This window comes from Muriicola jejuensis (genome assembly GCF_010671595.1).
GTDB lineage: Bacteria > Bacteroidota > Bacteroidia > Flavobacteriales > Flavobacteriaceae > Muriicola > Muriicola jejuensis.
Genome location: NZ_JAABOP010000003.1, coordinates 1 through 114641, shown reverse-complemented (window position 1 = coordinate 114641; position 114641 = coordinate 1). Strand labels below are relative to the sequence as shown.

Genomic DNA, 114641 nt, shown 5'->3' with positions numbered 1-114641 from the left:
TGATCTGTTGGGTCTTCGAAAGTTCCAGGTCGAGATCCAGATACTCCTTGGCCACTTTCAGGCGGTCCATCCTTAGATGGCACTCGGCGAGTACGAGAACGTTCTCATTAACGTCGTCAGAGGTCCTGCCAATATTGTTTTCCTCTATGGTCGCGATACTGGTCTCCAGGTAGGGTATGGCCTTTTCGAACTGTCCCATCTGGGCGTAGCACTTCCCTATGTTGCCCTCTATGATCCCCTTGAGCATATTCGCCCTGATGATCTCACTTTCAGTCTTTACCGTCACCATATCATTGAGGTAGACGTTGATAAAGCCATTGGCTTTGGAGAAATTCGAAAGGGCCGTGGAAGTGGATTTGTCGAGTAATAAATATTTACCGATAGAATTGTGGTAATCTGCCCATCCGTAATAATCGTTCTCCTCAATGGTGTTCTTTTTCTCGTAGATGTACTCCTTCATAGCCTGGCGGTGAAGCCCCAGGTTGGAATAGATATCGTAAAAGGAGATCTTGTCTTTGAGTCCGAGTTCCCTCTTTTGTTTCCTGATCTCGACCTGCTTGTCATAAAGTTCCAGACGCGAATAGTTGGCATCCATCAAGTTTAGAAGCAATTCGGTGGTAGAAATATCCAGCTTGTGTTTTTCGCTGTAGATCTTAGTGGCCTCGGCAATACTCTTGTCGTAATCGCCAATGTCATAGTAGATCTGGGATTTGATCAGCCTGTACTTCTTTAAAGCCAGGGAATCACCCCCCATTTCGGAGTTTTTTATGTAACGGTCCACTGCATCCAGCCAGTCATAGGCAGAGTGTGTATTATAGCGGTTAACGGTCTCGAAGAACAGGCTGAACCTGTCCGAAACCGATCCGGCTTCCTCGAACTTGACCAGGGCATCGTTGTCTATGGGTTCCAGGTCCTGGGTGTACCCCATAGAGGATACCATGACAAGCAAGAAGATAAAAAAGATGCTTAGCTTTTTCGCCATATCACGCTCCGTGAGAAGTCTTTTGAACAGGTTGTAATTTGGGCGATTTACCTCCTGAAAACCGCCTATCAAAATTACCATTAATTAACGGTCTGTATAAATATTTGTTGTAAACAAAGGGGTTTGTGTGGTCATCGCCACTTGGAGGTACTAAAGACAGTACCCCGAGCCGGGAATTGAAGAGTGGCTGAAAGCGTTTATTTTTAGTAATAGTGTTCTTTTGTGTATCCGTCATAAAAAAAGCCATGCGTTGCAGCATAGCTTAAGGATCGTCTAAGAAAGGTAAGATTTGGGATTTTCCTAGAACAGCCTAAAAGTACACTTATCTTTCAGCGACCTTTTCAATTTGTTGTGAAACCACCCCGGGATGTTGTGAAAAGGCATATGGGGTATGTAAGGGGACCTCGGACTATGGTAGGCGGGTAATGATCCGAAACATTCCAAAAAAAAAAGGGTCCGTCATTTCTGATCGGACCCTTTTACGAGAACACTATATGAAAATGAAAAAAAGGTAATTCCTGATTTTCACACCAAATTACCTCATTTCCCTCTACGGGACAGAAAGAATGTTGTCAAAGCTCTATAAGTTGTTGTGAACCTCGATATCATCACTGTCGGGTTCGTCAAAATGGCTGAAAAAGAGGATGAAAGTCTTATGAGTTCATCGCGGAGATGATGAATTCCTTGAATTCCTTGGAGATTGGGATCAGTGTATTGTTGATCATGATATCCTTGGAATTGATGGCATCGATATGGTCCACGTTTACGATATAGGACTTGTGCGCCCTGTAGAATTTATTCTTTGGCAATTTTTCCAGGTAATCCTTCAGAGGAGACCTCACCAGGAATTTCTTGTCCACTGTATTGACCTCCAGGTATACGTTATCTGCTTTGATAAATCGGATATCCTCGAACTGGATTCGGTAATACAGGTGTTGTTTCTTAACGAAGATGGAATCTTTAAGAACGGAATTGGAAACCACTTTGTCCGAGGTATCCTCTTCTGAATGCTCCCCTTTCTTTTCCGAATAATCATAATTGGACAGCGCTATCTCTATAGAAGTATACAGATCTTGCTGCTCAAAAGGTTTGACAAGATATCCGTTGGGCTTTACTGTTTTGGCGTTCTCTACGGTTGCCCTGTCAGAGTTGGAGGTTACGAAGATAAACGGGATGTTGTAATTCTCGCGAATGTGTTTCCCGAGGTCGATCCCCGTTTTGTCTGATGCCAGGATTATATCGATCAGTACGAGGTCTACATGATTGTTCTTGAGGACTTCTTCGGCTTGCTCGTAAACGATCACATTGTCGACGATCTCGTAACCAATTTCTTCCAGCATGGACTGCATATCGTCCGCGATGATCACATTATCTTCTACAATAAGGATCTTGATGGGCTCTTCCAAAATGTATGGGGTTTACAGCGGTTATGGTATTCAAATTTACAAAAAAATATTAAACCCGAGATAAAAGAATACCGCCAGTCCAAAGGTGCTTAGAGCCACCTTCTTGAGCTCCGGGTCGAACATTTCGGGCGAGTGTATTCCCCGTACTTTAATCGCGTGAAGGGCAAGCGGTACGTAAGCCAGAAGACATGTGAATTGATACCATTGCTCTCCGTGGATCAATAGAAAGGCTGTCAAACAGATCAGGGAAAGTAAAAGGAGGAGGTAGTGGTACACCTTCGCATTTTCTATGCCCAGTTTCACCGCCAGGGTATTTTTTCCGGCCTTCTTATCGGAAGTGATATCCCTCATATTGTTCAGGTTGAGAACTGCTGTACTCAGAAAACCGATGGTCATGGCGGGAAGGACATCCGCTGCCATCAGGTCTTTGGTGAACAGGAAAAGGGTGCCCAGGACGGCCAACAACCCAAAGAAGCAAAAGACAAAAAGATCGCCCAGGCCTTTGTATCCATAGGCTGAATCTCCCACCGTGTAACGTATGGCAGCCCAAACCGCGATGGCGCCTAGCGCAGTAAATAGCAAAAAGTATTCAGGATAGCCGTCAAATGCGGCATAGAGTAAAAACCCCATAAAAACCAGCGTAATCAGCACGGAGATCAAGATTCCCGACTTGAGCTCTGATGCGGAAAGGGCTCCACTCTGCATGGCCCGTTTAGGGCCGATCCGCTCATCGTTGTCTGTTCCTTTAATGCCGTCACCGTAGTCGTTGGCCAGATTGGAGATGATCTGCAGACCCAGGGTGGTCAACAGGGCGAGCGCAAAAACAAAGAGATCGGATTTACCGTGGATGGAAGCCATGCCCGACCCGACCAGGATGCCGGAAACCGATAGAGGCAAGGTCCTTAGACGTGCTGCACTTACCCAGGCTTTCGCTTTCAATTACGCTAATTGGCAGGTTCTATCTTCAGTCGTTTCCCGTCCTTGTAAGAAGCCACAAAAGCGTCTTCAAAACCGAGAGTCACCAGTTGTTTTCTGAATTTCTGGGCTTCCTCCAGGGTCTCGAAATTACCCAGGGAATACGAATAGAAAGGGTTCGTCTTCACGAACATCGTATTGTTAAGAGATTTAGAGGAAAGGGTGAGGTTGTTTTCTACAAAGGACTTGATCTGAACTGAATAGATGGTCTCTTTCTCCAGAAAGTTCTTGGCGAGGTAGAATTCCTTTACCAGGCTTAGTTCCTCATTCTCTTTTTTGAGGTTGTCTATCCTGTCCTTAAAGCTTTCGAGGCTATCCAGGGGTACGGAAAAACTGTTCTTGGCCACCTCAGAATTGGAGGTGCTCCAACCCGCCGTAAAAGAAGTGATGGCCAGGGTAGCGATCAGGAAGAGCACAGTAACCCCCGCGAAGACATTCCTCTGTATCTTGCTCCGCTTCAGTTCCTTGTTCTTGTATTTGATCTGATCTAAAAGTCGCTCGTTTATGATCTGGGCCTTGTCGATATCCTTGTGCAATTCCAGCAGGTCGCTCTCCTCAATAAATGGCATACGATTCCGGGTTTTAAAAGTGGGAGATAAATATAACCAAAAAGCTAAGAATCAAAAAAATAATGGTCCTGAATTAGACAATAAAATGCAATCACTAACCGCGATGGAAATACAAGCGTCGCCATACCGGGCCAACGGCCTATTCCACCATCCTGATCCCTTCGCCTGAAAGCTCTATCTTTCTTGCCTTGTAAAGTGTGCCCACGGCCTTCTTGAAGGTCTTTTTGCTCATAGGGAACCAGGCCCTTATCTCCTCCGGGGTGGAGGCATCGCTGAGACTGAGGAAGCCACCCTCTTCCCGCAGCCTTTGGAAGATCTGTTCTGCGGCCGGTTCTAGGGCTTTCGCGCCCATTGGCTGCAGGACAATGTCCAGCTTCTTGTCCGGACGTACCTGTTTAACGTACCCTTTTAAAGTATCCCCCACTGAAATTTTCATAAAAACATCACTGTGAAAGACCATTCCCCTGTGACGGTCATTCACGACCACATCCCATCCCAGGTCCGAACGCCTGTAGACCAGCAAGCTGACTTCCTCGTTGGGTTTGAGTTCCACAGATTCGTTATCCAGGAATTTAGACAACCTGGTGGACCCCACTAGGCGGAATGACTTTTCATCAAGATAACAGTGTACCACCTCCCACTTGCCGGCTTCCAGTTTAGTGCCCTGTTCCCGGTATGGGACCAGGAGGTGCTTTTCCAGTCCCCAGTCCATGAACGCACCGATCTCATTCACTTCGGCAACCCGGAGATATGCAAAACTATTGCGTTTAATAAAAGGTCTTATGGTAGTGGCCACCGGCCGTTCCTCATGGTCGAGATAACAGAACACTTCTATCTCCTGGCCGATCTCAAAATCCTCAGGAACATATTTTGAAGGTAGTAACAGGTCGTCCACATCCTCGTCGCCCAGGAACAAACCTACACTGGTACTTCTCAGAATGCTAAGCTTGTTGTAATTTCCCAATTCTATCATAAGGGATGGTATTATTAATGTTTGAAGGAATTCCTGCAATCAGCAGTTTGTTTACCTGCAGCAAAAGGTCAATTGTAGACCTCCTCCCGTCCGAATTTCCGGGTGAGGAGGTAATAGACCACCGCCCGGTATTTGGTCCGCTCCGAGGCCCCGTATCTTTCCATGATCTCCAGGATTGCGCGGTCCAGGTCTTCTGACCCGGGAAGGCCCAGTTTTCCGATCAGGAAATTATCTTTAACCCTAGCCAGTTCTTTTTCATCCGAACTGGAGACATTGGCGGAATCCCGGTTGTAAATGGAAGGCCCCAGGCCTACGGTTACCTTTTTTAACAGGACCATGTCCGGTTCCTCCCCGAATTTCGTCCGGATCGCCTCGGCGTATTTCTCAATCAGTTCGTCTCGTTTGTTGGCCATAGCAGGGGTATTCTGTTTTTGTTGAGGGTTCAAGATAGAAAATCGAAATAGGAGAGCAAAATCCTGTCGTTTAATTCGGCCGGGGTCTTTATTTCCAGCACCACAGGACGGTCTGAAGGTTTGAAGAAATCATCGAGGGCTGTCATAAGTTCTTCTTTGCCTGTAGCCACGCGATACTGCAGGCCATGCAATTCGCATACAGACTTCGCATTCAGGTCATGGGACGTTTCGAAATAGGTCTTGAAATTAGGAGAATCCTCTTTCCCGGGCAGTATCCGAAAGATCCCTCCTCCCCCATTGTTGACCAGGACAACCCTGAAATCGGGACGCAGGTATTGATTCCAAAGACCATTGATATCATAGAAAAAACTGAGATCCCCCGTAATGAGCACCGTGGGTTCTTTAAAGTGAATCGCCGCACCTGCCGCCGTGGAAGTACTGCCGTCTATCCCGCTGGTTCCCCTGTTGCAGTGCACCGCCTGGTGTTTGCCCATGTCAAAAAGCTGTGCGTATCGGACGGTAGAACTATTGGCCAATTGTACCATAACGCCTTTGGGGAGACTCCGCAATACCTTGTCGAAGGCCCACATATCCGTAAAGGGGATCTGTTTCAGATATTCCTCCCTTTTTTGGACATAGCGATCCCTGACCCTGAGCCAATTTTCCTGGTAATTTCCCCGGCCTCTTTCTATTCCCTGTACGAAGGATTTCATAAAAGTGTTAGGCAGGCAACGGAAATGACGATCGAGGGCAAAAAAAGTGTCGTATGCCTTGTTCTCGTGTACATGCCAGTGATGTTTGGGCTTATAAGTTCTCAGGAAGGCCTTGATCTTCTTGGAAACCACCAGCCCCCCGAAGGTGAGCAGGATGTCTGGTTGGAGCTCCTGAAATTTTTCCACCCGCCTGTTCGATTTTTCTATAGGCGCAATAATGCTGTCAATACTCGGGATGATGTTGGGATGGTTGAGGTTGGAAGTGGTCTCCGTAAAGATCAGGACGGAGGGGTCTGACGCCAGTTCCTCGAGCCATCGGGAGTCCAATGTACCTTCGGGCATCACCCCGACCAGCACCATTTTCCGTCCTGCCCTGCTCCATTTTTCCTGATAGACAGAAAGGTCCCCAAGGTCCTCCTCCTCCTTCTGAGGTTGCCTGACATCGGTCAGGTCGAACCAATGGTCGTCTACGGTGTTGTACAGGGGTTCTTCAAATGGGATGTTGATATGTGCAGGAAGGGACCTGGTGAAGAGTGCTTCCATCGCCCGACTTATTTCCTCCCGGTTAAAGGTGTCGATCTCCCTTTGCAACTCTTCTACGGGAATACCTTCCCTGAACTTTTCGGGCTCATAGGCGGAAACGGTATTGGTGGCATGGCTGACATCGAGTTTCAGGTTGGCTGAATAGCCGATATGCCTGTGAAAGACATGATCCTGCCGGATGGTCTGGCCATCTCCTATATCGATCTTGTAAGGCGGGCGGTCTGCCGAGATGACCAGGAGGGGATGGTCGCTGTAAAAGGCCTCAGCGATTGCGGGGTAATAGTTCAGCAAGGCGCTTCCAGAAGTGCAGAGGACGATCACAGGATGTCTGAGCTGCTGAGTCAGGCCGATGGCAAAGAAGGCGGCAGAACGCTCATCCACGATGCTGTAACAGGTAAAAAATGGGTCTTCCGTAAAGCCGATGATCAGCGGTGCATTCCTGGATCCCGGTGAGATGACCACCTGTGAAATCCCGAGCGCTTTACAGTACTGTACCAAAAGTTGTGCTGACGGAATACTTGGGTAACGCATAGGGCTGCAAAAATACGATGCAGGTCCATGCTTTCCCAATCCTTGGAGGGAAATCTACAGTACTTTCAGGATGGTCTTGCTCTTTGCCCGGGTTTCTTCCCATTCCGCAGCCGGGATGGAGTTGGCGGTGATGCCTCCCCCGACGAAGATCCGCGCCTTGTCCCCGAGATATTCCATACACCTGAGGTTGACGAAAAGTCGGGTTTCCCTCCCTTTACCCCGGTGAAGCTCCCCGAGGAATCCGGTATAATACCTCCTGGAGTAGCCCTCGTTAAGGCCAATAAAATCACGCGCTTGCTGTAGCGGTATCCCGCAAACGGCAGGTGTTGGGTGCAATGCTTTGACCACGGATGAAACCTGCTCTTCAGACGCCTTTCCGGACAGGGTGGTCCTGAGGTGCCAGAGATTTCCGGCTTCAACGGTCTCCACCTCTGATCGTGCTGCCGATATACCCTCTCTGGTCAGAACCTCTGAGATATAGTTCGTGACTATCTGCTGTTCCTCTCTTTCCTTGGTTCCCCAGGAAGGTTCTTTCCCTGATTTCTTTTCAAGGGTACCCGCCAGGGCCATAGTAGAAAGCATACCTCCGGAATAGTGCAAAAGGCTCTCAGGACTTGCCCCAACCCAGCAACCCACTTCAGGGTGGTACCAGCAGTAGCAAAAAGCAGAAGGATAGGCAGCCAGAACAGCCCCAAAGATCTCCAGGGCCGTTTTCCCGGTGGTTACATCCAGTTGTCTGGATAAGACCACTTTTTGCATAGTTCCTTCTCTGATCGCCTGAACAGCCCTGTCAACGAGTGCCGCATAGCGGGCCGCTTCCTCAGCTGATTCTGGTGGATATACCCCTTCTGTTTCAGAAACTCTGATCTCCGGTATGGAGAGTATCTCATCCCTATCCGATAGGATCATGAACAAAGGCATTTCCGTTCCATAGGGACCAATGACAAAGCCTGAACGGTCCAGATTGTCAGACCTATGCAACTGGCGGTCTTCCTGATAAATGGCCTTCACAACCGATTCACCGGGATACCTGAACACGGCAAATGGTTTTTCCTGTTTTCGGTGCTCAGCGACTTTACGGAGGAAAAGATGGAGGGGATTATTTTTTGGGGAGGGCAATGGTGGTGAGTTTACAAAGTGAAATGAGATGGTCATCCGCGTCCGTGATCCGGATCTCCCACAACTGTGTGGTCCTGCCCTTGTGGACAATACTGGCTTTGGCATACACCCAGCCTTCCCGCACACTCCTTACGTGGTTGGCGGCGATCTCAATCCCCCTCACAAAAAATGAAGAACCATCAAGGAAAACATAGGATGCCGCACTGCCTACACTCTCGGCAAGTGCTACAGTCGCCCCACCGTGGAGGACCCCATCCGGCTGGTGGACCTTCGGACTTACCGGCATCCTGGCGATCAGGAAATTCTCTCCCACATCCACATATTCTATCTCCAGGGTTTCCATCAGGGTGTTCTTTCGGATCTCATTGCACACCTGAAGGATTTTCGCTTTATGATCGCTCATTTTCTTATTTTTAGCAAAATTAAGCATTCAGCAGCAACTGTAAAGCCCTAATACCGAATTACCCTTGGAAGTAAAAGAAGTGGCCTACCCCGCCCGGAACACGGTATCGACCCAAAATGAGCTTACCTCCAAAACCACTCATGTCTGGATACTATTCCACGGAATGGGGTACCTCAGCAGATATTTTCTCAAGTATTTTGACGGACTGGATCCCGAAAGGCATTTTCTGGTGGCGCCTCAGGCACCCTCCAAATACTATCTGGACAAACACTTTAAACACGTAGGTGCTTCATGGCTCACCAAGGAAGATACGGAACTGGAGATCGAGAATATCCTCTCTTATCTCGATGCCATGATGGCTGGACTGTCCCTTCCAAAAGGGATCAAACTCGTAGTCTTTGGCTTCTCCCAAGGGGTTTCCATTGCCACGCGATGGCTGGCGAGGAGGAAAATCCTGTGTGACCATCTCATCTTATACGCCGGGGGCATCCCGGAGGAAATTAAACCTTCGGATGTTGTCCATCTAAACGATCACACCGGGATCAAAGTCATCGTGGGAAACCGGGATGAATACATTTCCCTTGAGCGATGGGAGCTGGAAAAAGAGAAGATACAAACCCTGTTTAAAGGAAGAGCGGTGGTGGAAGTCTTTGATGGCACACACGAAATCAGGAAAGAACTCATAAACCGTCTCCCGTGAACCTGGATGAGATCCGCCTTGAAAATGACCGCGTCTCCCTCCTGCCGCTCTCCCGGACACACGTCGGAAATTTACTCCCAATCGCCCTCCAAAAGGGTCTGATCAGGTACTCCCCTTCCAAAATCGATTCGGAAGAGGATCTGGCGGCCTATGTTTCAAACGCTTTGGTACAGCGGGAACAAAAGACTGCTATTCCCTTTTTGGTCTTGGACAAAAGATCGGGGAATACCGCAGGGTGTACGCGCTTTATGAACATCGACTGGGATAACAGGGTGGTGCATATCGGGTCTACCTGGATCGGCCGTGAATTTCAGGGGACCGGACTCAACACGGAGATGAAGCGACTCATGATCGATTTCGCCTTTGGCGAACTGCATTTCGAAAAGATCGAATTTCGAATAGACGAGCGGAACACGCCTTCCAGAAAGGCAGTTGAGAAACTGGGGGCCGTTCTCGAAGGGATTCTGAGACGGAATGTATACCTCACCGATGGCTTCAAGCGGGACACTTGTTGTTACGGTCTTTTTCCTACAGAGTGGGAGAAGGCCCGCAGATCCCTTTAATCAGGGCTCTGATTATTACTCCTACGGTTCCTGTGGCATATTATATCTCCCCGGTAGTACATTAAGTTAAATCTGGGCAATAATCACAGGCCCCCGGTCGTTGTTACTATCCATTATCTTACAAAAGAAAAACAGATCCTATCCAAGTTCGCTTCCCATGAAAAAAACAATATTCCTGCTGGCCATGACCCTTTGTTATGCTGCCGGCTTCGCCAATTGCACGAATGCCTATGCCTCAGCCGGATACTCTCTTTCTCACGCTAAAAAATCCATGGAGGCCAACAATTTTGAACATCAGCAATACTACGCCGAAAGAGCTCTCTCGGCCCTTGAAAAGGCCAGGGATGAAAATGAGACCTGCGGATGCCCTAAAGCCGGTGATCCTATCCTGAATGGGATTGAGAACCTGAAGACGGCTCTCAGCCAGGATAAATGGGATAATGGGCGATATTTTACCAAAAGAGCGCTTGAAGATGTGGAAAAGGTCCTATACAACCTGGATATGTGTGCCCTGGATGAGGAGCCTCAACAGTCCGCTGCGCCTCAGGAAAGCCTAACCCTTTCAGGTTCGGGTCCATCTATGGACGATGAATCTCCAAATTCAGAGGAATGGGATACCAAATTAAGCATCAGGCAGACAGCCGAAGATGAGCTCGCTAACATTCAAAAATCCATTGAGAAACTGGCTGCTGTCTTTGAATGTGAAAGGGCCAGGCAGATCGTGATGGACCGAAAGACCAAAACGGACGAGGATCTTCAGGCAGAAAGTGTGTATTCCATCCGATCATTCTACATGTCCCAGGTGGTTGCACTGCACAACAAGGCCCTTTTTGCCCTCCTGGAATGTTCTAAGAAGTAAGTTCAACTTCCCTTTTTGTTCCCTTCAGCATTGCTTTCAGGCAACTTTTCTTCGTAATAGGTGATCCTTCGGGTCGTGTACTGGTTTTGGGGCGAGATAATTTCCTTGGTCCAGTTAGGAGGGTTATGGGCATCGAACTGGTAAATGTACTCCTGCCTGCTTTCCTGTTTGCCCGATTTTTGAAACCGGGTCTTTAGAAACCCTTGTTCGTCGTAGGTAAATAGCACTTCCATAGCCCTGACAAAAGAACTTTGGTCGGCATCATAGGAATATTCCATTTCCCTGACCTTCCTGCCGAGGGTGTCACTTATGGTCTCCGTAGCCCGAAAAGGTTCCCCATTGAGGTATTCCTTGATGAGTTCTTCACGAAGGATACGGTCCTTTTCCCGTTTTTCTGAGGTGCGCACGGACCTTTCGATGATGCCGTTCACATAGGTGGTCCTTGTCACTTCCCCTTTAAGTGTGTCATAAGTTATCCGAGTGTCATCAATCCCCTCATTGGAGGTACGCGTCACGGCAATCAGATTCCCGTTAGAGTCGTAGGAATACTCGAACTGGTCGAGAAATTCCTTTTGATACGAATAGATCTGTTCCCTCCGGACCTTACCATCAAGTGTATCCACTTTAAAGATGTGAGCGATGGAAGTCTGACGATCCAGCTTGTCATCCCTGTAATTTTCGATCCTTTTTTCTGAAAGCGATCCGTCCTTATATCGGTAAAATGTGAGGTCGTAATCCGTTTCACTGTACACGGTAGTGATCTTCTGCAGCAATCCGTCTTCCCTGAAATCGAATGCTTCCTTACCGTAATCCGTGATGACCAGGCACCGCTTAACCTTGCCGGAAAGGCCAAAGTCTGAAGTGGTAAAGACCTTGGGTTCCTGGGACTGGACGGAAATAGACATCCACAGCAGGAGAAGTGTTAATATTCCCGAAAGCACAGATATTCCGTAATTCTTTACATTCATCGAATCAAAATTACACCTTCTTTCCGGATGGAAAAACAAAATACATGCCGAAAAAAAAAGAGGCAGCTTCCGCTGCCTCTTCAGTAATCATACGTGGAGAACTACTTCACTTCCTCAAAATCTACATCCTCCACATTATCTCCTTCTTTGGCGCCTTCGGCTGAGGCCTGTTCCCCATTAGAGGTAGGTCCGCCTTCCTGGGCAGCGGCCTGGGCTTTGTACATTTCCTCAGAAGCCACTTTCCATGCTTCGTTGATCTTCTCCAATGCAGGGGTGATCTTCTCCACATCCTTGGTTTCATAAGCCTTTTTCAACTCCTCGAGAGCAGATTCTATTGGCTTCTTCTTGTCATCAGACAGTTTGTCGCCGAATTCTCCGAGTTGTTTTTCGGTCTGGAAGATCATGGCATCTGCCTCATTGAGCTTGTCTGCCTTTTCCTTGGCCTTTTTATCAGCTTCCGCATTGGCTTCGGCCTCTGCTTTCATCTTTTCAATCTCTTCCTCGGTCAGACCTGAAGAGGCTTCGATCCGAATATCCTGGGTCTTATTGGTGGCCTTGTCTGTGGCAGTCACCTTGATGATCCCGTTGGCGTCGATATCGAAGGTCACCTCGATCTGTGGCGTACCCCTTGGTGCAGGTGGGATGCCGTCCAGGTGGAATCGCCCGATGGTCTTATTGTCTGTCGCCATGGGCCTTTCTCCCTGCAACACGTGGATCTCCACAGAAGGCTGGTTATCGGCAGCCGTGGAAAAGATCTGCGATTTCTTGGTAGGGATGGTCGTGTTCGCTTCGATCAGCTTGGTCATCACGCCTCCCATAGTCTCAATACCGAGGGAGAGGGGTGTTACGTCTAGCAGGAGAACATCCTTAACATCCCCTGTTAGCACACCTCCCTGTATGGCTGCCCCAATGGCAACCACCTCATCGGGGTTCACTCCTTTGGAAGGTTTTTTCCCAAAGAACTTCTCGACCGCCTCCTGAACGGCAGGGATCCTTGTGGATCCACCAACCAGGATGATCTCGTCTATGTCGCTTTTAGAGAGCCCGGCTGCTTTCAGCGCGGTCTCACAGGGTGCGATGGTTCTTTTGACCAGGTCTGCGATCAGCTGTTCGAATTTGGCCCTGGCAAGGGTCCTGACCAGGTGTTTAGGCCCGGTGGCCGTCGCTGTGACATAGGGCAGGTTGATCTCGGTCTGAGTAGAACTAGACAATTCGATCTTGGCCTTTTCAGCAGCTTCCCTCAAACGCTGTAACGCCATTGGGTCTTTTCTCAGGTCGATGTCTTCTTCCTTCTTGAATTCTTCTGCCAGCCAGTCGATGATCTTCTGGTCCACGTCATCTCCGCCCAGATGGGTATCCCCGTCTGTCGACAACACCTCGAATACCCCATCGCCCAATTCGAGGATGGATACGTCGTGCGTACCACCTCCGAAGTCGAATACAACGATCTTCTGGTCCTTGTGCTTTTTGTCGAGTCCATAGGCAAGGGAAGCCGCTGTGGGCTCGTTGATGATCCTCTCCACCTTCAGACCGGCGATCTCACCGGCCTCCTTGGTGGCCTGCCTCTGGGCATCGTTAAAGTAGGCAGGAACGGTGATCACAGCCCTGCTTACGGTCTGGCCAAGATAATCCTCGGCGGTCTTCTTCATTTTTTGGAGGATCATAGCCGACAATTCCTGAGGGGTGTACAGACGGCCGTCTATATTCACCCTGGGGGTGTCGTTATCTCCCTTCTCCACTTTATAAGGAACCCTTTCTGCTTCTTTCCTGGATTCGGAATATTTGTTCCCCATAAACCTTTTGATGGAGTAAATGGTCTTGTGCGGGTTGGTGACCGCCTGTCTCTTGGCTGGATCCCCAACTTTGATCTCACCACCTTCCACAAAAGCGATTACGGAGGGCGTAGTCCGTTTTCCTTCGGCGTTCGGGATCACGACCGGCTCATTTCCTTCCATGACGGAGACGCAGGAGTTGGTCGTACCCAAATCTATCCCAATAATTTTACTCATTTTATCGTTTTTTTATTAATGGATTCAAACGTTTTTCGCTAACAGAAATGTCAAACATAGTGCCAACCCCATAAAACTGACAGGTTGTCACATTGTCTGTGGCGCATTTGACTGAATCCCCTGATAATTAGGTGTTGTAGAAATAAAAAGTCGGAAGAATTAAGGCTTTGAGGATATCATCATCCTATTCGTCACATCCTTCTCTCCTGCGGGTATCAATAATGTGGAAGATCTTCCAGGTTCCTTTTTCCCGAAATAACTGGAAGGCATTGGCCCCGCAATGGCTGAGGTTGCCATTGACGTAAAAGGTGTAGGGAGTCCATGCCTGGGCAAGACTGCCATCTGTCCTGACCGAGATGGAGCTGAGGCGCTCTTCGATGATCACCGAATCCGGGATACTTGCGATCGACCTTAGAAAGTTGCCAAAAGGAACCGTCTGAACACTATCGGCCCCGGTGGATGATTTTCCCACCGTCTGCATCCGGATACCTGAGGAGACCATTTGACGCAGGGATACGGAGTCCCGGGTGTGGAAGGCTTCAAAAAATTTCTCAATGGCCATTTTTACCGATGTGTCAGCGTCTTGCTGTCCCTGTCCCGTCCACAGGGTAAACAGCATCACTGCGATCAAAATACTTCTCATCCCGAATTTCTTATGGATCTGTGTTACACCCGAAAGTACACATTAATCCCCAATTGATCTTTTCTCCTTACATTTATCCGGCAAATGAACTACTATGTCTGTCGGTAAAAAAGAATACAAAAGAGTGACTGTGAAATCGCTCGTAGACATGAAGAAGCAAGGCGAAAAGATCTCCATGCTCACGGCCTATGACTATTCCATGGCGAAGATCGTGGATGACGCAAAGGTTGATGTCATACTCGTAGGCGACTCGGCCAGTAATGTCATGGCCGGACACGAGACTACCCTGCCCATCACACTCGATCAGATGATCTACCACGCTTCCTCTGTGATCAGAGCTGTGAACAGAGCCCTGGTGGTAGTAGACCTCCCTTTTGGAAGTTATCAGAGTGATCCCAAGGAAGCCCTCAGGTCTGCCATCAGGATCATGAAGGAAAGCGGGGCTCACGCGGTAAAACTGGAGGGAGGGGAAGAGATCCGGGAATCCGTTAAAAGGATCCTCAATGCGGGCATCCCCGTGATGGGGCACCTGGGCCTTACCCCCCAGTCGATCTACAAATTCGGCACCTACTCCGTCCGGGCCAAGGAGGAAGACGAGGCGGAGAAACTTATGGAGGATGCAAAAATGCTGGAAAAGATCGGGTGTTTTTCCATCGTCCTCGAAAAGATACCGGCAGCGCTTACCAAAAAGGTCTCTGAGAGTATCTCCATCCCTACCATAGGTATAGGGGGTGGCCGACACGCCGATGGCCAGGTACTCGTGATCCACGACCTGTTGGGTATGACCCACGAGTTCAATCCCAGGTTCCTGAGACGATACATGAATCTCTATGAGGAAATGAGCGACGCGATCTCCCGTTATGTAAATGATGTGAAATCACTCGACTTCCCAAGTGAGGATGAACAATACTGAATGTCCGGAACGGGGATGACCCTCAACCTTAAAATGCAATTCGCAAACCTTTGTCCCTGACCAAGATCACATCCAATCCCGCCAATCTCCGGATCCTTTATGAAGACAATCACCTGATTGCCGTCAATAAAAGGGTGGGCGATATCGTGCAGGGAGACAAGACAGGCGATACGCCCTTAAGTGAACACGTCAAAGCCTACATCAAGGAGAAATACGACAAACCCGGGGAGGTCTTCCTGGGGGTGACACACCGACTCGACAGGCCCACCACCGGGGTGGTGGTATTCGCGCGTACCTCCAAGGCCCTGACGCGGATGAACAAGTTGTTCGCTTCAAAAGAAACCCGGAAGATCTATTGGGCCTTTGTGAAGAATACACCTATAAAAGAGGAGGAGGTCCTGGTCCACTGGCTTAAACGCAATCCCAAACAGAACAAATCCTATGCGTACCCCTCCGAGGTGGCCGGCAGCAAAAAGGCCGAACTGCGGTACAGGGTCTTAAGGCGACTGGATCGCTATACCTTGCTGGAGATCGAACTGATGACCGGCAGACACCACCAGATTCGGGCCCAGCTTTCGGCCATGGATTGCCCCATCAAAGGAGACCTGAAATACGGCTTTGATCGCAGCAATCCGGACGGGGGAATCCACCTGCACGCCAGGAGCCTGGGATTCGAACATCCGGTAAAAAAGGAATGGCTGGAATTGACGGCTGCCCCTCCGGACGACCCCCTTTGGAATGCCTGCCTGTAGATCCGGGGCTATCTGAGGACAGACAAGGCCTTCTCACGGATCACCTGGGCCACGGGTTTGTTCTCCAGGTGACTTTCCAGCCAGGAAAGGATATCCAGATATAAAAAGGCCCTTTTTTCGTAGGGATGGTCTTCCAGGGGTTTGAGCCGGTCGTACAAATTCTGGAATTCCGCCCTGAGGTCATTGGGGTAAATGTTCCCGAGGTTTCTCAGGAATTTGATCATCTCTTTTTGCACCTCGTGGAGATCGTTCATTTTGAGCAGGAACTTGTAGGTGCTCTTCAACTGCACCTCCAGGTGGTAGTCCATCCCGGCCTCGTAATGGGCCACCAGGCTGAGGACCCTGGCGAAGCACATGAGGTCTTCCCTCATCTTGAGGTTCTTGTTATTGATGATCTTTTTCAGGTAGACGATGCAGTTCTTATTATCCCCCACCCCGAAGTACAGACAGGCGATCTTGTAGTAAAATACCATGATGTGGTGCTCATCTATGCGGTCCCTGTGTTTGTTGATACCGTACTCTATGATGCGGACGAGGTACAATCCCTTGTCGAAAGTGCCTTTCAAAAAATGCAGGTTTAGCTTATTCGCATTGATGTAGAGGAAACTCAGGGATGCGATGTTATCATTGGATGGGAAGTCTTTTTTAGCGACCGTTTTTTCCATGTTCTCCAGAACGCTTTCGAATTGTGAGGCGTATTTGACGTAAAAAAGGGATTCCAGCAGGTAATGATTCCCCTTCAGGAAAAAGACCGGGTTCAGCCCTATCATCTCCTCATACTCGTAGAACAGATCTACCCATTTACTGGCGTATTTGTAGCAGGAGAGAAAATCCTGGGTCAGGAAACTATACCACAAATGAGCCTTGTACAACCAAAGCTTTTCCCGGAATCCCAGGGTATTGATGTCATAGGTCGGGAGGTGGGAATCGAAATACGTCTTCACGCGGGCCAGGTCCTCTTCGTTCCGCACATATCCTACCTTGAGCATCATACTGTACAATTGCAGGGAGAGGTTGGATAACTTGCTGGTCATCACATTCTGCTCGGACAGGGTCTTGGCCTGTACAGCCAGTTCGTCGGCCCTGTCTGGGATACTGCGGGTGATGTACTGGGTCTCTATGATCTTTTCGAGCTCCACGATCTCATAGGCAATGTTCTTTTCCTCATTCTCTATGGCCGTCCACTTAACCTTATCGAGGATCTTGAGACTTTGCTTGTACAGACCTTTTTGATAGAGGATGGTGGCAAAATCGAGCTGTTCCCTCAATTGCACCCTGATATTCTGGTTCACGGGATTGAGTCGAAGGCTGACCAGGATCTGCTTGTAGAGATGGGCCTTCAGGTTGCTCAACTGGGCCTTTTTCACAATGCCGCTGGAGAGGATGGTCTTTTCATCATACGCTTTCATCTTGTCCATCAGGTTGAAAAGGGCCAGAAATTTGGCATCCGTATTCACCCCCAGCCTGCCCACATAGAGCTTAAACTGCCTCTTTTCGGACTTCGAAAGGGACTTGACCAGGACAAACAAGGCATCCTTATTGACATTTGTCATCGTAAAATGATATGCTTATACCGCTGATTTACAGCGTTTTATTAATATTAAAAAGTGTATTAACGTTGTAAATGCCTCAGAACCACTTATTTGGTTTTGCGAGGTTGTGATACATTCGTTATGGTGAGTAAAATTAAGTAATTCTAATGAGCAAAGATAAAGTATACATTTTTGATACTACCCTTCGTGACGGGGAGCAGGTTCCGGGGTGCAAACTGGATACCAAACAGAAACTCGTCATCGCCGAGCGGCTGGATACCCTCGGAGTGGATATCATAGAGGCCGGGTTTCCCATTTCGAGTCCGGGCGACTTCAATTCGGTGAAGGAAATCGCGAAAGTGGTAAAAAATGCCACGGTCTGCGGTCTGACCCGCTCTGTGAAAAAGGATATAGAAGTGGCCGCCGAGGCTCTGAAAAAGGCCAAAAAACCGCGTATCCATACGGGGATAGGCACTTCGGATTCACATATCCAGTACAAGTTTAATTCCACCAGGGAAAAGATCATGGAAAGGGCCGTAGAGGCCGTCAAATACGCGAAATCCTTTGTGGAGGATGTTGAATTCTACGCTGAGGATGCCGGGAGGACAGACAATGAGTACCTCGCCCGTATCTGTGAAGAAGTGATCAAGGCTGGTGCCACCGTTCTGAATATACCGGACACAACCGGCTATTGCCTGCCGGAAGAATACGGCGCCAAGATGAAATATTTGAGGGAGAATGTGAAAGGCATAGATAAGGCCATCCTTTCCTGCCATTGCCACAATGACCTTGGTCTGGCCACGGCCAATTCCATCGCAGGAGTCATCCATGGAGCCAGACAAATAGAATGCACTATCAACGGTATCGGAGAACGGGCCGGAAACACTTCCCTGGAAGAGGTTGTCATGATCCTCAGGCAACACCCCTACCTCAACCTGGATACTGGTATCAACAGCAAACTGCTGTTCAGCACCAGTCAGATGGTCTCTGAAAAAATGGGAATGCCGGTACAGCCCAACAAAGCGATCGTAGGATCCAATGCCTTTGCCCACAGTTCAGGGATCCACCAGGACGGTGTGATCAAGAAGAGGGAAACCTATGAGATCATAGATCCCAACGACGTGGGAGTAGATCATTCCTCCATCGTGCTCACCGCCAGGAGCGGCAGGGCAGCGCTCGCCTACAGAGCAAAAAAGATCGGCTACGAACTCACCAAGGTTCAATTGGATGCGGTCTATGAGCAGTTCCTCCTTTTCGCTGATCGAAAGAAAGAAATCCTCGATGAGGATATCCATGAGATCGTGGAATCCGCGGATGTCAATATTGAAAGTCTCGCCTGATCATGAAACTCCAGATCGCCCTGCTCAAAGGTGATGGCATTGGCCCGGAGGTCACAGCACAGGCCGTTAAATGCCTCCAGGCCGTGGAAGAGACCTTTGGTCACGAATTCCATTTTAAAGAAGCCCTCGTAGGAGCGGCGGCAATGGATGCCTATGGGGATCCCCTCCCGGAGCAAACACTGGAACTTTGCAAAAAATCGGATGCCGTACTCTTTGGAGCCATAGGAGATCCGAGGTATGACAACGATCCCAGCGCAAAGGTCCGTCCTGAACAGGGGTTGTTAAGGCTTAGGAAAGAACTGGGCCTGTTTTGCAACATACGCCCTATCAAGGTCTTCCCTACCCTTATGGAAAAATCGCCCTTGAAGAAAAAAGTGATTCAAGGCACGGACTTTGTGATCTACCGGGAACTTACCGGGGGTATCTATTTTGGAGAGAAATCCCTCAGCGAGGACGGAACGACGGCTACGGACAGCTGTACCTACACGGAGGCAGAGATCAGCCGAATCGCCCACCTCGCCTTTAAGGCCGCCAAGGGCAGGAGGAAAAAAGTGACCCTGGTAGACAAGGCCAATGTCCTGGAATCGAGCCGGTTGTGGCGACGTGTCGTCACCAAGATCGGGGAGAGCTACCCTGAGGTGACTCTGGATTGCATGTTTATAGACAATGCGGCCATGCAGCTTCTGCTCAAGCCCAGCCAGTTCGATGTGATCCTGACCGAAAATATGTTCGGAGACATCCTGTCTGACGAGGGAAGTGCCGTTGGCGGATCTATTGGACTCCTGCCCTCGGCCTCCACGGGGGAGCACCACGCCCTGTTCGAACCCGTCCACGGCTCTTATCCTCAGGCCGCCGGAAAGGATATCGCCAATCCCATAGCCTCTATCCTCTCTGCAGCCATGTTGCTGGATCATTTCAAACTCGATGAAGAATCGAGGGCAGTGGTGATCGCCGTGTTGAAATCTATCAAAAAGGGAGTGGTCTCCCCAGATCTCAGTACTTCAAGTAAATACGGGACCAGTCATATAGGCGATTTCATCTCCGGGAATATCCGGGATTCCGACGAGTACCTGATCCTGAATAAAGAGAATATCTGGTTGGGAAAATCAACCATCATTTGATTATTTTGTTTTACCACCACCAAAGGCCTTTCGCAAAACGGAAGGCCTTTATTTATTCGGCCAGCAATTCCTGCACAAAGCCGTGGAACTCCTCCTTGAAAGCCGTGTATTTCTCCCCTGTGGCTGGCCCGTTAAATCCGGTGTGTATCTTTCTGACCTTTCCATCCCTGTCGATAAATACAGTCGTGGGGTACGACAGGACGTGGTTCAGCATGGGCAGTTTTTCGTTAGCCGATTTCTTGTCGGAACTCCCATACTGCGCGAGGACGATGGGATAAGGAACACCAAGGCGGTCCTTGAGCCTCCGGATTCCCTTGAAAGCGGCTTCTTCTGTCCTGGCGTATTCGAAAGCCAGAGAGATCACCTTCAGGTCTTCCTCTCCGTGATCCTTCAGGTAATCCACCAGGAACCTGGTCTCGTCCATGCAGTTCGGGCACCAGGTCCCCATGATCTGCAGGATGACCACCTTATCCCGGTATTCGGGATCCTCAGGAGAAATCAATTTACCATTTTCATCGGGAAAGGAAAAGTCGACTCCCTCATACCCCTCTTTGAGATAGGTCAGGGAGGTCTCATCCGGTAATTCATAAGCTTCATTTCTTTTTCCTACAAAGGGTTCCTGAAAGTGATTTCCTGAAAAGAAAGTCCCTGTCATGGTACTGTCCGTTATCCTGGCCAGAAACAGGAATACATGGGCTCCGTCAAAGGTCGACAGTTTAAGGGAATCCCCCTGAACAATGCCTTCCAGATAGCGGTAGTCGCCGGTTGTGGTCCTGAAAGTACCGGTGACCTTGTTCCCTTCCTGCTCAAAAATCCCCTTGGCCTGATATTCGTCCTTTGTACCCTTGCTGAAATAGGTCTCCCAAATACCGGCTACCTGCACTTCGGCCGAACTGTCCCCTTTGAAGCGGTCAGGATCGCCATGAGAAGCTCTGAAGGGTACCCGCCTTTCGAGGTCCTCTTTGATGAATTCGCCCTGCATGGAATCCTCTGTGAATGTACCTGCTATATACCCGTCAAAAACAGGCATTCTGATGATGATGGAATCCTTGTTCGTGCTGATCTCATCGATGGCTAGGACTTCGGCTGCATTGTATACTTCCATCAGGTATCCGGCCTGGCCCTTTTTCAAGTTAAATGTAAAGGGCAGCTCATTCCCGTCCTGTACGACCATCACACCCCTCCAGGTCCCGGATAAGAGATTGGGTTGTTTTTCTTCCCCACAGGAAAAGAGGAGGGATATCACTGCCAACAAATAAACAAATTTCTTCATGGGATCGATTTGAGCTGCAAATATCGCAATTCAGGAATAAACAATGTTTGCAAAATTAAAGATGAAAGCGGTCAGGACCTTTGAATGTAATAGACCATTGTTTTATCTTTGATCGCTTAAGGAGCGTCCATGCAAATTTCTTACAACTGGCTAAAACAGTTCCTGCCGATCGACTGGGAGCCCACCCGGGTGGCGGAACTTCTGACGGATCTCGGACTGGAGGTGGAAGGTATTTCCCCCTTTGAATCCGTCCGGGGTGGATTGAAAGGGGTGGTCGTGGGGCATGTCCTCACCTGTGAAAAGCATCCCAATGCCGATAAGCTCAAACTCACGACCGTTGACGTCGGTTCGAAAAAGGTCGTACAGATCGTCTGTGGCGCTCCCAATGTCGCCAAAGGCCAGAAAGTACCCGTGGCCACGGTGGGGACCACCCTGTTCATGAATAACGGGGAAACCCTTAAAATCAAGAAAGGTAAGATACGTGGGGAGGTCAGCGAAGGAATGATCTGCGCCGAGGACGAACTGGGGCTGGGTGAAGACCATGCGGGTATCATGGTTCTCGAAAATGCGCTCAAACCCGGGACACCTCTTTCCGAACTCTATGAGATCGAAAACGACCAGGTGTTCGAGATCGGCCTGACCCCCAACAGGGCAGATGCCATGAGCCATTTCGGTGTAGCCAGGGACCTGAAGGCCGGGCTGCGGCAAAAAGGTATTCAAAAGGAACTGCTGACACCTTCCATCAGTAATTTCATCGTGGCCAACAGATCCAGAAAGATCGCCGTTTCCGTAGAGGATCACAACCTCGCCCCCAGATATTGCGGGGTGACCATCAGCAACCTCATCGTACAGCCCTCTCCCAACTGGCTTAAAAACAGGCTGAAGGCCATTGGCCTGAAACCGATCAACAATGTAGTCGATGCCACCAATTATGTGCTGCATGAATTAGGCCAGCCCCTGCACGCCTTTGATGCTGACAGGATCTTCGGAAAACAGATCATCGTCCGGACGGTTGAGGGCGGGACGCCATTTATGACCCTCGACGGGGAGGAGAGGATCCTCCACGAAGATGACCTGATGATTTGCGATGGCGAAAAACCGATGTGTATTGCCGGTGTGTTCGGCGGTATCAATACCGGAGTCACTGAAAATACCAAGGCCATTTTCCTTGAGAGTGCTTTCTTTGACCCTGTAACTATCCGCAAGACTGCCAAAAGACACGGACTGAGCACCGATGCCTCCTTCAGGTTTGAAAGAGGGGTCGATATCAACAACGTGGAATACGCCCTGCAGAGGGCGGCCTTGCTCATTTGTGAGCTCACGGGAGGAGACATCTCGTCCGACCTCGTAGACCTTTATCCCAAAAAGAAAGAGGATAACCAGGTCTTCCTGACTTTCGAGAAGATCAACAAGCTAATCGGGCAAGAGATCCCACGGGATGTGATCAAATCCATCCTCACCTCCCTGGAAATCAAGGTGAAAAGCGTCACGGAAACGGGACTCGGGCTTACCATCCCCTTCTATCGAATCGATGTCACACGGGAGGTGGATGTCATTGAAGAGATACTCAGAGTCTACGGGTACAACAATGTCGATTTCGATCCCAAGTTACACGCGTCCATAGCGACCACTTCCAGGTTCGAAGACCACATACTCCAGAACAAGGTGGGCGGAATGCTGGCTGCCAGAGGGTTTTTCGAGATCCTTTCCAACAGCCTGACGAATCCGGAATACAAAAAATTATTGGCTGAGGAAAAGGGCAGTGAAGTCAGGGTGATCAATCCCCTCAGTTCAGAACTCTCCGCCCTCAGATCTTCCATGCTCTTCTCATCCCTGGAGGCGGCAGCGTACAATATCAACCGGAAACGGAACGACCTGAAACTCTTCGAATTCGGGAAGACCTACCATCCTTCAGGAACCGGCCACGAGGAGAAACAACGTCTGTCCCTGCTGGTCACCGGTAACCGGACCCAGGAAAGCTGGACCCTGCCCTCCAGGCAATCCGACTTCTTTTATCTCAGGGCGGTGGTTGAGCAGATTCTCACGAAAATGGGAATAACGCAATACCAAACCCGAACCTGTGGGGGAAGCGTTTTCAGCGAAGGGCTGACCTTTGCTAAAGATCAGCATGACCTGGTTAGCCTGGGGGTCGTGAGCAGTGCCATACAAAAGCGGTTCGATATCAAGCAGGAGTTGCTGTATGCCGATTTTAACTGGGATGTCCTTTGCTCCCTGGTGGCTCGAAATGAGATCATCTTCAGGTCCATCCCGAAGTTCCCTTCGGTAAGGAGGGATTTTGCGCTCCTGCTAGACCAGGATGTCCCCTTTAACAGACTGGAAGAACTGGCGTACAAAGCCGAGAACAAGTTATTGAAAGACCTTTCACTCTTCGACGTGTACACCGGTGACAAACTTCCGGAAGGAAAAAAGTCCTACGCCGTGAGCTTTACCCTGCAGGATGAGAGCAAGACGCTTACAGACAAGCAAATAGACAAGATCATGAACAAGATCAAGTCGGCCTTTGAAAAAGAACTGGGAGCAGTATTGAGGTAATCCTAAAGGGGTTTGGGTAAGATGACGCTGTCAATGGTATGTATAATACCATTGCACTGATCTGTATCTGCCGTCGTGATCCGTGCCTTGTTTCCCATTCCATCCGTGAGGATGATATCCACACCTTCTATGGTCGCCCTGATCTTTTTACCCTGGACGGTGGTAAAAGAAGCCTTGCCATTCCCCTTTACCAAAGCATTCAGGATCTTGGATGCAGAAAGGGAACCAGCCACCATAAAATAAGTGAGCATTTCTCGCAGTTTGTGCTTGTTCTCAGGCCTCATCAAGCTGGAAATTTCCTCAGAGGACCATTTGTGAAACGCCCGGTCTGAAGGGGCGAAAATGGTGAAGGGTCCGTCCGAATCCAACAACAGGTCGAGTTCCGTGGCCTTCAGGGCAGTGGTAAGTGTAGTATAATCTCCAGATTCCACCGCGGAGGTAAAGATCGTCTTCTTGAATTCGGAATAAGGCTTCACGGCCTGTGACCATACGGTACCGCATAGCAGGATAAAGGAAATCCGAATAAGAATTCTGTTCATTTTCATTTGGGGATCCTATGGTAGGATATACTTTTCGATGAACGGTATCAAAAGCCCGACAATATACAATGTTTGGAAGGAGAATGGGTGACGGGGCAGGAGTCCCTCAACAAATTTAACATATATTTAACAATTTATGTGTCCTGGAGCGGTGTTGCTTTGATTGCACTTAATATGTATTTTTGCTCAAATTGCTAAAAGAAAAAGAATGTTATTGAAAAGAACCAATATCGAGGACAAACTCGCCCTCGAATCGCGTAAAAGCGGTGCCCAGGAACACATCATAGACTCGGTTTACCAACTCCTGAAGGAGGATAATGCCCGGGAGGAGCAGATTCAGGCACGCCTGGGAGGCAAGGGAAATGCAGTGGATAACGCCTTTGATTTCGACCTGCTTGAAACCGACAGGATCTACCATCTGGACCAGATCAAGAAGATCTGCATAGACTACCGTCTGCGATTCCTGGATTCAAAATATTTCAAGGGGGAGATCCCCATGGAAGGGATCTCTAAGATCAAGTCCCTGGAGAAGGACCACGGGATCACTATCGAGGGATTCAAGATCATCGCCCCTTCCAAATTATTCAGGCTGGAAGACAAGGATGATCCTTTGTTGTTCGCCCCCATCGGGAACGGGTATTTCTATCTGATCCACCGCTGGGGAAATGACCTGCACCCTCTGAGGAAGGCACTGGCCTGGCCTTTTAAGAGTATTGTAAACCTCACTGCCGTGGTCTTGCTGATCTCTTATCTGTGCACGCTCATGGTCCCCGAAGGCCTTTTTTCCAAGAGCAGTTCTCAGGCCGAGTTCTGGATCATCTATTTCTTTATGTTCAAGTCTATAGCCTCCGTGGTTATTTTCTACGGCTTTGCCCTTGGGAAAAACTTTAACCCGGCCATCTGGAACAGCAAGTACTTCAATGCCTGATTTATATAAAGAGTCAAAAAAAAAAAAGCATTCTAATCGAATGCTTTTTTTATTTCCTGTCAGGCCGGTACCGCGTACATTTTTTCCCGGAGTTCCCGGATGCTCTTATCCGACATATAGTCGTCAAAGCTCAGGTAGCGATCGATGGTCTGCCTTGGAGTAAGTTCCACGATCCTGTTCGCCACGGTCTGGGCAAATTGATGGTCATGCGTGGTGAACAATACCGTACCCTTGAAATTTTTTAGTGAATTGTTGAAAGCTGTTATGCTTTCAAGATCGAGATGGTTCGTAGGTTCATCCAGCATAAGTACATTGGCCCTGAGCATCATCATCCGGCTGAGCATACACCTTACCTTCTCCCCTCCTGAAAGGACCGTACATTTTTTGAGGGCTTCTTCCCCACTGAACAGCATTTTCCCCAAAAATCCTCTCAGGTAGACCTCTTCCTTCTCTTCCTCGGTTTTTGACCATTGCCGCAGCCAGTCCACCAGGTTGATATTCTCAGTAAAGAAGGAACTGTTGTCTGCCGGAAGGTAGGACTGGGTGGTGGTCACTCCCCACTGGTATTTCCCGGAATCCGGCTTGCGATTCCCGTTGATGATCTCGTAGAAAGCAGTGGTGGCTCGGGAATCCCTTGACAGGACCGCTATTTTGTCGCCCTTGGCGAGGTTGAGGTTGAGGTTGTCAAAAAGAATGCCGCCATCCTCGCTCAGCGCAGACATCCCTTCAATGTGGAGGATCTGGTCACCCGCTTCCCGTTCACGATCGAATATGATGGCCGGATACCTTCTGGAGGAGGGCTTAATGTCCTCTATTTTGAGCTTATCCAGCATTTTCTTCCTCGAAGTGGCCTGTTTGCTCTTAGCGACATTGGCGCTGAAACGCATGATGAACTCCTGCAATTCCTTGGCCTTCTCCTCGGCTTTCCTGTTCTGTTGTGCCCGTTGCCTGGCGGCGAGCTGACTGCTCTCGTACCAGAAAGTGTAGTTCCCCGAGTAGAGGTTCAGTTTCCCAAAATCAATATCGACGATATGGGTACATACGGCATCCAGGAAGTGACGGTCGTGTGATACGACAATTACCGTGTTCTCGTAATTGGCCAGGAAATTTTCAAGCCACTCTATGGTTTCGTAATCCAGGTCGTTGGTAGGCTCGTCCATGACCAGTACATCGGGGTTACCGAACAGGGCTTGAGCCAGGAGGACCCTTACCTTTAATTTGGCGTCCATTTCGGACATCTGGGTGAAATGGAACTCTTCCTTTATCCCTAAACTGGACAGCAGGGCCGCGGCATCGCTGTCGGCATTCCAACCGTTCATCTCCTCAAAGGTCACCTGTAACTCCCCTATCCTTTCAGCGTTTTCATCGGAGTAATCCGCATAGAGCGCATCGATCTCCTTCTTGATCTCAAAAAGGGGTTTGTTTCCCATGACCACGGTCTCCAATACCGTGCTATCGTCATTTGCGTTGTGGTCCTGCTCCAGGACGGACATGCGTTTGCCGTGTTCCAGGCTCACCCGCCCGGAGGTTGGATCGGACACCCCGGAAAGGATTTTTAGAAATGTGGATTTCCCGGCTCCATTCGCCCCGATCACCCCATAACAGTTCCCTTGAGTGAAACTGATGTTGACCTCATCGAACAGAACGCGCTTTCCGAATTGTACAGACAAATTTGAGACAGATAGCATAGCGTTGCTTTAAAAATTTTTGCAAAAGTAGTCAAATCCTCCCGAAGTACAAGAGGGCCTTAGAGGCGGGCATCCTCTAAAGAGGGTGTTAAACCCTGCATTTTTAACGCCCTATTAACAAGGCGCACGTCCTGCATTATGTAGCTTTGTTAGCGGTGATTGAACCTTTTATGAATAGACTTTTACTCCTTTCTATCCTGGGATTATTCTTTGGGAGCTGCCATCAAGATGAAAGCGACTCCAAGCGGGTCATCTTCGCAGGAGAAATTGTAAATCCCACCAGTGAGCAGGTAGTCCTCTTTAAAGGGGAACAAGCATTGGATACGGCCGTCCTGGATGAGAATAATCGTTTTGTCTTCCGGCTCGACTCAGTGGCGGAAGGCCTCCACCACTTTGTCCACAGGCCAGAATCCCAATACGTGTATCTCGAAAGCGGCGACAGCCTGCAGATCAGATTAAACACTACTGACTTTGATGAATCCCTTGTTTTTTCAGGAAAAGGGGAAGAGATCAATAATTTTATTCTAGAATTATTCCTTACCCGGGAAGACGAGGAGGAGCTCATCAGTTCGTATTATTACCTCGAACCTACAGAATTCCACAAGAAAATAGATTCCCTGAAGGCGACGAAACTTGCCCTGCTCAATCAGATTGAGATGGAATACGAGATCTCCGCCAATGCTTCGGAACTGGCCAGGTCCTTCATAGACTACGGCTCTCATATTTCCATGGAAGCCTATCCCTTTTTTCACAGGAGGAGAAGTGGGGAAGTCAAGATCCACGAAGACCTGCCGGCCTCCTTTTACGATTACAGGAAGGAAATCAACTACAACGATCAAAAGCTCACTTACCTGAGGCCGTATTTCAACTTTATGAAATACCATATCAGCAACCTGGCGTATAACGACTGTAAAAAACACTGTGAGGACGACCTTGAGAATGCTAACAGGCAGTTGCATTTCAATCAACACAAATTAAGGCTGATAGATAGTCTGGTGTCCCAGAAGGAACTCAGGGATAACCTTTTCCGCAACGTGGCTATCGATTACCTCTTAAAGCACGACACCGAGGAGAACACCACGGTTTTCATTAATTCCTTCAAGAAATATTCGGAGAACAATTCTCACAACACGGAGATCTACACCTTGTATCAGGGTATTATCAACATGCAACCCACCAAGGACCTGCCGGATTTTACGGTCATGTCTTATGAAGGAGAAAAGATCAGGATATCCGATATCGAAAAAGGAGACTCCGTGGTTTTCTATTTCTGGTCAGGTACCGAGCCCGGACATTTCAGGAATATCAACAAACGCATAGAGGAGCTCAAGCAGAAATATCCGGATTATCGCTTTGTGGGCCTGAACATGAGGACCGATATGGCCAAGTGGAAAAGCATGGTCAGAATGAACGGGTTGGATGAGGCCGAACAATACTGGACCGAGGATTACGACCAGACCGTTCAGACCCTGATCGTCTATGATCCCAATAAAGCCATCCTCTCCAAGAACGGGAAGATCATCGATGCCTTCTCTCACCTATACCGATCCTTCTGATCGGTGAGATCAAATCAATTGCCTTTCTTGTAGTCTGCCAGGAATTTTTCCAACCCTATATCCGTCAGAGGATGCTTTAACAGTCCTTCGATGGATGAAAGAGGTCCGGTCATGACATCGGCGCCCAATTTGGCGCAATCGATCACGTGCATGGTATGGCGTATGGATGCCGCAAGGATCTGGGTCTCGAACTCGTAATTGTCGTAAATGAGCCGGATCTCAGAGATCAGGTTAAGCCCGTCTGTGGAAATGTCATCCAGCCTGCCCAGAAAAGGGGATACATAAGTAGCCCCTGCCTTGGCAGCCAGCAAGGCCTGCCCAGCGGAAAATACAAGGGTGCAATTCGTGCGGATCCCTTTATCTGAAAAGTATTTCAGGGCCTTTACCCCGTCCCTGATCATGGGTACCTTCACAACGATCTGCTCGTGCAGGTCTGCCAGTTCCTCCCCTTCTCTTACGATTCCCTTGAAATCCGTGGCGATCACCTCCGCAGAGACGTCACCGTCTACGATATTACAGATGTCCACATAATGCTTGAGGATGTTGTTCCTTCCCGTAATGCCTTCCTTGGCCATAAGGGAAGGGTTGGTGGTAACCCCATCGAGCACGCCCAACTCCTGGGCTTCCCTGATCTGGTCTAAATTCGCGGTATCGATAAAAAATTTCATGGGTTTTCGTTTTGATAGTGATTTTAAAAATACGCTGCCTCACAGCAGTGCAAAGCTACAATTTATAATGGTTTCGCAACAGCCTCTCATAGAGTTTGCCGGGGAGCAGTCTTTTGAGGACGACCGATAAGCGCTGCATAAAACTCCCTACCTTATAGTGTACCTTGGGAGAAGGATCACGGAGGATGGCGAACACTTTTTCTGCCACCTGAACGGGATCCCCGGCCTGGTCCACATGGTCGTTGATCATTTTCAGGGTGGCTTCATAAGGAGCGTGGTAAGGAGAATCAGGTCGCAAGGGGGCGTGAAACCTCCCGGCGGCTATGTTGGTCTTAAAATCTCCAGGTGCCAGGGTGGAGATCAGAATCCCGAAATCCCTGACCTCCAGCCGGAGTGCCTCCGTAGCCAGGTCGAGTGCCCCTTTGCTGGCCGAGTACACCCCCCGGTACGGAAGTCCCATTTTCCCGGCGATGGAAGTGATGTTGATCACCCTCCCGGATCCCTGTCGCCTCATGATGGGCAGTACGGCCTTCATCAAGTTCAGAGGCCCCGTAAAGTTTGTTTCGAATGCATTGAGGATGGCTTCGTTCGGGGTTTCTTCCAGCGGACCTGTGATGCCCACCCCTGCGTTGTTGATCAGGACGTCCAATCGGCCTTCCTCATCCAGCAATCGGTCAAGGGCTTTTTGAATGGTATCCGGTTTTCTTACGTCAAGCTCCAGTAGCCTGAAATCCTTAAAATCCTGTTGTTTTTCAAGACTGCGGGTGGTGCCATAGACCTTGTATCCCTTCTCGCTGAGATAATTCCCAACGGACCTGCCTATCCCTGATGAGCCTCCTGTGACCAGTACAATCTTCTTCTCCATACCAAATGCAAAGAAACGAATATTTCAGGGCCGACCCAAAAAGGATGGATGGGGACGAAACGCTCTTGAGAATTTCACTTTCGGGTACAAAAAAAGGCAAGCTACCTACATCGCACCGCTACGACCGTATACCCTTGCTGCGTTCCCACCCTGGGGGATTCTACAGGAGCTGGTCGTGTAGGACTTGCCTCATGCAAATATACAACCTTTTAAATTCAGGCCAATCGTTTCAGAGTTTTAAAAGTTTGGGCTAACTTGCTCCTAAATTGCATTTTGATCCATGAATTCCATTAAGTTCTTCATCCTTAATGTCTTGCTGTTATTTTTCCTGAGTTGTGGAGGCGAAAAAGACCCTGCATCCTTTTTTGGGCTGAAGTTCGAAAAGGGGAAAAAGGAATACAGGCCAAAGGATACCATTCGCCCCTTGATCCGCAATACAAAGGACCTTCCCGTAGATTCTCTGACATTGTCTATCCTGGGGAAAGAGCTCCCCTATGCCAACGGTGGCTGGGTACTGGATGTCGACAAATTAGGGGTCCACCCTCTTGTTGCCACCTTCAAATCAGAAGGGCAGGTAATTACCCTTTCGGAGGAGATCAAACTCCTGGCACCAAAACCCCCGCAACTGTACACTTATACCATCGTCAATGAATTTCCCCACGATATGACCTCTTTTACACAGGGGCTTGAATTCCACAGAGATACCCTCTATGAGAGCACGGGTTCCGGGGGCGGGGCGAAATCCTATATCCGCAAGATCGACTACAGGACGGGAGAGGTGTATCAGCAGGTAGACCTGGAGGAAGGGTATTTCGGGGAAGGGATCACCCTCCTAAACAACAAACTGTACCAGCTCACCTGGCAAGGAAAAAAGGGGTTTATCTATGACGCCCGATCCCTTGAACGCATCGATTCCTTCCAGTACGGAAAAAGTGAGGAAGGCTGGGGTCTTACCAATGATGGCAGATCACTGTACAAGAGCGATGGCACGGAGCGGATATGGCTCCTGGATCCCAATACGCTGGAGGAGGAAGATGCCATTCAGATCGTTACGGACAAGTCGATCTTCAACAAGGCCAACGAACTGGAGTATGTAGAGGGGAAGATCTACGCCAACGTGTGGCAGAAGGAGAGTATGATGATCATCGACGCAGGCAGCGGAGCGATTGAAGGGGTGGTAAACCTGGGCGGACTCCGGGAAAAGGTCAGACAGCACGACAAACTGGACGTCCTGAACGGGATCGCCTACCACCCGGAAAGAAAGACCTTTTTCATCACCGGCAAGAATTGGGACAAACTCTTTGAGATCACCCTCCAAAAAAAGGAATAGGATGACCTATGAAATGACCAAAGAGGTGGAGCGGGATGATCTGGACGAGCTGGAGCATGTAAACAATGTGCGCTATGTACAATGGATACAGGATATCTCCAAGGCTCACTGGGAATCCAGGGCCCCTGAAAGCATCCGAAAGAAGGTGATCTGGGTGGTCAGGCAACACCTGATTCAGTATAAAAATGCGGCAAAACTCGGGGATGTGCTGCAAATAAGGACATTCATAGAGAAATCGGAAGGAGCCATTTCTACCCGGGTCGTGGAAATGCAGGACCTACAAACGGGTCAGCCTATCGTCAGGTCCGAGACCGAATGGTGCCTGCTGGACGGGCAGTCACTCAGGCCTATGCGGATCCCTGAAGAGATCCGGTCCGTATTCATTGAGGACACTCACCCCTGAATTACAGCCTATGCGTTCTCTCATCATCACCATAGGGTCTCTTTGCTGCCTCCTCTGGTTTTCCTCCTGCCGGAAGGACTTCGAATATCTCCCCAGTTCCGGAAACCTCCAGTTCTCAAAGGATACCGTCTACCTGGATACAGTGTTTACGAATATCGGCAGTAGTACCTATAGCCTGAAGGTGTACAATCGGTCCCGGTCTGATATAGAGATCCCCAGCATACGACTTGAAGAGGGCGAAAACAGCCAATACCGCCTCAATGTAGACGGGCAGGCCGGCAAGAGTTTCCGGGATATTCCCCTCCTCTCCGGGGACAGCCTGTATATTTTTATAGAAACCACCTATGACATTGCGCCCACAGGTCAGAATGAATTTCTTTACATCGATCACATCCTGTTCGACCAGGGGGTAAATGAGCAACGGGTTCCCCTGGTGACCCTGGTACGGGATGCTGTGTTCCTCTTCCCTTCCACCCTGGCCGATGGCAGTAAGGAAAGCCTTCTGTTGGGGCTGGATGAAGAGGGAGGTGAATTGCGGATCTCAGGATTTCTCCTCGAGGACGATGAACTTCAGTTCACGAATGAAAAGCCCTATGTCATTTACGGGTATGCGGCAGTGGGGGATGGCAAGGTCCTGACGGTGGAAGCCGGTGCCAGGGTCTATTTTCATGAGGACTCAGGCATTCTCGTCGGAACCGGCGGAAGTATCCGAATCAATGGGATGTTGAGTGAGGTCCCGGAATTGCTGGAGAACGAAGTGATCTTCGAAGGAGACCGGCTCGAACCTGAATTTGAAGACGTTCCGGGGCAGTGGGGCGCGCTTTGGCTGGCCCCGGGAAGTGTGGATAATCAGATCTTTCACCTTACCCTGAGAAACGCTACTGTGGGTGTACTGGTGGAAGGGAATGCAGATTCGCCCTCTCCTGCCCTAGCCCTCTCCGGGGTACAGATCTACAACAGCTCGGTGGCCAACCTCTGGGGGCGTAACACCTCGGTGGCCGGGGAAAATGTGGTTCTCGGTAACGCCGGGGTGCACAGCCTGCTCCTGGACAGAGGGGGATCCTACCGTTTCCTTCACACGACCATTGCCAATCACTGGAGCAACGGATTTCGGACGGGAACGGCACTCAAGATCAGCACCTATGATGTCAATGATCCGGTAAACGGTACTGGGGGCGACCTGCTCCGGGCGGATTTCATCAACTGTATCACGGACGGGAACGGCTCCAGGGAACTCAGCCTGGAACAAAGGCCCGGATCTACCTTTTCCTTTTTCTTTTCCCATATGCTGCTCACCTTCAGGGACAGCTCGGGGGAATTTGAAGGGAACCCTCTATACGACTTCTCAAATACTTCCCTATATACCAGTATCTTCCTGAATTCCAACCCGGATTTTACGGCACCTTTCAGGAACGATTTTACCCTGGGTCCGGAATCTCAGGCTGCAGGAGTAGGAGATCCGGACGCTGCCCTGTCCGTTCCCCTCGACCTTCTGGGGAGGGATCGCACCCAGTCCCCTGCTTTGGGGGCTTACCAACAGTAGGTGAAAAGATATTAACAATTGACCCTATTTGTAGGATTTTTCTTTCTTTTATATTGATTTTCAGTATATTGGCCCTAAAACCATAAATATTCTAAGGGAATTCTATAGTCCTTATTCACAAAGGATTAGTAATTTTCCCACAATCTCGTGTTTATGGAGTACCGATACACCATAATCGATGCCAACGCCACCTCCAACCTGCAACTGCAGCACTTCCTGGAGGATCATGGTGAGTTTATCTGTGTGGATCGGGCGCTCGACAGTCGCGAAGGGATCAACGGGATCCTGAAGCACCTCCCCGACCTGGTCTTTATCAACCTCGAAGATGCGGCCATGGACTATTTTCTGATGGTTTCAGAACTGCATCAGTACATGAACGATCTCCCGCTTATCATCGGCGTCGCAAAGAGCAAGGAATACGCCTACCACGCCATCAAGAACGGATTTTACGACTACTGGTTGCTGCCCTACAATGAACTGGACATCCGCAAGACCCTGCTCAGGCTGAAGAAACAGCATCCCAAGGAGGTCAGTTCTCACACCATCTGCCTGAAATCTTACAAGGACTTCCAGTACCTGAACACGGATGAGATCCTCTATCTGCAGGCAGACAATAACGCCACGGATTTCGTGATGAAGGACGGCAGCGTGATCAGCGCCTTCAAGACCCTGAAGACCTTTGAAAAATCCTTGCCAAAGAACTTTATCCGTATCCACCAGAGCTATATACTCAATATGGACTACGTTTCCCGAATCAACTACGGCAAGAACATCTGTGCCTTAAAGTCCGGCAAAAAACAACTCCCCTTCTCCAAAACCTATAAGGACAACATCGACAGCCTCAAGAAAGTGCTGTCCCGGAACGCCATCTCTACCCTTAAATCGTAAAATTCTTACAAAAACAGGCGGAATACTCACAGAAACCCCCTGTTCACTAAAACAGGCCTTTCAGACATACGATCCTTGTGGGACTCGAATAGTTTAGTGGAAAATTAATTCACTAAAAAAAGACAACCACGATGAAAAAAGCAGCCTGTATTTTTGCCATAGCCCTGTTAAGCGCCTCTATGTTCTCCTGTACCAACGACACAGCCGAAGACCAGAAACTCTATGAAACCCAAGCTACGGATGGGAACAGCACTGGATCTACCGGACGAGATGGATAGATTAAAATTCAAAATGATATTTGAAGGAGCCTTACTATAAGGCTCCTTTTTTTATATTGTAATGCATTACAGATCATTCTATATGTCCAAGCTAATATTCGGATCCCTTTTACTGCTTTTATCGTTAATTCTATTTGGTTCCTGTAATAGAACTAATAATGAAAGAAATGCCCAGTACATAATTACTTTTCAAGATAGTCTGGAACATTGGCTAGCTCAAGCCAAAAACACTTCTAATACTGAAGATTTTAGAGTGCAACAACTCAATAAAATTGACAGGACTTTGGACACACTATTTGTTGATTCACTTAAAATGAAGTATTTGTCTCAACTCTCCATGATGTATTCTAGATTAAATCAAGGTGATTTGTTTTTTCAGACATATTACAAGTTGAGTTCTATTGCAACACAATTAAATGATTCTTCGAAATTAGCGGAGGCCTATTGGGATAAAGGAGCCTACTTTGACTCACCCATGATAGAAAACAGGGATAGTGCATATTATTATTTTAGAAAAGCGCAAAAAATCTTTGAGAATTTAGGTGAGGATAAAAATTCCGCTAGAGTATTGCGAAATATGGCCATTATTCAAACCAAAATCCATGATAACACCGGAGCTTTAGTAACCTTAACAAGAGCAATCGAATTATTAAAGCCTCTTGATGAATACAAAAGGTTATATGAAGTTTACACCGCCATGGGAATCGCTTCCGGAGCACTAAAGGAATACGATGAAGCCCTTGACTATTATAGGCTCGCAGAAGACCATCTGGAAAGGGCTAATCTTAGCGATAGAGAAAGGGCTTCTCTTGAAAATAATATCGGTTTAGTTTATTTGGATAAAGGAGAATACGATTCGGCAAAACCGATTTATGAAAAAGCGATACGTCGTGACAGTCTTCTTAATTTAAACCCAAGTCTTTATGCAAAAATAATGGGTAACCTGGCAATGACAGATTTCAATCTCGGAAATCTGGATTCAGTTGAAGATAAACTCTACAGATCTCAGTATATCCAGGATAGCATTGGTGATCAGGAAGGTCAATCTCGCAATTATTACAACCTGGCCCTGGTGAACAAGGAGATAGGCCGGAAGGCAGACGCTTTTATCTTTGCCGGCAACGCCCGCGACCTGGCCCGGGAGATCGACAACAACCTTCGTTATATGGAATCTCTAAAACTCCTGGCGGAGCTGGATCCAGAAAATGCGAACACCTACAATTTAGAATACATACGCATCTCGGACAGCCTGCAACAGGAAGAGAGGCGGATCCGCAACAAATTCGAGCGCATCCGCTTCGAGACGGAGGAGACCCAATCCAGAAACGAGCAGCTGGCCCGCCAGCGCTTTATATGGGCCGGCATCGCAGCCGGATTGCTGTTATTTGCGATCGCCCTCTCCATCATCGTCGTACAGAGGATCAAGAACCAAAGGCTCCGGTTCCAGCAACAGCAACAGGAGGCCAACCAAGAGATATTCAACCTCATGCTGGCCCAGAAACAGAAAGTGGAGGAAGGGAAGCAATCCGAACAGAAACGCATCTCCGAAGAACTGCACGACGGTATCCTGGGCGAGATGAACGGGGTGCGAATGATCTTGCTGGGGCTCAACAAAAAAGGGGATGAGGCCGCTATCTCCCTGAGGGAACAAGCCATAGAAAAACTCAAGGGGATACAGGAGGAGATCAGGTCTATCTCCCACGAACTCAACGATGCGTCCTACCAGAAGTTCAACAATTTCATGAACTCCATAGACGACCTCTTAAAGAACAGCTGTGAACCCGCCGGGCTCCATTACCATTTTTCCTATGACCAGGACCTGGACTGGGACCAGCTGGAAGGGTTTACCAAAATAAACCTTTACCGTATCCTGCAGGAAAGCCTGCAAAACTGCTTGAAACACGCCGGTGCGACCTCCATCTATGTCTCTTTTGAGATCGAAGGGTCGGATATCGCCCTGACCATTCAGGACAATGGGCGCGGTTTTGACACCGGAAAAGGGAAAAAGGGCATAGGCCATAAGAATATCGAATCGCGTGTCAAAAAGATCAAGGGCAGGTGGTACCTCAGGAGTGCCCCTGGCATTGGGACCACGGTTCTGGTGGAAATCCCCTTGGATCACATTTCCCGGGAAGCAAAAAAAGAAATATCTTTACCTAAAGACCTGCAGGAAGCATAAAACAGTAGATCTATGAGAACAGTGCGAATCTTAGCGGTAGACGATCACGAAATGACCACCCTGGGGTACAAATTCATTTTGGAGGATACGGAATTCGACGGCTTTAAGGTGCAGATGGATACCGCCAAGTCTTATGAGGAATCCGTTAAAAAGATAGAGGAGGCAGCCAAGGGAATACCCTATGATATCCTTTTGCTGGACATCCAGCTCTCCAATCCCACAGAAGGTCCGGCCAAGACAGGGGAAGACCTGGGTATCCGGGCCCGCAAGGTGTCCCCGGGGTCCAAGATCGTCTTTATGTCCTCATTCAGCGATAATTACCGTATCAACAGCATCATGCAGACAGTAGACCCGGAAGGCTACATGGTAAAGACCGAAATAGACCAGAAGTCGCTCCAGGCCATGGTAAATACCGTCCTAACCTCACCTCCGTATTACACACAGAAAGCATTAGTGGCCATCCGGAAAAAAATGGCCCAGGATATTTCCCTGGACGAAAATGACAAGAAGATCCTCTATCATCTCTCCATTGGGACCAAGACCAAGGACATGGTCAAGTATATCTCCCTCTCCCTCCCCGGGATCGAAAACAGGAAACGACAGCTAAAATCCCTGTTTGGGGTGGAAAAACAGAACGATCAGGCCCTGATCACTGCTTCGCGCAACAAGGGATTTATCTGATAAGATCCTACCCCTATCTCCATTTTGTTTAACTTTTTATCTCCTTTATAGGAAAACCCTAGTTTTTCTATGGTTTTTATATAGTCACTTCCCGTTTATTAACGTTAAATTTACATAAGGAACCAAAAGAAGTTGCTATGGCTCACAGTTCCAGAAAAACCAAGGTATTCATCTCCTCCTGTAGAGAAGGAAAAAAGGAGATCCTCGGTGTAGACCAGTTGATCAAAAAACTGGAAAGAGAGTACTTTTCCCGTATACTCATTCGCAATTCCACCGCCTGTTGTGAGGAGAACAACCTGGTCATAGAAATGGAATGTCCCCTCGGCCTGCATGAAATGCTGTTCCATATGCAACAGGGTGCCTGGGGCTCATACAACCCGAGCCTGGTCTGCACCGGCCTGCCCTTGCTGAACATCCACATGCAGGAGATCAGGGAACTGAACGGTACGTTTATCGATGTGGAAGAGCTCTCTATTCAGCTTAAAGACTGCACCATCGTCATCAAGAAAATAGCCCCCGAAAGTGTTGAGAACCAACTGGATGCCATTTTGATGGTCCTTGCAGAACATTACGTGCATATCACCAGGGAGATGACCATGACCCCCATGGAGATCTTCGTCCCTGTTTATGAGGAGGTCAAAACTGAAGATTCCCTTATCCGGCTGGTAGGGCCCAAAAAGGTGGATGACAAAGGGTATTACTTCTACTGGGGGTTGTATTTCGAAGAAGAGGAGGAAGCCATGATCTACGACCTGAAGAACAAGGTCATCATCCCCGGGGATCTAGACCTGCTCGATCAGTAAATTACTGAAGAGGGGCCGTTTCCTCATCATCGCATTTACATTCTCCTTTACCCTTGCAATGATTTCTTCATTTTCCGGGTTACTTAGCACCTCGTCGATAAAGGAAACGATGATGCCCATATCGTCCTCTTTCAGGCCCCTGGTTGTCACCGCTGCCGTACCGAACCGTATACCCGAAGTAATGAAGGGGGATTTATCATCAAAGGGTACCATATTCTTGTTGGCGGTGATATCCGCCTGAACCAGTACTCTTTCGGCATCCTTCCCGGTAATGTTCTTATTGCGAAGATCGATGAGCATCATGTGGTTGTCCGTGCCCCCGGAAATGATCTTGTAATCCCGGGCCACAAAGGCAGCGGCCATGGCCTCTGCGTTCTTTTTTACCTGAATCATATAGTGCAGGAACTCATCAGAAAGCGCTTCCCCAAAGGCGATGGCCTTGGCTGCGATGATATGTTCGAGAGGGCCTCCCTGATTCCCGGGAAAAACTGCCAGATCAATCAGGGCAGACATTTTCCGAAGACTACCATTCTTCAAGGTGATGCCAAAGGGATTGTCAAAATCCTCCCCCATAAGGATGAGTCCGCCTCGCGGCCCCCTCAGGGTTTTATGCGTGGTGGTGGTCACGAAATGGCAATGGGGAATAGGGTCATTGAGTATGCCTTTGGCGATCAGGCCGGCTGGATGGGAAATATCCCCCAGCAATAAAGCCCCAACACTGTCGGCTATCTCCCGGAATCGCTCGAAATCCATGTCCCTCGAATAGGCGGATGCCCCTGCTATGATCATTTTGGGCCTTTCCCTTTCTGCGATTTCCTGTATCTTATCGTAGTTAAGTCGTCCGGTCTCTTCCTCCACACCGTAAAAAGTAGAACGGTATAATTTGCCTGAAAAGTTAACGGGCGACCCGTGTGTGAGGTGACCTCCGTGGGATAGATCGAATCCCAGTATGGTATCTCCGGGCTGTAAACAGGCCTGGAAGACCGCAGCATTGGCCTGGGACCCCGAATGGGGTTGAACATTGGCATATACGGCCCCGAACAGCTCCTTCGCCCGTTCAATGGCCAGGGTCTCCACCTGGTCAACTACCTCGCAACCGCCGTAATACCGTTTTCCGGGATATCCTTCTGCATATTTGTTGGTCAGTACAGATCCTGCAGCCTCCATTACCTGGGGGCTTGTGAAATTCTCTGAGGCGATCAGTTCTATGCCGTGCAACTGTCGTTCTTTTTCGGCCGCAATGAGTTCAAAAACCTGGGTATCCCTTTTCATAAGAACCAATTTCTTTTTATTGAGGCGTAAAAGTACAAATTGAAAGGGGTTAATGTTTAGAAAATAATATATTTGATCAGGATTTTATCAAACAGCAATTAACAATAGCGCGATGCCTTTAAAAGCCAATGACCCTTCCCTTACCTCCTGGTTGCCCGTACCGGAGAACTCTGATTTTCCCATTCAGAACATTCCATTCGGCGTATTTCTCACCCGGGACGACATCATAACCATAGGTACGCGTATAGGGGATCACGCTATTGATCTGGGGGCTTTGCACCAATTGGGCTATTTCAGGGACATCCCACTGACCGATGATATCTTCCTGCAGGACACCCTGAACGACTTTATCTCGGACGGAAAAAAGACCTGGCGCCTGGTTCGTAACCGCATCAGTGAACTCTTCCAAAAGAACAATCAGGAACTCCAGAAAAACCAGGAACACCAGAAGATCGTCCTCTTCACCATGGACGAGATCGAGATGCAATTACCAGTGCAGATCGGGGACTATACGGATTTTTATTCCAGTAAGGAGCACGCCACGAACGTGGGCAAAATGTTCCGGGATCCGGACAATGCCCTGCTTCCCAATTGGCTGCATCTGCCGGTAGGATACCACGGCCGCAGCTCCACGATCATCCCCAGTGGCACACCTGTGCGCAGACCCAATGGGCAGACCCTGCCTAAAGGCGCGGACAAACCGGTTTTCGGACCTTCCAGACTGCTCGATTTTGAACTGGAAATGGCCTTTATCACCACAGATGCCAACGCATTGGGAGAACCCATCAAAATAGATGAAGCCGAGGATTACATCTTTGGCCTGGTGCTCTTTAACGACTGGAGTGCACGCGACCTGCAAAAATGGGAATACGTACCCCTGGGACCTTTCCTGGGGAAAAATTTTGCATCCTCCATTTCTCCCTGGATCGTAACCCTCGACGCCCTGGAGCCTTTCCGGGTGGCCAGTCCGAAACAAGACCCCCATCCCCTGCCCTACCTGGCACAGAAGGGAAAAAAGAGTTTCGACATCCACCTGGAAGTGGATATCAGAACAGAGGATGGATCCCAGACCACCCTCAGCAGGACGAATTTCAAATACATGTACTGGACCATGGCCCAGCAACTCGCTCACCACACCATCAACGGGTGCAAGGTGAACAGCGGGGACATGTTGGGCAGTGGAACCATCTCAGGGCCCACACCCGATTCCTACGGCTCCATGCTGGAACTGTCCTGGCAGGGGACCAAGGAGATCCCCCTGGCAGACGGGACCACCCGTAAATTCCTAAAAGACCACGATACAGTGGTCATGAAAGGATATTGTTCCCGGGACGGTGTGAGGATCGGATTCGGGGAAATTTCCACCAAAATATTGCCTGCCCTGGAATTGTAACCCCCATTGCGCTCCCCCATTAATTTTATGTATTTCGTCGAGACTATACGATAAAACAACCTTTTTCGTTATGATTTCGGAAGATTTTGGCATGGCTCTTGGTTATGCCCCTTAAAACCACAAATCACGACATCATGAAAAAGGCACTACTTATTTTTTCGACCGTCTTTTTATTCCTGGCCTGTGGAGGCGTTAAAAAGACTCAGGAAGCGATCAACACAGGTAACTACCAGCAAGCGATCAACAGCGCCCTGCGGAACCTGGCAGACAACAAGGACAAAAGGGGAAACCAGCCCTATGTCCTGATTCTGGAGGAAGCCTTCGCTAAGAATATGGAACGCGAATTGCAAAATATCGCCTTCCTGGAGAAGGACGGCAATCCGGCAAATCTGGAGGCCATTTACAAGGGGTATTCCCAGCTCCGTCAGATCCAGGAAAGGATCCGACCCCTGTTACCTCTCCAAATCAGGGACGAGAACAGGAATGCGAGGTTTAACTTCAAGAATTTCGATGAGGACATCATAGATTCCAAAGAGCGTTTGTCTGATTACCTCTATGACAATGCCGTCTCCCTTTTCAACAATGCTTCCAGCAAAATGGATTACAGGAAGGCCTATGAGGATTTCAGGTATCTCGACGAGATCAACCCAGGTTTTGCCGATACCAAAGAGCAAATGGAGGTAGCCTACCAGCGTGGACTCGATTATGTTAAGGTAAAGATGGTGAACGATACCCAGATGGTCATTCCAAACAGGTTAGAAGAGGAGTTACTCAACTTTAATACCTACGGACTGGACGACCTATGGACGCAATATCACAATAATCCACTGGAGAATATCAAGTATGATTACGAAATGCAGGTGGCCTTCAGGGAGATTAATATCTCACCGGAACAGGTGAACGAAAAGCAGTTTGTCAAGGAAAAGCAGGTAAAGGACGGGTACAGGTATCTCGAGGACGAGAATGGCAATCTGGTGAAAGACAGCCTTGGCAATGAGATCAAGGTAGACAATTTTAAGACTGTGACCTGCAATTACTACCAGTTCACCCAGCAGAAACTCGCCCAGGTAACCGGACTCGTGAGCTTTATCGATCTGCAGACCAAGCAGCAACTCAACACCTATCCCCTGTCCAGCGAATTCATGTTCCAACACGTATACGCGAATTACAGTGGTGACAGAAGGGCACTGGACAACGACCTCGTTGCCCTGCTAAACCTCGGCGCCGTGCCTTTTCCCAGCAATGAGCAAATGGTCTATGATGCCGGGGAGGACCTCAAGGCCAAGCTCAAACAGATTATCGTAAGACATCGGTTTAATTGACCATAAAACTAACCCGGAGATCACCTCCGGGTTTTTTATACCCAATCTGAAAGATCGGTGTAGGAGATTTGCCCGTGGGAAGTGTGATGTACTACTTTCCCGTTCTTGATGATCAAAAGTTGGGGCGATTCATGACGGATTCCGAACAAGCGCGAGACTTCACTGGAAAGCTGCCTTTGGTGCTGTATGTGGAGCAGGTACATATCGGCCTTCCCCTCCACTGAGGCGTGCTGGGTCTCAAAGGTCCTTCGAACGATCCCGCTGATACCACAGGTCGTGGAATTCTTGAAGATGACCTGGGGCACAGTCGCCGATCGCTTGGTGATCTTCTCCAACTGGTCTTCCTCCTCCAGTGGTATCCAATTGAACTCCTTCCTGCTTCCTTCAGAGGAATCATTTCCGCTTTTGAATAAACTTCTCAAACCCATAGATGATATAAATTCACTGGTAATTGATTAATTCAGCACCTGACTTATTGTCTTGTAAATGAGGTCCTTTGCGGACATTTTGTCCGCTCCGTTACTATGGTAGGATTGTTGTCCTAGCCTTTGCAAAAATAGGCATAGGAATTAAATACAATCAACGATCATGAATATTAACAATTTCACCATAAAATCACAGGAGGTTATCCAGCTCGCACAGCAGATGGCCCAGGAGATGCAACATCCTCAGATTGAAAATGAACATATCTTCAAAGCTCTTTTGGAGACCGATGAGAATGTCCTTCCTTTCATCCTGAAGAAACTGAACGTCAACCTCCCCCTGATCAAACAGATCCTTGACAAGGAACTCCAGGGTACTCCCAAGGTATCCGGAGGGGAGTTGCAATTCTCAAAAGAGGCCGGAAAGACTCTTACCGAAGCCAATATCGTCGCCAAGAACATGAAGGACGATTTTGTCTCTTTGGAACACATCCTGCTGGCCATCTTTAAATCCAAAAGCAAGATCGCCCGCATCCTCAAGGACCAGGGGGTCGTGGAAAAAGAGATGCTGGCCGCAATCAGTGAATTGCGAAAGGGGGCCAAGGTAACATCCCAAAGTGCGGAAGACACCTATAATGCACTTAACAAATACGCGAGAAACCTCAATGAGGAAGCAGACAGTGGTAAGCTGGACCCTGTTATTGGGCGTGATGAGGAGATCAGGCGGGTCCTGCAGATACTGTCCAGGAGGACCAAGAACAACCCTATGCTGGTAGGGGAGCCAGGGACCGGTAAAACAGCCATAGCGGAAGGCCTGGCCCACAGGATCATACAGGGGGATGTCCCTGAGAACCTCAAGGACAAAGTGATCTATTCCCTGGATATGGGAGCCCTGATCGCAGGAGCAAAATACAAAGGGGAATTCGAGGAACGCCTTAAATCGGTTATAAAAGAGGTGACCTCCAGCGAGGGGGATATCGTTCTTTTTATTGACGAGATCCATACGCTTGTGGGTGCAGGGGGTGGACAGGGTGCCATGGACGCCGCCAACATCCTGAAACCCGCTTTGGCCAGAGGGGAACTGAGGGCCATAGGCGCCACAACCCTGGATGAATATCAGAAATATTTCGAGAAAGACAAGGCCCTGGAGCGCCGGTTCCAGAAGGTGATGGTCAACGAACCCGATACCGAAAGTGCCATCTCCATTCTCAGGGGGATCAAGGAGAAGTACGAAGCACATCATAAAGTCCGGATTAAGGACGAGGCCGTGATCGCCGCTGTGGAGCTTTCACAGAGGTATATCACGGATCGTTTCCTTCCCGATAAGGCCATCGACCTGATGGATGAGGCGGCCTCTAAACTCCGTATGGAGATAAACAGCAAACCCGAGGACCTGGATGTACTCGACAGGAAGATCATGCAACTCGAGATCGAGATAGAGGCCATCAAACGGGAGGAGGACCACGCCAAGCTCAAGTCGCTCAATGTAGACCTCGCCAACCTCAAGGAGGAAAGGAATGAGATCTTTGCCAAATGGGAAAGCGAGAAATCGGTCATAGATGCGATCCAGAAAACCAAGGTCGACATAGAGGATTTTAAACTGGAAGCCGAAAGGGCCGAAAGGAACGGGGATTACGGTTTGGTAGCCGAACTGCGTTACGGCAAGATCAAGGAGGCTCAGGAGAAACTCGAAAGACTGCAGCAGGAACTGGCCGAAGCACAGAAAGCAGGCACTTTGATCAAGGAAGAGGTCACCAACGAAGACATAGCCGAAGTGGTTGCCAAATGGACGGGGATCCCCGTGACCAAGATGCTTCAGAGCGAGCGGGAGAAATTGCTGAACCTCGAGAAGGTACTCCACAAGCGCGTGGTCGGACAGGAAGAGGCCATCGAGGCCGTGTCTGATGCGATCAGACGTAGCAGGGCCGGATTGCAGGATGCGAAGAGACCCATAGGTTCCTTCCTCTTCCTGGGTACCACCGGTGTGGGAAAAACGGAATTGGCCAAAACCCTGGCGGATTACCTCTTTGACGATGAGAATGCCATGACGCGTATCGATATGAGCGAGTACCAGGAAAGGCATTCGGTCAGCAGGCTGGTAGGAGCCCCTCCGGGATATGTGGGATACGATGAGGGAGGACAGCTCACGGAAGCCGTTAGAAGGCGGCCTTACTCGGTTGTACTCCTCGATGAGATCGAAAAGGCACATCCCGACACTTTCAACATCCTCCTGCAGGTCCTGGATGAGGGAAGGCTTACTGACAACAAGGGCCGAGTAGCCGATTTTAAGAATACGATCATTATCATGACCAGCAATATGGGCGGGCATATCATACAGGAAACCTTCGAGAACCTCAAGGACATCCACAGTGCCACCGAAGCCGCTAAGATCGAAGTGATGGCCCTGTTAAAGCAGAGTATCCGGCCGGAATTCCTCAATCGCATAGACGACATCATCATGTTCACGCCGCTGAGCAAAAAGAACATCATCGATATTGTAAGGTTGCAACTCGAACTATTGAAAAGGATGGTTGCCAAGCAACACATCACCATTGACGCGACTGAAGAAGCGATCCAATACCTGGCAGAAAAAGGGTATAATCCCCAGTACGGGGCGCGACCCATCAAGAGAACCATTCAGAAAGAGGTCTTGAACAGTCTGTCCAAGGAATTACTCAGCGGAAAGATCACCTCAGACAGTATCATCCTGATCGATTCCTTTGACGACGGACTCGTATTCCGGAACCAGACGGAGCTGGTGGAATAAGAATGGGATACGCCAAAGGATAAGCAACCGGGGACATAAAACCCCCGGTTTCCTTTTTTTAAAAAAAATGTGCTTCACAGGGTATGGTTTTTTATATTCGTACAAAATTGATCCTGAATGACCACCAAAGCCGAACGTACCACTGCCTTCATTATTGAAAAGGTGGCCCCCGTGTTTAACAGGCACGGATATATCGGCACCAGCATGAGCGACCTCACAGAAGTGACCGGGCTTACAAAAGGGGCCATATACGGCAATTTTGAAAACAAGGAATCCCTGGCTCTGGCGGCGTTTGAGTACTTGAGCAACGCCTTGTTAAAGGCCATAGACCAGCGGCTGGAGGGAGACGGCCATACACTTGATATCCTGTACAGGCTCACCGATTTTTACCGGCATTACGATGATTTCACAGCCCCTCTTGGTGGCTGTCCCGTTTTAAATATAGGTGTCGATGCCCAGTTCAACAACCGCCTGCTTCTCGGAGCAGCCCGGGAGACCATGCGTACTATTGAAGGTAAGATCGCCCTGGTCCTGGAAAATGGGGTTAACAAAGGTGAAATCAGGCTTCCGGTCCCTCCCTTGCAGTTTGCAAAACAGATGTACACCATGATACAGGGTGCGGTCGCCATGGCTACGATATCAGGTGACCGTAAATACCTGGTCAATACCATCGCTTATCTGGAGGTGCTCGTCAAAAGGGAAATGAAACTCTGAACCTATTCATTCTTCACCCTGAAGATCCAGATCGCATCCGAATACCTGCCAAAAAACTTAGAGTCCCTCGCCTCGCGGGCTTCCTGCATGCTATCGTATCGCTCAAGATACACATAGTTGAGTTTCCTCTCGGTTCGGTAAAATGATTTGGGATTTAGACCTCTCTGTTTTAGGGATTCCATGAACAGTTTGTAATAGCGTTGAGTGCCAAAAACGTTTGTTATGAGATAGAAACCTGGCCTGATATCCTCCTTAAGTACTGCTTCTTCGAAGCGTTCCCCTTTTTCAGGACTGACAGCTTGATTCATTCTGTCTTTTTCGGCTGCTATGGAATCAATAGCCTCTAAAGAATCTTTTTTGCGCTGGGCTTGCCTGGTTAAGCGTGCGTTTTCCTCTTCTGCCGCCTTCCTTCTGGCCATCGTTAGAGAATCCTGTTGTCTTCGCATCAAAAGTAAAGAATCCTGAACCTGCTTCTCCTTGGCCTCAGCCAGAAGCCTGCGCTCTTTTTTGCTGAGTTTCTTCCTTTTTACGGGTTCTGAAGGTAATGGCTCTCCTTCATCTTCCGGCTCAAATCCGACTATTTTCCTCCTGAGATCTGGTGACCCGAAATGGTAAGAGGTCACTATCTCAAAAGAAGGATCCTTTCCGTCCAGTTCCGCAGAGGTTCCGATCTCGACCAGGGCCCCAAGGGAAAACTTACCAAAAAATGTTCCGCCTAATCCGCCTGAAGCCCCATAAAAATTGTGATATCCTCCCTGTATCCAGAAATTCTGGGTCTTGAACTGGGTGTTGATACCGTATTGGGTCTCCAGTTCCGGCAACGTCTTTACATATACCATGGGCCTGAGGTAAGCATTTTCAAAGATCCCATTCCCCTCTATTGGAAATGTATAGCTGGAGGAGCCGAAAAAGACCTTCTCATCAGAACCATTGTTCTTTCCTCCTTCAGTGAGATTGTATTCCAGGGCATTCTCTGCCGCAAATCCAAGGCTGAAATTGCCATAGGCCAATTGGATCCCTGGGGCAGCCTGCAAAACAAAAGAAGTACCGTTCTCCAAGAAGGGCAGCCCTATATCAGGACTTTGCTGAAAACGGTCATCCGCCAACACCTGACTAAATCCAAATAGATTGAGGCCCAAGGATAATCTGAGATCAGGACCCAGGTCAAAAGCGTAAGCGTAGTTCAGCACCCCTCCGGTCTGAAGGAAGAGCCCCGTGTTCTGTTGCAGAAATCCGACACCAAAGGCAGACTGCCTGTTCAGCCTGTGCGTGTAATTTGCGAATACCGTCGTGGGATCGGCATCTACCTGCTGCCACTGCCACCGAACCCATAGAGAGAGAGACTGGGGCTGGTTGCGGTCAAGGGTGAAAACCGGATTGAAAAGGCTGCTGTTGAATTGGGTGAGGTTGTATTGCCTAAGGTCAGGAGGCAAAGGAACTTCCTGGGAATGCAACCTGAAAATGCTAAACAATATAAGCAGGAATAGGAGGTGTTTTGGCATACAAAGGTTGATACAAGGAAATTTCATACTATTTTTACGAAAGTAAAGTTACATAATAGTAGCGTACTCAACAGACAAATTCGGACCGCTTATGAAACGAAAACTCCTTCCCTTCCTGTTCACTCTTATCCTTTTTAGCAGTTGCAAGGAAGATTCACTACCAGAGAATACCCTGATAGGTCCCGAAGTGACCACCTATTATTTCATCAGGCATGCCGAAAAAGACAGGAGCAATCCCGATAATCCGGATCCTGAACTGAATCAAAGAGGCCTTGGCAGGGCGATGCATTGGGCCGAGATCCTGAAGGACGCCAACATCAATGCCATCTATACCACCGATTATCTCCGCACGACGATGACGGCTGCTCCTACTGAGGTAAAATACGACCTCATACGGCAATATTACGATCCTTCAATGCTCGACATCGCCCAATTCAAAGCCGATACCCGCGGTAAAAATGTGCTGGTGGTGGGTCACAGCAATACCACCCCTGAATTCGTCAATAAAATGATAGGGGAAGAGAAATACCCCCCTATGGACGACAGTGATAATGGAAGCCTGTTTATCGTACAACAAATAGGAGACCTCACTACCGATGTTAGGTTGCATTTCAATTGTAATTGTCCCGACTGACCACTACATCTTCCAACCGGATCTCTGATAAGAGTTCCAGCTTTCTTCTTTCGAAAAGAGAATCGAGCTGCATAAGATCTGCCTCACCCACAGGCCGGTAATTGCGATAGTCCACAAACCGTATTCCATTGACGTAGCGTTCATTGTAGGCCTCCCGAAATCTCAATCCACCTCCATTGACGTGGAATTCATACGCCAGGTACTCCGGTTTAAAGGTCTCTGCGTCGAACCAGTAGATGTAGACATCCTCAAAATCCTCCCCGCCTCCATCCTGGTTGAATGTGACCCGTATCTGGTAATATTGCTTTCCATCGATCGTTTTTTCCCCGATCCATTCCTTATTCACCGAAGGATCGTTCAGTCCGTAGGGAAGTTGGGCAAAGTAGAGGACTGAATTGATGGAATTGCTGTAGACATTGGCCATACTGTCGGAAACGATTACGTTTTGTTCTCCGTGATAACGGCGAAACGACCTTCCGTCCCATATATCCTTGACCCGACCAGAATCGGTTTCCCGCGTCCGAGTCGTAACCCTGCGGCCTCCCTCTCTTTTCTGAGTGTAGATCACGTCCCGGAAGCTGAATTCGATGTCGCTTTGATCGTAAAGTTCTCCCCCTGCATCGGCAATGGCCCGGTCTACTATTTCCTGGGCGTCAATCCCTTTAACAATTTCTCTGCAAGAGACGACTCCTAAGACAAAAGGAAGGAGCAGGAGGATAAATAGGTAATAAACTCGGTGCTTCATATCACAAAGTAACAGGGATTATTCTTAAAAACGAAGGCTAACCTGCAGGAAATGTTGTTATTTTTGTGCCGGAATGCAGAAAAATATAAACATCAGAAACAAGAAGGCGAGTTTCCAGTATGAATTGCTGGAGACCTATATCGCCGGTATCGTCCTGTCCGGCACGGAGATCAAATCCATCAGACTGGGAAAGGCTTCGATCGCCGAAAGTTTCTGCGAATTCAATGATCGCGGAGAGTTGTTTGTCATCAACATGCAGATCGATGTGTATTCCCACGCCTCCCATTTCAACCATCAGCCCAAGGCCGCACGCAAATTATTACTCAACAAGAGGGAACTGAGAAAATTACACAAGGAAGTCAGGACAAGCGGACTCACCATTGTACCCCTCAGTGTATTTATAAATGATAGAGGGCTAGCCAAAATGAAGATCGCTCTGGCTAAAGGAAAGAAGCTCTATGACAAGAGGGAGGCTATAAAAGACAGGGAAAGCAAGGTGCGCTTAGACCGTGTGAAAAAAAGCTTTAACCAGTAGTCGCTTTCCAGCTTTCAGTTCTTGTCTTCCAGCAAGGGCACAAATCTGAAACTTCCAAAAGATTCCCGCTCAAATTCTGTCTCCGATTTCCGCGTGATCCGCATCATTACCTGGTCCTCTTCTCCCACAGGAATCACCATCTTACCCCCAATTTTGAGCTGAGAGAGCAATTTTCTCGGGACCTCCGGGGCGCCAGCCGTGACGATGATGCCGTCAAAAGGCGCGTGCTCGGGAAGACCGTTATACCCATCTCCAAAAACGAACTTTTTGGGCCGGTATCCCATTTTCCGGAAGAAGATATTGGTCTTTTTGTACAGTTCGAGCTGCCGTTCCACGGTATACACTTTGGCTTTGAGATGTAAAAGGACCGCGGTCTGGTATCCGCTGCCCGTCCCTATCTCCAAGATCTTCTGGCCGGGTTCCACTCCGAGGAGTTCGGTCTGATAGGCAACCGTATAAGGCTGGGAAATGGTCTGGTCAGCAGCGATTGGGAAGGGTTTGTCCTGATAGGCGTGGTCCTCAAAACTGCTGTCCATGAACAGGTGCCTGGGGATGGCCCGTAGAGCCTCAAGGACCTTCTTGTCTCTTATCCCTTTGGACTCGACAAGGTCTGCCAGCTTATTCCTCATCCCCCTGTGTTTAAAAGTATCTTTCAAAAAGTATGGCTTTATCGAATTTTAACGGTCGGGGTAAAGTTACCACATTTCCATTTTTATCCTTGGGCCGATTTAGGATTAATCTCCGTATTTTTGACAAAATTTCGAAACATGCTGAACGTAGGCGTATTGGGTGCCGGACATCTCGGAAAGATACATCTCAGGTTGCTGAACGAATCTTCCAAATACAACCTGGTAGGTTTTTATGACGCGGATGCCATCAACGGCAAGAAGGTGGAAGCCGAGTTTGGCTACACCTACTTCGACAATATCAACAAACTGATCGATGCCGTAGATGTCGTGGATATCGTCACTCCTACCCTTTCCCATTTCGATTGCGCCAAAAAGGCCATGGAAAAGAGAAAGCACGTGTTCCTGGAAAAGCCAATCACCAATACCCTGGAAGAGGCCGAAACGCTGATTGCTTTGGAGAAACAGTACAGGGTTAAAGGGCAGGTAGGTCATGTGGAACGATTTAACCCGGCGTTTTCGGCGGTCAAGGGCGTCATCAGAAACCCTATGTTCATAGAGACCCACAGGCTGGCCGAATTTAATCCGAGGGGTACCGATGTCCCTGTGGTACTCGACCTGATGATACACGATATCGATGCCATTCTCAGTGTAGTGCCCTCAGAGGTGAAGGACATCCACGCGAGCGGGGTATCCGTGATCAGTCAATCTCCGGATATCGCCAATGCCAGGATCGAATTTGAGAATGGGTGTGTGGCCAACCTCACAGCGAGCCGCATCTCCCTGAAGAACATGAGGAAATCCAGGTTTTTCCAAAGGGATGCCTACATCTCCGTGGATTTTCTGGAGAAAAAAGTGGAGGTGGTCAGGATGAAGGATGCACCTGAGAATCCCGGCGAGTTCGATATGATCCTGCAGAATGCAGAAGGGATCAGAAAACAGATCTATTTTGAGAACCCGGAGATCAGGAGCAACAATGCCATTCTGGACGAGCTGGAAACCTTTGCCGATGCGATCCGGAACGACACTACCCCGCAAGTTACCCTGGAAGACGGCACTCGGGCATTGAGGGTGGCCTTGCAAGTGATCGCTTCCTTTTGAATCAGATAAACAATATCCACAACTATGATTAAAAATATTACCGTGATCGGGGCAGGTACCATGGGGAATGGGATCGCCCATGTCTTTGCCCAGCACCAATTCGAGGTAACCCTGGTCGACATTTCAGAGCAGGCACTGGAAAAAGGCATGAACACCATACGCAAGAACCTGGACCGGATGTTGCAAAAAGGCTCCATAGATGAAGGAAGTGTACAGGCTACTTTGGGAAAGCTAACTACTTCCACAGATATGAAAGTAGCGGTGGCAAACTCAGATCTGGTGGTGGAGGCTGCTACGGAGAACCTCGAACTGAAGCTCAAGATCTTTAAAGACCTCGACGCCCACTGCCTGGAGGGTACTATTTTGGCCACCAATACCTCCTCTATCTCCATTACGCACATCGGGTCTGTGACCCGAAGGCCCGAAAAGGTGATCGGGATGCACTTCATGAATCCGGTGCCTATCATGAAACTGGTGGAGATCATCAGGGGATACAACACCTCGGATGAAACCGCGTCTTCCATTATGGAATTATCCAAAAAGCTCGGTAAAACTCCTACGGCGGTGAACGATTATCCCGGTTTTGTTTCCAACAGGATTCTGATGCCCATGATCAACGAGGCCATAGAAACCCTTTACAATGGCGTTGCCGGGGTTGAAGAGATAGATACGGTGATGAAACTGGGCATGGCCCACCCCATGGGACCACTGCAGTTGGCCGATTTTATAGGTCTCGATGTCTGCCTTTCCATTCTGCACGTGCTCTATGACGGCTTTAAGAATCCGAAATACGCCCCCTGCCCCCTGCTGACCAACATGGTCATGGCGGGCAAACTGGGAGTGAAATCCGGGGAAGGATTTTATGATTACTCGGAATCGAGAAAAGCCGAAAAGGTGGCTTCCCAATTTAAAAAAGCATAATGGCGGTAGTAAAACCCTTCAGGGCCATACGGCCTGCGCCGGACAAGGTTTCCCATGTGACCTCCAGGTCATATGAGGCGTATTCCAGAGAAGAGTTAAAGGCCATCCTTAAATTCAATCCGTTTTCTTTTCTACATATCATCAATCCGGGATTCAAATTCCACAAAAAGGTATCCGGTGAAGAACGGTTTAAGCTGGTCCATAACCGGTATATGGAATTTTTGGAAGAAAAGGTCTTTATCAAAGACAAAGAAGCGAGCTTTTACCTCTATCAGACCAAAAGGAACGATTTTTCCTGCTGTGGGATCTTCTGTGCCACCAGCGTCGCAGATTACAGGAACAACATCATCAAGAAGCACGAAAATACCATAGAAAGCCGGGAGCGACTCTTCGCCAGCTATCTCGATACCGTAAAATTCAACGCAGAACCGGTCCTGATGACCTACCCGGACCATCCTACCATAGCCGGAATCATCAAGAGTAAGCGCAAAGAAGAACCTGTGTATCACTTTACGACCCCGGACCGGACCACCCATTTTCTCTGGAAGATCTCAGATCAGGAGTCCATTCAATCCATTGAAAAAGCCTTTTCACAGATACAGAGCCTTTACATTGCCGATGGGCATCACCGAAGTGCCTCGTCGGATCTCCTGGCTCAGTGGAGTGAGGATAAAAATCCCAAGCATACGGGCCGGGAGCCTTATAATTATTTTATGAGCTACCTGATCCCGGAAAGCGAGATCCGGATCTTTGAGTTTAACCGCCTGGTCAAGGACCTGAACGGGCATACCAAGGAATCCTTCCTGGTAAAACTCGATGAAACCTTTCGAATTAAGAAAACGGATATGGAATTGTACAAGCCGACCAAGAAACATCATTTCAGCATGTACCTCGACGGTGACTTTTATTCCCTCTATCTGAGAAAGCATATCCTGCCCCTGGATGACCCACTAAGCAAACTCGATACGCACATCCTTTACAAGACCATTCTGGAGCCTATCCTCGGTATTTCCGACCTAAGAAATGACAAGCGCATTCAATACGGATACGGCAAGCACAACGTGCTGAGGATGAAGACTGAGATCGACAAGGGCAATTTTAAGGTGGGGTTCAACCTCGTCCCTATCACCATCGATGAGATCAAGGCAGTGGCCGATGCTCAACTGGTCATGCCTCCTAAAAGCACCTATATAGAACCCAAATTAAAAAGTGGCCTGGCCATTTACGAACTATAGCATTCACCATGTCCATTAAAGAAAACCTGCAAAAAATAAAAGAGGACCTGCCCGAACACGTAGAACTCGTAGCGGTCTCCAAGACGAAGACGACCGAGGAGATCAAACAGGCATACGACGCCGGCCAGCGCATCTTCGGGGAGAATAAGATACAGGAAATGACCGAGAAATGGGCCTCCTTACCCAAGGATATTGCATGGCATATGATCGGTCATGTACAGAGGAACAAGGTAAAGTATATGGCGCCTTATGTTTCGCTTGTACACGGGGTTGACAGCCTGAAACTCCTCAAGGAAATCAACAAACAGGGGCGAAAGAACAAAAGGGTGATCCCCTGCCTTCTTCAGATGCATATCGCCCGGGAGGAAACCAAATTCGGCCTGGATGAAGAGGAACTGCAGGCCCTGATAGGCAGCAGTGAATTCAGGGAGTTAAGGAATGTGCAGATCAAAGGATTGATGGGCATGGCTACCTTTACGGACAAGGAAGAGGTGGTCCGTCAGGAATTCCGCTACCTCAAAAATCTATTTGATACCCTCCGGGAGGTGCTCCCGGGCCTTAGTATCCTCTCTATGGGAATGAGCGGCGACTATCGTATCGCTGTAGAGGAAGGAAGCACCATGGTAAGGATAGGAAGTAGTATCTTTGGGGAAAGACAAAAGTAATCAGGAGAACGACACCCGTTTGATGTATTCGATCTTAGACATAGAGACCACAGGAGGAAAGTACAATGAAGAAGGGATCACCGAAATTGCCATCCATAAATTCGATGGACATCGCGTGGTAGACCAGTTCATCTCCCTGGTGAATCCTGAGCGGGAGATACAACCTTTTGTCGTGAACCTCACAGGGATCAACAGCAAGATGCTGCAATCGGCCCCTAAATTCCACGAAGTAGCCAAACGCATTGTGGAGATCACGGAAGGAACCACGCTGGTTGCCCATAATGCCCAGTTCGATTACCGGATCCTGAGAACAGAATTCAGAAGACTGGGATACAATTACGAGCGCAAGACCCTGTGTACTGTAGATCTGGCCAAACAACTCATCCCTGAAGCCGAGTCACATAGCCTGGGTAAACTGGTGCGCTCCCTTGGGATCCCGGTCAGCGACCGCCACAGGGCAAACGGAGATGCCCTGGCTACCCTGAAACTTTTCAAGGTCTTATTGAGCAAGGATCTGGACAAGACCATTATCCGGGAGGTCACCCGGGGAGAGACTCTGGGAGAACTCAGCCAGAGACAGCTGAGGATCGTGGACCAGATGCCCTCTGCTACCGGGGTGTATTACATGTTTAACAAATACAAGAAGATCATTTACCTCGGCAAAAGTATCGATATCAAGAAAAGAGTGAACGAGCACTTTACGTCCGACAGGGATATCTGCCGGTACCTGCAAAAAGAGGCGCGAAAAGTGACCTATGAGCTCACTGGAAACGAACTGGTCGCCTACCTCAAGGTGAATGAAGAAATCAAGAGAAATCCGCCCAAATATCCAGTGATTAGCGATGATCGGACGCTCTTGTCGAATCCCAACGGGGAGGATCAATCCAGCAGCGATCGGTATAGCCTTGCCGGGAAGGACGTAATGGTCCTGGACAAGGGACGGGAGGTTGGCGAACGCAGCGCCATCCTGATCAGGAACGGCCAGTTGAAAGGGATGGGATTTTACGAACTCAACCATCAGATCGGCAATATGCATATCCTGGAATCCATACTAACGCCTCTGCAGGGCAGTAAGGAGGTACTGCAACAGGTCGAACTCTACCTTACGCATAAAAAAGTGGTAGATATCATTGAAATCAACTCCCCGAACTGATGAGAGCAGAAAGAAAAAGGGACTGGAAATCAAAGTTGCACGAGGTCATCTACGGCACCCATACCCCTGCCGGTAAATTGTTCGATATCGCGCTTTTGGTAGTCATCCTCTACAGTGTGATCATCGTGATGCTGGAGAGCATTCCTCGTATCGATCGCCAATATCACGAATTTCTGAATATCTCTGAGTGGATCGTGACCGTGCTGTTTACCATCGAATACATCTTGCGGATCATCTGCATCAAGACTCCCAAGAAATACATCTTCAGTTTTTTCGGAGTGATCGACTTCCTTTCGACCATCCCCAAGTACCTCTCTGTCATCATCGGAGGTTCCCAGTATATGACCGCCTTCAGAGCACTGAGGCTCCTGCGCGTTTTTCGTATCCTGAAACTGGTCCGGTTCATAGGGGAATCAAACAATCTCCTCAGGGCCCTTAGGGCCAGCAGGACCAAGATCTTCGTCTTTGTCTTTTTCGTGCTCATACTTTCCGTCCTGCTCGGTACCATCATGTATCTGGTTGAAGGGCCGGAGCACGGCTTCAACAGTATTCCTCATAGTGTTTACTGGACCATCGTAACCCTCACGACGGTAGGATATGGTGATATTTCGCCCCAAACCGGACTAGGACAGTTTATAGCCACCATCATCATGATTGTAGGTTACGGAGTGATCGCAGTTCCCACTGGTATCGTAAGTGCTGAATATGTTTCTGAACACAGCAGGAAAAAAGGAAATAAGAAAAAGGAAAGGACCTGTCCCGAGTGCGGAACCATTATTGTGAATAAGGATGCACATTACTGTCGCGTCTGCGGGTTCCGCTTAAAGGACGAATGATGGGAAAGAAGATCCTACTGGTCGTTGCAGGCCCCACAGGGATCGGAAAAACGGACCTGGCCATACGTCTCGCAAACCATTATCAAACGGAGATCCTTTCTGCGGATTCCAGGCAATTTTTCAGGGAGATGCGAATCGGTACAGCCGTGCCTTCAGAAGAACAACTCAGGGCCGCACCTCACCATTTCATTCAGCACAAAAGTATCCACGATCCCTATTCGGTAGGGGATTTTGAGCGCGATGCCCTGGAGAGACTCACAATACTCTTTAAAACACACGATCTCGTCATTTTGGCAGGGGGAAGTGGCCTGTACATAGATGCTGTATTGTATGGCTTTGATGCCTTTCCCAAAATCGACCCTTCCTTCCGGGACCAATTGAATAGGGATTTACAGGAAAAGGGTCTGCCCTTTATGCAAAACGAACTCCGGATGGCTGATCCGGCCTATGCTCAAAAGGTAGACCTGCAAAACCCTCAACGCGTCATCAGGGCTCTGGAAATATACAGGGCTACGGGGAAACCCTATTCGGGTTTTCTGGGCAGGAGAAAGACCGAAAGGCCTTTCCAATCGATTATCCTGGGGCTTGAGGCTCCCAGGGAGGTGATATACAGGCGTGTTGAGGACCGGGTGGATGAGATGATACGAGCCGGACTCCTGGAGGAAGCCAGGGGGCTGATCTCCCATCAACATCTCAACGCCCTTCAGACCGTGGGATACAGGGAGATGTTTGATTACTTTAACGGGACATATGACTTAAAACAAGCGGTACTCGAGATCAAAAAGAACAGTCGGCGATACGCCAAAAGGCAGGGAACCTGGTTCAGGAGGAACCAGGAGGTTATTCCCATACCTTATGATGCGCCACTAAAAGATATCCTGGAACTGATCAATCGTAAATCGAAGTAAAATGGACAGGCAATCGCGTATTTTTTTTATCATGGGTGTATCCGGGAGTGGAAAATCCACGATAGGAAAGAGCCTGGCCGGAGCCTTGTCACTTCCTTTTTTTGACGGGGACGATTTCCACCCGGAGTCCAATATCACCAAGATGTCCGGCGGCATTCCACTGGATGACCAGGACAGGAAACCCTGGCTGGAAACCCTGAACGAGCTTGGGAAAAGGCATTCGAAGACCGGCGCAGTGATCGCCTGTTCGGCCCTAAAGAAGAACTACAGGGATATCCTGGAGGCTGGGATCACCCCCCGGCCCATCTGGGTGTATCTTTCGGGAAGTTTAGAGACCATACAGGAACGCTCGCAGAAAAGAAAAGGACATTTTATGCCCCTGTCCCTGTTGAAATCACAATTTGACACTCTGGAGGCGCCTGAAGGCGCAATAGAGGTCGGTATCACTCAGACCGCCGAAGAGATCCTGGAGGAGATCCTCTCTAATCTGGGAACATAAAAAAGGCACCCTGATGGATGCCTTACTATTCCGGAACCAGAGGGTTCCTATTTATCGTTCTTGACCACCAGCCTGAAGCCTTCACCATGAATGTTCAGGATCTCGACCAGGTCATCCTTCTTGAGGTACTTTCTGAGTTTGGCGATGTACACATCCATACTTCGGGATGTGAAATAGTTGTCATCCCTCCAGATCTTGGTAAGGGCCAGTTCCCTCGGCATCAGATCGTTTTCATGCAGGGCCAGCAGCCTGAGGAGTTCGTTTTCTTTAGGAGACAATTTAATAGGGTCTTCCTCCTTGTACTTAAGGAACCTCAATTTGGAGTTCAGATGGAAATTGCCGATCTTGAATTCAAATTGTTTGCTGTCTGCCAGTGTACTGGATGCTTTTCTTTGAAGTATCGCTTTAATCTTCATCAGAAGTACTTCAGAGTCGAATGGTTTGTTGAGATAGTCATCGGCCCCTGCCTTATAACCTTTGAGCACATCCTCTTTCATGGTTTTCGCGGTCAGGAAAACGATGGGCACGTTTTCATTCTTTTCCCGTATCTCCTTGGCCAGGGTAAAACCGTCCTTATAAGGCATCATCACATCCAGGATACAGATGTCATAATTGTCCTTTTTGAACTTCTCAAAGCCCTCCATCCCGTTCTTGGCGAGGGTGACATCAAAGTCGTTCATAGAGAGGTAATCCTTCAGGACAATACCGAAATTGGGGTCGTCCTCCACCAGTAATATCTTCTTGTTTGCTGTTTCCATATCCGTTTATATTAAAGGCATTTTAATGTAAAAAGTGCTGCCTTTCCCTTTTTCACTTTCTGCATAGACCTCACCTTGGTGGTCTTCCACTATTTTTTTAACATAGGCTAGTCCCAGCCCGTGTCCTTTGACATTGTGTATATCCCCGGTATGTTCCCGGTAAAACTTTTCAAAAACCTTTTTCAGTACCGCCTTGCTCATCCCAGCACCCTGATCCTGAATCTTTATGATCAGGTAATTCTTGGCAACTTCCGTATAGAGGTCGATCTTCGGTGCTTCCGGAGAATACTTGATCGCATTGTCCAGGATGTTGACCAGCACATTTCCAAAATGCATGTCATTCGCCAGGATCTCAGACCTTTCCGCATCCAGGTGGGTATGGATATAACCCCCTCTGTCTAGTACGATCAGCTCAACATGGGAGATCGCTTTCCGGATCAGTTCATGGGCATCTACCCGATCCTTGGAAATATCGAGCTGGTTGCGTTCCAGCTTAGAGATGCGCAAAACGTTTTCCACTTGTGCATGCATCCTCTTGTTCTCATCCCGTATCATCTGCAGATATCGCAGTACCTTTTCCTGGTCGCCTATGATCTTCGGGTTCCTGATAGCTTCTACAGCCAGGTTGATGGTAGCGATCGGCGTCTTGAATTCATGCGTCATATTGTTGATGAAATCCGACTTGATCTCCGAGATCTGTTTCTGCCGTATCAGCTGGTAGATCGCACTGGCATAGGCGATGACGATCACCAGGGTGAACAGGAGAGAAAGGAATGCCATTCCGAGTACCGATTGCAACAGGAACTTCTTCTTTTTTGGAAAAGTGAGCAGAAGGGCAAAATTACTGCTCCCCTCACTGTTCTTGAAGATAGGCGCTTTGTACACCGTAGATTCCCCGAATCTGAACCTCCTTGATTTGATCTTGGTAGGAAGGCCGCGGCTGTAAATCCCGTACTCAAAGTCCGTGTCGATAGCCATATTCATCAATTCCTGGTCTAAAAGGAGTTCGATCTCCTGCTTGGATACTCTTTTGTGTATAGGGGTACCTTCAGCCAATTCCCGGTAAACATCATCAAAAACGGCCTTGTCCACGCTGGATAGCCCCCCGATCTTTTCAAGCTTCTGAATGGGGTTTAGCCGGTACGACTTCCCGTCCAGACCGTATTCTTCCTTATAGATGGTTTTGGTACGCTTGCTCGTGATGTTCTTGACTTGGGAACTGTCACCTGTAATGCTGTCAAAGAACGTGGATGCGATATTGTAATCCTCTTCAAGAATGCCGTGGGAATAAAAAAGGATTTCGTTAGAGTTGACGTCCCGGTCAATAAAGAAAATATTGCTGAGGTGTGAACTCCTGATCTCCCCCAAACTGTCCTTCAGGCTGAGGAATCGGTTCGAGTAATCCCTCATCTCACGTTCCTCTATCTTGTCCGTGACCCGATTGAGGACTTCTGCTATCGCATTTGAAAACTGCTCTTCTTTGTCATCAACAGAGCGTTTGATCCAATATAACTGCACGGAGATGATTCCCACCAGGGACAAGCTCATCAGGATGACAAGAAAAACAAATAATCGCTTATTCATTTTGAAGTAAAATTAAAAATTTAACATTTAGGGGATTGGCTGTTTAACCTAACCTTAACAAAAATGTTAAAATTTTGGAGTTGATTCTGAATGGGTCAACAATCCGTGAATTCTAAGCACTTGATTGCGAGTCTTCTGCAGGTCGGTGTTTTCTATCACAAAATCAGCAAGGGCCTTCTTTCTCTTTTCAGGCCATTGGTGTTTCATCCGTTCAACAATAGCAGTTTCGGAATGACCGTCCCTGTCTATGATCCGTCTGATACGGACCTTTTTAGGGGCCGTAACCAGGATCATATGGTCGAAGTCCGCCCCACTGCCATTCTCAAATAGGATGGCCGCCTCCTGCAACACATAAGGAGTGTCCTGTCGCGCGGCCCATGCCTTGAAATCGCTCCTGACAGCCGGATGTACTATGCTGTTTAAGCTTTTCAGCAGCTTTTTGTCTCCGAATACTTTTCCGGCCACAAAGGGCCTGTCGAGCTCCCCTTCCCGGTAGGCCTCCTTCCCGAGCAGGCCGATGATCTGTTCTTTCAAGGCCACGTCCTGATTCATCAGGCGCCTGGCCTCGGCATCCGAATTGTAAACGGGCACACCCAGGTCCTGGAACATCCTGGCCACCGTGGTCTTTCCACTGCCTATCCCCCCGGTGAGTCCCACTTTTTTCATTCCCTCTTCAAGATATATTCCACCTGCCTTTGCAACAGCTGAATACTGGGTACATTCTCCGGTTGCTGTACCAATCGCACCGGCAGGAATGGAGAAGCGTCCTGTGCCTCCCCCAGATCGGCTTCTGCTCTGAACTCAGAGGAGGTAATCGACTTCAGGGTTTCCAACCTGGCTTTGCAAAGCACCTCTACGGTGTTCGGGAAAGTCCTTATCTGTGTTCCTTCGGGAAGGTTGATGACCTCCACGGGGATTTCGAGGATCTTTTCGGAAAAACGAAAGACCTCTGCTTTTACCACCACCTCGGCAGCATTGTATCTCGTTTGTGTAAGAGAAGCGGGTCTGATCAGCCTGAGGGTTCTGGAAAAGCTTTCGCTCACCTCATTTAGTTCAACGGCTTCTGTCCTTACCGCCATCAATGTGTCCAGCTCCTTTTCCGGGCCAGTGATAAGCACGGAATCAGGCATGATCTCGAGGTCTCGCTCCAGCAGGTAATCCTGAGCGAGATTCAGCTCTATTTCTGGAATGACCGGAACCTTTTTGCTGACCAGACGGGAAAACTCAAAAAAGAGGGTATCCGTATTCCACCTGACAACGGACATAGCATCCGGCAAGGCTGAGGATAACTGTTCCCTGTAATTCTGCTCTCCCAGGAAAAATCGGCCCCGGTTATAGGTCACCTTGCTGAGATTGATGTTCAGGGTCCCCGAGGAAAAACGGGAACCGAGGAATTGCCACCCACTGCCTCGAACTGCCAGGCTTACATCGTCTTGGGAGGCGCCCATGAGCAGGAGGGTGTCAGGAACGCGCACGTAATTCAGTTTGAAAGTAACCTGATCCGTGTAGGTCTCGGAAAGCTGGCTGATCAGCCAGGCCATGAAAGAACATGTCAACAGAATGGCAAAGACCTTTATTTTGCGCTTTGTACTTCCTTTCAACACTTTCTTTGCGGTCATGTCAATTTTTAAAGAACAGGGAGGGGAATAATTCCTGAGGTTTCTTTTTACTAAAAGTAAGTAAGAATGTCGATTTAAAAAAACCCAGCCCGTATCCCGAAAACTGAACGATTACAGCGAAAAGGGACAGGAAGGCGATGGTTGCCGAGCGATTTTTCCACCAGGAATCCACAAAGATCAAGGTCATGTAAAAAAGGTAGGCGTAGAACAGTACAGGAAACCCGCCCAGAGCCAGGATCACCGATATCAACAGGCCGGAGCAAAAGAAGAAGGGGAACCAGTACGTGAGCTTTCCGGTACCGGGATGCCAGAGGTTAAGGATAGGCCGGACCATGCCGAACTTCTTAACCTGAATATAAAATTTGCTAAAATCGATGCGTCTCTTGTGGTATACCGCGGCTCCGGAGATCAATTTGGAAGTATAGCCCAATCCCCAAAGCCGGATACTTAAATCTGGATCTTCTCCCGGGTGGATATTGCCAAACCCGCCTGAGGCCTCAAAAGCCTCCCTGGAAATACCCATATTGAAGCTCCTTGGCTGGAATGTGCCTGCAGCCTTCTCGTTCCCCCTTATGCCCCCCGTGGTCAGGAAAGCCGTCATGGCATAGTTGATGGCCTTTTGGGTATCTGAGAAATCGGGATGAGCCGTATCAGGCCCCCCGAAGAAATCCACATATGCCTCGCTGAGGGATCGATCCACCTCCTCCAGGTAGGTGGATGGGAGAATACAATCTGAATCGAGAATGATAAAATATCTTCCCTTTGCCTTCATCATCCCGTAATTCCTGGAATCTCCGGGTCCGCTGTTCTCCTTAAAATAATAGGAAATGGCAAGCTTTTTCCTAAAATCGCTGATCACCGCGTCCGACCGCAATTGGGAACCATCCTCTACGATGACCACCTCATAATCCCTGTCGTAGGACTGATGCAACAGACTCTCAAGGAGTTCCCGTATCTCCTCAGGTCTGTTGTATACCGGTATGATCAATGAAAAATAGGGTTGCATGGGTATTTTATAAACGGGGCCATCCTGAGAAAGGACGGCCCCGGATCTGTATTCTATTTTTGGGTCTCTATTCTGTGAATCTCTCGATGACCTCCTGGCTTACCCCTGTCATGGAAAACCCTCCATCGTGGAAGAGGTTTTGCATAGTCACCTTTCTGGTAAGGTCCGAGAAAAGGGAAACCGTGTAATTGGCACAGTCCAGAGCGGTGGCATTCCCCAGAGGAGACATCTTCTCCGCATAGGAAATAAAACCGTCAAAGCCCTTGACCCCCTGCCCTGCCGTGGTGGGGGTAGGCGACTGGGAGATGGTATTCACCCTAACTTTTTTCTCTTTCCCGAAGAAATAGCCGAAACTGCGCGCCACCGATTCCAGATAGGCCTTATTGTCTGCCATGTCGTTATAATCCGGGAAGGTACGCTGAGCTGCCATATAGGTCAGGGCGACGATACTCCCCCATTCATTCATGGCGTCAGCCTTGTAAAGGCTCTGCATCACTTTATGGAAGGAGAGTGCTGAAACGTCCCAGCCTTTGGCGGTGAAATCGTATTTTTCGTCTGTGTAAGCCCTGCCCTTGCGCACGTTCACGGACATGCCGATGGAATGGAGCACAAAATCGAGTTTTCCACCCAGGATCTCCATCGCCTGGGAGACCAGGTTCGCCAGGTCTTCCTCGCTGGTGGCATCTGCAGGAATGATCTCCGAGCCGGTCTTTTTGGCCAATTCATTGATCTGGCCCATACGCATAGCTATTGGAGCGTTGGTGAGGACAAAGGAGCCCCCCTCCTCGTGTACCCTTTCGGCCGTCTTCCACGCTATGGAATTTTCATCCAGTGCACCAAATATGATCCCTTTCTTTCCTTTGAGTAAGTTGTATCCCATGATTTTTTTCTTAGGTTCTGCGGTCTAAATATATTGATTTCGTTTTCAATTGAGCAATTGTTTGGCATGTGCCATGGCTGAATCCGACAGGGATTTCCCTCCCAGCATCTCGGCCAGTTCCACCACGCGCTCCTGAGCGTCTAGTTTTTTCATCTTCGTGCGCGTCACTTTCCCGTCGTCTTCCTTGTACACCTTGTACTGCTGATCGCCCTTGGAGGCTACCTGCGGCAAGTGAGTGATGGAAAACACCTGCATCTTGGACGACATCTGCTGCATGATCTCACCCATTTTATTGGAGATCTCCCCTGAAACCCCTGTGTCTATCTCATCAAACATGATGGTAGGCAATTGTTCATAGCGGGCCAGAATGGACTTGATGACCAGCATGATGCGGGAGAGTTCCCCTCCGGAAGCCACCTTTTTCAGAGAACCGTAATCTGCGCCCCTGTTGGCTGAGAATTCGAATTCCAATTGGTCCGTTCCCGTAGAAGTGAACTCATCGATGTGTCTTAGCTGTATCCTGAAGGTCGCATTAGGCATGCCCAGATCCTGCAGGGCGGTTTCAAGCTTTTTCTTCAAATCGGGGATCAGAGCGCTGCGACGTTCGTGCAACCCCGTGGCAAGCTTTGTCAGTGTCTTCTCGCCGGCCTCCACCTTTCCCTGAAGTTCACTGATCTCCAATTCGAGATTTTCGGTCCGGGCGATCCTGCTTGCCAACTCATCCCGGATCATTGCCAGCTCCTCTACCGTTGCGGCATTGTGTTTTTTCTGAAGGGCATAGAGTAATTGAAGCTTCCCGTCTACTTCCTCCAGCAGGCCCGGATTGGGCTCCACCTTTTCCTGCAAAGCCTCTATCTCAGAGACCACGTCCTCCAGCTCCAGGAAGACCGACTGTATCCTTTGGGACAGTTCGGCATAGGCCGAACCGTAACCTGCCAGTTTAGAAAGACTCGATTTCAGGGAGGAGAGGAGGTTCTGAATGCCTACCTCCTCATGGGTCAGCATCTGATGGCTCCCGTCCAATTGCTCCAGGATGCTCTCCACATTGGTGAGTTCTTCATAAGATGCCTCCAATTCTTCGAGGATCCCTGCCTGCAAAGGGGCTTGTTTTAATTCCTGATACAGGAAGGCGTTGTAATCCCGTTCCTTTTCAGCATCGGCCTGAGCGTTCCTGAGGTCCTGTAATTCCTTACGATCGGCCTGGTACTTCCTTAAGTGAGCCCGGTAGTCATTCAAAAGGGGCTTGTTGTCTGCCAGGGCGTCTATAACCTTTAACTGGAATTCGTTTTCGGTCAGTTCCAGGGTTTGGTATTGTGAATGTACATCGATGAGTCGGTCTCCCAGGGAAGAAAGGACGTCGAGGGTCACAGGGGTATCATTGATAAAGGCCCTCGATTTCCCGCTGGGCAGGATCTCCCTTCTCAGAATGGTCTCTGGGTCGTAATCCAGGTCATTGTTTTTAAACAGGTCCCTCAGGCCATATGGCTCTATCTGAAAGACGGCTTCGATGGTGCATTTCTGGGATTTATCCCGAAGAGTTCCCAGGTCTGCGCGTTTACCAAGGACCAGGGAAAGACCGCCCAGGAAAATGGATTTTCCAGCTCCCGTTTCCCCTGTAATGGTACTGAATCCCCGGTCGAAAGCCACGGCCAGGTCATCAATAAGGGCGTAATTCTTGATCGTCAGGTGCGTCAGCAAGGTCCAAGGCGTTAATTGTGCCGTAAAGATAACCGATTATCGCCTGTAAAAAAATGAGGGTTCTCAATATTTTATATCGTTCCAGGTAGAGGAATAGAAGGGCGCAACCTTATTCAAGGTGGTTTTAAGGGCGACCACATCTACCTTAGGACCGTCCGAAAAGATATTGAGGATCTCTTCGGATTTCGCATCGAAGAAGGTCTGTATGAGAAAGGCATTGGGCCTGCGCTGTATCAGGGTCTCAAAAAGGCGCATGGATCCGGATATCACCTGTTTTCCAGTGCTGTTGTTGTCTCCCAGTATATCGAGGCCTTTGCGATGGTAATTGTACATCGCGATGCGGTATTCCCTGAACGTATTCGAAAGCAGGTTGTCTACCAGGACAAACCTCGTGCGGTTATCCGTGGCCGACTGGTTCCAGCCCGCAAAATTGCTTCCCTGAGCCTGGGTCACGATCTTCTGTGCTTCCTTGAAATAATCCGTACCCCCTTCCAGGGCGTAAGTATCGGCGTCCAAACCAAGGATGATATATGCGTAATATGAAATTACGGATACCAGGTTGGAATCGAACACATTGGGATTGTATACGAGGGGTTGGAATTCGATGTATTCAAAATTGAACTGATTGTCCTTGTAATTGAATACCGGACTCTCATAGGTAGTGTTGAAAACGGGACGGGACGACTGGATCTGGATGTTGGCTTCAAAGCGGTTCGACTCAAAATTGGTCACTGTGATAAACATCCTGGCATTCACGCGTTCGTTTTCCTTGTATACCCGGTTCGTCCATTTATTCCTGTTCACGAAGTCGTTGAGGGATCGTTCCAGCGTCCTGAAGATCTGTTGGTTGGTCTGCCCCACCTGGTCTGAATTCACGGTAACGACGCAATTGAGTTCCTGGGCTCCCAGGGTGAACGAGCTTAAACAGACGATAAAAATAAGAAGGAAGCTACGCATGCAGTCTGCTGATGATTTCATTCCAAATATCCAGGGCGACCTCCGCCTTGGTCTTTACATCAAACGATTTTATGGTTGAATTCTTGTCTATAAAGGTGATTTTATTGGTAGAGCCGCCAAAACCGGCACCCTCATCCTTCAGTGAGTTCAGGACGATGGCGTCGAGGTTCTTGCTCTTCAGCTTTTTTTGGGCGTTTTCCAGTTCGTTCTCGGTTTCCAGGGCAAATCCGAGCAGGAATTGCCTCTTTTTCTTTTTCCCTAATTCCATAAGGATATCCCTGTTCCTTACCAGTTCAATCGAGAAGCGGTCCTCCTTTTTCTTGATCTTCTCCCTGGCCGCATTTTTGGGTCTGTAGTCGGCTACGGCAGCCGCTGCAATGGCTACATCGGCCCCTTCAAAAGCCTTGAGGGTAGCCTGATACATCTCCTCTGCCGTGGTTATGCGGTACAGGTGGATCGAAGTATCCTGAACACCCAGATGAGTGGGACCCAGGACCAGGGTAACTTCAGCACCTAAGGCCGCGGCCTTTTCGGCGAGTTCGATCCCCATAAGGCCGGTGGAATGATTGCCGATATATCGCACGGGATCTATAGCCTCATGAGTAGGACCTGCGGTGATCACGACCTTTTTGTTTTCGAGGGGCAGGCCACGCTTCAGGTGACGTGTGATAATTTCGATGATCTTTTCGGGCTCCTCCATCCTGCCTTCGCCGGAAAGCCCACTAGCCAGTTCGCCGCTAGCTGCAGGGATCAGGATATTTCCAAAGGATTGAAGCTTTTCCAGGCTTTGCCTGGTAGAGGGGTGACGGTACATATCCAGGTCCATAGCGGGGGCGATGTAGACCGGACATTTTGCGGAGAGGTAGACCGCCAGCAGGAGGTTATCACAGGTCCCGTTGGCCATTTTTGAGAGGGTGTTGGCCGTGGCCGGCGCGATGAGCATCAGGTCGGCCCAAAGACCCAGCTCCACGTGATTATCCCATTCCAGCGTTCCTTCCTTTTCCTTTATAAAATCGAGGTGGACAGGGTTTTTGGACAGGGTAGCCAGCGTAAGGGGGGTAACAAAGTCAGAGGCGCTTTCCGTTAAAACCACTTTAACTTCAGCGCCTGCTTTGATCAGTAATCGAACAAGAAATGCAGATTTATAGGCGGCAATACCTCCTGAAATTCCCAACAGGATCTTCTTGCCGGCTAGCATTTACTGTTCGTCTTTCTCCGTGTTCCTGTGGTAGATCTTGTCCTCAAGCCATTCGGTGATGGCCATGGCATGGGGTTTAGGAAGTTTCTCGTAGAACTTGGAAACCTCTATCTGCTCCTTATTCTCAAAAACTTCTTCCAGACTGTCACTATAGGTGGCAAATTCCTCCAACTTTTCGAGCAACTCCTTTTTGATCTCAGAGTTAATCTGTACCGCGCGTTTAGACACGATGGAGATCGCCTCGTAAATATTTTCAGTCTTCTCATCGAACTCGTTGCGGTTGATGGTGACCGTGGAGACAGGTGCCTTGGTGTTCTTTAAATCATTCATAATTATTTGGATGTAGTTTCTTGATCTCTGTATTGGGACAATTCTTCGTTTATGCTCTCCATAAGGTTGTTGGCCTCCTTCATAAAAGAGGTCTGAGGATAATATCTCAAAAGGTTCTTATAAGCCGTTTCTGCAGTTTCCAGGCGCTCCTGCTTTCTGTTTTCCGTGCTGTTCAGCGCCAGGTTTGAAGTTGCTACCAGTTTCAGGTACAATGCCTCTTCCCTGAAAATGGTACCTGGAAAATCCGAGATAAAATTGTCGATGGCGGCAACGGCGGAGATGCTGTAATCCAGGATATAGGAATTCCCCAGTTTCGTGAACTGCTTGGCGATCTCAAAGGCCTTCTTTTCCTTCTTGGTGGTCAGCTCTTTGGCCATGGCATTGGCTTCAGCCAGGAATTCCGATTCCGGGTAGGTATTGATAAAGCCCTGAAGTTTCAAGAGAGCCTTATCGGTATCCGTCTGGTCCAGGGAGTGCCTGGGCGAGAGCATATAATAACTTTTTGCACCGAGGAAGGAGGCTTCCGCAGCCTTGTCACTATTCGGATACGACTTCAGGAACCTTTCAAACTGGTAGCCAGCGAAGTTGTAGTTTTTGATCTGGAAATACGTTTCTGACAGGAAAAACTGTACCCTTTCGCCCTGCGGTTTGCCGACATACTTGGGAGCTATCTGCTCAAAAAGTCGATTCGCCCTTTTGAAGTCCTTGGCCTCATAGTATTTTTCGGCCAGGTCGTATTTCGCCTTTACGTCCTCATTCTTGAGCACTTTTTGATACTCACTGCAGGATCCGAGCAAGATAAGGCCCATGGCCAGTGGTAAAAATCTTCGGAGCATTAAAAACATTTTGCAAAATTACAGATTCCCTGTGGAATATAAAATAAAATCTCCATCACAAACATACGGTGCGTGAAGTCTTAAGGCGCACGCGTTGAGGAAGTTTTAACGTTAAGACCTCAAATTGTGATGGCAAAGGGCTCTATAAAGGAGGAGATCTTGGATTTCAGTTGAGGGGAAGCCTCCACCAGGGGAAGCCTTACCCCTGCTCCGGAAATCCCCAGAAGTTCGAATATAGCCTTTATTCCGGCCGGGTTCCCTTCCTGAAAGATAAGATCCATCCCCGGCTTGAGAGCCTCGTGGATCTGTTGCGCCTTATCGTACTCTCCGTTAAGGCCGTGACGCACCAGACTGCTCATCTGTACAGGCATCCCCTGACCCAGAACGGAGATCACTCCTATTCCACCCTCCAGGATTGTTGGGAGTGCGGTAATGTCATCTCCGGAGATCACATTAAACCCCTCGGGAACGGTGCGGATGAGTTCCCTGATCTGATCCATATTTCCACAGGCCTCCTTAATGGCGACCACATTGGGACAATCCCGGGCGATCCGTGCCACGGTAGAAGGAAGCATATTGCTACCTGTTCTCCCGGGAACGTTGTATAGGATGACAGGCAAAGGGGAGGCATCGGCCAGGGCTTGATAATGACGATAGATCCCTTCCTGTGTTGGTTTGTTATAATAGGGGGAAACGGATAGAACGGCCGTAAATGCCGAGAGGTCCGATTTCTTTAATTCGTCCACTAACCTCGCGGTATTGTTCCCGCCTATACCGATCACCAGAGGCAAGGAACCGTTGTTTTCATCGATCACGGTCTGTACCACCCGGGTCTTTTCCGACTCGTCCAGGGTGACAGCCTCGCCCGTTGTGCCGAGGACCACCAGGTAATCAACCCCCCCGTCTATGCAGTGGCGAACGATCCTACGGAGGGCCGGCAGATCTACTGACCCGTCTTCAGCAAATGGGGTGACCAGAGCCACACCGGTTCCATATAATTGTTCTGTCTTCATATTTCGTTCATTACGAGCAAATACTTCTTCAGTTCTGAAGCAAACGTTTTGAAATCCTTCATGGGTGTTTGAAAGATCAGGTCGTTTAGGTCAGTGTCGACTTCTGCAAACCCCGCCTTGATCCTGGCCTGAGTCTTTACGGTCATCAGTTTGAGGATGAGGGCATCCTTGGTGTAATAATTAATCAAAAGGTCATACTCCTTACTGAGGAATTCGAGGGCGTAACTATTCTCAACGGCCCCACCCCAACCCAGGTCTTTGTCTGAAAAGACCGGTGTTGCATAGGGGGAGTTCTTGTCGTAAAACGCCCTGTAACCCATGATCTTTACCGCATTGGGCCTCAGATCCAACAATTCCACCAATTGGTAGAAGGATTCTGCATTTTGAAAGCTGTCCAGATCCGCGATTACTCCCACCAGACCGATACCGGTTTTTTCGGTGGACCGTTCCCGTGCGGAGAGAAGTTCATTCCTCAGGTATCGCTCTCCCGATTTCTGTTTGAATTTATCCTTGAGGGCCGTTAAAAACATTTATCTTTACGTTTCCACAAAGGTAATTATTCTCCCTGCATCCGTCCGAGGTAAAATTACCACCTTTGATTTACTTATATATGAAACAATTTGTTTTATTTATAACAATTGGACTGTTGATATCCTGTGCCAGGGAACCTTCCAGGCTCCATGCCGTCTCCGGAGAACAAGTACCTGTAAACTCGGTAATTATCCCTGATGATTCCATCGAGTCCTTTATCAAACCTTACCGAAAACGTGTAAACGAAGTACTCGACAGTGTCCTTGCGTACGCCCCAGTTACTCTCCAAAAGACCGATGGGGAGCTGAACTCCTCAGAAGGAAACCTGATGGCGGATATCATACTTACCCAGGCCAGGCCCATCTTTAAGTCCCGCACTGGGAAGGAGGTAAACATGGCCCTGATGAACTACGGGGGGATACGCAATGTGATCTCGGCCGGCCCTGTGACGGCCAGAACGGCCTTCGAGGTCATGCCCTTTGAAAATTTCATCGTGGTCCTCGAACTTTCCGGAAGCACGGTGCGCGAAATGGTCCAGTACCTTATAGCATCTGACAGACCCCAGCCCATGGCAGGATTCCAGATTGTCCTCGGCCCAGAGGGAGATCTTCGGGCCGTCAATGTGGGAGGGGCTCCGCTGGATGAGAGAAAGACCTATTATCTGGCGACCATTGACTACCTCCTGGAAGGAGGTGGAAATGCCGATTTTTTAAAGCAGAACACCCAAGTAACCGATCTGAACTACCTGGTCCGCAATGCGATGATCGACTATTTTACGGCAGTGGATACCGTAAAGGCAAGGGTAGATGATCGTTTTATCAAAAAAATGAACCCGTGAAAAGAAGGTCCTTCATAACGAACACCATGGCCGGGGCAGGTTTAATGAGCCTGGGGCCTTCCTTGCTTACCAGCTGTTCCTCTTTCTCCAAGAAACACATCACCATCCTGCATACCAATGACGTCCACAGCCACCTGGATCCCTTCCCGAGGGAACATGCCACCTATCCGGACATGGGTGGGGTGGCGAGACGCGCCTCCCTCATTGCACAGATCAGGGAGGAGAACCCCCATACCCTGCTCTTCGATGCTGGGGATATCTTCCAGGGCACTCCCTATTTCAATTTTTATGGAGGTGAACTGGAATTCAGGTTGATGAGCATGCTCAAATACGACGCGGCCACCCTGGGTAACCACGATTTCGACAACGGTATAGATGGACTCCTGGCCCAGATGCCATATGCCAAATTTGATTTCCTTTGCGCGAACTACGATTTTTCCAACACCGTCATGGAGGGTATGACAACCCCCTACAAGGTCTTTGAAGTCGACGGGGTCAAGGTGGGGGTATTTGGCCTGGGTATCGACCTGGACGGCCTGGTTACCAAAAAACTCTACAAGGAAACCCGCTACCTGGATCCCGTGGAGATTACCACAGACACCGTACGAATCCTGAAAGATGGAAAAGGGTGCGACCTGGTGTTCTGCCTGTCGCACCTCGGATACGAATACCGGGATCGTGAAAGGGCCAGCGATGTGATGCTCGCCACCCGCACGCAGGATATCGACCTGATCATCGGTGGCCATACCCATACATTCCTTCCGGAACCCGTGGTGTACAGGAATCGGAAAGACCTTCCCGTTCTGGTCAACCAGGTGGGATGCTACGGGATCAATTTGGGCAGAGTTGATTTTTACTTTGACAGGGCTAACATAGCCGAGAGTCAGGGTGTATCCATTTCAGTTTAGATCCCTAAGTGGATTACCCTGAAGTACTTACCGCCCCCCTTTTATTAAATTTGAATCTGTCATCTTACCTAACAGACTACAGTATGCGGTGGATATAGAAATTTTAAATTAGAATTAATTTTTTCCAATTAAAGAATTCAAAACAATAGTTCTTTGGTTGTTGCGTAACTTTAAAAAAAAAGTAAATCAATATGAGCACAGTAAAAGCATATGCCGCTTCAGAGGCCGGGGCCTCATTAAAACCTTTTTCCTATGAACTGGGGGCCTTGAAAGATGAGGAAGTAGATATTAAAATCCATTATTGCGGAATCTGTCACTCGGATCTGAGCATGCTCAATAACGAATGGGGTATGACGCAGTATCCCTTTGTTCCGGGACATGAAATCGTGGGAGAGGTTACCGCTGTTGGGGATAAGGTCAAAAAAGTAAAAGTAGGGGATCGCGTGGGACTGGGCTGGAATTCGGCCTCCTGCATGCATTGCGAACAGTGTATGGAAGGGCAGCACCACCTCTGTTACAATCTGGAGTCCACCATAGTGGGCCGTCACGGAGGTTTTGCAGACCGCGTCAGGGGCCACTGGTCATGGACTGTGCTCCTGCCCAAGGACATTGACATGGCTAAGGCAGGTCCGTTGCTCTGCGGGGGTATTACGGTGTTTAACCCCATTATCCTGGCCGGCGTAAAGCCCACAGACAAGGTAGGCGTCATCGGTATAGGTGGACTCGGGCATATGGCATTGAAATTCCTCAATAAATGGGGATGCGAGGTCGTGGCCTTTAGCTCCAATAAGGACAAGGAAAAGGAAATCCTGAAAATGGGTGCCACCAGGGTCGTCAATTCCAGAGACCCGAAAGCCCTGGAGAACATCAAGGGAACCCTGGATTTTATCCTGAATACGACCAATGTGACCCTCGACTGGAATTCCTATCTGGAAACCCTTGCCCCTCGGGGGCGGTTTCACAACGTAGGAGCCGTGCTGGAACCAATGGCCATTCCCGCCTTTACTTTGCTGATGGGTGAGAAATCCGTGGCGGGCAGTCCATTGGGAAGTCCGGCTCTCACGGCTACGATGCTCGAATTCTGTGTAAGGCATTCTATCTATCCTCAGGTTGAAGAATTTCCGATGTCTAAGGTCAACGAGGCAATGGAACACCTTGAAAAGGGGAAAGCGCGGTACAGGATCGTCTTAAAAGCCCAGTAATTCCTTTAGGTTCCACCTGAATTCTTCCTCCAGGGAATGAGAGGGCCTATTGGCCCCTGCCCTGCTGTACCAGTAATCCGCGTTCCAAAGGTCCCCTTCTTTCCGATGCAGATACGCGTGAACACGAGCTGCCTTTGGGGAGGAAAGACTGTCCACACTCTCATGTGCCCTGGACCAGTTCCCATTGGCGTCCCACCACAAGGCCTTTAGTTCGGTCGGCCATGTATCCGGAGGAAGGGTACTCTCCAGGCTGTCTGCAAATTCCTTTATATTCTTAGGAAGCTTCAAGAGTCTTTCGATAAGTTAATTACGGGATTCGGACATAAAATTAGGGGTTTGATCCTTAAATGGAGAGATTCCCCCTGGAATTCTACATATCTTTTGACTATAACCAAAACCTAAAATTCAATACGATGAGAAAAATGTTACCTATTGCCTTTCTGGCGGTCTTTTTCCTTATGGGAAACGTGGCTCCCGCCCAGGCTCAAGAAAACACCAAAGAACCTATCTGGGAATCAATCATACTCGTTCCCGATAACACAAAACTGAAGGTTCTCGGCGAGAATATGCGCAAGCACAATATGAAATACCACAATGCCGGGGCCTTTAAAACAACGGTATACAATATATCCACGGGACCCAATTCGGGGAAAATAGTCTGGATGATGGGGCCGATGCAATACAGCGATCTCGATACCCGCCCGGCAGCAGGAGGGCACGACGAGGACTGGCGGGACAACATCATGCCCTATGTCAAGCGCATCGAGCAAGGGGAATACTGGAAAGGAATCACTAAATGGTCCAACACCGATATGCTTACCGGCGGAGCTGCAGAGTATCCTATCCTTTTCATCCGATACTGGGTGGTAAATCAAGAGCACGGCTTTGGCGTGGACACCCACCTGGAATTTATCAGTTCAACCATAAAAGCAATACCTGGGGTTCATCCCTGGGGTGTCTATGACAACGAGTTCAGGCAGGGAAAAATAGGACGACATCTGGCCACGGTCTCTTTCAATAAGAACTGGACCGACTTTGGTACATCCTGGCCATTTAGGGCGACCTTTGACAAAGTCCACGGAGCAGATAAATGGAATATGTTCAATGAAAATAGAGATGCCACATTTACAGACTCTTGGGACGAAGTGTGGGTGTATGACAAAGCCCTGAGCGGAGATTAAGCCACCTTTGAACAGAATTACTATAACCCTCTTGTCTTCAAGGGGGTTATTTTATGAGATCCATGAATTCACCTTCTGAAATAATGGGCACTCCAAGGCTCTCAGCCTTGGTGCGTTTGCTGGGGCCCATATTGTTGCCTGCCACCAGGTAAGAGGTCTTGGAGGAGATGGAAGAACTGACCTTACCCCCGTTATCCTCTATGAGTTTTTTGAGTTCCGTCCTTTCCAGATTCTCAAAAACCCCGGAGACGACCAGGGTCTTGCCCTTTAGTCTGTCGGTCTGGTTTTGTAACTGTTCCTCAGAAAGGGAAAATTTCAGGCCATAGTTACGAAGTCTCTCGATGATCTCCCGGTTCTTCTCTTCTTTGAAAAAGGAAACCACGCTTTCGGCTATGCGCCCACCTATCTCATTGACCTGGGTGAGGGATTCTTCGGATGCCTCCATAAGCGCATCTATATTTTTATACGCCCTGGCCAGGACTTTTGCGACGGTTTCCCCCACATAACGGATCCCAAGGGCAAAAAGCACTCGCTCAAATGGAATTTTGACCGATTCTGCTATGCCATGGATCAGGTTTTCCGCAGATTTATCGGCCATGCGTTCCAGGGGCACGACCTGTTCCTTAGTGAGGGTGTAGAGGTCGGCATAATTTCGTATGAGGCCCTCCTTAAAAAGGAGTTCCACGGTTTCAGCGCCAAGGCCTTCAATATCCATCGCTTTACGCGAGATAAAATGATGAATCCTTCCTGTGATCTGGGGCGGACATCCCGTACTGTTTGGGCAGAAATGCTGCGCCTCTCCCTCCTTCCGCTCGAGAGGCGTATGGCATTCCGGGCAAGTGTCTATATAGGTTGTGGGCTCAGAATCCTGGGGTCTTTTTGAAAGGTCTACCCCGACGATCTTGGGAATGATCTCTCCTCCTTTTTCCACCATCACCGTGTCTCCTTCCCTGATATCGAGTTTGGCAATCTGGTCGGCATTGTGGAGGGAAGCCCGTTTTACGGTAGTACCGGCCAGGAGCACGGGTTTCAGATTGGCCACAGGGGTTATGGCACCGGTCCTTCCCACCTGGTACGTGATCTTCTCCAGGGTGGTTATGGCCTGTTCCGTCTTGAATTTATAAGCGATGGCCCAGCGGGGCGATTTCGCTGTGTAACCGAGTTCCTCCTGCTGCTGCAATTGGTTCACCTTAATCACCACCCCATCGGTTTCATATGGCAATTCGTGCCGGTGGATATCCCAGTGATCGAGGAAGGCAAAAACCTCATCCAGGGATTTACAAAGCTCAGCTTCCTGTGGGATCTTGAAACCCCATTCCCTCGCCTTGTTGAGCAGCTCAAAATGGGTGGAAGCACCCAGATCCCGGCCCACAAGGGCATACAGCAGGCAATCCAAAGGCCTTTCGGCCACCAGTGCGCTGTCCTGCAGTTTCAGGCTTCCGGATGCCGTATTTCTGGGATTCATATAGGGGTCCTCCCCTTCTTTTACCCGGAGTTCGTTCATTTTCTCAAAACCGGCCAGGGGAAGGATGATCTCGCCCCGGATCTCAAACTTCGGTGGGAAATCCCCCCTGAGTTGAAGGGGAACCGACCTGATCGTCTTTACATTGGTTGTGACATCGTCTCCCTGGAAACCATCTCCCCGGGTAAGCGCCTGCAGCAGGTGGCCGTTCTCATAGGTCAGACTTATGGAGGCACCGTCGTATTTGAGCTCGCAGGTATACTCCACCCTGGTCTCCCCGAGGATCCGGTGAATCCTCTGTACCCAGTCTGCCAACTCCTCTCTCGAATAAGAGTTATCCAGCGAATACATACGGTGTTCATGTGCTACCGTATTGAAGTTCTTGGTCACCTCACCTCCTACCCTCATGGTGGGGGAACTGGAATCCCTGAACTGGGGGTTCGCTTCTTCCAGTGCCTGCAGTTCCTTAAGTTTCATGTCGAACTCGTAATCGGATATCACAGGGGAATCGAGGACATAGTAACGATAATTATGCTCGTGTAATTCCTTCCTCAGGGCATTGATCTTCTCTTCGGGATTCATATTCAATCAATTAGATCCTAACTTCTTTTTTGCTCGTACTATTCGGTCGTGACCGTGCATGTCGGGTATCACTTCAACCTTTGTGAACCCGCTGTCCTCCAGGAGTTTTTTTACCTCTTCACCAAATTGCCGGTTGATCTCCAGATACAGTGATCCCCCGTCGGTCAGGCCTTTCTGAGCCACTTTCGCAATATATTCATAAAACAATAAGGGCCTTTCATCGGGAACGAAAAGTGCCAACGCCGGCTCTGCATCCTTTACATGAGATTGCATTCCGGCTTTTTCCTTTTCCATCACATACGGTGGGTTGGAGACGATGACTTCGTATGAATCCTCTTCCAGTTCCATCTTCGTCATATCCATCTCGGAGAAGTTGACACGGACCTTGTTTTCCCATGCATTCTCACTTGCCAGCCTCAACGCCTTCCCGGAAATGTCGATGGCTGATACCTCGGCCTGAGGGAGATATTTTGCCAGGGAGATGGCAATGCAACCACTACCCGTGCCCAGGTCCATGATCCTCAGGCGGGGAGGGTCATTCCTGTGGTGTTCAATGATGTGTCTGACCATCTCCTCCGTTTCCGGCCTTGGGATCAAGACGTGTTCGTTCAGCCTGAATTTCAGGTCCATAAAAACCTTGGAGCCCACGATATAATGAAGAGGTTGCCCCTGTTTCAGAGCCGCCAAACCCCTGAAAAAAGTGCCTTCCTCATCTTTGGAAAGCGACCAGTTTGGGTGCAGTACAAGGACGAATCGAGGTTGATCCAGATAATGCTCCACGAAATGATGGAAGAAATGCTCTACCTCTTGCCGACCGTACTGACGATCGAGTTCCTTGTGAAAGATATGTCGGATTTCCTTGAGTAACAACTTACAGTAAATACGGTGAATCCCTTGAGTTTCCCGGTCCATGCCGACCGTTTTTTCGCCCCGTTCTATGTCCTTTTTACGGAGTGCTTCGATTCGCTTATTAAATCCTATTTTTGCGTGGTGAAGATACAGGAAAAATACATTCTCAGATGCATTGAACTGGGCAAAAACGGGCTGGGTACTACAGCCCCGAACCCTATGGTGGGTTGTGTGATCACTGCGGGTGAGAGGATCATCGGGGAGGGTTTTACCAGTCCATACGGAGGTCCGCATGCAGAAGTAAATGCGATCCATTCTGTATCTCATCCGGAATTGCTAAAGGAGGCTACCTTATATGTAAGTCTGGAGCCCTGTGCGCACCATGGAAAGACCCCTCCGTGCACGGACCTGATCATAGGGTCGGGTATCCCCCGGGTTGTCATTGGGATCAAAGACCCGCACAGCAAGGTGGCGGGAAAAGGTATAGCAAAATTGAAGGCAGCCGGCGTGGAAGTGGTCTGCCCCGTCCTGGAAAGGGAATGCCGTGAACACCACAAAAGGTTTCTGACCTTTATGGAGAAAAAACGCCCGTATGTGATCCTCAAATGGGCTGAAAGCGCGGATGGGTTCATAGCCCCAGAAAAAGAGCTGCGTGAGGGAGAACCGGAACCCTTCTGGATCTCCGATCGCTATTCCCGACAGCTGGTCCATCAATGGAGAACGGAAGAGCAGGCCATCCTTGTGGGCACAACTACAGCCGTCGAGGACAATCCCCGGCTTACCCCGAGGCATTGGGCCGGAAAAGCGCCCTTGAGGGTGGTTGTCGACCGGCAGCTGAAAATCCCCCAGGAGTATCACCTGTACGATGGCACCGCACCCACCGTTTTTCTGACGGAAACGAATCAACTTCCCGAACCCAGGGAGGGGATCCACTATGAAAAGATCGATTTCTCGGGTAACCTTGCCCTGCAGGTCTGTGAAAGATTACACGAGTTGGAAGTGCAGAGCGTGATCGTTGAAGGAGGCAGGAAAACCCTATGTTCCTTTATTAAAGCCGGATTTTGGGATGAAGCCCGCATCTTCACGGGTCGGTTTCCCCTCAAGAACGGCCTGAAATCTCCGGAAATTGAAGGAAAAGAGGTAAGCAGAACAAAGATCGGCGGAGATCTTCTTAGGATCCTGGAAAATGATTAAGAACCTGTTGTTCGACTTCGGTGATGTCTTTATCGACCTCGATAAAGGGGCTACGCTCAGAATATTGAGCGAGAAGGGGCTGACCGGGATCCGTCCGGAATTGTATTCGGTGATCTATGATTATGAGAAAGGAAAGGTGTCTACCGAAGAATTTCTGCGCAAGGGGATGGAATACCTTCCGGAAATCAGGAGGGACGACCTGATCACGGCCTGGAATGCGATCATTCTGGATTTTCCGGAACATAGACTAGATTTTATCACGGACCTGGCCATCAACGGTTCCTACCGCCTCTTTCTCTTCAGTAATACCAACGGTCTTCATATCGAAAAGGTGATAGAACGAATGGGAAGTGACAGGTACTCAAAATTCATGTCGTGCTTCGAAGGGTTTTACCTTTCCCATGAAGTAGGAATGCGCAAACCGGATCCCGAAGTTTTTGAGATGTTCTTCGACAAAAACCGGCTTTCCCCCGGGGAGACGCTTTTTGTGGATGATACCCTGGAACACATTCAGAGTGCAGACCGGTTGGGACTGTATACATGGCACCTGCAGGTGGGAAAGGAAGAGGTTACTGAACTGTTCAAACACCTGGGCGGATGATAGACCTGGGCCTTAGCATCCTCTGCTCCAGCCTGATCTTTGTGATCTTTAAGCTGTACCCCCGATTCAGGGTACAGACCTTGTACGCCATCATTTTCAATTACATTACCGCCTGTCTCGTGGGTTTAACCCTCATTGAGAATGGCACAGACCTCACCCAGGTCATTGGGAAAAGCTGGTTTCCGGGTACCGTCCTGATGGGAGTACTTTTTATAGTAATCTTCAATCTCATGGCTCGAACCTCCCAGACACTGGGCGTGTCCGTGGCTTCCGTGGCCACCAAGATGTCCCTTGCCATCCCAGTGGTGCTCGGGGTCTTTCTCTATGGGGAAGAGTTAGGGTTACTGAAGGTGGTGGGTGTGCTCTTAGCCCTTTTTGCGGTGTATTTCACTTCAGTGAAGAACGCCCATCTTCCCTTGAACAGGAAACTGATATACCTGCCTGCCCTGGTATTCCTGGGTTCGGGCATCATTGATGCCAGCATACAGTATTTTGAACAGAATGTTTTGTCAGCGGGGGAATTTCCCTTGTTCTCCTCCATGGTATTTGCAAGTGCAGCCTGCTGTGGCCTCATCTTTGTTTCCCTTCGAGCGATCAGGGAAAAGGTTCACATAGATGCACGGAGTATCCTCGGCGGTATTGCCCTGGGCGTACCCAATTTCTTTTCCATATATTTCCTGCTTCGCGCCTTGCAGAACGAGGTGCTGAACAGTGCATCGGTTTTTACCGTCAACAATGTGGCCATCGTGATGTTTTCCACCCTTTTAGGCATTGTCCTGTTCAGGGAAAAACTCAGTGGCAAAAACTGGTTCGGGATCGCCCTGGCGATCCTCAGTATTCTTCTGGTGGCGGCATTTTAAGGATATACCCTATGAAGACCGGACAATTCACAACCCTGGCCAAACCTGTTGAAGGTGTGGTGTTCAAGGAAAGAAACAGCAAATTCCTGGGATACGCTTATCCGGTAACGGATGAAACGCGGATCGAGGCGTTGCTCTCCCGTTTGAGAAAGCAACACGGGAAGGCTAATCACGTTTGTTACGGCTGGCAGCTGGGCACGGACCCCGTCATATGGCGGGTCAACGATGACGGGGAGCCGAACAACTCTGCGGGAATGCCCATTTACGGGCAGATCCAGGCTTTCGGCCTGACGAACATTCTCATCGCCGTAGTTCGCTACTTTGGGGGCACCAAACTAGGGGTGGGCGGACTCATTTCGGCCTATAGAAAAACGGCCCAACTTACGCTGGAAGAAGGTAAAACGGTCACAAAGACCGTATTAAAGAACCTGACGGTGGAATGTGATTACAAAGATGCCCATCAGGTAATGCAAATGGTCAAACGCCATCGAATGAAGATCCTTTCACAGAAGAATGAGATGCGGGTACAATTTATACTGGGTATTCCGTTAAACAACTACAAAGAGGCCCTGGATCATTTAAGGGATCTGGCGGGAGTCACCGTTGAGGGTGATCCTGAGCTTGAATAAATGGCTTAATCGTCAGAGCGACTGTAATCTTTCTAAAATACCAGAAGGGCATTTAACCGGTTTTGAGGTACGCATATCCATAAAGGCAAGGACGGTATGGGCGGTGACCAGTAATTCATTTTGTTCGTTCCTGATTTCGTAGTCGAATTCGATCTTGACCACAGGGGGTTTTGTCAGCTCTGTGACCACCGTTAACAGGTCGTCATAGGTTGCCGATTTCCTGAATTGTATCTCTAGGGAAATTACAGGCAGCATGATCCCGTCTTTTTCCATCTGCTTGTAGGAAAATCCCAGAGAGCGCAACCACTCCACCCTGCCCATCTCAAGATACTGGGCATAATTACCATGGTAGACCACGCCCATCTGGTCTGTTTCCCCATATCTGACCCTGAAAGAAAATCTGTTTTGGTACCCCATTTTTCGGTTAAAAAGTATATATTTATAGATGGGTGAAAGTGATCCGGAACATGCGAAAAAAAAAGGATAAATTCAACCTGAATTCATTTTTTTTTTAGCTTTTTTGTTCACATATTTGTCCCACTCAAGAAGGCGGATTTTCCGTTCTGCCTTCGACCAACTGGCTTGAATCACTAACCGACAAATAGAGTTTTTTTTACAATGAGTGTAACTGCTAATTCCGTATGGAACAATTGTTTGGCATTTATCAAAGATAACATCCAACCGCAGGCATTCAAAACTTGGTTCGAACCGATCAAGCCGGTCAAACTCTCAGAAAAATCTTTAAGCATACAGGTACCCAGCAAATTCTTTTACGAATGGCTGGAAGAGCACTATGTAAAGTTGCTCAAGGTGGCACTGACCAAGGAACTCGGCGAACAGGCCAAGCTGGTTTACATCATCAAGATGGAAAACACTTATGGCAATAAGGAGCCCTTTACAGAGCGTATCCCGAGCGCCAACCGGGGCAATGTGGGTACGCAGGAAATGGATGTGCCGGTGAAGTCCAAAAATCCGGAGCTGAAGAACCCCTTTGTGATCCCAGGGATCAGGAACATCAAAATCGAATCCCAGTTAAATCCGAATTACAACTTCGATAATTTCCTCGAAGGTGATTCCAATCGCCTCGCGAGATCAGCCGGGATGGCTGTGGCTAACAAGCCGGGAGGAACCTCCTTCAACCCTTTGCTGATCTTCGGCGGTGTAGGCCTTGGCAAGACTCACCTGGCCCATGCCATAGGAGTGGACATCAAGGATAAATACCCCGAACGCACGGTCCTGTACATTTCGGCTGAAAAGTTTACCCAGCAGTACATCGAGTCCGTAAAGAAGAATACGCGGAATGACTTTATCCACTTCTACCAATTGATAGACGTGCTGATCATTGACGACGTGCAATTCCTGTCGGGAAAATCAGGAACTCAGGATGTCTTCTTCCATATTTTCAACCACCTGCATCAGAATGGCAAACAGGTGATCCTCACTTCAGACAAGGCCCCGGTAGATATGCAGGACATCGAGCAGCGACTGCTCTCCCGCTTCAAATGGGGGCTCTCCGCGGAATTGCAGAACCCGGATTACGAGACCAGGATCTCCATCCTGAAGAACAAACTCTACAGGGACGGGGTTGAGATGCCCGATGACATCATCGAATACGTAGCTAAGCATATCAAAACGAATATACGGGAACTGGAAGGTGCCATCATTTCCCTGATCGCCCAGTCGTCCTTCAATAAAAGGGAAGTGACCCTGGATCTTGCCCAGCAAGTGGTGGAAAAATTCGTGAAGAACACCAAAAGAGAGGTGTCCATTGACTATATCCAGAAAGTGGTCTCCGATTACTTCGAAATGGACGTAGCCACCCTTCAGTCCAAGACCCGAAAAAGGCATATTGTCCAGGCCAGGCAACTCGCGATGTTCTTTGCCAAGAAATTTACGAAAGCCTCTCTGGCCAGCATAGGCTCACAGATCGGTAAAAGAGACCACGCCACGGTCCTGCACGCCTGTAAAACGGTAGACAACCTCGCCGAGACCGATAAGCAATTCAGGAAATACATCGAGGACCTGACCAAGAAGTTCTCCTGAAACCTATGAAGACAAAGGTGCTCATGGTATGTCTGGGAAATATTTGCAGATCGCCATTAGCAGAGGGTATTCTCAAATACAAAGCAGATCCTGCCCGCGTAGAGGTCGACTCTGCGGGAACCGCCGGTTACCATGTGGGAAATCCCCCTGATCCGAGGTCTGTAGCCATTGCAAAGAAATATCAGATAGACATCAGTTCACAACGCTGCCGGAAATTCAGGAGGGAAGACTTCGATTTTTTTGACCATATCTTCGTTATGGACAGGGACAATTACCGGGATGTGTGTGCCTTAGCTCAAAACGAAACTCAAAAAGGGAAGGTGCGTTTGCTCCTCGAGGTATCGGATTCTGATCTGGTCGAGGTTCCGGATCCCTATTACGGGGGTTCCGATGGATTCGAATTAGTATTCAGGCTGATAGACCAGGCTTGCGACCAGCTTGTCAAAGAACTTTAACACCACTGGATGAGCACACAGGAAACACCCACCGGAAGACTCTACCTGATCCCAACCACCCTTGGGGATACTGCGCCGCTTGAGGTCCTCCCTATCTCCATCAAACAGGCCATTGAGGAGATCGACCATTATATCGTGGAAAACGAAAAATCTGCCCGCCATTTCATCAAGAACATTTCCCCCAGGAAATCTCAGCCCGCTCTTCACATCGAACAATTGAACAAGTTCACCGAACCCGAACTGATCCCGTCTTTCCTGGAGCCCTGTCTTAAAGGCTTCCATGTGGGAGTCTTGTCAGAAGCGGGAAGTCCGGCCGTCGCAGACCCGGGATCGGAAGTGGTCAGGCTCGCCCACGAGAAGAATATACGGGTAGTCCCCCTGGTTGGGCCCTCTTCCCTTATTTTAGCTCTGATGAGCAGCGGGTTGAATGGGCAGAATTTCTGTTTCCACGGCTATCTGCCCATAGAGAACCAGGAACGAAAAAAAGTGTTGAAAGCCATGGAAAAAGAATCCAGGCAGAAAAACCAGACCCAGCTCTTTATTGAAACGCCGTACAGGAACGATAAACTCTACGAAGACCTGATCAAAACCCTGGCTCCATCCACCCTATTGTGCATTGCTGCCGGCATAACCCTGAATGAGGAATTCATAAGGACGAGAACGGTAGAAGAGTGGGGAAAGGCAGAGCCCCCGCAGCTTCATAAAAAGCCAGCGATCTTCCTGCTTTTGGCGCAGTGATTATGGGTCTTTAAACTTGCAAGGGCCTCCTGTTCTCAGATTCTGGGGTTCTTTTCCGCCTTAATGGCCGAGACATCATAGCCGGAAAAACGTTTCAGGTAGTGGAAGATCGTAGTCCCGTAGTCGTCTGCTACATCCCATTCCCCATATGACCTCAGAAACTTCTTGACATTGCCAGGCCCTGCCAGATGGGCGGCCGCCAGGATCCCGGATTCTGAAATCTCAATCCCCCTGATCTTCTTTCCCGCAAACCTGCGGATATCGTTGCGCAGGATCCATTTATTACGGGCCATATTGGTCCGGAAAACCTTTTCCTGCAAGGTGGGGTCATTCAGGAACTTCGTGGCGTTGTAGACACCCATCAATTGGAGCGTGCCAATACCGAACTGGTATTTACCGAGATATCCCAAGGTGTTGATGGTGAAATAATCTCCTTGTGATTCCTTGAAAGCCAGGGCTTCCTTAAAACCTACAAAGGAGGTGCCCAGAAAGGGCGGAACTACCATTGTAGACTGCATAATGGTTCTGTCTTTGGGAAACAAAACCGGCGTAGGTTCTTTAACTTTAAGAGTTTCCGGCACTTGCACCAGCAACTTTGGGGAAGTCCCGAAACTCGCTAAAATTAAAATCATGATAAGAGGACAGCTTAACGTTATCCACTTTCTCATAAGTGTGTTTTCTTAAGACTGATACACCCCGAGGGGTAATGCTTAAATTTCACACAGCAAAGATATAGCAGCTTTTTTCTTACAGCCCTATGATAATCAGAGTTTTGTGATATTTTTAGGACTAAGCGTTTATTTTAACCGATAAAATGCCTATCTGTTAATATTTTGGCTATTTATCCACCGGATGTATTGCTCTTTATTCCGGTTGTGCTGCACCAGGTTCTCCGCAAACTTGTGGTATCCGAAATTCTCCACATCGGCCACGAAGTAATAATAATTGTGGTCCTCTGCATTCAATACCGCTTCGATCGCTGATATGTCGGGCATGGCAATGGGTCCCGGGGGAAGTCCGGAGTAACGATAGGTGTTATAGGGAGAATCGATGGTAAGGTCCTTGTAGAGGACTCTGCGGATTACCGTGTCAAAATTGTTCAATTCCTTTTTCAGAGCAAAGATCACCGTGGGATCTGCCTGTAGGGCCATTCCCTTCCTGAGCCTGTTCAGATAAACCCCGGCAACCCTGGGACGCTCGTCCACTTTGGCGCTTTCCTTCTGGACCACAGCCGCGAGTGAAATCACCTCTTTCGGGCTCAGACCAAGGGATTCTGCCTTTTTGTTCCGCGCTTCGTTCCAGAACCGGTCGTATTCCTTTTCCATCCGGTCCCTGAAATCGAGGGCGGAGGAATTCCAAAAGAATTCATAGGTATTTGGGATATACATTCCTAAGCTGCTGTCTTCGTCAAGGTTACGTCTCTGAAGGAAATCCTCATCCCGAAAAGCCCCGAGGAGGGAGAGACTGTCTGCCTCTATCTGCATGGCTATCCTGCCGGCAAGCGCCGGGAGGGATTCCTGATTATTAAAAGATACTTTTACCGGGGTATTGCCGCTGCGAAGGGTATTCACAATCTCATTGTTGTTCATTCCTTTTATAAGAATGTATTTTCCACCCCGTACGCGATATTGTTTTCGCTCTGCTACAGAAGTAAAGGTGTTGAGATCTTTCAGCAGGGGGCGCAATTGTCCCTGAAGTTCATCCATGTCTGCGTCTGAAGGAATATAGAGGTAGGCCTCATTATTCTCAAAAGCGGTATTGGGTGAAAAAAAGGCAGTATAAACGTAATAGACGAATATACCTCCCCCCAGAACTCCCAGGAGCAAAACGGCCAGGATGATCTTTTTTAAGTACATGACGGATTGATTTTTTGATACAGATGCTGATCCCTGAACTCTCCCTGCCACCGGATCCAGTCCTTTTTGGTGGCAGTCCGGATGAACCCGCTTTTTTCGAACAAACGCATACTGGCAAGGTTATCTTCAAGGATGTGCGCGTATACTTGCCTTACATTCAGGGATTTAAATGCAAATGCTACGATCAGTTCTATAGCTTCGGCTCCAAAACCCTTGTTGCGGTCCTCCTCTGCCCTGACCACGAGTCCCAGACCAACACGCAGGTTTTTTGGGTCGAAGTCGAACAGATCTATGAGACCTATCAAATCCCCATCCGGTCCGATGATGGCCATCCGCATTTGTTTTACCTCGTAGATATCGCGGTGTGCATTCTCCAAATACTGTTTCAGGACATGGCGGGAATAGGGCTGTTGGGTGCCACTCACCTCCCAAAATCGGGTATCGTTTTCCAGCAGGTACAAAAAATCCAGGTCCTCAGGTTCTAGAGCCCTTAAAACCACCTTTTCTCCCTTGAGTTCTATCATCGGATCACGCCTTTAAAAACAAAGGTGGCCGGGCCCTCCAGTACAACGTTATCATACCCTTTGCCGTTATAGCTGAAGGACACTTGCAGGTCACCTCCCCTGGTCCTGACCTGAACCTTAGAGGCCTTGGTGTATCCCGCGTAGTGCATGGCTATGGCTACCGCCGTCACGCCCGTTCCGCAGGAAAGGGTTTCTTCTTCTACTCCCCTCTCGTAGGTCCTTACCGAAAAGGATTCCGGTCCATCCTGTTCCACAAAATTGATGTTACTGCCCTTTTCCCCGTAGATACCGTATCGTATCCTGCGGCCTTCCCTGGCTACTTCAAATCCCTGGAGGTTCTTTACCCGTTGTACGTGATGAGGAGATCCCGTATCCAGGAAAAAGGTATTCCGCTTTTTGGCGACATCCTCCACATCAGACATGCTAAGGGACACCCTTTCTCCTTCAACCGTAGCGCGGTGCAGACCATCACTTGCCAGGAAAGTGGTCTGTTTTCCTATGAGGCCGATGGAATGGGCAAAGACGACTAAACACCTGCCTCCATTGCCGCACATGGTGCCGGGTTTCCCATCGGAATTGAAGTAGACCATCTTAAAGTCTGCCGACTTGTCATTTTCCAGCAGCAATAATCCATCGGCACCGATGCCAAAACGTCGGTCACACAGCCTGGCTACCAGGTTGGTATCGTTTTTGGGGAATTGGTTTTGACGATTATCGAGAACGATAAAGTCATTACCCGTACCCTGATATTTGGAGAAATGGAGTTCCATAGCACAGATCAAGGTACAAAGATAGGAGATTATTTAAGGTATTTTTAGCAGTTAAAAAGGCGTTAAATGACCCTGGCAACTTTGGAAGTTCTTATAATTTTAAGTTGAATCAATAAACGAGCTTATGAAACGAATTACGAGTTTACTAGTGGTGGCCATCTTTGGTGGACTGATCACATTAGGAGGCTACAAGTTGTTATTTGAGAAAGGGAGGACCTCGTATACATGGAACGAGGATTTACCCGTATTTCAAACCAGTAATACCCCGGTTTCCAGTGCCGGTGCCGGGATCAATGCGGTGGACTTTACCACGGCAGCAGAGAATACCGTGAACGCTGTGGTTCACGTCAAGAACCTGACCGTTAGCAAAGCGGCTCCCAGTTTCCTGGATTTCTTTTACGGATCTGAAGGCAGGCAGATCCCCCAGGTAGGGACCGGATCAGGAGTAATCATTTCCCCTGATGGCTACATCGTCACCAATAATCACGTCATCGACCGATCCACCGAATTGAAGGTGACCCTGAACAACAATAAATCCTATGATGCAGAACTTATAGGTACGGACCCCAATTCGGATATCGCACTGATCAAGATCGAGGCAGACAGGGCGCTTCCCTACCTGGCATTCGGAGATTCAGACAACACCAAGGTAGGTGAATGGGTCCTGGCCGTTGGAAACCCGTTTAACCTTACCTCTACTGTTACGGCAGGGATCGTAAGTGCCAAGGCGAGGGCGCTCGGCAGGTCGGACCAGTCATTCATACAGACCGATGCCGCAGTAAATCCCGGTAACAGCGGTGGGGCCCTGGTCAATACCAATGGAGACCTGATAGGGATCAACACGGCCATTACCTCCCAGACAGGTTCTTACGTGGGCTATTCCTTCGCAGTTCCCAGCAACATCGCCAAAAAAGTGGTAGAAGATATCCTTGAATACGGGAATGTTCAAAAGGGTATGTTAGGCATCTCTGCTCCAAGGGTGAATTCACCCTATGCCATTGAAAATGGATTAGACGAGATCGAAGGGGTCTATGTAGAAGGAGTGGAAGAAGAATCAGGTGCCGATGAAGCCGGGCTCGTAGAAGGAGACGTTATCAAGCAGATCGATAATATCAAGATCAGGAGATTTGCGGATCTCACAGGTTATATCTCTACCAAAAGGCCCGGGGACGAAGTTCAGGTTACCGTAGAACGCGATGGAGAGAGCCTGCTACTGCCGGTAACACTCAAGGAAAGACAATCCCTGATCGTCCCTGTGATGGGACTTTCCGTGAAAAACCTTACCGAAAACGACAAAAAGATTTACAAGGTCAAGAAGGGGGTTAAAATTACCGGAGTGCCTGAGGTCTACAGGAAGGATGGTCTTGAACTGGTTGGAAGTGTGATCCTGGAGATCGATGGGCAACCCATTGAGGACATACAGGATGCCAGGGTGGAATTCGGAAAGATTACGCGTTACGGCAAGACGGTGATCACCCTGTTGAACAAAAAAGGAGAAAGGGAAAGAGTCATTTTCCAATAGAATATCTCCTGGCTTGGACACATAAAAGCGCACTCTTACCGGTGCGCTTTTTTCGTGCCATATCCTTGTGCGAAAACGTTTGAAATATATACTTTTGCAAAAATTTAAACAACCGCCTCAATGAACAAAATTTCGACCTATGAAAAAGAATTGGCCTTCCAGGCCGATCGAAGAAAAGCTTCCACCGAATTTATCAAGATCATAAGCGACCTGTGGTATGACCGATCCATTGAAGTGGTCCTGTTCAAGAATCAGATCATTGACAAGCCGGTAAGTGAGATCATCAACCTGCACGAATACGCGGGAGAATTTGTTCAAAAGCCTATTTCCATCTTTGATTCCGTAGAGATCCTGAGGGCTATCGAAGACCTCAAACTGCCTCCTTCCAAACTGGATATCGGAAAACTGACCTATGAATACCATTCGGAAGATGAGGGTCAGTACAACAATGTAAAGGCCTTTGTGGTAGACAAACTTAAGGATGCGAGGAAGAGTAAGGAGATCGAACCCAAGGATGTAATCCTCTACGGTTTCGGGCGCATTGGTCGCCTCGTTGCCCGGGAACTCATGGCCAAGACCGGAAAGGGGAACCAGCTTCGATTGAGGGCCATAGTTACTCGAGGGGAACTCACGGCGGAAAACCTGGAAAAAAGAGCCATGCTCCTAAGGACAGATTCGGTCCATGGCCAATTCAGCGGTACGGTCGAAGCTGATTTTAAAAACAAGGCCTTATTGGTGAATGGAACCACGGTCCATATGATCTCTGCCAGTGTTCCCGAGGAGACGGACTATACAAAATACGGTATTGAAAATGCCCTGGTCATCGACAACACAGGGGCCTACAGGGATGAACAGTCCCTGTCGAGACACCTGAAGGCCAAAGGGGTGGAAAAAGTACTGCTGACCGCCCCAGGAAAAAACATCCCCAATATAGTTCACGGGGTAAACCAGCGGGAATTCGACCCGGATAAGATCCGGATATATTCGGCAGCATCCTGCACCACCAATGCCATCACCCCTGTCTTAAAGGTAGTAGAGGATTCTCTAGGGATCGTCAAAGGACACCTGGAGACCATCCACGCTTACACGAACGACCAGAACCTGGTAGACAATATGCACGGGAAATACCGCAGGGGCCGGGCAGCAGCACTCAACATGGTGATCACCGAAACGGGAGCAGGAAAAGCCGTCTCCAAAGCCCTGCCCAGCCTGGAAGGGAAACTCACCTCCAATGCCATACGTGTTCCGGTTCCCAACGGCTCTCTGGCCATCCTGAACCTGGAGGTGAAGAACGCCACCTCCAAAGAAGGCATCAATACCATCATCAAGAAATACGCCCTCGAGGGAGACCTGGTGGAACAAATCAAGTATTCCCTGAGCAATGAACTGGTTTCTTCAGATATCATCGGGACCTCAGCCCCGGCCATCTATGACAGTATGGCCACCATTGTGGATGCGAGCGGGAAGAATGTGGTACTTTACGTCTGGTACGACAATGAGTACGGCTATGCACACCAGGTGATCCGTCTGGCCAAGTACATCGCTAAAGTGAGGCGTTTTACGTATTATTGAGATCCTTCCGGAGCCAGATGTGTCACTAATTTTTAATTCAGGCAAAAAATCTTAAATCAGTTTTTTTTCGTATTTACTAATATTAAGGGTACTTTAGTCGAACCTGAATCAAAGTTAAACCTAAGAACAATCCGGAATGAAATACTTCAGACTCATTATGGTTGCTGTGGTCCTGCTCTGCAGTTTCCAGGCTTTCTCTCAGACCGAAGAGACCCAGGAAGAGTCCTCCCTTGAAGGTGGCACCATCAATTCTCAGTTTGAATACATCTATGATAAATCTGGCAATTACAGGGCTGAAGGAAGACGCTATGAAGTAGTGCGAACCATCAACCTGGACAAGCTCCGGGAAAATGTGATCGATTCACTCAACGCAGCCAGGGAAAAAGCACGACAATTACAGCAGGTGATCACCACTCAGGAAAGCACCATCGCTTCCTTGAATTCCTCCCTGGAGGAAACCACTAAGAACCTTAATTCGGTTTCGGAGGAAAAAGACAGTATGTCGCTGCTGGGCGCACAAGTCTCGAAGTCGACCTACAACGTCATCCTCTGGACCCTCATCATGGGGTTATTCCTGTTATTATTGCTTTTCATTTTCAAATTCAGGCAAAGTAATGTGCTCACACAGGAAGCCAAAACCAATCTGGCCGATCTGGAAGCCGAATATGAAGATCACAGGAGAAGGGCCCTTGAAAGGGAGCAGCGGATCAGCAGGCAATTACAGGACGAGATCAACAAATACAGAAAATCGAAATAATCTCAGGTCCCCTCCGGGACCTTTTTTTTTAACTCAATGTCTATATTTACTCGCCTAGCGGCCCGGAGTGACCTTCCGGTGCTAACTACAATGCTCGATGCCTATCGGGTGTTCTACGCCCAGCCATCCGACCCGGAAGCAGCTAAAACATTTCTCGAGGCCCGCTTCAGCCAGCGCGATTCGGAGATCTTTTTGGGTGAAATGGATGGAAAGCCTGCAGGTTTTGTACAACTGTACCCGACTTTCTCCACGGTATCCCTTAAACGCATGTATGTCCTGAACGATCTCTATGTACTACCATCCTATCGCGGCCAAGGGGTTGGAGCAGCTTTGCTGATAAAGGCCCAGGAGCGTTGCCTGGAAAAAGGATACAAGGGACTGGCTCTGGAAACGGCCGTCGATAACCCTGCCCGCGCCTTGTACGAAAAACTGGGATGGGAGAAAGATATTCATTGTTTTCATTACTTTTGGGCAGCACCCTGACCTGCGCTTCCAACCAGAAAATACAATTATGCGCATCGACATCATTACCGTGGTCCCGGAGATCTTAAAAAGTCCGTTTGAGGCCTCTATCCTCAAAAGGGCCATAGAAAAGGGCCTGGTGGAAGTACACATCCACAACCTCAGGGATTATGCGCAGGGCAATTACAAACAGGTAGACGACTACCAGTTCGGGGGTGGAGCAGGAATGGTCCTGATGATAGAACCCATAGACAAGTGTATACAGGAACTGAAGTCTCAGCGGGCATATGATGAGGTTATTTACCTGACCCCGGACGGGCAGACCCTCGATCAGAAAATGGCCAACTCCCTGTCTCTTTTGGGCAATATGATCATTCTGTGCGGGCATTACAAGGGAGTAGACCAGCGGGTGAGGGATACCTTGATAACCCGCGAGATCTCAATAGGCGATTATGTGCTTTCCGGGGGTGAACTGGGAGCAGCGGTGCTATGTGACGCCATCATCCGACTCCTCCCCGGGGTATTGAATGATGAGACCTCCGCTCTTACCGATAGCTTCCAGGACAACCTGCTTGCCCCGCCCGTATATACGAGGCCGAGGGAGTACAAAGGACTTGAAGTACCGGAGATACTCACCAGCGGAAATACCAAGGCCATTGAGGCATGGAGGGAGGAACAGGCTCAGCTGCGAACCCTTAAATTGAGACCCGACCTGCTTAAATAGGCACTTTCACCTTGTGAAAAATTCTGAGGAAATCCTTGTTCATATGGATTTATAGACTATTTTTGCAGTCGTTAAAATCAACCTCTGACGATGTCCGTGAACGTTGGTTTTATTAAATTTATAATCAAATACTTAGATGGAGCCGTTAGTTAAATTTGTTCAGGACGAATTCATTCCTAAAAAAGATTTCCCGGAATTCTCTGCCGGTGACACGATCACTGTATATTACGAGATCAAGGAAGGAGAGAAAACACGTACCCAGTTCTTCAGGGGCGTTGTGATCCAGAGAAGAGGATCAGGAGCTTCAGAAACCTTTACGATCCGCAAAATGTCCGGAACGGTTGGGGTTGAGAGGATCTTCCCAATCAACATGCCCGCCCTGCAGAAAATTGAGGTGAACAAGAAAGGTAAGGTGAGAAGGGCACGTATCTTCTACTTCAGAGGCCTGACAGGTAAGAAAGCGAGGATCAAGGAGATCAGGTCCTAACTTCTACCAAATATGATATAAAAAAACCCTAACAATCGTTAGGGTTTTTTATTTCCAGAACTCAGGGATCCAGGGCTATTCCATACCAGCTTCAAAATCGAGGATGGTCGTACGGATGATACGGATACATTCCATTAGTTGTTCTTCTGTCATCACCAAAGGTGGGGCAAACCTTATGATATTCCCGTGAGTGGGCTTAGCCAGTAATCCGTTATTTTTAAGGGCCATACAAATATCCCATGCGGTAGAGCTGTCTTCGGAATCGTCGATGACGATGGCGTTCAGAAGGCCCTTACCCCGGACCAGACTTACCAGGGAGGATTCCTTGACCAGTGCATTCATTTCTTCCCGGAAAATCTCACCCAGTCTGTCGGCATTTTCAGCCAAGCCTTCATCTTTCACTACTTTGAGAGCGGCAATGGCCACGGCACAGGCGAGCGGGTTCCCGCCGAAGGTGGATCCGTGGTTCCCCGGGCGTATAACTTCCATAATCTCTGTATTTGCCAGGACGGCAGATACCGGAAAGACCCCTCCTGATATGGCTTTACCGAGGATAAGGATGTCGGGTTTTACCTCAGGAGTTCCGCTACAGTTCTTATCGGCACAGGAACAATTTCCACAACTTGCCAGCAACCTACCGGTCCTGGCGATGCCGGTCTGCACCTCATCTGCGATCAATAATACATTTTTGGCCTTGCAAAGCGAATGAGCCTCAGTCAGGTAGCTGTCATCGGGCACGTATACTCCGGCTTCTCCCTGAATGGGTTCTACCAGAAAAGCGGCCACGTTGGGATCCTCAAGGGCTTCCCGAAGGGCGTCTATATCGTTGTACCGGATCGAGGTGATCCCCGGGGTGAAAGGTCCGAAATTCTCGGTGGCCACGGGGTCGTTGGAAGCAGAGATAATCGATATCGTCCTGCCGTGGAAATTGTTTTGGCACACGATGATTTTTGCCTTGTTGTCCGGGATCCCCTTCTTTTCATACCCCCACTTACGCGCCAGCTTTATAGCGGTCTCCACCGCTTCAGCCCCGGTGTTCATCGGCAGGACCTTTTCAAAGCCGAAAAAGGAGGTCACATAGCGCTCATAGACCCCGAGCATATCGTTGTAAAACGCACGGGAAGTCAGGGTTAGCTTCTCGGCCTGATTTTTTAAGGCTTGAATGATATCAGGGTGGCAATGACCTTGATTTACAGCAGAGTAGGCTGATAGAAAATCAAAATATTTTTTACCTTCAACGTCCCAAACATATACCCCTTCCCCCCTGCTGAGCACTACGGGGAGTGGATGATAGTTCTGGGCTCCAAATCGTTCCTCAAGGGCGATCGCCTCCTTGGAACTGAGTTTTTCCAGGACAGACATGTTCTATAGATTTAATTATAACAAATGCTATTCCTTCTTTGGGAGAGAAATCATCCTATGCGGACTATAAAAGTATTAAATATTGAACAATCGCGAGAAATAATTTACTGCTCTTATTTGTCCAACCTGTTATTCAAAGCCGCTATCTGCAATTCGATGCGCTTAAGTTCCCGTTTCAGGTCATTTTTGTCCATTTGCATCCAAAAATAAAGCTTTAGGATCCCAATGGTCAAAAGGGAAATAATGCCCACCACTGCCCAACGTATCATTTCAAGAGTTTCAGGGGCTTGCCAAAAGTTAACAATCGAGTAAATCCCAAGTATCAAGAATAGAACCATTATAAAATTCATTATCATGGCAAGCCAACCCAGCTGGCCTTTATAGACATCTCCAAGTTTATTTATTAAAGAAGGTTCATTCAAGTCTTCGTAGAACTTAGCTTCTTCATCTGAGAGGGCATCTTTGATCATTTTGTCAATATCATTCATATCTGTTTTCATAATTATTGTTTTACTAGGGTTTTTAATTTCTCTCTTGCGTGATATAAACGTGATTTAACGGCACCTGGGGATATCTCAAGAATACTCCCTATCTCATTCATGGTATATTCCTGTATATAGAACAATCTCAAAACCAACTGATGGTCTGCACTTAGTTCCTTTATACCCTTCTTAAGCTTTGTCATCATCTCTGGGCGTTCGTCTTCCTTCGATCCGAGATCATGGTTCTTGCCGCTTCTGGAATTTTCCCGTTGTTGGCTTCTTTCCCATTTGACCTTCCGAAGTACATCTAAGGACTTTCTAGTAACAATGGTCATCATCCAACTGCTGAATTTATCGGGATTTTTCAGGTTGTTTATTTTCTTAATAGCCTTCATCCATGAATCCTGAACAATATCCTTTGCCAAATCCTTATCTCCGACATACCAGAATGCATGGTTACAAAGATGTATATGGTGTCTTTTCACAAGGATATCCAAGGCTTTGTGATCGCCTCCCCTGAATCTCAATACCAGTAAACCATCGTAAATTCTGTCTATTCTTTCCATGGGCTACCTTAAGGACGCATAAATTGGAATAAAGTTCGATGAATTAGCACAATATTTTTATAAATAAGCCAAAGATGAGCCCCCGGACAAAGCATCGTCTTTACTACTTTTGCCCTATGCGAAAGAAAAATACACGGCAACTCTTTGAAAAGATAGACGTTCTGGATGCAGGCGCTAAGGGAATGGCCGTGGCCAAGACCCCGGACGGAAGGATCATCTTCCTGAATAACGCCGTCCCGGGGGATGTGGTCACTGTTCAGACCACAAAAAAGAGAAAAGCCTATTTCGAGGGGGTAGCTACCCACTTTCACAAACTCTCCCCAAGACGTACAGAACCTAAATGCAAACACTTCGAAGTTTGCGGGGGCTGCAAGTGGCAGCATATGAATTATGAGAGTCAACTGTTTTACAAGCAGCGGGAGGTAGAGAATAACCTGAGACGCATAGGACATCTCGACTTCCCTGAAATCCTCCCTATCCTGGGTTCGGAAAAACAATTCTTTTATCGCAACAAAATGGAGTTTTCATTCTCCGACTCCCGTTGGTTATATCCCCATGAGCTCAGAGACCAGGCGCCTATCAAAGACAAGAATGCCCTCGGACTCCATATCCCGGGAATGTGGGACAAGGTGCTAGACCTGGAGGAATGTCATCTGCAACCGGATCCCTCCAATGCTATCCGACTGGAGATCAGAAGATTTGCCACTGAGAATGAGCTGACTTTCTTCAATCCAAGGACGCAAGAAGGGCTTTTGAGGACCTTGATGATACGGACGAGTTCTACGGGAGAGGTCATGGTCCTGATACAGTTTGCCAGGGAAGATGGAAAATCCCGGTCCCTATTGCTCGACCACATTGCCCAGGCCTTCCCTGAGATCACATCCCTTTTGTATGTGATCAACACCAAAAAGAACGATACGCTTTACGATCAGGAGATTCACTGTTACAAGGGACGGGACCATATATGGGAGGCTATGGAGGATCTGACCTTCAGGATCGATGCGAAATCCTTTTATCAGACCAACTCGGAACAGGCCCATTCCCTTTATAAGGTGGTCAGGGATTTCGCGGGTTTGACCGGAGGTGAACTGGTATACGACTTATATACGGGAACCGGGACCATTGCGCAATTTGTTTCGGGGAAAGCCAGGAAAGTGATCGGGATCGAGATCGTGCCTGAGGCCGTGGCCGCAGCGCGGATCAATGCTGAAAATAACGGTATCCACAATACGGAATTTGTCACCGGCGATATGAAAAAGGTTTTGGATCCGTCCATTGTAAGGGAGCACGGTGTCCCGGATGTCCTGATCACAGATCCTCCGCGGGAAGGAATGCACAAGGAGGTCGTCGATCAGATCCTTGCCATGTCACCTGAGAAGATCGTTTATGTGAGTTGCAATAGCGCCACACAGGCCAGGGACCTGGGGCTGATGAAGGAACAGTATGAAATTCTCAAAGTACAGCCCGTAGACATGTTCCCTCAAACCCATCACGTAGAAAATGTCGTACTTTTGAAAAAACGCATTGCCTAGCATGAAGATTGACCCCAGGCTTTCTGTCCGACCTGCCATTTGGAAGACAACCTCAATGGTTTTTTTCTGCATCCTTATCCTGGCATCCCTTTTTGTATCCTGTGAAAAAGATGATATCTGCGTAGAGGGAGACACCCCTCTCCTAGTAATACGGTTCTATGATGCAGTGGATACCACTGCTGTTAAATCCGTTGCCAACCTCCGGATCATAGGCATTGGCATTGGGGTGCCTGTGAATACCTTTACGGACCGGTCAACAAGAGACTCCGTAGCCCTTCCCTTGCGGGTCGACGAAGGCAGTACGAGTTTTCTTATCATCAGGAGTTCAGCCGGGGAAGAAGGTGCTGAGACGGGTAATACCGACACCTTGCAGTTTAACTACAGTACGAATGAGGTATTCATTTCCCGTGCCTGTGGTTTTGTCGCAAATTACGAACAGCTCCAGGACAGCCTGGTATCTGATTCAGATAACTGGATACAGGATATCACCATAGTGAACCCTTCCGTCAACTCTCAGCTTGAAGCACATGTTAAGATATTTCATTAGTGGATTATTGGTTTTGTGGAGTTGTACCTTATTGCATGGGCAGTCAGGTAAGATCGACCTGAGGGCAAAGGACACGACCAGGTATAGTCAGCCCTATGGCCTGAGGGCAGGAATCGATCTCAGCAGGCCGGCCCTATCCTTTTTCAACGAGGATTACACAGGCCTCGAGATCGTGGCGGATTACCGTCTTACACATCGCCTGTATCTGGCCGGAGAATTGGGGAATGAACAAAAAACGAAACAGGAAGAACTTGAAAACTTTGACATCTCCGATCCAACACCTTTGTACAACTACACCACTTCGGGAAGTTATATCAAACTGGGAGTAGATTACAATACCTATGAGAACTGGTATGGGATGAACAATTCTATTTATATCGGTGGGCGATATTCTTTCAGTACGTTTAATCAAACCCTGAATTCAACATTTATTTACGATAGTAACCGCTACTGGTCACCTGATGCTTTTGTAGCCGGAAGCAGGAATGGTGAGGAGTACGGCGGACTCAACGCGAGTTGGCTCGAATTCCTCGTGGGGATGAAGGCAGAACTTTTCGCCAACTTCTACCTGGGAGCCAGCGTAAGGCTTGGTTTCCTCATAAGTAATAAAGAAGCTGATAATTTTCCCAACCTCTGGATCCCCGGTTTCAACAGGGTTACGGATGGAAGCAATTTCGGAGTGGGATACAACTACAGCATAACCTATTTTCTTCCGCTATACCGCAAAGCGAAAAAGAACCTCGCGCAGCCATCATCAGGCGGCTGATTCCGTGGTCAGGCAGGACGCATTTACCCTTACGGCTTTAATCCGGGATCCGATGCTTGGCCTTTTTGCTGCCCTCGTATATGGAATATTTGACCAGTCTCGATTCCAGATGGCTGTTAAAGACCTTGATTTTGCTGGACGGCCTGAGTCCGACAAACTTCAGCGCTTCCAGGTTAGAGGTTATCAGCCAGGCATCTGTTCCGGGATATCCGCGTTTCAGGGTGTTCCCTATGTGAGTGTAGAACTCCTCCATCTCAATTGGCAGTCGCTCCCCATACGGTGGATTAAAAAGCATATGCAGATGTCTCTCAGAAGTCTTTTGTGTGAGAAAGAAGTTCTTTTGTTCTATCTGTATATAATCTGTAAGGTTGGCATTGGCCACATTTTCCTTGGCTTTCAGAACGGCAGAAGGGGCCTTGTCATACCCTGTGATACGGAATGAAAAATCCCGTGTCTTATTCAGGCAACTCGAAAGGATCTTTTCGTACAGGGAGGGGTCAAAGTCCTTCCACTTTTCAAATGCGAATCCCTTCCTATTGAGATTCGCGGGAATATTGCAAGCGATCATGGCCGCTTCCACAGGGATGGTGCCGCTCCCGCACATGGGATCTAGGAAGTCGCACTGCCCGTCCCATCCACTGAGCAGGAGGAGTCCTGCCGCTAACACCTCATTGATAGGGGCGATATTGGTTGCAGACCGGTATCCGCGGTGATGCAGGGAGGCCCCTGAACTGTCAAGGGACACGTTGCATTGGTCTTTGTGGATATGAATATTGATGCGCAGATCGGGATGGTCAAGATCAACACTGGGCCTCCGACCAGTCCGTGCCCTGAAACTATCTGCGATAGCGTCCTTTGTTTTCTGAGAGACATACAGGCTGTGTGAAAAAGCGTCGGAATACACTGTGGCATCAATGGCAAGAGTGTCGTCCACAGACAGAAAAGAACTCCAGTCCATAGCATAGATCCTCTTGTACAGGTCGTCCTCATTCCTGATTTTGAAGCTCGCTATGGGCTTGATTATCTTAATAGCGGTTCTCAGACAGAGGTTGGCCTTGTACATAAAGCCGATATCCCCTTCAAATGACGCGCTGCGGACACCCGGTTGCACATCTATAGCACCGAGGTTCCTCAATTCCTTCGCCAGTATTTCCTCAAATCCGAAGAGGGTTTTGGCCACCATCTTGAAATTATTGCTCATTCTCATCCCTTTATAGCCGTAAAAATACGTTAATTTTATCCCTGACAAGAATTCGGCCGGTCATTAAGGTCATCTGTGTATGCGGTATCTCTTCCTTATCCTCTCTGTGCTGTTTTCCTTCGGTTTTGTGGCTATAGCGGAACCTCGGAAATCTGTGGGGTTGCAACTTCTTCTTTCGTTTAGTGGGGCTTTTTTGCTGGCGCTTACGATCTTTGACCTCTTTCCTGAGGTTTATTCAGTTCCGGAACCGGAGTCTATCGGGATATTTATCATGATCGGGATCCTCCTCCAGATTGTCCTGGAATTGTTTTCGAAGGGGGCAGAACACGGGCATGTGCATTGGGATAATAGCAATACCTCATTTCCCTGGATGTTGTTCATCAGCCTCTGCATACACTCCTTTATGGAGGGTCTTCCCCTGATCGATTCCAGTCCGATCTTATACGGGATATTGATCCATAAGGTCCCGATCGCAATCATACTGAGCATGTTCCTGCTGAACTCTAATTTAAGGACGTCTTATGCCGTTGGGTTTATCCTTGTGTTCTCTTTAATGACCCCTTTAGGGAGCCTACTTTCCAGTCAGCTCGAAATCATCAATGAGTATCGCGCACAAATCACGGCCATTGTCATCGGGATATTGTTGCACATCAGTACGGTGATCCTGTTTGAGACTTCCAAAGAACACGTTTTCAATATCCGAAAACTGGGCGTGATCTGCCTGGGGTTCCTCGTGGCGTATTTAATATAGAGGTTATCTGCTGATTTTTAATTTGCATAAGAGCTGAGAGCAAATGTGCTCAACAGTTCATCCTATTTTTGAAGTATTTGGCGTGAAGGCTTTTCCTGTTATAAAAGATTAGCTATAATTGCCCAAATTCCAGTAATTCAAGAATGACAAGAATGCCTTTTAGTTCCTTAGCAAAATCAACACTTCTCCTTGTAGCTTTTCTTCTGATCAACTCGTGCTCATCTGATTCTGGTGAGAACGATCTTCCGCCAGATGTGACGCCTCCTCAGTTAAGCATAAACATTTCAGGGTTCCCCAATTCCACACCGAACACGCCAATTATTGTAAGCCAAGAACTGATCGTCAGTATTTCGGCATCCGATGCAGGAGGAATAAATAAAATTGAAGCCTTTATAGATGATGTCAAAGTCGGAGAAGACACAACAAGTCCTTATCAGATCTTTATTGATATATCAAATTATACATCCAAAAATGCTATTAACGGAAAATATCGGGAGTACACACTCGAAATTGTAGCAACGGACGAGGCCGGCAATTCTTCCAGTTTAACCCAACTATTATATATTGATAATGAATTACCTGTGATCAGTGAGGTGAATTTAACGGCTGACCAGGTCCTTGCAGGCAACACCAATGAAATTTCATTTTCAGTGAATGACAATGAAGGGTTAAGTCTGGTTGAGGCTTCTGTAAATGGTCAAATTATCGGAAGTTTTACCGAACCTCCTTATATGGTCAACATCAATACTTTCAACTATTCGGATGGTGAAAACACCTTTGAAATAAGCGCGACAGACGAAGCGAAGAATACAGCTAATTTCACGGTTCCTTTCATTGTTGATAATACAGGACCTAATATTTCTAGTGTTTCAATCTCGGAACAGCAGATCCTTGCGGATCTAAGCGTATTAACAGCTTCTATTGCCGACATCTATTCAGGCGTTCAATCGGTTACCTTCTTATTGAATGACGTGATATTATCAGAGTTTCAATCCGGGGATCCCTATGAATTCGAAATTGATCCCGAAGAAATCTCTACAGGTGAACAAATCCTAACCATTCGGGCACTCGATTCATTGCAAAATCTTTCAGAATTGAATATTTCAGTCCTTGTAAAAAGAAGATTGGCACGGTTACATATTCCTCAGAACTATTTCAACGAGTCACTCCCATCTAATCATTATCTATTCGCTTCGGCCATGGATGGAACTATTCTGGATGCGCAAATGGTGTCGTCACAAAATACGGTAGTCGATTTGTTCGCTCCAGGGGAATACGGTTTGGAGGAGGAGTTTATGTTGACTTTTGCTTCCACAGTCGGGGTTAATGCCAATAATTCATTTTTAAATACCTATCAAAACGTTACCCGTACTCAACTTCAGGATCTAACTCTTCCAGAGTCCAGAAGATTTATCTACACCGGTTCAAATTTGTACTCAAAGCAGGATTTAGATCCCCAAAGTGAATTGAGTCTTTTTGGCGCAGATTATGGTCTAAGTTCGGATGAATCCGGCAACACCTTGGTCGATAATTTCATTCCTGATGGACATCCCTATGATTCTGACATTCTATATGCTTATTTATTTAATACCTTGAACGGATCTTACAGGGCGCAAGTCATATCGGAACCTGTTCCTTCTGACTTTGTATTTGTCAACAATGATTTTGAAACCATAAATAACGTTTCAGGGTCATTTACAACTAATCCGGCAAACTATCTCAATCAAAATGCCAGCAGGCTTGAATTATTTGGATTTGAATCGCAAGAGTCATTTGACAACAACATCTTTCACAAAGTATTTGGATATGGTTATGGAAGCAATATGCTCACCTCTTTCCCGTACATTTCGAGTTCTTATTTTTCCCACTATTCTCATCAAATAACGATAGGAATGTTCCATTCGGAAGGACCGGGACTGCCTTCAGAGGTATATACTATTCCTTCATGGGACATTACATCAAATTACAGCGGTCAGACAGTGAACCTGACATTAAATGGCTCAGGACACATAGTCGGTAAGCTCAGTTTTTCTGATCAGGGAAGCAGTGCGAGTCCTTATGAATGGGTTATCACATTCGACAGTCAGGTGTCTAATGAGGTTATCATTCCTGAGTTACCGGTCGAGTTACAATCCGGCCAACTCAATCAGCTCAGGGATTCGGGTACCCTGGAACTTCTTCAAACGGAATTAAGGGATTATGAAAATGTATTTTCGTATGATGATTTTATCAATGATCTGGTCCCTATAAATAGTTATAACAGACGCAAAATCACAAGATCTGATGGAATTATTTCGAATGATTTTGGAGGATTTTATTGGATGCCTCAAAACAATTTTTTTGGAGTCCGGTAAATGCGGCAAGTTGGGATCGCTTAAAAGATAGGGGTATGAAAGGTAAGTAGGTATTTTACTCTAGAATATCGAATATTAAGCACCAGTGACTAATGGCTCCCCCCAGAACAAAGAGGTGCCAGATAAAGTGGTTATAGGGGATTTTTCTGACCGCGTAAAAGACGATTCCGAGGGAATAAAATCCACCCCCCAAAAACAGCATGGTCACCCCGAATGCGGACAATTGCTCCCATAGGAATGGAAAATCGACCACGATCAGCCATCCCATCACAAGGTACAGGACAAGGGACAGGTACTCCAATTTTCCGGTATAGAAGATTTTGAAAAGGGTCCCTGCCAGGGTAACCCCCCAAACTATGATAAAAAGTAGGACGCCTTTGGATTCAGCCAGGGTTAGCAGAGCAACAGGAGTATAGGTTCCCGCGATCAGAAAATAGATACTGATATGGTCCAGAACCCTCAGTCTGCTCTTGATCCTTGGATCATTCACGGCGTGGTATAGGGTGGAGGCGGTAAAAAGAAGGACGATACTACCGCTGTAAATCAGGATGCTCCAGGTTTCCCATGGGTTCGTGGAATCCTGTTTATTCCAGAGAACGAATGCTCCGACAATCCCCAGTATGACCCCAAGACCGTGGGAGATCGCATTCAGTCTTTCTTCCTGATGGTAGCGTTTTGAATCAGACATAGGAGGAACTCACATTCACTTATATCTCACTCCGTGTTTGATCACCAAATCCACGTCCTGAAGCAGATTGATATATCTCAGCACATCTCCTTTTACTGCAATGATATCTGCGTATTTCCCGGGAGTGATGGTGCCCACATCCTCCGAAACACCCATCCACAGGGCAGGCCAGTAGGTTGCAGCACGAATGGCATACATGGGATCTATGCCGAATTCATTGACCCAGACATCGAGCTCATTCCAGGTAGACTGGCTGTGGAACTTCATAGGTATTCCGCTATCTGTCCCAACCAGTAAGACCACACCAGCATCCATGAGTTGCCGGATTTTGGTCTTGAGAGTGGGTTTCCTGACTGGTGTCAATTGAAAGTACGGCAGTTGGTCGGGGTGTTTGATGCTCTCCCGGATATCGCGAATAACGCTATCGGGCAGGCCGAGATGCCAGGAATCATTGTCCAGTTTTTCGGGGTTGTCCCGAACGTATTCATAGTTGTAGAGACCTTCCACAGTAGGACACCAGAATAGGGGTCCCAGATTCATTTGGGCTGTTCGCTCCCGGATCATCTCCATGACGTCCTCAGGGTATTTCGGAGCAGAAGAGAGACCGGTATGCTCAAAACAGTCGACCCCAACCTGCAACCCCCTCCTGATCTCTTCAGGTCGGTGCCCGTGGGCTACCACCTTCAGATTATTCTTGTGAGCTTCATCTACCACAGCCTTTAGTTCTTCCATGGTCATCTGATCCTGGTCGATCAGTTTAATGACATCTACCCCGGCTTTCGCCAATTTCTGGATTTTTCGCCTTCCATCCTCGGGACCGTTTACACCCCAGCGAAAGTCCTCTGTTCCCGGATAGGGTTTATGCTGGATAAAAGGCCCTGATACATAGAGTGTAGCGCCGGGAATTTCACCGGAATTGATCGCATCCCTGACCGCAATACTGGCATCGAGGGGTGCACCCAGGTCCCGAGCACTCGTTACCCCGGCCATCAGGAGTTGATGAGCTGAAGATGGCATGATCACATCCTTGAATAGGGGAGGATAGGTTTTGTCCCAATGATCGTAATCAGCATGACCATTGATCATGGTATGTACATGCATATCCCAGAGCCCGGGCAGGATACTCATCCCTTCAGTAGAGATCACTTCAGCATTTTCAGGAATGGGTGTATTGTCCTGGTTTCCAACAGCCAGGATTCGTTCACCTTGGATAATGATGACACTGTTTCTAATAGGATCGGACCCGTATCCGTCAATCAACGTACCCCCTACAAGTGCCTTTACTTGGACATTTTGTGCCCATATTCCCGAGAAACAGGATAGGGTAAATAAAATCGCGGAGATCTTATGTTTCATAGTAAACGTTTTATTATGCATTGAATCTTTAATTTTTGTAATGCCAAAATGGAATGCGGATGATAGTTCTGAGATAGCTGCTGTCCCTTAGGTGATCCATGCGTTTAACACTGAGAACGTGTTTTCCCTCGGGGATAGAATCCATGTTGAGAAAGGTTTCAAATCCCATTTGTTTTCTTGGATTTAAGGTAAATACGAACTGAGGTTTGTAATCGACAGAATCGATAGAAAGGGTATACATCTCCTCAATAGTCTTCATGTATTCCTTTAGTTCTCCACGCTTTTCCCAGGAAAGAACCCCGTCTGTAAAAGCAGAGTGGATTCCTCTCTTGTCTTCCTCCGGTTTGAGCTTTTCATTGAAGTAGAAGACATCGTCCTCAATCGTACTTCCGTACACCACGAACACATTCAGATAAGGATCGGGGATGATTTTTGAGGGAATAGAAGCCCTATCGGCAAAAGAATTGTTCATTTCGATCAGGTCGTTATAATTATTGCTATTCGCAATCTGGGAATTTGAATTCATTTCCTTATCCAGATAATTAGAGGTGCTGAAACCGGTCGCTGAAAGGATGAAAATGCCCAGATACAGGGGAACAATGATCATGCTTAGTCTTTTTCCGAAGCGGGTGTCAAGAAAATTATAGACCATGGGCCTGTAGAGGAAACTCAATGTGATGTACTTGAAGACCCAGTATACGGGATAGTAAAAAAACGTGGTCCACTTTTTCTTTTTCAACCATCCTTGTGTGATGAAGTCTATGAATGTAAGGAGAACCCCGAAGCTCAAAAATAGGATAATTGGTACTCCTATTCCTAAGCGCACCCAGTTGGGTGTTTCCTCCTTATCTATCCACAATCCGATAAGTGCAAAGGTGAATGAAATAGCCAGCAAACCGAGCAGATAAAAGACTAGAAGGAATGTGACGGCAAAAATGATACTGCAGTACTTTTCCAGGGTAGCCACGTAGCTATCAAAGGAACCCACCCGTCTTTTGAGATGCTTGGTAAACTTGGGACTGTAGGGAAGTTTTTCGTAATCAATGTCTCCGGACACATATCTTAACCCTATGGCCCCGATCCACAATCCCCTTAATATTACATGAGCTATTAAATTGACAGTCAGAATGTACCATGAAACAGTCAATCCCTGCATGAGGAAGATCTTGTACATATTTCCATCATTCTGGGCTTCCAAGTTTGCCATTTCTATAGGGTCGATAATCATAAAGAGACCGTAAATAGCAAAACCTGAAATGATCAGCTCAAGCTGCCAGCTCTCTTGCTGCAGGACATCCAGCCATTTTTTGAACTTGGCATCATGTGGATTATTACTCATGAACAAACTGGTTGAGGAATATAAATATATAGGAAAAATCTGCTTATAGGCAGGTGGATCCGATATTTACGTAAGCTTAACGATCTATCTTCACCGCTTTTCTATTTCCGTATTGCGGATTATTTTGTTCTCAAGGGGGAAGAAGGACGTTAGTCCCCAGGGGGATAACGTTCATTTATGGTTCTAACTATGGTACTAATTCCAGACTTATCATAGCGTCTGGTGGTCATTGCTTATTCAGAACATAGCTCACGCTCCTGTTTCTCGTCCGGGTATCGGACATACAGGCAGCTTTCTCCTGTATAGATATTTTCACCTTTCCGCCAGTACATCATGTACGGATCAGGTACCGAATGCTCATCCGCCATGATGATCTCATTTTCCCATTTGCGGTAGTGGCGGTCGGTTGGATAGAAATTTACTTCGCCTGCTATCGCGGACCATTTCCCTTCGGTAGTTACAAAAACCCGATAATTCGGCCTTCCGGAGGTCACCACGGTAACATGGAGGAACGTCCCATCTTGCCTGAATTCTAGCCCGAAGCCCTTACTCACGCCCGATACCACCATATAACCGGTGGAGCTATCCTGCCTGTTTACCTTGGCCCCCGCCAGGGTCCCCCATTTTCCGACCAGGGAGGCATTACTGTTTGAAAATACGACTGTTGTGATCACCGTGTCGGGCTCAGTTACAGAAAAGGCTTCATCCTGCACTGGGATCTCCGGCGTTTCGGGAATATTCAGTTTGCCGAAATATACATTGGCCTCATTCTTACCAGGGGCATAGTACATGATCAGGTGCTGAACTACTTTCTCCAGATACATGAACGAATGATCTCTTTCCGAAGTACGCAATTTCCATCCGAGAGAATCCAGGTTATGGATAACGGAGTTCAGCCAGAGCTCGGAATCGGATTTCAGTCCGCCCCTGTTGGGCCATACAAATACCTCCAGATCGCTTACAGTATCGGGGCCTGTTTCCAATTCCAGGGTAGTCTTAGCCAGGCCCACAAAAAAACTCCTTGTGTCCTTCAAAGGACGGCCGTTAAACTCAAGACCTGTAAACTCCGAACAGGCAACAGGTGTCAGGTTTTTTTGTGCCGAGAGAGAGAACAAGAGGGTCATGGAAATGCAATTCAGGAGACCTTTCATCCTGTTTCTTTTCGATTATAATTAAGCTTTATCAACAAATTTTACTATGAGCGCCGTCCAGATCGCTCCGAGTTTGATCCATTAAATCCTTTGCAGAGATCCCAATTCGTTTCCAGATTCATCAGTACGGCGAAAACTTGCCGTCAATTCTATTCCATTGGAACATGCTCGACCTTAATTTGGATCAGCCCTTTCACCAATTCGGTATTCTCGTCTATCCTATACTTGACATCCTTATACAAATTTGCGATGACTTGCTTTCCCACCTGGGCATCAAAGATAAATACCGTCTTCCCCGGGGAGGTTAGTTCATTGATATCCTTTCTGTAGCTATCCTGTTTCTTTTTGGCCTCGTACTGATTCTTCAACTTTTCCCGGGTTGAGCCGATCTTCACTGATTGATAGCCTCCTAAAGTGGTCATGATCATGGCGGCGAGATCCATTCCCTTGTCCAGGTTATCTTCCATTTTATCTGGGCGGATGAACATATAGTTCGCAAGGGGCAACATTTCACCTTTATAAACTTTGTGCAGATCCTTGGCTATCTGATAATCGGAATCCCCGAATAAAGGCATAAATACGATGGAATCAGTGGCCTGGCCTTTACAAAAATCCAGCTTGAATTCGGGAAAGTTCAACAGGTACCTTTCGGGTCCCGAATATGCAAACGTCACTTCTTCATCATCATCATTCCTGATGGTTTTGGTCCCTGAAATCACCTTGATGGGGATGGCAACAACTATATGATCTGTATTCATAAAATCCACATCGTATTTCACCATCCGGTAGGAACACTCGTTGGGTATTAGCCTGGTATAGGTCTTTTTTTCCGTAGCCATGACTCCCGTGGCCCTTAGTTCCAATTCCTCCTCATCATCCGTTTGCAGATAGTCAAAATCCAGATCAAGGGTAAGCGCAAATCTGTTATAGTTCTCGACCTCATCAAAAATTTCTCCTAGGCCGTTTTGACCAGGGGGAGATTCAATGCCTAAAATAGCTTTTTGTCTTTCCAGGGATAGGTGACTTTGAATATTTAAAACAAAATCGTGGTTTCTGAGACCTTTTTGCTCTTTAAAATAATCTCTATAAAGTTTATCTAATGATATTATCTGGGAAGACAGGTCGGAACTATTGTCCTCGATGCCCAACAGCGCTTTCTGTCTCTCATGAGTCAAATACATCCTGTTCACTGTCTGGATATATTCGATCTTCTTGCCATAAGTGGCAATTAACAATTTGATTTTCTTATCGATTCGTAATGACAGATCCTCAAATAATTTTGTCCCCAGGACTGATTCGTTTTCTGTTTCCACTCCCAATAGAGACATCTGCCTTTCTGCACCGAGGACAAACGACAAAATTTCCCGTTCCTTACCAAGAAATTTCTCCTCCCATGCTTCAAATGCGAGGCGTTCCTGCTCCTTAAGCTTCCCGTCACAGGCTGCACACATACTAAAATCAGTCTCAGGGGGAGGCGGAAAATCCTCAACCGGGGGCAGGGCTTCAAACATCCTTTTCGCTTTTTCCATTGTTTCTTCAAGGAAACTCTTTGCTCGATTTTCTTCAGGTCCATTGGCTCCCGGATTGTCAGAGGCAGGTTGTGAAATGGCGAACTTGCCCACACCGTCCGCAGGTGTTTCGGGCAAATCGATGACATTATTCACGATCTCCCCGTACTGCTGATTAAGGTCATCATAGCGTTCTATGGTCTTTTCCAGCTCGGGATAGTACATAAAACCATTTTTCATCTTATCGAATTTCTCGACCAGCTCATCTTCCTTTTCCTGAGCCATTTCCAGCTCGCGTATGAGAGGTTCAAAAGGATCGGACTTCTTATCTGGCTGTGCGACCACCCGCTTCTTTGTGCGCTGGTACTGCACCACCATGGAACTCGTGGTGACCAGGGTACTGTCATTTATTCTTTTACCGCTGTACCACAGCAACCGATCGTTGTACTCTCCGATCCTGGGTGCTGTTACCGGCTGCTTCAGATCGATGGTCACTACGGGCGATGATCTCGGCGGGGTGGAAGTAATCGCTTCCTTTTTAACCGATTCAACAGGCTTCGAATTCATCCCTGCCATGCCTTCAAAGGAGGCGACGATCTTTTTAAGGCTGGCCAGTTCTTTTTCAAGTTCTGGAACTTCGTCCGGGTCGTTCACCCTGGCTTCAGCAATTTCTGCTTCGAGTTCTTTAATCTCCTGTTTCATCTCCCGGATCTCCTGTTGCATTTCGGAATGCTCTGTTTTATCCTGTGCCAGCAGGGGCCAATACATCAGAAAGGGCATAATGAAGACTACAAACCATTTACAACGTGTCATGATTCTGCAATTAAGAATTACTGGATAAAAATAAAGGACTACATTCGCTCATTTTTCCCCTTTTTCGGGGATAAGCATCCTAGGAATCAAGCTGAAGTAAATTTTTCAGAAAAGCCTTTTTCACCATTTCGGCACTGTTCCGCGCCCCGATCTTAAGCAGCAGGTGTTTTCTATGGGTGTCTACAGTTGTAGTACCCAAGTAAAGGCGGTCTGCTATCTCCGCATTGGTCAATCCTTCAGCGATAAGGGACAGGATCTCCTTTTCCCGTTTGGTGAGCACCACCTCCGGGCCCGTGGATTGTCTGAGAAGGCGGGAGACCTCTTCATTCATATAGACTTGCCCGCGCATTACGGTATCCATGGCCTTTAACAGCTCTTTTTTGGCAGCGTTCTTCAGAATATATCCGGACGCCCCGCTTTCCAGCATCTTTTTTACAAAACTCTGCTGGTTGAACGTGCTCAGGCCGATCACTTTTACAGAGGGGTATTTCTGTTTTACCTCGCGGCAGAGTTCAATCCCGCTTTTGTCCGGAAGGTTGATATCCATCAAAATGATATCGGGATTCCGGGTTAGGAGCTCTGCCATACAGAAGGCTGCATTGCGGGCTGAACCCACCCATTGGACGGATTTTTCATCCTGTAACAATGAGCGGATACCTTCCACTACCATAAAATGGTCATCGACAATAAAGAATTTTGTGGTCATGTCTCAATACGTATTTGTACAGATGTTCCTTCCCCGGGAGCTGTATGCAATTCCAGCTGACCCTCCAAAAGCTTGATGCGGTTTTTGATGCTGCCCCATCCAATGCCCTGCGATTTTTCCAGTATTTTGGGATCGAATCCCGAACCATTATCCTCAACCGTAATCTCCATCGTATTTCCGCTTCGGATGAGTTGCACTATGATCTCTCTTGGATAACCGTGCCTTATGGCATTGTGAACGAGTTCTTGTACAATCCTGTAGATAGAAAGGGAAACGGACTGTTCCAGCTCCAGTTCTTCAAGTCCTATGGACTGGTAACTCACCTTCAACTTATCCTCCTGATTGGTAAGGGAGCAGAAATCCCTCAGGGCTGTATCCAGGCCAAAGGTTACCAAGGTTTGAGGCATCATATTATAGGCAATCCTACGGATCTCATCGATAGAGAAGTCCAGCATATCTATACCTTTTACATAGGCTTCCCTGTTGATTTCATCCTCCCCGGCAGAAAGCATTGCGTTCTGGATGGAGAATTTAATGCTGGATAGCATGGACCCCAGACCGTCATGTAACTCCCTGGCCACGCGTTCCCGTTCCTTTTCCTCCCCATGCAATACGGCTTCTATGGCCATGAGCCGGGTCTCCAACTCAATCTTATTGAGCTTTTTCTGCCTCAGGGCCAGTTTGTGCTGAAAATTTCTATAGAGTAGAAATCCGATGATGATCAATAAAACAATGGCAATGATCAGTGAGGTGGAAAGCAAGTTGCGGTTCCTCAGGATACGGTCCTGCCTTTGTGCCTGGCCCTCCAGTTGTTCAATCTGCCGGGCCTTTATTTCGGACTCATAGCGTTTCTCGAGCTGAAGTACGCGCGACTGAATCTGGGAATTCAGTATTTCATAGGCCTTGGCATCGGCCTCCTCCTTATAGTCCATTTGGGAAGCATAGTCGCCCCCGGCCAGGGATACCTTCTCCAGCCATCGGAGGGCATCCACTTCTTCAGCTCCCAATTTCTCCTTTCTGAAGGTCTCCAGGGCCTTTAATCCCAACAACTCTGCAGACCGGTAGTCCCTTCTGTACATTTCGTATGCAGACCTTATTAAAAAAGCCTGTCCGATGCCAACGGCGTCCCTGATCTCCTCTGATATCTGCTGTGCACTTTGGGCTGCACCCCGCATATCTTCCCATTGCCCTTTACGCTGATAATATTCGGAGAGCTGCAGCTGCGCTGCAGCCTTGAGATAGTTGTCTTCCATGGCCACCGCGATCTCCAGGGCTTCCCGGAGCACCGCCCCGGCTTTTTCCGTTTCACCCAGGGCAAAATGGTTGGCAGACATATTGCATAGGGCGTATCCCAATTCGTGGGTCATTCCGTGTTTCCGGGCCAGGATAATAGACTGGTTCCCCAGCGCATAGGCCCGGTCATAGCGCCTGAGTTTCTGATACAGGGTTTGCAGGATATCTGAACCTTTGGCGATAAATGGTTCCTGCCCAAGGCCTTCAAAGAGGGTATTCCCCTCCATGTACAGGGGTATGGCTTCCTCGTAGAGATTGAGCAGTTGAAAGGAAGAACCGGTGTTGAAAAGGCACTTGGCCAGGACAAGTGAATCTCCCATTTTTCTTGCTATACCAAGGGACCTTTGGTTAAGTACCAGGGAAGAATCATATTTTCCCTGCATATTGAGTACGTAGGTATAGTTCGATATATACTTCAGTACACCGCGATCATAGCCTATGCTGTCGCTTACAGCCCCCGCTTTACGGTACCAGGCCACCGCTGAATCGGGGTATGCACCCTCCAGTCTCTGTCCTTCGGCAATCATGCGATCGACCCCGGCAGAATCCCGTGTTACCGCAGCATACTTCAAAGGGAGAACCGGGGTATCCTGGAGGTCCTGCCCCATGGTGGCCCAATGAAAGGAAAGCAAAATGCTGAGCGGCAAAAAGATCTCTTTCATCTCTATGAAATATCCACTCTAAGGTACGGATTGCGGTTCATCGTTTATCCCTTTTTTCAGGTATTTTAAATTCCCCTTTTTAAGGGATATCCTCTTTATGGAACTGGAATACATTTAGATCATTCACTTTAAATCTGCACAAGATGAACATTAACAAATATATCTATGGTACGGCAGGCCTGTTCCTGCTTCTTTCCGTGAGTGCATGCAACATAGATGAGGGGTCTGACCGGGAGGACTGCGGCCCCGCATTCTGTATCAGTGATCTGGCCGGAACCTGGGATGTTACCCTTCTGGAAGTCAGGTCCTGTACAGGTGGGGAGGTATTCAACCTGCTCATCCCCGGGATCGTTCCTTCTATGACGATCCAATCGAACGGGAGATTTACCCTTAGGGTTGACCTGGGGGAAGGAACCGAAAACATAACAGGGTTGATGTATTTCGAGGAAGGGGCTTACTTCACCATACAATTTGATGAGGATCCGGAAGATGACCCGACCTATTTTGCCGAATTCTTCGATGGAAGTGTATTGGAATTAGCCGGGGAGGATGGATCCACTGAATGGGACTTCAACGATGACGGAATCGATGAATGCGCATGGATCAATCTCGTCCTCGAAAGAGATTAAGCTGGCTATAACTGAAATGCCATTACAGGGAAGGTTTTTCAGGCCTAGTGAATGCCTGTTTCAGGTCATCTGACCTTGCCGGTATTGGCTATAATGGCGCCCGCTTTTTGGTATATCAGATCATTTGAAAACCCATGAATGAAATCCCCTTTTTCAGGGATATAGATTCTTTACCCAAACTTTACTTTTAACCTAAATCTAAATGACACAGAAATGAAAACAGCGATTCAGTTGTTGATGGTGATAGCCTTACTGGCTTTCCCATTCGGATCCGATGCCCAATTGTTGCAGAAAGTAAAGAAAAAAGTAACCGGGCAGGTCGAAAAGAAAATAGAAAAGGGACTGGAGAAAAAATCAACCCCTGCAGAGCCATCATCCTCGGATACAGAACCGGTAGCAGAGCAGGGATCCGGCACGGAGACCTATACTGCTTCCTCAGATCCGGAAAACCGTACTTCCTATAAGTCCAAATTCGATTTTGTGCCTGGTGAACAACTCATTCTTTGGGAAGATTTTAACCAGGATGCCATTGGCGATTTTCCGGCATTATGGTTTACCAATGGCTCGGGTGAGGTAGTAAGTGTTGATGGCAAGGAAGGTAAATGGCTGATGCTGAAGGAAAATTCAAGTTTCTTTTTTGATTCCTTTGTTGCCCTGGGTGAGAATTACACGATCCAATTTGACCTTTTTTGCTCCGTCCCTTTTGAATGGGGTTCCAGTCCAATACAGTTCTTTTTGAGGAACGTGATCGATCTGGATCGATTTCGTAAGGGGGACAATGGTTCCGAGGCTTCATCCTGGAACATCAATAATACATTCTCCTTCAAGCTGCATCCCGGCATAGTTCCACCTCCAAATAGTTATGGCACCAATGGATATGGTGAATACAGGGTGAATGGGATTCACGCCAATAATATTGATCTCAAGACCATCTGGTTGCCATCTTCGGAAAAACACCATATTAAGGTTTCCATTTGGGGACAAAAAGAGCGATTGAGGATCTATGTCAATGAGAATAAGATCGTGGATGCACCCAAAATCCTTCCCAAGGATATGAAACCCAATTTATTCGAATTCCAGATTTCTTCTATGTATGAACAGGATAATTATTTTATAGGCAATATTCGAATGGCTATAGGCAACCCGGACACAAGGAACAAATTGCTTACCGAGGGGAAATTGGTGACCAACAGTATCATGTTCTCGGTGAATTCAGATAAGATCAAACCTGAATCCTACGGAGCACTTAAGGAGATATCCGGAATAATCAAAGAGAGCAAAGTCAATGTCATGATCATAGGGCATACAGATAGTGATGGGGATGAATCTGCCAATATGGAACTTTCAAAAAAGCGGGCTGAAGCCGTCAAAAATGCTCTGGTTTCTGATTTTGGGGTAACCGGGGATATGTTGAGTACTGAAGGTAGGGGTGAAAGTAGTCCTCTGGAGTCGAATAGCACCTCTATTGGTAAAGCCAAAAATCGACGTGTGGAATTTGTAAGGATAATAAACTAGAATAACTATACCAACAATAATAAATTTATAGCGAGATGAAAAGGATTTTTATTGCTTTTGTTATATCCATAGTTGGATTTTTATTGATTTCAGGAATTGTAGTCAAAACACTAACGGATCCTATTTTTACAAAATTAGGCATTCGGGATACCAATGTATTATGGATACAATTTGATTGTGCGGCATCTGAAAACTGTGTTTTCGGTGCGCCCAGAATGGAAAATCTCTCCATAATCAGGGCCCTTACGAGCGGTGATCAAATCATAGTGGCAGAAGAAGCTTTGGACTATACCAAATCCTATTTCAAATCAGATGCATTTCTGATTAAATACGAAAAGGAACGGCAGGCCCATAAACCAAAGGTAGCAGAACTCAACCAGGAAACCAGGGAAATGTACGAAATGCAACTGGCAGAATACAGGGAAATGTACACTCCGGAAGTATTGGACATGTTACCCGAAGAAGCCAAAGCGGGTGCCTTGTACGAGCTTAAACGCATGGAGGCAGCTTTAGATGGGAATATGGACCCTGAAGATCGAAAGAATTGGGAATTCAGATATCCTGCAGAACCTAATGATCTATTGATAAGGAGTATCAAAGATTTCCTTGAAATCACTAAAGATGTAGATTTCAATGCTACGACTAAACTCAACCCCAAGAATAATCATCAGGTCTTTACGAATCCCGTATATGAGAAAAAAGATACCCAATGGAAGGCTTGTTTTCGTGCCGGAATGGAGTTAACGAATTTTGTAAGAGCCTATTCACAGGACTGGCTTTCCGAATTGGAACGCCAAAAGAAAAATGGTTAGATCTCAATCAAGTAACCAATTGTTTGTCTGGTTGGAAGACATAATACATACCTGGTTGTCTTCATCCTGCTTTAATCCTTCATTCTCGGAGATTATCTTTTCATCAAGGGGGAATAAGGACGTATGTCCCCCGGGGGGAATGTCTTTCCTGTAGTAATGATCATCAGCGGGTAAGTTGGATAGCAAGACATAAAAAAAGCATCCTAATTGCTATGAGTGCTTTTAAAAAAGGCGGCGACCTATCCCTGACTGTCCGTGAACACGAGCCGTGGCGATGTGTGAGCGGCTACCAGGAAGGGATCCTGAAGCGAGCCTGGGCTCTGCTTCAGGCCTTGGTGCCTGATTCATTGTATAGCATAAAAAAAGCACCCATTTTGCTATGAGTGCTTTTAAAAAAGGCGGTGACCTATCCCTGACTGTCCGTGAACACGAGCCGTGGCGATGTGTGAGCGGCTACCAGGAAGGGATCCTGAAGCGAGCCTGGGCTCTGCTTCAGGCCTTTGTATATGATCCTTTCATAGAATAAAAAA

At 48.2% G+C, this 114641-nt stretch carries 113 protein-coding genes and 1 other RNA gene (1 of these 114 running past the window's edge); 58 read left to right on the top strand and 56 right to left on the bottom strand.

From position 1 onward, the window contains the following. From GWK09_RS11415 to GWK09_RS11375, 9 genes are all read right to left on the bottom strand, one after another. Positions 1 to 1063 carry the 5' portion of a sensor histidine kinase gene (locus tag GWK09_RS11415; protein ID WP_239530916.1) on the bottom strand. 980 nt of this gene lie to the left of the window's left edge, so only the first 1063 of its 2043 coding nucleotides appear in the window; the start codon lies at positions 1061 to 1063; the stop codon falls past the left edge of the window. A gap of 572 nt (positions 1064 to 1635) precedes the next feature. Continuing rightward, positions 1636 to 2388 (bottom strand): LytR/AlgR family response regulator transcription factor, encoded by a 753-nt coding sequence (locus GWK09_RS11410; protein ID WP_163693551.1) that lies wholly within the window; start codon positions 2386 to 2388, stop codon positions 1636 to 1638. A gap of 36 nt (positions 2389 to 2424) precedes the next feature. After that, positions 2425 to 3327 (bottom strand): 1,4-dihydroxy-2-naphthoate octaprenyltransferase, encoded by a 903-nt coding sequence (menA, locus tag GWK09_RS11405; RefSeq protein WP_163693550.1) that lies wholly within the window; start codon positions 3325 to 3327, stop codon positions 2425 to 2427. Positions 3328 to 3332: 5 nt separating this feature from the next. Further along, positions 3333 to 3932: an SPOR domain-containing protein gene (locus GWK09_RS11400; protein ID WP_163693549.1), complete on the bottom strand. Its 600-nt coding sequence runs from the start codon at positions 3930 to 3932 to the stop codon at positions 3333 to 3335. Positions 3933 to 4071: 139 nt separating this feature from the next. Then, positions 4072 to 4905 (bottom strand): CvfB family protein, encoded by an 834-nt coding sequence (locus tag GWK09_RS11395; RefSeq protein WP_163693548.1) that lies wholly within the window; start codon positions 4903 to 4905, stop codon positions 4072 to 4074. Positions 4906 to 4973: 68 nt separating this feature from the next. Then, the gene (locus GWK09_RS11390) at positions 4974 to 5318 is read right to left on the bottom strand and encodes a DUF2853 family protein (RefSeq protein WP_163693547.1); all 345 of its coding nucleotides are present in this window, start codon (positions 5316 to 5318) and stop codon (positions 4974 to 4976) included. Between the two features lie 29 nt (positions 5319 to 5347). After that, on the bottom strand, positions 5348 to 7072 hold the full coding sequence (gene menD / locus GWK09_RS11385; RefSeq protein ID WP_317174521.1) for a 2-succinyl-5-enolpyruvyl-6-hydroxy-3-cyclohexene-1-carboxylic-acid synthase: 1725 nt from the start codon (positions 7070 to 7072) through the stop codon (positions 5348 to 5350). 87 nt (positions 7073 to 7159) lie between these two features. Then, entirely contained in the window at positions 7160 to 8143 is a 984-nt protein-coding gene (locus GWK09_RS11380; protein ID WP_163693545.1) for a chorismate-binding protein, read from the bottom strand. A 61-nt stretch (positions 8144 to 8204) separates the two neighbouring features. Beyond that, the gene (locus tag GWK09_RS11375; protein ID WP_163693544.1) at positions 8205 to 8627 is read right to left on the bottom strand and encodes a PaaI family thioesterase; all 423 of its coding nucleotides are present in this window, start codon (positions 8625 to 8627) and stop codon (positions 8205 to 8207) included. Positions 8628 to 8691: 64 nt separating this feature from the next. Here GWK09_RS11375 and GWK09_RS11370 point away from each other — a divergent pair, with 64 nt between their 5' ends. The 3 genes from GWK09_RS11370 (at position 8692) to GWK09_RS11360 (ending at position 10749) form a co-directional block, all read left to right on the top strand. Beyond that, positions 8692 to 9327, top strand: coding sequence for an alpha/beta hydrolase (locus tag GWK09_RS11370; protein WP_163693543.1), 636 nt, complete (start codon positions 8692 to 8694; stop codon positions 9325 to 9327). Beyond that, complete coding sequence (locus GWK09_RS11365; protein WP_163693542.1) at positions 9324 to 9890, top strand: GNAT family N-acetyltransferase; 567 nt, start codon at positions 9324 to 9326, stop codon at positions 9888 to 9890. The genes GWK09_RS11370 and GWK09_RS11365 overlap by 4 nt, the downstream gene beginning before the upstream one ends. A gap of 157 nt (positions 9891 to 10047) precedes the next feature. Continuing rightward, on the top strand, positions 10048 to 10749 hold the full coding sequence (locus tag GWK09_RS11360; protein ID WP_163693541.1) for a hypothetical protein: 702 nt from the start codon (positions 10048 to 10050) through the stop codon (positions 10747 to 10749). 2 nt (positions 10750 to 10751) lie between these two features. On the opposite strand, the gene GWK09_RS11355 is transcribed toward GWK09_RS11360, so the two are convergent. The 3 genes from GWK09_RS11355 to GWK09_RS11345 form a co-directional block, all read right to left on the bottom strand. Next, positions 10752 to 11717: a hypothetical protein gene (locus GWK09_RS11355; RefSeq protein ID WP_163693540.1), complete on the bottom strand. Its 966-nt coding sequence runs from the start codon at positions 11715 to 11717 to the stop codon at positions 10752 to 10754. Positions 11718 to 11818: 101 nt separating this feature from the next. Further along, positions 11819 to 13726, bottom strand: coding sequence for a molecular chaperone DnaK (gene dnaK / locus GWK09_RS11350; RefSeq protein WP_163693539.1), 1908 nt, complete (start codon positions 13724 to 13726; stop codon positions 11819 to 11821). Between the two features lie 184 nt (positions 13727 to 13910). Further along, complete coding sequence (locus GWK09_RS11345) at positions 13911 to 14369, bottom strand: nuclear transport factor 2 family protein (protein WP_239530915.1); 459 nt, start codon at positions 14367 to 14369, stop codon at positions 13911 to 13913. A gap of 94 nt (positions 14370 to 14463) precedes the next feature. On the opposite strand from GWK09_RS11345, the gene panB reads away from it, so the two are divergent. Together panB and GWK09_RS11335 are read left to right on the top strand one after the other, a co-directional pair. Next, the gene (panB, locus tag GWK09_RS11340) at positions 14464 to 15282 is read left to right on the top strand and encodes a 3-methyl-2-oxobutanoate hydroxymethyltransferase (protein ID WP_163693538.1); all 819 of its coding nucleotides are present in this window, start codon (positions 14464 to 14466) and stop codon (positions 15280 to 15282) included. Positions 15283 to 15338: 56 nt separating this feature from the next. Continuing rightward, on the top strand, positions 15339 to 16034 hold the full coding sequence (locus GWK09_RS11335; protein WP_163693670.1) for an RluA family pseudouridine synthase: 696 nt from the start codon (positions 15339 to 15341) through the stop codon (positions 16032 to 16034). Between the two features lie 8 nt (positions 16035 to 16042). Here GWK09_RS11335 and GWK09_RS11330 read toward each other — a convergent pair whose 3' ends face one another. After that, complete coding sequence (locus GWK09_RS11330) at positions 16043 to 17587, bottom strand: hypothetical protein (protein ID WP_163693537.1); 1545 nt, start codon at positions 17585 to 17587, stop codon at positions 16043 to 16045. 146 nt (positions 17588 to 17733) lie between these two features. Here GWK09_RS11330 and GWK09_RS11325 point away from each other — a divergent pair, with 146 nt between their 5' ends. Together GWK09_RS11325 and leuB are read left to right on the top strand one after the other, a co-directional pair. After that, entirely contained in the window at positions 17734 to 18906 is a 1173-nt protein-coding gene (locus GWK09_RS11325) for a 2-isopropylmalate synthase (protein WP_163693536.1), read from the top strand. A 2-nt stretch (positions 18907 to 18908) separates the two neighbouring features. Beyond that, entirely contained in the window at positions 18909 to 20027 is a 1119-nt protein-coding gene (leuB, locus tag GWK09_RS11320) for a 3-isopropylmalate dehydrogenase (protein ID WP_163693535.1), read from the top strand. A gap of 52 nt (positions 20028 to 20079) precedes the next feature. Here leuB and GWK09_RS11315 read toward each other — a convergent pair whose 3' ends face one another. Next, complete coding sequence (locus GWK09_RS11315; protein WP_163693534.1) at positions 20080 to 21300, bottom strand: peroxiredoxin family protein; 1221 nt, start codon at positions 21298 to 21300, stop codon at positions 20080 to 20082. A gap of 129 nt (positions 21301 to 21429) precedes the next feature. On the opposite strand from GWK09_RS11315, the gene pheT reads away from it, so the two are divergent. Further along, positions 21430 to 23853, top strand: a complete 2424-nt coding sequence (pheT, locus tag GWK09_RS11310) for a phenylalanine--tRNA ligase subunit beta (protein WP_163693533.1) — start codon at positions 21430 to 21432, stop codon at positions 23851 to 23853. A gap of 2 nt (positions 23854 to 23855) precedes the next feature. Here the strand turns inward: pheT and GWK09_RS11305 are convergent, their stop codons facing one another. After that, a complete protein-coding gene (locus tag GWK09_RS11305; protein ID WP_163693532.1) occupies positions 23856 to 24392 on the bottom strand; it encodes a fasciclin domain-containing protein in 537 nt (178 codons plus the stop codon). Positions 24393 to 24600: 208 nt separating this feature from the next. Between GWK09_RS11305 and GWK09_RS11300 the strand changes: the two genes are divergently transcribed. Continuing rightward, positions 24601 to 25320: a hypothetical protein gene (locus GWK09_RS11300; RefSeq protein WP_163693531.1), complete on the top strand. Its 720-nt coding sequence runs from the start codon at positions 24601 to 24603 to the stop codon at positions 25318 to 25320. Between the two features lie 59 nt (positions 25321 to 25379). Here GWK09_RS11300 and GWK09_RS11295 read toward each other — a convergent pair whose 3' ends face one another. Next, complete coding sequence (locus GWK09_RS11295; RefSeq protein ID WP_163693530.1) at positions 25380 to 27008, bottom strand: ABC-F family ATP-binding cassette domain-containing protein; 1629 nt, start codon at positions 27006 to 27008, stop codon at positions 25380 to 25382. A 170-nt stretch (positions 27009 to 27178) separates the two neighbouring features. On the opposite strand from GWK09_RS11295, the gene GWK09_RS11290 reads away from it, so the two are divergent. Next, a complete protein-coding gene (locus tag GWK09_RS11290; protein WP_163693529.1) occupies positions 27179 to 28564 on the top strand; it encodes a TlpA family protein disulfide reductase in 1386 nt (461 codons plus the stop codon). A 14-nt stretch (positions 28565 to 28578) separates the two neighbouring features. Here the strand turns inward: GWK09_RS11290 and fsa are convergent, their stop codons facing one another. The 3 genes from fsa to ffs form a co-directional block, all read right to left on the bottom strand. Beyond that, on the bottom strand, positions 28579 to 29232 hold the full coding sequence (gene fsa / locus GWK09_RS11285; RefSeq protein ID WP_163693528.1) for a fructose-6-phosphate aldolase: 654 nt from the start codon (positions 29230 to 29232) through the stop codon (positions 28579 to 28581). Between the two features lie 55 nt (positions 29233 to 29287). Continuing rightward, positions 29288 to 30097 carry an SDR family oxidoreductase gene (locus GWK09_RS11280; RefSeq protein WP_163693527.1) on the bottom strand — a complete coding sequence of 270 codons (810 nt, stop codon included), beginning with the start codon at positions 30095 to 30097 and terminating at the stop codon, positions 29288 to 29290. Between the two features lie 91 nt (positions 30098 to 30188). Next, an RNA gene (ffs, locus tag GWK09_RS11275) (signal recognition particle sRNA small type) lies at positions 30189 to 30287 on the bottom strand. Between the two features lie 90 nt (positions 30288 to 30377). Between ffs and GWK09_RS11270 the strand changes: the two genes are divergently transcribed. The 8 genes from GWK09_RS11270 (at position 30378) to GWK09_RS11235 (ending at position 38202) form a co-directional block, all read left to right on the top strand. Then, the gene (locus GWK09_RS11270; protein WP_163693526.1) at positions 30378 to 31427 is read left to right on the top strand and encodes a glutaminyl-peptide cyclotransferase; all 1050 of its coding nucleotides are present in this window, start codon (positions 30378 to 30380) and stop codon (positions 31425 to 31427) included. Between the two features lies 1 nt (position 31428). Continuing rightward, positions 31429 to 31830 (top strand): acyl-CoA thioesterase, encoded by a 402-nt coding sequence (locus GWK09_RS11265; protein WP_163693525.1) that lies wholly within the window; start codon positions 31429 to 31431, stop codon positions 31828 to 31830. Positions 31831 to 31840: 10 nt separating this feature from the next. Next, positions 31841 to 33373 (top strand): hypothetical protein, encoded by a 1533-nt coding sequence (locus tag GWK09_RS11260; protein WP_163693524.1) that lies wholly within the window; start codon positions 31841 to 31843, stop codon positions 33371 to 33373. A gap of 153 nt (positions 33374 to 33526) precedes the next feature. Next, positions 33527 to 34261 (top strand): LytR/AlgR family response regulator transcription factor, encoded by a 735-nt coding sequence (locus GWK09_RS11255; RefSeq protein ID WP_163693523.1) that lies wholly within the window; start codon positions 33527 to 33529, stop codon positions 34259 to 34261. A 131-nt stretch (positions 34262 to 34392) separates the two neighbouring features. Continuing rightward, on the top strand, positions 34393 to 34539 hold the full coding sequence (locus GWK09_RS11250; RefSeq protein ID WP_163693522.1) for a hypothetical protein: 147 nt from the start codon (positions 34393 to 34395) through the stop codon (positions 34537 to 34539). A 697-nt stretch (positions 34540 to 35236) separates the two neighbouring features. Next, positions 35237 to 36718: a tetratricopeptide repeat-containing sensor histidine kinase gene (locus GWK09_RS11245; protein WP_163693521.1), complete on the top strand. Its 1482-nt coding sequence runs from the start codon at positions 35237 to 35239 to the stop codon at positions 36716 to 36718. Positions 36719 to 36730: 12 nt separating this feature from the next. Then, the gene (locus tag GWK09_RS11240; RefSeq protein ID WP_163693520.1) at positions 36731 to 37399 is read left to right on the top strand and encodes a response regulator; all 669 of its coding nucleotides are present in this window, start codon (positions 36731 to 36733) and stop codon (positions 37397 to 37399) included. Positions 37400 to 37536: 137 nt separating this feature from the next. Next, positions 37537 to 38202, top strand: coding sequence for a hypothetical protein (locus GWK09_RS11235; protein ID WP_163693519.1), 666 nt, complete (start codon positions 37537 to 37539; stop codon positions 38200 to 38202). Here the strand turns inward: GWK09_RS11235 and GWK09_RS11230 are convergent. Further along, positions 38182 to 39474 carry a serine hydroxymethyltransferase gene (locus GWK09_RS11230; RefSeq protein WP_163693518.1) on the bottom strand — a complete coding sequence of 431 codons (1293 nt, stop codon included), beginning with the start codon at positions 39472 to 39474 and terminating at the stop codon, positions 38182 to 38184. The genes GWK09_RS11235 and GWK09_RS11230 overlap by 21 nt on opposite strands. 112 nt (positions 39475 to 39586) lie before the next feature. Here GWK09_RS11230 and fahA point away from each other — a divergent pair, with 112 nt between their 5' ends. Together fahA and GWK09_RS11220 are read left to right on the top strand one after the other, a co-directional pair. Continuing rightward, positions 39587 to 40867 carry a fumarylacetoacetase gene (gene fahA, locus GWK09_RS11225; RefSeq protein WP_163693517.1) on the top strand — a complete coding sequence of 427 codons (1281 nt, stop codon included), beginning with the start codon at positions 39587 to 39589 and terminating at the stop codon, positions 40865 to 40867. A 134-nt stretch (positions 40868 to 41001) separates the two neighbouring features. Then, on the top strand, positions 41002 to 42189 hold the full coding sequence (locus tag GWK09_RS11220) for a hypothetical protein (RefSeq protein WP_163693516.1): 1188 nt from the start codon (positions 41002 to 41004) through the stop codon (positions 42187 to 42189). 35 nt (positions 42190 to 42224) lie between these two features. Here GWK09_RS11220 and ytxJ read toward each other — a convergent pair whose 3' ends face one another. Next, the gene (gene ytxJ / locus GWK09_RS11215; RefSeq protein ID WP_204260437.1) at positions 42225 to 42617 is read right to left on the bottom strand and encodes a bacillithiol system redox-active protein YtxJ; all 393 of its coding nucleotides are present in this window, start codon (positions 42615 to 42617) and stop codon (positions 42225 to 42227) included. Between the two features lie 160 nt (positions 42618 to 42777). On the opposite strand from ytxJ, the gene clpB reads away from it, so the two are divergent. Continuing rightward, positions 42778 to 45378, top strand: coding sequence for an ATP-dependent chaperone ClpB (clpB, locus tag GWK09_RS11210; RefSeq protein WP_163693514.1), 2601 nt, complete (start codon positions 42778 to 42780; stop codon positions 45376 to 45378). 117 nt (positions 45379 to 45495) lie between these two features. Next, positions 45496 to 46092, top strand: coding sequence for a TetR/AcrR family transcriptional regulator (locus GWK09_RS11205; protein WP_163693513.1), 597 nt, complete (start codon positions 45496 to 45498; stop codon positions 46090 to 46092). A 2-nt stretch (positions 46093 to 46094) separates the two neighbouring features. On the opposite strand, the gene GWK09_RS11200 is transcribed toward GWK09_RS11205, so the two are convergent. Beyond that, positions 46095 to 47594, bottom strand: coding sequence for a PorP/SprF family type IX secretion system membrane protein (locus tag GWK09_RS11200; RefSeq protein ID WP_163693512.1), 1500 nt, complete (start codon positions 47592 to 47594; stop codon positions 46095 to 46097). A 91-nt stretch (positions 47595 to 47685) separates the two neighbouring features. On the opposite strand from GWK09_RS11200, the gene GWK09_RS11195 reads away from it, so the two are divergent. Beyond that, complete coding sequence (locus GWK09_RS11195) at positions 47686 to 48228, top strand: SixA phosphatase family protein (RefSeq protein WP_163693511.1); 543 nt, start codon at positions 47686 to 47688, stop codon at positions 48226 to 48228. Here GWK09_RS11195 and GWK09_RS11190 read toward each other — a convergent pair. Further along, the gene (locus GWK09_RS11190; RefSeq protein ID WP_163693510.1) at positions 48206 to 48973 is read right to left on the bottom strand and encodes a DUF6503 family protein; all 768 of its coding nucleotides are present in this window, start codon (positions 48971 to 48973) and stop codon (positions 48206 to 48208) included. The two genes, GWK09_RS11195 and GWK09_RS11190, sit on opposite strands and share 23 nt — an antisense overlap. A 73-nt stretch (positions 48974 to 49046) precedes the next feature. On the opposite strand from GWK09_RS11190, the gene smpB reads away from it, so the two are divergent. Then, positions 49047 to 49508 carry an SsrA-binding protein SmpB gene (gene smpB, locus GWK09_RS11185; protein WP_163693509.1) on the top strand — a complete coding sequence of 154 codons (462 nt, stop codon included), beginning with the start codon at positions 49047 to 49049 and terminating at the stop codon, positions 49506 to 49508. A 14-nt stretch (positions 49509 to 49522) separates the two neighbouring features. Here the strand turns inward: smpB and GWK09_RS11180 are convergent, their stop codons facing one another. Continuing rightward, the gene (locus tag GWK09_RS11180; RefSeq protein ID WP_163693508.1) at positions 49523 to 50164 is read right to left on the bottom strand and encodes a protein-L-isoaspartate(D-aspartate) O-methyltransferase; all 642 of its coding nucleotides are present in this window, start codon (positions 50162 to 50164) and stop codon (positions 49523 to 49525) included. A gap of 111 nt (positions 50165 to 50275) precedes the next feature. Between GWK09_RS11180 and GWK09_RS11175 the strand changes: the two genes are divergently transcribed. From GWK09_RS11175 to GWK09_RS11140, 8 genes are read left to right on the top strand one after another with little or no spacing between them, the layout of a single operon-like run. Continuing rightward, positions 50276 to 51235: a Gfo/Idh/MocA family protein gene (locus tag GWK09_RS11175; RefSeq protein WP_163693507.1), complete on the top strand. Its 960-nt coding sequence runs from the start codon at positions 50276 to 50278 to the stop codon at positions 51233 to 51235. Between the two features lie 27 nt (positions 51236 to 51262). After that, positions 51263 to 52156, top strand: coding sequence for a 3-hydroxyacyl-CoA dehydrogenase family protein (locus tag GWK09_RS11170; protein ID WP_163693669.1), 894 nt, complete (start codon positions 51263 to 51265; stop codon positions 52154 to 52156). Further along, a complete protein-coding gene (locus tag GWK09_RS11165) occupies positions 52156 to 53391 on the top strand; it encodes a DUF1015 domain-containing protein (RefSeq protein WP_163693506.1) in 1236 nt (411 codons plus the stop codon). Before GWK09_RS11170 ends, GWK09_RS11165 begins: the two co-directional genes overlap by 1 nt. Positions 53392 to 53399: 8 nt before the next feature. Continuing rightward, positions 53400 to 54056 (top strand): YggS family pyridoxal phosphate-dependent enzyme, encoded by a 657-nt coding sequence (locus tag GWK09_RS11160; RefSeq protein ID WP_163693505.1) that lies wholly within the window; start codon positions 53400 to 53402, stop codon positions 54054 to 54056. A 22-nt stretch (positions 54057 to 54078) separates the two neighbouring features. Further along, on the top strand, positions 54079 to 55209 hold the full coding sequence (locus tag GWK09_RS11155) for an exonuclease domain-containing protein (protein ID WP_163693504.1): 1131 nt from the start codon (positions 54079 to 54081) through the stop codon (positions 55207 to 55209). Then, a complete protein-coding gene (locus GWK09_RS11150; RefSeq protein WP_163693503.1) occupies positions 55209 to 56045 on the top strand; it encodes an ion transporter in 837 nt (278 codons plus the stop codon). Before GWK09_RS11155 ends, GWK09_RS11150 begins: the two co-directional genes overlap by 1 nt. Further along, positions 56045 to 56953, top strand: coding sequence for a tRNA (adenosine(37)-N6)-dimethylallyltransferase MiaA (miaA, locus tag GWK09_RS11145; RefSeq protein ID WP_163693502.1), 909 nt, complete (start codon positions 56045 to 56047; stop codon positions 56951 to 56953). Before GWK09_RS11150 ends, miaA begins: the two co-directional genes overlap by 1 nt. A gap of 1 nt (position 56954) precedes the next feature. Further along, a complete protein-coding gene (locus tag GWK09_RS11140) occupies positions 56955 to 57452 on the top strand; it encodes a gluconokinase (RefSeq protein ID WP_163693501.1) in 498 nt (165 codons plus the stop codon). 47 nt (positions 57453 to 57499) lie between these two features. Here the strand turns inward: GWK09_RS11140 and GWK09_RS11135 are convergent, their stop codons facing one another. From GWK09_RS11135 to GWK09_RS11075, 13 genes are all read right to left on the bottom strand, one after another. Continuing rightward, the gene (locus GWK09_RS11135; protein ID WP_163693500.1) at positions 57500 to 58210 is read right to left on the bottom strand and encodes a response regulator transcription factor; all 711 of its coding nucleotides are present in this window, start codon (positions 58208 to 58210) and stop codon (positions 57500 to 57502) included. A 6-nt stretch (positions 58211 to 58216) separates the two neighbouring features. Then, positions 58217 to 59794: a sensor histidine kinase gene (locus GWK09_RS11130; RefSeq protein WP_204260435.1), complete on the bottom strand. Its 1578-nt coding sequence runs from the start codon at positions 59792 to 59794 to the stop codon at positions 58217 to 58219. 66 nt (positions 59795 to 59860) lie between these two features. Then, positions 59861 to 60460: a dephospho-CoA kinase gene (gene coaE, locus GWK09_RS11125; RefSeq protein ID WP_163693499.1), complete on the bottom strand. Its 600-nt coding sequence runs from the start codon at positions 60458 to 60460 to the stop codon at positions 59861 to 59863. After that, on the bottom strand, positions 60457 to 61413 hold the full coding sequence (locus tag GWK09_RS11120) for a CdaR family protein (RefSeq protein WP_163693498.1): 957 nt from the start codon (positions 61411 to 61413) through the stop codon (positions 60457 to 60459). Before GWK09_RS11120 ends, coaE begins: the two co-directional genes overlap by 4 nt. Position 61414: 1 nt before the next feature. Continuing rightward, entirely contained in the window at positions 61415 to 62419 is a 1005-nt protein-coding gene (locus GWK09_RS11115; RefSeq protein ID WP_163693497.1) for a glycosyltransferase, read from the bottom strand. 67 nt (positions 62420 to 62486) lie between these two features. Further along, a complete protein-coding gene (locus GWK09_RS11110) occupies positions 62487 to 63299 on the bottom strand; it encodes an enoyl-ACP reductase FabI (protein ID WP_163693496.1) in 813 nt (270 codons plus the stop codon). Between the two features lie 45 nt (positions 63300 to 63344). Continuing rightward, positions 63345 to 64997: a DNA repair protein RecN gene (gene recN / locus GWK09_RS11105; RefSeq protein WP_163693495.1), complete on the bottom strand. Its 1653-nt coding sequence runs from the start codon at positions 64995 to 64997 to the stop codon at positions 63345 to 63347. 63 nt (positions 64998 to 65060) lie between these two features. Next, the gene (gene porD / locus GWK09_RS11100) at positions 65061 to 65954 is read right to left on the bottom strand and encodes a type IX secretion system protein PorD (protein WP_163693494.1); all 894 of its coding nucleotides are present in this window, start codon (positions 65952 to 65954) and stop codon (positions 65061 to 65063) included. Next, the gene (coaBC, locus tag GWK09_RS11095) at positions 65947 to 67152 is read right to left on the bottom strand and encodes a bifunctional phosphopantothenoylcysteine decarboxylase/phosphopantothenate--cysteine ligase CoaBC (protein WP_163693493.1); all 1206 of its coding nucleotides are present in this window, start codon (positions 67150 to 67152) and stop codon (positions 65947 to 65949) included. Before coaBC ends, porD begins: the two co-directional genes overlap by 8 nt. Beyond that, positions 67153 to 67482 carry a DNA-directed RNA polymerase subunit omega gene (locus GWK09_RS11090; RefSeq protein ID WP_163693492.1) on the bottom strand — a complete coding sequence of 110 codons (330 nt, stop codon included), beginning with the start codon at positions 67480 to 67482 and terminating at the stop codon, positions 67153 to 67155. A gap of 2 nt (positions 67483 to 67484) precedes the next feature. Further along, positions 67485 to 68327, bottom strand: coding sequence for an outer membrane protein assembly factor BamD (locus GWK09_RS11085; RefSeq protein WP_163693491.1), 843 nt, complete (start codon positions 68325 to 68327; stop codon positions 67485 to 67487). A gap of 110 nt (positions 68328 to 68437) precedes the next feature. Next, the gene (gene dapA / locus GWK09_RS11080; protein ID WP_163693490.1) at positions 68438 to 69331 is read right to left on the bottom strand and encodes a 4-hydroxy-tetrahydrodipicolinate synthase; all 894 of its coding nucleotides are present in this window, start codon (positions 69329 to 69331) and stop codon (positions 68438 to 68440) included. Then, positions 69328 to 69861 (bottom strand): DUF6913 domain-containing protein, encoded by a 534-nt coding sequence (locus GWK09_RS11075; RefSeq protein ID WP_163693489.1) that lies wholly within the window; start codon positions 69859 to 69861, stop codon positions 69328 to 69330. The genes dapA and GWK09_RS11075 overlap by 4 nt, the downstream gene beginning before the upstream one ends. Before the next feature lie 80 nt (positions 69862 to 69941). Here GWK09_RS11075 and GWK09_RS11070 point away from each other — a divergent pair, with 80 nt between their 5' ends. The 3 genes from GWK09_RS11070 (at position 69942) to ahr (ending at position 72810) form a co-directional block, all read left to right on the top strand. Next, the gene (locus GWK09_RS11070) at positions 69942 to 70700 is read left to right on the top strand and encodes a 5'-nucleotidase C-terminal domain-containing protein (protein WP_204260434.1); all 759 of its coding nucleotides are present in this window, start codon (positions 69942 to 69944) and stop codon (positions 70698 to 70700) included. Further along, positions 70697 to 71608 (top strand): bifunctional metallophosphatase/5'-nucleotidase, encoded by a 912-nt coding sequence (locus tag GWK09_RS11065; protein ID WP_163693488.1) that lies wholly within the window; start codon positions 70697 to 70699, stop codon positions 71606 to 71608. The genes GWK09_RS11070 and GWK09_RS11065 overlap by 4 nt, the downstream gene beginning before the upstream one ends. A 191-nt stretch (positions 71609 to 71799) precedes the next feature. Continuing rightward, the gene (gene ahr, locus GWK09_RS11060) at positions 71800 to 72810 is read left to right on the top strand and encodes an NADPH-dependent aldehyde reductase Ahr (RefSeq protein ID WP_163693487.1); all 1011 of its coding nucleotides are present in this window, start codon (positions 71800 to 71802) and stop codon (positions 72808 to 72810) included. On the opposite strand, the gene GWK09_RS11055 is transcribed toward ahr, so the two are convergent. Further along, entirely contained in the window at positions 72796 to 73098 is a 303-nt protein-coding gene (locus GWK09_RS11055) for a hypothetical protein (RefSeq protein ID WP_204260433.1), read from the bottom strand. The two genes, ahr and GWK09_RS11055, sit on opposite strands and share 15 nt — an antisense overlap. A gap of 125 nt (positions 73099 to 73223) precedes the next feature. On the opposite strand from GWK09_RS11055, the gene GWK09_RS11050 reads away from it, so the two are divergent. Then, positions 73224 to 73991, top strand: a complete 768-nt coding sequence (locus GWK09_RS11050; RefSeq protein ID WP_163693486.1) for a hypothetical protein — start codon at positions 73224 to 73226, stop codon at positions 73989 to 73991. 46 nt (positions 73992 to 74037) lie between these two features. On the opposite strand, the gene ligA is transcribed toward GWK09_RS11050, so the two are convergent. Then, positions 74038 to 76035 (bottom strand): NAD-dependent DNA ligase LigA, encoded by a 1998-nt coding sequence (gene ligA, locus GWK09_RS11045; RefSeq protein ID WP_163693485.1) that lies wholly within the window; start codon positions 76033 to 76035, stop codon positions 74038 to 74040. A gap of 6 nt (positions 76036 to 76041) precedes the next feature. Next, complete coding sequence (gene prmC / locus GWK09_RS11040; RefSeq protein ID WP_239530914.1) at positions 76042 to 76947, bottom strand: peptide chain release factor N(5)-glutamine methyltransferase; 906 nt, start codon at positions 76945 to 76947, stop codon at positions 76042 to 76044. 75 nt (positions 76948 to 77022) lie between these two features. Between prmC and ribD the strand changes: the two genes are divergently transcribed. Genes ribD through GWK09_RS11020 form a run of 4 tightly spaced genes read left to right on the top strand, consistent with a single transcriptional unit; the run spans position 77023 to position 80168 of the window. Beyond that, positions 77023 to 78078, top strand: a complete 1056-nt coding sequence (gene ribD, locus GWK09_RS11035) for a bifunctional diaminohydroxyphosphoribosylaminopyrimidine deaminase/5-amino-6-(5-phosphoribosylamino)uracil reductase RibD (protein ID WP_317174519.1) — start codon at positions 77023 to 77025, stop codon at positions 78076 to 78078. Continuing rightward, the gene (locus tag GWK09_RS11030) at positions 78071 to 78679 is read left to right on the top strand and encodes an HAD family hydrolase (protein WP_163693483.1); all 609 of its coding nucleotides are present in this window, start codon (positions 78071 to 78073) and stop codon (positions 78677 to 78679) included. Before ribD ends, GWK09_RS11030 begins: the two co-directional genes overlap by 8 nt. Beyond that, positions 78676 to 79539, top strand: coding sequence for an EamA family transporter (locus GWK09_RS11025; protein ID WP_163693482.1), 864 nt, complete (start codon positions 78676 to 78678; stop codon positions 79537 to 79539). The genes GWK09_RS11030 and GWK09_RS11025 overlap by 4 nt, the downstream gene beginning before the upstream one ends. An 11-nt stretch (positions 79540 to 79550) precedes the next feature. After that, positions 79551 to 80168, top strand: coding sequence for an IMPACT family protein (locus GWK09_RS11020; protein WP_163693481.1), 618 nt, complete (start codon positions 79551 to 79553; stop codon positions 80166 to 80168). 12 nt (positions 80169 to 80180) lie between these two features. Here GWK09_RS11020 and GWK09_RS11015 read toward each other — a convergent pair whose 3' ends face one another. After that, positions 80181 to 80585, bottom strand: coding sequence for an acyl-CoA thioesterase (locus tag GWK09_RS11015; protein ID WP_163693480.1), 405 nt, complete (start codon positions 80583 to 80585; stop codon positions 80181 to 80183). 201 nt (positions 80586 to 80786) lie between these two features. Here GWK09_RS11015 and dnaA point away from each other — a divergent pair, with 201 nt between their 5' ends. Genes dnaA through GWK09_RS11000 form a run of 3 tightly spaced genes read left to right on the top strand, consistent with a single transcriptional unit; the run spans position 80787 to position 83404 of the window. Further along, positions 80787 to 82211, top strand: coding sequence for a chromosomal replication initiator protein DnaA (dnaA, locus tag GWK09_RS11010; RefSeq protein WP_163693479.1), 1425 nt, complete (start codon positions 80787 to 80789; stop codon positions 82209 to 82211). 5 nt (positions 82212 to 82216) lie between these two features. After that, a complete protein-coding gene (locus tag GWK09_RS11005) occupies positions 82217 to 82666 on the top strand; it encodes a low molecular weight protein-tyrosine-phosphatase (RefSeq protein WP_163693478.1) in 450 nt (149 codons plus the stop codon). Between the two features lie 9 nt (positions 82667 to 82675). Beyond that, entirely contained in the window at positions 82676 to 83404 is a 729-nt protein-coding gene (locus tag GWK09_RS11000; RefSeq protein ID WP_163693477.1) for an SAM-dependent methyltransferase, read from the top strand. A 35-nt stretch (positions 83405 to 83439) separates the two neighbouring features. Here the strand turns inward: GWK09_RS11000 and GWK09_RS10995 are convergent, their stop codons facing one another. The 4 genes from GWK09_RS10995 to dapF form a co-directional block, all read right to left on the bottom strand. Continuing rightward, positions 83440 to 84072: a hypothetical protein gene (locus tag GWK09_RS10995; protein WP_163693476.1), complete on the bottom strand. Its 633-nt coding sequence runs from the start codon at positions 84070 to 84072 to the stop codon at positions 83440 to 83442. Positions 84073 to 84222: 150 nt separating this feature from the next. After that, entirely contained in the window at positions 84223 to 85260 is a 1038-nt protein-coding gene (gene mltG / locus GWK09_RS10990) for an endolytic transglycosylase MltG (RefSeq protein WP_163693475.1), read from the bottom strand. Further along, positions 85251 to 85784 (bottom strand): GNAT family N-acetyltransferase, encoded by a 534-nt coding sequence (locus GWK09_RS10985; protein ID WP_163693474.1) that lies wholly within the window; start codon positions 85782 to 85784, stop codon positions 85251 to 85253. The genes mltG and GWK09_RS10985 overlap by 10 nt, the downstream gene beginning before the upstream one ends. Continuing rightward, the gene (gene dapF / locus GWK09_RS10980; protein ID WP_163693473.1) at positions 85781 to 86554 is read right to left on the bottom strand and encodes a diaminopimelate epimerase; all 774 of its coding nucleotides are present in this window, start codon (positions 86552 to 86554) and stop codon (positions 85781 to 85783) included. Before dapF ends, GWK09_RS10985 begins: the two co-directional genes overlap by 4 nt. Positions 86555 to 86678: 124 nt before the next feature. On the opposite strand from dapF, the gene GWK09_RS10975 reads away from it, so the two are divergent. The 6 genes from GWK09_RS10975 (at position 86679) to rplS (ending at position 92078) form a co-directional block, all read left to right on the top strand. Next, positions 86679 to 88076, top strand: a complete 1398-nt coding sequence (locus tag GWK09_RS10975) for a trypsin-like peptidase domain-containing protein (RefSeq protein ID WP_163693472.1) — start codon at positions 86679 to 86681, stop codon at positions 88074 to 88076. A gap of 120 nt (positions 88077 to 88196) precedes the next feature. Next, entirely contained in the window at positions 88197 to 89648 is a 1452-nt protein-coding gene (locus tag GWK09_RS10970; RefSeq protein WP_163693471.1) for a glyceraldehyde-3-phosphate dehydrogenase, read from the top strand. Between the two features lie 136 nt (positions 89649 to 89784). Continuing rightward, entirely contained in the window at positions 89785 to 90405 is a 621-nt protein-coding gene (locus GWK09_RS10965; protein WP_163693470.1) for a tRNA (guanine-N1)-methyltransferase, read from the top strand. 36 nt (positions 90406 to 90441) lie between these two features. Then, positions 90442 to 90888 (top strand): GNAT family N-acetyltransferase, encoded by a 447-nt coding sequence (locus tag GWK09_RS10960; protein WP_163693469.1) that lies wholly within the window; start codon positions 90442 to 90444, stop codon positions 90886 to 90888. Positions 90889 to 90916: 28 nt separating this feature from the next. After that, positions 90917 to 91591 carry a tRNA (guanosine(37)-N1)-methyltransferase TrmD gene (trmD, locus tag GWK09_RS10955; protein ID WP_163693468.1) on the top strand — a complete coding sequence of 225 codons (675 nt, stop codon included), beginning with the start codon at positions 90917 to 90919 and terminating at the stop codon, positions 91589 to 91591. Positions 91592 to 91727: 136 nt separating this feature from the next. Next, entirely contained in the window at positions 91728 to 92078 is a 351-nt protein-coding gene (gene rplS / locus GWK09_RS10950; protein ID WP_163693467.1) for a 50S ribosomal protein L19, read from the top strand. Positions 92079 to 92153: 75 nt separating this feature from the next. Here the strand turns inward: rplS and rocD are convergent, their stop codons facing one another. The 3 genes from rocD to GWK09_RS10935 form a co-directional block, all read right to left on the bottom strand. After that, positions 92154 to 93440, bottom strand: coding sequence for an ornithine--oxo-acid transaminase (gene rocD, locus GWK09_RS10945; protein WP_163693466.1), 1287 nt, complete (start codon positions 93438 to 93440; stop codon positions 92154 to 92156). A gap of 113 nt (positions 93441 to 93553) precedes the next feature. After that, positions 93554 to 93940, bottom strand: coding sequence for a DUF6768 family protein (locus tag GWK09_RS10940; protein WP_163693465.1), 387 nt, complete (start codon positions 93938 to 93940; stop codon positions 93554 to 93556). A 2-nt stretch (positions 93941 to 93942) separates the two neighbouring features. Continuing rightward, entirely contained in the window at positions 93943 to 94488 is a 546-nt protein-coding gene (locus tag GWK09_RS10935) for an RNA polymerase sigma factor (protein ID WP_163693464.1), read from the bottom strand. A gap of 116 nt (positions 94489 to 94604) precedes the next feature. On the opposite strand from GWK09_RS10935, the gene rlmD reads away from it, so the two are divergent. Genes rlmD through GWK09_RS10920 form a run of 3 tightly spaced genes read left to right on the top strand, consistent with a single transcriptional unit; the run spans position 94605 to position 97333 of the window. Then, positions 94605 to 96020 (top strand): 23S rRNA (uracil(1939)-C(5))-methyltransferase RlmD, encoded by a 1416-nt coding sequence (gene rlmD, locus GWK09_RS10930; protein ID WP_163693463.1) that lies wholly within the window; start codon positions 94605 to 94607, stop codon positions 96018 to 96020. 1 nt (position 96021) lies between these two features. Further along, positions 96022 to 96567, top strand: a complete 546-nt coding sequence (locus GWK09_RS10925) for a DUF6452 family protein (protein ID WP_239530913.1) — start codon at positions 96022 to 96024, stop codon at positions 96565 to 96567. Continuing rightward, the gene (locus GWK09_RS10920) at positions 96548 to 97333 is read left to right on the top strand and encodes a DUF6048 family protein (RefSeq protein ID WP_163693462.1); all 786 of its coding nucleotides are present in this window, start codon (positions 96548 to 96550) and stop codon (positions 97331 to 97333) included. Before GWK09_RS10925 ends, GWK09_RS10920 begins: the two co-directional genes overlap by 20 nt. Before the next feature lie 37 nt (positions 97334 to 97370). On the opposite strand, the gene GWK09_RS10915 is transcribed toward GWK09_RS10920, so the two are convergent. Next, positions 97371 to 98534 (bottom strand): THUMP domain-containing class I SAM-dependent RNA methyltransferase, encoded by a 1164-nt coding sequence (locus tag GWK09_RS10915; RefSeq protein ID WP_163693461.1) that lies wholly within the window; start codon positions 98532 to 98534, stop codon positions 97371 to 97373. Positions 98535 to 98613: 79 nt separating this feature from the next. Between GWK09_RS10915 and GWK09_RS10910 the strand changes: the two genes are divergently transcribed. Further along, positions 98614 to 99285, top strand: a complete 672-nt coding sequence (locus GWK09_RS10910) for a ZIP family metal transporter (RefSeq protein WP_163693460.1) — start codon at positions 98614 to 98616, stop codon at positions 99283 to 99285. Between the two features lie 152 nt (positions 99286 to 99437). Next, positions 99438 to 101639, top strand: a complete 2202-nt coding sequence (locus tag GWK09_RS10905) for an Ig-like domain-containing protein (protein WP_163693459.1) — start codon at positions 99438 to 99440, stop codon at positions 101637 to 101639. A 55-nt stretch (positions 101640 to 101694) separates the two neighbouring features. Here the strand turns inward: GWK09_RS10905 and trhA are convergent, their stop codons facing one another. The 7 genes from trhA to GWK09_RS10870 form a co-directional block, all read right to left on the bottom strand. Then, complete coding sequence (gene trhA, locus GWK09_RS10900; protein ID WP_163693458.1) at positions 101695 to 102327, bottom strand: PAQR family membrane homeostasis protein TrhA; 633 nt, start codon at positions 102325 to 102327, stop codon at positions 101695 to 101697. Positions 102328 to 102342: 15 nt separating this feature from the next. Further along, positions 102343 to 103683 (bottom strand): amidohydrolase family protein, encoded by a 1341-nt coding sequence (locus GWK09_RS10895; RefSeq protein WP_163693457.1) that lies wholly within the window; start codon positions 103681 to 103683, stop codon positions 102343 to 102345. A gap of 28 nt (positions 103684 to 103711) precedes the next feature. Continuing rightward, complete coding sequence (locus GWK09_RS10890; protein ID WP_163693456.1) at positions 103712 to 105022, bottom strand: hypothetical protein; 1311 nt, start codon at positions 105020 to 105022, stop codon at positions 103712 to 103714. Positions 105023 to 105255: 233 nt separating this feature from the next. Then, on the bottom strand, positions 105256 to 106173 hold the full coding sequence (locus GWK09_RS10885; protein WP_163693455.1) for a hypothetical protein: 918 nt from the start codon (positions 106171 to 106173) through the stop codon (positions 105256 to 105258). A gap of 149 nt (positions 106174 to 106322) precedes the next feature. Next, complete coding sequence (locus tag GWK09_RS10880; protein ID WP_163693454.1) at positions 106323 to 108494, bottom strand: hypothetical protein; 2172 nt, start codon at positions 108492 to 108494, stop codon at positions 106323 to 106325. Positions 108495 to 108573: 79 nt separating this feature from the next. Beyond that, the gene (locus GWK09_RS10875; protein ID WP_163693453.1) at positions 108574 to 109200 is read right to left on the bottom strand and encodes a response regulator; all 627 of its coding nucleotides are present in this window, start codon (positions 109198 to 109200) and stop codon (positions 108574 to 108576) included. Next, entirely contained in the window at positions 109197 to 111155 is a 1959-nt protein-coding gene (locus GWK09_RS10870) for an ATP-binding protein (protein ID WP_163693452.1), read from the bottom strand. Before GWK09_RS10870 ends, GWK09_RS10875 begins: the two co-directional genes overlap by 4 nt. A gap of 143 nt (positions 111156 to 111298) precedes the next feature. Between GWK09_RS10870 and GWK09_RS10865 the strand changes: the two genes are divergently transcribed. From GWK09_RS10865 to GWK09_RS10850, 4 genes are all read left to right on the top strand, one after another. Further along, positions 111299 to 111784, top strand: coding sequence for a hypothetical protein (locus GWK09_RS10865; protein ID WP_163693451.1), 486 nt, complete (start codon positions 111299 to 111301; stop codon positions 111782 to 111784). 213 nt (positions 111785 to 111997) lie between these two features. Beyond that, positions 111998 to 113299 (top strand): OmpA family protein, encoded by a 1302-nt coding sequence (locus GWK09_RS10860; protein WP_163693450.1) that lies wholly within the window; start codon positions 111998 to 112000, stop codon positions 113297 to 113299. A gap of 215 nt (positions 113300 to 113514) precedes the next feature. Further along, positions 113515 to 114111 carry a hypothetical protein gene (locus tag GWK09_RS10855; protein WP_163693449.1) on the top strand — a complete coding sequence of 199 codons (597 nt, stop codon included), beginning with the start codon at positions 113515 to 113517 and terminating at the stop codon, positions 114109 to 114111. A 379-nt stretch (positions 114112 to 114490) separates the two neighbouring features. Then, a complete protein-coding gene (locus tag GWK09_RS10850; protein WP_163693448.1) occupies positions 114491 to 114637 on the top strand; it encodes a hypothetical protein in 147 nt (48 codons plus the stop codon). Positions 114638 to 114641 lie beyond the last annotated feature (4 nt).

Excerpts from the sequence above, each read along its gene's own strand:
- GWK09_RS11400 (WP_163693549.1), bottom strand. The coding sequence starts at position 3,932 with ATGCCATTTATTGAGGAGAGCGACCTGCTGGAATTGCACAAGGATATC.
- GWK09_RS11395 (WP_163693548.1), bottom strand. The coding sequence starts at position 4,905 with ATGATAGAATTGGGAAATTACAACAAGCTTAGCATTCTGAGAAGTACC.
- GWK09_RS11390 (WP_163693547.1), bottom strand. The coding sequence starts at position 5,318 with ATGGCCAACAAACGAGACGAACTGATTGAGAAATACGCCGAGGCGATC.
- GWK09_RS11375 (WP_163693544.1), bottom strand. The coding sequence starts at position 8,627 with ATGAGCGATCATAAAGCGAAAATCCTTCAGGTGTGCAATGAGATCCGA.
- GWK09_RS11360 (WP_163693541.1), top strand. The coding sequence starts at position 10,048 with ATGAAAAAAACAATATTCCTGCTGGCCATGACCCTTTGTTATGCTGCC.
- GWK09_RS11355 (WP_163693540.1), bottom strand. The coding sequence starts at position 11,717 with ATGAATGTAAAGAATTACGGAATATCTGTGCTTTCGGGAATATTAACA.
- dnaK (WP_163693539.1), bottom strand. The coding sequence starts at position 13,726 with ATGAGTAAAATTATTGGGATAGATTTGGGTACGACCAACTCCTGCGTC.
- GWK09_RS11345 (WP_239530915.1), bottom strand. The coding sequence starts at position 14,369 with ATGAGAAGTATTTTGATCGCAGTGATGCTGTTTACCCTGTGGACGGGA.
- panB (WP_163693538.1), top strand. The coding sequence starts at position 14,464 with ATGTCTGTCGGTAAAAAAGAATACAAAAGAGTGACTGTGAAATCGCTC.
- GWK09_RS11330 (WP_163693537.1), bottom strand. The coding sequence starts at position 17,587 with ATGACAAATGTCAATAAGGATGCCTTGTTTGTCCTGGTCAAGTCCCTT.
- GWK09_RS11325 (WP_163693536.1), top strand. The coding sequence starts at position 17,734 with ATGAGCAAAGATAAAGTATACATTTTTGATACTACCCTTCGTGACGGG.
- leuB (WP_163693535.1), top strand. The coding sequence starts at position 18,909 with ATGAAACTCCAGATCGCCCTGCTCAAAGGTGATGGCATTGGCCCGGAG.
- GWK09_RS11315 (WP_163693534.1), bottom strand. The coding sequence starts at position 21,300 with ATGAAGAAATTTGTTTATTTGTTGGCAGTGATATCCCTCCTCTTTTCC.
- pheT (WP_163693533.1), top strand. The coding sequence starts at position 21,430 with ATGCAAATTTCTTACAACTGGCTAAAACAGTTCCTGCCGATCGACTGG.
- GWK09_RS11305 (WP_163693532.1), bottom strand. The coding sequence starts at position 24,392 with ATGAACAGAATTCTTATTCGGATTTCCTTTATCCTGCTATGCGGTACC.
- GWK09_RS11300 (WP_163693531.1), top strand. The coding sequence starts at position 24,601 with ATGTTATTGAAAAGAACCAATATCGAGGACAAACTCGCCCTCGAATCG.
- GWK09_RS11295 (WP_163693530.1), bottom strand. The coding sequence starts at position 27,008 with ATGCTATCTGTCTCAAATTTGTCTGTACAATTCGGAAAGCGCGTTCTG.
- GWK09_RS11290 (WP_163693529.1), top strand. The coding sequence starts at position 27,179 with ATGAATAGACTTTTACTCCTTTCTATCCTGGGATTATTCTTTGGGAGC.
- fsa (WP_163693528.1), bottom strand. The coding sequence starts at position 29,232 with ATGAAATTTTTTATCGATACCGCGAATTTAGACCAGATCAGGGAAGCC.
- GWK09_RS11280 (WP_163693527.1), bottom strand. The coding sequence starts at position 30,097 with ATGGAGAAGAAGATTGTACTGGTCACAGGAGGCTCATCAGGGATAGGC.
- GWK09_RS11270 (WP_163693526.1), top strand. The coding sequence starts at position 30,378 with ATGAATTCCATTAAGTTCTTCATCCTTAATGTCTTGCTGTTATTTTTC.
- GWK09_RS11265 (WP_163693525.1), top strand. The coding sequence starts at position 31,429 with ATGACCTATGAAATGACCAAAGAGGTGGAGCGGGATGATCTGGACGAG.
- GWK09_RS11260 (WP_163693524.1), top strand. The coding sequence starts at position 31,841 with ATGCGTTCTCTCATCATCACCATAGGGTCTCTTTGCTGCCTCCTCTGG.
- GWK09_RS11255 (WP_163693523.1), top strand. The coding sequence starts at position 33,527 with ATGGAGTACCGATACACCATAATCGATGCCAACGCCACCTCCAACCTG.
- GWK09_RS11250 (WP_163693522.1), top strand. The coding sequence starts at position 34,393 with ATGAAAAAAGCAGCCTGTATTTTTGCCATAGCCCTGTTAAGCGCCTCT.
- GWK09_RS11245 (WP_163693521.1), top strand. The coding sequence starts at position 35,237 with ATGGGAATCGCTTCCGGAGCACTAAAGGAATACGATGAAGCCCTTGAC.
- GWK09_RS11240 (WP_163693520.1), top strand. The coding sequence starts at position 36,731 with ATGAGAACAGTGCGAATCTTAGCGGTAGACGATCACGAAATGACCACC.
- GWK09_RS11235 (WP_163693519.1), top strand. The coding sequence starts at position 37,537 with ATGGCTCACAGTTCCAGAAAAACCAAGGTATTCATCTCCTCCTGTAGA.
- GWK09_RS11230 (WP_163693518.1), bottom strand. The coding sequence starts at position 39,474 with ATGAAAAGGGATACCCAGGTTTTTGAACTCATTGCGGCCGAAAAAGAA.
- fahA (WP_163693517.1), top strand. The coding sequence starts at position 39,587 with ATGCCTTTAAAAGCCAATGACCCTTCCCTTACCTCCTGGTTGCCCGTA.
- GWK09_RS11220 (WP_163693516.1), top strand. The coding sequence starts at position 41,002 with ATGAAAAAGGCACTACTTATTTTTTCGACCGTCTTTTTATTCCTGGCC.
- ytxJ (WP_204260437.1), bottom strand. The coding sequence starts at position 42,617 with ATGGGTTTGAGAAGTTTATTCAAAAGCGGAAATGATTCCTCTGAAGGA.
- clpB (WP_163693514.1), top strand. The coding sequence starts at position 42,778 with ATGAATATTAACAATTTCACCATAAAATCACAGGAGGTTATCCAGCTC.
- GWK09_RS11205 (WP_163693513.1), top strand. The coding sequence starts at position 45,496 with ATGACCACCAAAGCCGAACGTACCACTGCCTTCATTATTGAAAAGGTG.
- GWK09_RS11200 (WP_163693512.1), bottom strand. The coding sequence starts at position 47,594 with ATGCCAAAACACCTCCTATTCCTGCTTATATTGTTTAGCATTTTCAGG.
- GWK09_RS11195 (WP_163693511.1), top strand. The coding sequence starts at position 47,686 with ATGAAACGAAAACTCCTTCCCTTCCTGTTCACTCTTATCCTTTTTAGC.
- GWK09_RS11190 (WP_163693510.1), bottom strand. The coding sequence starts at position 48,973 with ATGAAGCACCGAGTTTATTACCTATTTATCCTCCTGCTCCTTCCTTTT.
- smpB (WP_163693509.1), top strand. The coding sequence starts at position 49,047 with ATGCAGAAAAATATAAACATCAGAAACAAGAAGGCGAGTTTCCAGTAT.
- GWK09_RS11175 (WP_163693507.1), top strand. The coding sequence starts at position 50,276 with ATGCTGAACGTAGGCGTATTGGGTGCCGGACATCTCGGAAAGATACAT.
- GWK09_RS11165 (WP_163693506.1), top strand. The coding sequence starts at position 52,156 with ATGGCGGTAGTAAAACCCTTCAGGGCCATACGGCCTGCGCCGGACAAG.
- GWK09_RS11160 (WP_163693505.1), top strand. The coding sequence starts at position 53,400 with ATGTCCATTAAAGAAAACCTGCAAAAAATAAAAGAGGACCTGCCCGAA.
- GWK09_RS11155 (WP_163693504.1), top strand. The coding sequence starts at position 54,079 with ATGTATTCGATCTTAGACATAGAGACCACAGGAGGAAAGTACAATGAA.
- GWK09_RS11150 (WP_163693503.1), top strand. The coding sequence starts at position 55,209 with ATGAGAGCAGAAAGAAAAAGGGACTGGAAATCAAAGTTGCACGAGGTC.
- miaA (WP_163693502.1), top strand. The coding sequence starts at position 56,045 with ATGGGAAAGAAGATCCTACTGGTCGTTGCAGGCCCCACAGGGATCGGA.
- GWK09_RS11140 (WP_163693501.1), top strand. The coding sequence starts at position 56,955 with ATGGACAGGCAATCGCGTATTTTTTTTATCATGGGTGTATCCGGGAGT.
- GWK09_RS11135 (WP_163693500.1), bottom strand. The coding sequence starts at position 58,210 with ATGGAAACAGCAAACAAGAAGATATTACTGGTGGAGGACGACCCCAAT.
- GWK09_RS11130 (WP_204260435.1), bottom strand. The coding sequence starts at position 59,794 with ATGAATAAGCGATTATTTGTTTTTCTTGTCATCCTGATGAGCTTGTCC.
- coaE (WP_163693499.1), bottom strand. The coding sequence starts at position 60,460 with ATGAAAAAAGTGGGACTCACCGGGGGGATAGGCAGTGGAAAGACCACG.
- GWK09_RS11120 (WP_163693498.1), bottom strand. The coding sequence starts at position 61,413 with ATGACCGCAAAGAAAGTGTTGAAAGGAAGTACAAAGCGCAAAATAAAG.
- GWK09_RS11115 (WP_163693497.1), bottom strand. The coding sequence starts at position 62,419 with ATGCAACCCTATTTTTCATTGATCATACCGGTATACAACAGACCTGAG.
- GWK09_RS11110 (WP_163693496.1), bottom strand. The coding sequence starts at position 63,299 with ATGGGATACAACTTACTCAAAGGAAAGAAAGGGATCATATTTGGTGCA.
- porD (WP_163693494.1), bottom strand. The coding sequence starts at position 65,954 with ATGCGTAGCTTCCTTCTTATTTTTATCGTCTGTTTAAGCTCGTTCACC.
- coaBC (WP_163693493.1), bottom strand. The coding sequence starts at position 67,152 with ATGCTAGCCGGCAAGAAGATCCTGTTGGGAATTTCAGGAGGTATTGCC.
- GWK09_RS11090 (WP_163693492.1), bottom strand. The coding sequence starts at position 67,482 with ATGAATGATTTAAAGAACACCAAGGCACCTGTCTCCACGGTCACCATC.
- GWK09_RS11085 (WP_163693491.1), bottom strand. The coding sequence starts at position 68,327 with ATGTTTTTAATGCTCCGAAGATTTTTACCACTGGCCATGGGCCTTATC.
- dapA (WP_163693490.1), bottom strand. The coding sequence starts at position 69,331 with ATGAAGACAGAACAATTATATGGAACCGGTGTGGCTCTGGTCACCCCA.
- GWK09_RS11075 (WP_163693489.1), bottom strand. The coding sequence starts at position 69,861 with ATGTTTTTAACGGCCCTCAAGGATAAATTCAAACAGAAATCGGGAGAG.
- GWK09_RS11070 (WP_204260434.1), top strand. The coding sequence starts at position 69,942 with ATGAAACAATTTGTTTTATTTATAACAATTGGACTGTTGATATCCTGT.
- ahr (WP_163693487.1), top strand. The coding sequence starts at position 71,800 with ATGAGCACAGTAAAAGCATATGCCGCTTCAGAGGCCGGGGCCTCATTA.
- GWK09_RS11050 (WP_163693486.1), top strand. The coding sequence starts at position 73,224 with ATGAGAAAAATGTTACCTATTGCCTTTCTGGCGGTCTTTTTCCTTATG.
- ligA (WP_163693485.1), bottom strand. The coding sequence starts at position 76,035 with ATGAATCCCGAAGAGAAGATCAATGCCCTGAGGAAGGAATTACACGAG.
- prmC (WP_239530914.1), bottom strand. The coding sequence starts at position 76,947 with ATGGACCGGGAAACTCAAGGGATTCACCGTATTTACTGTAAGTTGTTA.
- GWK09_RS11030 (WP_163693483.1), top strand. The coding sequence starts at position 78,071 with ATGATTAAGAACCTGTTGTTCGACTTCGGTGATGTCTTTATCGACCTC.
- GWK09_RS11025 (WP_163693482.1), top strand. The coding sequence starts at position 78,676 with ATGATAGACCTGGGCCTTAGCATCCTCTGCTCCAGCCTGATCTTTGTG.
- GWK09_RS11020 (WP_163693481.1), top strand. The coding sequence starts at position 79,551 with ATGAAGACCGGACAATTCACAACCCTGGCCAAACCTGTTGAAGGTGTG.
- GWK09_RS11015 (WP_163693480.1), bottom strand. The coding sequence starts at position 80,585 with ATGGGGTACCAAAACAGATTTTCTTTCAGGGTCAGATATGGGGAAACA.
- dnaA (WP_163693479.1), top strand. The coding sequence starts at position 80,787 with ATGAGTGTAACTGCTAATTCCGTATGGAACAATTGTTTGGCATTTATC.
- GWK09_RS11005 (WP_163693478.1), top strand. The coding sequence starts at position 82,217 with ATGAAGACAAAGGTGCTCATGGTATGTCTGGGAAATATTTGCAGATCG.
- GWK09_RS11000 (WP_163693477.1), top strand. The coding sequence starts at position 82,676 with ATGAGCACACAGGAAACACCCACCGGAAGACTCTACCTGATCCCAACC.
- GWK09_RS10995 (WP_163693476.1), bottom strand. The coding sequence starts at position 84,072 with ATGAGAAAGTGGATAACGTTAAGCTGTCCTCTTATCATGATTTTAATT.
- mltG (WP_163693475.1), bottom strand. The coding sequence starts at position 85,260 with ATGTACTTAAAAAAGATCATCCTGGCCGTTTTGCTCCTGGGAGTTCTG.
- GWK09_RS10985 (WP_163693474.1), bottom strand. The coding sequence starts at position 85,784 with ATGATAGAACTCAAGGGAGAAAAGGTGGTTTTAAGGGCTCTAGAACCT.
- dapF (WP_163693473.1), bottom strand. The coding sequence starts at position 86,554 with ATGGAACTCCATTTCTCCAAATATCAGGGTACGGGTAATGACTTTATC.
- GWK09_RS10975 (WP_163693472.1), top strand. The coding sequence starts at position 86,679 with ATGAAACGAATTACGAGTTTACTAGTGGTGGCCATCTTTGGTGGACTG.
- GWK09_RS10970 (WP_163693471.1), top strand. The coding sequence starts at position 88,197 with ATGAACAAAATTTCGACCTATGAAAAAGAATTGGCCTTCCAGGCCGAT.
- GWK09_RS10965 (WP_163693470.1), top strand. The coding sequence starts at position 89,785 with ATGAAATACTTCAGACTCATTATGGTTGCTGTGGTCCTGCTCTGCAGT.
- GWK09_RS10960 (WP_163693469.1), top strand. The coding sequence starts at position 90,442 with ATGTCTATATTTACTCGCCTAGCGGCCCGGAGTGACCTTCCGGTGCTA.
- trmD (WP_163693468.1), top strand. The coding sequence starts at position 90,917 with ATGCGCATCGACATCATTACCGTGGTCCCGGAGATCTTAAAAAGTCCG.
- rplS (WP_163693467.1), top strand. The coding sequence starts at position 91,728 with ATGGAGCCGTTAGTTAAATTTGTTCAGGACGAATTCATTCCTAAAAAA.
- rocD (WP_163693466.1), bottom strand. The coding sequence starts at position 93,440 with ATGTCTGTCCTGGAAAAACTCAGTTCCAAGGAGGCGATCGCCCTTGAG.
- GWK09_RS10940 (WP_163693465.1), bottom strand. The coding sequence starts at position 93,940 with ATGAAAACAGATATGAATGATATTGACAAAATGATCAAAGATGCCCTC.
- GWK09_RS10935 (WP_163693464.1), bottom strand. The coding sequence starts at position 94,488 with ATGGAAAGAATAGACAGAATTTACGATGGTTTACTGGTATTGAGATTC.
- rlmD (WP_163693463.1), top strand. The coding sequence starts at position 94,605 with ATGCGAAAGAAAAATACACGGCAACTCTTTGAAAAGATAGACGTTCTG.
- GWK09_RS10925 (WP_239530913.1), top strand. The coding sequence starts at position 96,022 with ATGAAGATTGACCCCAGGCTTTCTGTCCGACCTGCCATTTGGAAGACA.
- GWK09_RS10920 (WP_163693462.1), top strand. The coding sequence starts at position 96,548 with ATGTTAAGATATTTCATTAGTGGATTATTGGTTTTGTGGAGTTGTACC.
- GWK09_RS10915 (WP_163693461.1), bottom strand. The coding sequence starts at position 98,534 with ATGAGCAATAATTTCAAGATGGTGGCCAAAACCCTCTTCGGATTTGAG.
- GWK09_RS10910 (WP_163693460.1), top strand. The coding sequence starts at position 98,614 with ATGCGGTATCTCTTCCTTATCCTCTCTGTGCTGTTTTCCTTCGGTTTT.
- GWK09_RS10905 (WP_163693459.1), top strand. The coding sequence starts at position 99,438 with ATGCCTTTTAGTTCCTTAGCAAAATCAACACTTCTCCTTGTAGCTTTT.
- trhA (WP_163693458.1), bottom strand. The coding sequence starts at position 102,327 with ATGTCTGATTCAAAACGCTACCATCAGGAAGAAAGACTGAATGCGATC.
- GWK09_RS10895 (WP_163693457.1), bottom strand. The coding sequence starts at position 103,683 with ATGAAACATAAGATCTCCGCGATTTTATTTACCCTATCCTGTTTCTCG.
- GWK09_RS10890 (WP_163693456.1), bottom strand. The coding sequence starts at position 105,022 with ATGAGTAATAATCCACATGATGCCAAGTTCAAAAAATGGCTGGATGTC.
- GWK09_RS10885 (WP_163693455.1), bottom strand. The coding sequence starts at position 106,173 with ATGAAAGGTCTCCTGAATTGCATTTCCATGACCCTCTTGTTCTCTCTC.
- GWK09_RS10880 (WP_163693454.1), bottom strand. The coding sequence starts at position 108,494 with ATGACACGTTGTAAATGGTTTGTAGTCTTCATTATGCCCTTTCTGATG.
- GWK09_RS10875 (WP_163693453.1), bottom strand. The coding sequence starts at position 109,200 with ATGACCACAAAATTCTTTATTGTCGATGACCATTTTATGGTAGTGGAA.
- GWK09_RS10870 (WP_163693452.1), bottom strand. The coding sequence starts at position 111,155 with ATGAAAGAGATCTTTTTGCCGCTCAGCATTTTGCTTTCCTTTCATTGG.
- GWK09_RS10865 (WP_163693451.1), top strand. The coding sequence starts at position 111,299 with ATGAACATTAACAAATATATCTATGGTACGGCAGGCCTGTTCCTGCTT.
- GWK09_RS10860 (WP_163693450.1), top strand. The coding sequence starts at position 111,998 with ATGAAAACAGCGATTCAGTTGTTGATGGTGATAGCCTTACTGGCTTTC.
- GWK09_RS10855 (WP_163693449.1), top strand. The coding sequence starts at position 113,515 with ATGGAAAATCTCTCCATAATCAGGGCCCTTACGAGCGGTGATCAAATC.
- GWK09_RS10850 (WP_163693448.1), top strand. The coding sequence starts at position 114,491 with ATGAGTGCTTTTAAAAAAGGCGGTGACCTATCCCTGACTGTCCGTGAA.